Raw genomic sequence first — 110,640 nt, forward strand, 5'->3', positions numbered from 1 at the left:
GCCAACGCTAAAGAGAATTTTAGATTGACGATTTTAGATTTTAGATTATACCCACAAGGCAACCCTAAAAGAATTTTAGATTTATGATTTACGATTTTAGATTGAACTCACAGGCCAACGCTAAAGAAAATTTTAGATTGACGATTGTAGATTGTAAATTTTAAATTGTCTGACAACCTGATTCCTTGTCAGATTCATTTAATCTAAAATCGTAAATCTAAAATCTACAATTAAAACGTTGGATTTTGCTTTCTTTTTTAATAGTTTTACAAACGATGGAACAGATTTTATTTTGAGATAAATACCGAGTACTATGAGCAGGTTTGTAATTACCGGAGGACGGAGGCTGAAAGGAGAACTTTGTCCCCAAGGTGCTAAGAATGAAGCATTGCAAGTGATATGTGCCACCTTGCTGACGAAAGAAGAAGTGGTTATTTCCAATGTCCCGGAGATATTGGACGTTTTAAAATTGATCGAATTGTTACAGGGCATGGGAGTGAAGGTGGAGCATATATCGCACGGAGAATTTGCTTTTTGTGCTTCGGGGATCGATTACCGTTATTTTGAAACTGAAGATTTTTATAATAAAGCTGTAAGTTTGCGGGGATCGATTATGATTTTAGGTCCCTTGCTGGCAATTCACGGCTGTGGCATTATTCCGAAGCCCGGAGGCGATAAGATCGGGCGCCGGCGGTTGGATACCCATTTCCTCGGGTTTGAAAAATTGGGAGCAACATTCGAATACGATGCGTTGAATAGTTGCTTTAAAGCTTCTGCAGCCAAATTGAAGGGAAATTATATGTTACTGGACGAAGCATCGGTGACAGGTACGGCGAATATCATCATGGCTGCCGTGTTGGCTGAAGGAGTAACGACGATTTACAATGCAGCTTGTGAGCCTTATGTACAACAGCTGTGTCTGATGCTGAATTCCATGGGAGCTAAAATTTCAGGTATAGCCTCTAATTTACTGACCATAGAAGGGGTTCGTGAGTTGCATGGATGCCGCCACCGTTGTTTGCCGGATATGATTGAAGTAGGCAGTTACATCGGTTTGGCAGCGATGACCCGGTCGGAGATTACGATCAAAGATGTGAATATCCGTCAGCTCGGAATTATTCCGGATGCTTTCCGGAAATTGGGTGTGCGGGTAGAAGAACGTAATGATGATTTATTTATTCCCCGGCAGGAGCATTATATGATCGAAGATTTTATCGACGGTTCCATACTGACGATGGCAGATGCGCCTTGGCCCGGTTTGACGCCGGACTTACTTAGTGTGTTCCTGGTTGTGGCTACGCAGGCGAAAGGAAGTGTGTTGATTCACCAGAAGATGTTTGAAAGCCGGCTTTTTTTCGTGGATAAGCTGATTGATATGGGAGCGAAGATCATTCTTTGTGACCCCCACCGGGCAACCGTAATCGGACAAAATCATGAATCCCAGTTGCGGGCGACGAAAATGACCTCTCCCGATATCCGGGCGGGTATAGCCTTGCTCATTGCGGCATTATCGGCTAAAGGTACCAGTTCCATTCACAATATCGATCAGATAGACAGGGGATATGAGCATATCGATGATAAATTGAATGCAATCGGTGCGGAGATTGTGAGATACAGTTAAAAGTTCAAATCTGGTAGTTTCTTTACGAGCAGATGATCCGGACTTTTTTTCAATAAATCGGCGATTGTTTCGTTGAATACAGGATGCCGGAATTCCGGCATCAGTTCATTCAACGGAATGAGTACGAAATTCCGTTCGGTGATCCGGGGATGAGGAATGGTCAGTTCCGGAGTATTGAGAATGATCGATTCGTAGAAGAGAATGTCAATGTCGATTGTGCGGGATTGGTAGCGTGGACCTGTATGGCGAACCCGCCCCAATTGTTGTTCTGTTTGCAGGCAGGATGCCAAAAAATCCCGGGGCGACAATGCCGTATCGAATAATACGATGCGGTTTAAAAAGACTTCCGGACTATCGAATCCCCAAGGCTCGGTTTCGTAATAAGAAGACATTTCCATTATTTCTCCGGCATGCAAAGCCAGGGCCGAAATCGCTTTTTCTATGATCTCTTGCCGGTTGCCGGTGTTGCTTCCGAAAATAACTGTGACTTTCATGAAAAAGGGTGGAGCGGCTTTTAATGTTGCTTTTTGTAATAGTTATGGTTGTTGCCGTTGTTGTTATTTTTCCCGTTGTTCTTGTTGTTGTTTTTGTTAACCATCGGTTTGTTGGAACTGGGTTTGCTTTTCTTTTGCAACAGGTCTTTGGAATTTGAGAGGGTCATTCCTTCCGGTAAAATGACGGAACTGCCGTAGTAAGTGTTGATGTCGTTGTAAATTTGTTCGTCCTCGACACTGTCTTTGTTCCACGTCAGGAAGGATTTTTTCATGTGGTTGGCCGTAAGGACAATTAAGGCTCTTTTTTGTTCGGGATCTTCTGTTTCCTTGATTTTTTCAATCAGTTTTTCAACTAATTTTCCGTAGTGCCGGTATTTAATGTGATTGGTCTGGTACGGGAGTTTTTCCGGTTTCTCATTTATTTTTTCCAGAGAAGGAAGCGGATAGGGCGTTTCGATATCTAATTTGAAACCGGACATGATCGCCAAATGATCCCATAGTTTATGGCGGAAATCCGGAACATCCCGTAAATGAGGGTACAGATTACCCATGACGTCGATAATCGTTTTAGCAGCCCGGGTACGCTCGTCCCGATCCTGGATCGTTAATATATGATCCACCATTTTTTGAATATTTCTACCGTATTCGGGAAGAAGCAGTTTTTTCTTTTGGGTATTATAGTCCATGCGTTCCGATAATTTTGGAGTGCTTTTCAGCAATTTTGAAGATATGTACGGCTTGCTTTGCCTTTAAATTTTTATTTCCTTTTTTGGAAAGTTCCGGGAAAGTACAATTGTTGTTTGCCGGAGAACTTTTTAGAATTGTGTGACAAAGATAAGCTTTTTTGGTTATTTAAACAGTATAATTAGTCTTCTTGTGTATATATTTTTGCAAATTTTAACAATAACGTTTTGTTTCCTTCTTTTGTAAAGAGAACTTTTGCTTTTTTATTTACGCCCAGTCCTTCCAGGGCGATGACCTTACCCGTCCCGAATGTCGGATGGAAGATGATCATACCGGGAAGGACCTGTCCGGGCTCGATTTGTTTCAATCGCGAACGGTCTAATTCCGGGATATCGGTTACAGGCGGCTTGGCTAAAGAAATCGTCGGTTTATGAGTAGAAACGGGAGTTTTGAGTCTAAAGCCGGACGATTCGTTCCGGGGACTTATAAAGCCTTCCACATAATGAGGATCGATTTCTGAGATAAACCGGGATGGCCGGGTCGGAACGATCTGTCCATTCCGGTAACGGGAATTTGCATAAGATATAACGACTCTTTTTTCTGCCCGGGTGAGGGCAACGTAAAACAGGCGTCTTTCTTCTTCCAGAGCGGAGGGTGTGGAGGTGCTCTGTTGGGCCGGAAACAGTTCTTCTTCGATACCTGTCATAAAGACATTGGGGAATTCCAAACCTTTGGCTGCGTGGATTGTCATGAGGGTTACCTTGTTATTGTCCTCTGCTTTTTCGCTGTCCTGGTCTGTCAGTAAGGCAACGCCTTCCAGAAAAGCGGGCAATTTTTCATTGGCTCCTTCCTTATATGCTGTTTCGCTGAAATCTTTGATTGCATTCAATAACTCCTGGATGTTTTCTTTGCGTGAGATACCTTCAGGCGTACTGTCGACAGATAAATCATCCACGATTCCGGAGGTTTGTGCGATGTAAACGGCGATGTCGTATGCGTTGTCTTCTGAAACCCGTCCCGTGAACTTTTCGATTAGTAGCCGGAAGTTGTTGAGTTTTGTGATCGTCGGTGCATTGAAGTTACCTGTCACTTTATCCAGGTTACACAATACGGTCCATATACTGACCCGGTGTTGAAGGGCAATTTCCCGTACCCTGTCCACGGTGGTATCGCCGATTCCCCGTTTGGGGTAATTGATGATTCGTTTCAGGGCTTCTTCGTCGTTTTGGTTGACGGCCAGCCGGAAATAAGCCAGGAGGTCTTTGATCTCTTTCCGTTGGTAGAAGGATTGTCCGCCGTATATTTTATACGGGATGTTCCGTTTGCGTAAAGCTTCTTCCAGGATACGGGATTGGGCATTTGTCCGGTAAAGTATAGCGAAATCACAATATTCCTGCTGTTCGTAGTTGGCCAGTTTGAAAATTTCGTTGGTTACCTGAAACCCTTCTTCTTTATCCGATAAGGCTCGCAATATTTTTATTTTTTCTCCTTCCTCATTTTCAGAGAAAACCCGTTTGGGGATTTGTTCTTTGTTTTTATTGATGATACTGTTTGCCGCTTCGACGATGGTTGTCGTAGAACGATAGTTTTGTTCCAGTTTGAAGAGGCGGTAGTCGGGATAATCATTCCGGAAATTCAGAATATTTTCAATGCGGGCTCCCCGGAAGGAGTATATGCTTTGTGCATCGTCTCCGACAACACATAAGTTGTGATGCCTTTCTGACAGTTTTTTGATGATCAGATACTGGGAATAATTGGTATCCTGGTACTCGTCGACCAGGATATAGTTGAATTTTTGCTGGTATTTATCCAGTATTTCCGGAAAGTCCCGGAATAAAATATTGGTTTGCAGCAATAAATCGTCGAAATCCATGGTGTCGCTTTGTCTGCAACGCATTTGATAATGTTTGTATATCTCTGCGATCATGGGTTTCCGGGCGGCTGCATCTGCTGTCGTGATGCGGGAAGATTGGGCATAAGCCTGTGCTGTGATGAGGTTGTTTTTGGCCATTGAAATCCGGCCCAATACATCGTTGGGCTTATAGGTCTTGTCGTCCAGTTTCAGGTCTTTGATAATTGCCTTGATCAGGTTTTTGGAATCCTGGGTGTCGTAAATTGTAAAATTAGAGGTATAGCCCAGTTTTTCAGCTTCAAAACGGAGGATTTTCGAGAAGATGGAATGGAATGTACCCATCCATAAGTTTGCTGCATTCTCAGAACCGACAAGCTGGGAGATGCGTTTTTGCATTTCCCGGGCTGCCTTGTTGGTGAAAGTCAGTGCCAGAATTTTATAGGCCGGAATCCCTTTGCTGAGCAGATTGGCAATACGGTAAGTCAATACACGGGTTTTGCCGGAGCCTGCTCCCGCAATCACTAAGGCGGGGCCTTCCGTATTCGCGACGGCTTCCCGTTGATTGGCGTTTAATTCGTTTAAAAAATCCACAATATATATGAAGCTTTATAAATTCATGTTTGGGGCTGTAAAATTAAAAATTAATCCTCAATCAGGCAATTAAGTCCCGGGATTGTTTAATTTTGCCGGAAGATAAAAAGAATATCGTTTTTTTAATTAATATTGCATAAATTAAGGATTGGCGTACGGTCAAAATGGTAGAAGTATGAAGATGACAAGAGTTTTGATATTGATGGTGTGTTTGTTGGGCACTCAATGGGGGATGGGACAAATCCTGTTTTTAGGATGTGATGAAGTGGCGCGGACGGAGTACAATGGAATTCCTTTTTATGCAGTGAAGAATACGCAAAATGATCCGCTTCCTTTCGGACGTGTGCAGTTTATGCCCGACGGCTCTTCCGGTTGGGAGTTTGCCTGGGAATACGAGGGACGTACACAGCCGGTAATGTATGAGGGAGATTCTACTTCTTTAACGGTGGATTTGTTGGGAAACGGTGTTTATTTTTTCCGGGCGGAAAAAGAGGGGGTACATCCGATTGAAGTCGGTTTTACGGTTTTCTATGTTCATATGCCGGTCCGGTTGGGTATAGAGAATGAAATGGATTGCCATTATATCACATTGAAGCTGGAAGGAGTGGAGAATCCGCCCGTATATAACGGGTATCCCGGGGCTGAAAATCCGCTTTATACTGTCGTATGGGGAGGGAAGGAGCGTACTTTGGCTCCGAGTCCGGATTATTACCGGGAAATTTCACAGTTTGTGGAAGGGGAATACCGGGATGTGCAATGCCGGGTAAAAATCAGGGATCGTTTCGGCTTGAACTGGGAGAGCAATGAAGCTACTTATCATTCTTATATCCCTTTGGCCGAGTTCAGTGCCGATCCGATGCAGGGGGAAGCTCCGTTGGAGGTAACTTTTGATAACCGCAGCGAGAATGCCCAGTCTTTCGAATGGTATTTGTATAAAGATACAACGGAGATACAACCGGGAGCTATGAGTGTTGAAGATAGCTTGCTGGATGGAAGAATCTATACCGAGCAGAATTTACCGCCCTATATTTATGAGCATCCCGGTAGCTATAATGTAAAATTGGTGGTTGTTAATACCCGGGGAATCAATCAATGTTCCGATACGGCCTATATCGATCGTTATATTGTCGTAGACTCTTCTTTGGTGGAAGTGCCGAATGTATTTACGCCGAACGGAGACGGTATAAACGACATATTCAAGGTGAAGGCCCAATCTCTGGAATATTTTCACGGTGTGATTATCAATCGGTGGGGACGCAAGGTATATGAATGGGATGATCCGCAGGAAGGCTGGAACGGAAAAATACACGGGAAATATGCCAGTCCGGGAACTTATTATTATATCATCACTGCCCGGGGCCGGGAAATCAAGACTAAAAAATACACCAAAAAAGGTCCCTTATTGCTCGTACGTTAGTGCCGGTTGTTGTTTAATTGTAATTACAATGTCGGATTAAATGAATCAGACAACGGATCAGGTTGCCGGGCAATCTAAAATCTGCAATTTATATGAGGTAAATGCTGAGTTCCAATTTTAAGGAAAATATGAATTCGGAAAAAATAAAAAACGGAGAAAATTTTTAATTTTCTCCGTTTTAGTACTCAGAGCGGGAATCGAACCCGCACATCTGTTGAGGATACTGGATTTTGAGTCCAGCGCGTCTACCAATTCCGCCACCTGAGCAAAGAACTCGGGTGCAAAAGTAGATATTTTTTGAAAATCTGCAAACACTTCGGGGATTTTTTTTATTTATTGTATCTTTTTTCAGAAGTTATGCGTAAAATCAACTGTTCTTAATGTTCAATACTCATGTTCAAAGTTTTCCCCACAGGTCATGGCTTGTGGGGATTTTTAGTGAAAAATCAATAAGTTAAATATTATTTTCGGGTCTCCATAATCCTTTGTATATTTGTCAAATAGAGAAACAACAAAAGATTTGAATATGAAAATTCGGTGGTGGTTCGGTATCGTGATTCTTTTTTTCGTGGGTTGTAAACAAGAGGTTCAGAAGACGGATTGGCAAATAACCGATTTGCAAATCGTACCCCGGCCGAAACAGATTGCTTTGGGAAAAGGATATTTTGAACTGAATGAAAAGACCTGCCTCCGGTATAATTCTTTTTCGGAGGAAATCAGAATTGCAGATAATTTGACGAAAGCGATTGAAGAAAAGACATTGTGGACCATCCGTTCCGCTGACGCAGCCCGGCAGAATGTAATTTGTTTCGCATTGGATTCATTAAGTGATATTCCTGCGGAGGGCTATCGCTTGGCGATTACTCCGGAAAAGGTTGAGTTTAAGGCCAAAACTTCTGCCGGATTGTTTTACGGATTGCAGACCTTTCTGCAATTATTGGCGGACACCTCTCTTTACGATACGAAGGAACAGCTTTGGCGTTTGCCGGTTTTGCGAATAGAAGACGAACCGGCTTTTGCTTACCGGGGAATGCATTTGGATGTGTCCCGGCATTTTTATCCGGTTGAATTTATATATAAATATCTGGATTTGATGAGTTACTATAAGTTCAATACTTTTCATTGGCATTTGACAGATGCCGGCGGCTGGCGGCTGGAAATCCGGCAATATCCCGGATTGGTGGAAAAGGGTGCCTGGCGTACACAGGAAGATTGGCGCAAATGGTGGGTAGGCGGAGATCGCAAATACGCTTTGAAAGATGATCCGGGGGCCTATGGCGGTTACTATACGGAGAAGGAGATACGCAATATTGTCGCTTATGCGGCAGAAAGACATATTACCGTTATTCCGGAGATTGAAATGCCGGGACATTCGGAAGAAGTATTGCATGCTTACCCGGAATTGGGGTGCAGCGGTGATATCAGCGATAGCGGTGAGTTTTGTGCCGGTAAGGAAGAGACGTTTGCTTTTATCGAAAAGGTATTGACGACTGTTATGGAATTGTTTCCTTCGGAATATATTCATATCGGAGGCGATGAAGCCTCTAAAAAACATTGGCGGAAGTGTCGGTATTGTCAGGAACGGATAAAAAAGGAACATCTGAAGGACGAGGCGGAATTACAAAGTTATTTTATACAACGTGTCGGGAAGTTTATCCATTCCAAAGGACGTAAACTAATCGGTTGGGACGAGATATTGGAAGGCGGTTTGGCAGAAGATGCAATTGTTATGTCATGGCGGGGGGAGAAAGGCGGAATTACAGCGGCGAAGTCCGGTCATGACGTGATCATGACGCCCGGCGAATATTGTTATTTCGATGCCTATCAGGCGGACCCTGTTACACAACCTTATGCCATCGGTGGTTTTACTCCGTACCTGAAAGTATATTCATATAATCCGGTGCCTCCGGAATTGAACGTGCAGGAAGCCCGTCATATTTTAGGGGCCCAGGCGAATGTGTGGACGGAGTATATAGCGACACCCGAACATGTGGAATATATGGTGTTCCCGCGTATGCTTGCTCTGTCGGAGGTTTTGTGGACGCCGCGCGGGAAAAAAGATTCGGCGGATTTTAAAAGGCGTGTGGCTACACACATTCAATGGTTGAAGAAGAGGGGTGTTTGTGTTTTTGAGTTGAGCGACCGGATTGATATGCAGGCGGAGGTAGACACTGTCCGCAAACAGATCAACGTGACTTTCGGCAATGAAAAATACAGACCGGAGATTCGGTATACCGTGGACGGAACGTTACCGGATCAAAATTCGGCCCTTTATACGACACCTGTTGTTATCCGGGATTCCGGACGGATAAAGGCCGCTTTGTTTGAAGGGGGTAAACGTTCCGGTTATATTTCTTCGGCCCGGTTCGACTATCACCGGGCAATCGGGAAGCCGGTCGTATACCATACGAATTACAGCGGGGCTTATCCGGCAGCCGGAGCAGGGACACTGACGGACGGTTACCGGGGAGGTCTGACTTATCATGACGGCTGCTGGCAAGGTTTTTTGAAGCATATAGATGTGACGATAGATATGGGAGAAAATATGGATTTAGGGTATGTATCGGTGAAATTTATGCAACTCACCGGTCCGGGAGTATATATGCCCCGTTATGTGAAAGTTAGTGTTTCGGAGGATGGAAATCATTTCCGGGAAGTCGGGAAAGTCGTAAATGATATTCCGGATGACCGGCCGGAACTTTGTTTCAAGGATTTTACGTTACATTTTAAGGAACATGCCCGTTATATCCGGTTGTTTGCTCTAAAGCAAAAAGGGTTTATGTTTGCAGATGAAATTGTCATATACTAAAAAATACATGAATGAAGTATCGTATTCTTATTGGGTTGATAGGTTTGCTGATTTTCGGTCAGACATTGAAGGCTCAGAATCGTTGTGTCGTTAAAGGACGTGTTTTTGATGCCGTCAGTCAGGAAGGTATCCCTTTTGCCAATGTCCTCCTTTATGGAACGACTATAGGTGTTGCCGCAGATGAAAACGGACAGTTCCGGCTTGAAAATGTCACACCTGGTTTTGTTCGCCTGGAAGTCAGTAGCATTGGGTATAAAACCCATGTGACTGGTGAATTTATGGTCAATACGGCAGCAGAGCGGACTGAAAATGTGGGTTTGGAAATAGAGGCGACAGCATTGGAACAGGTTACTGTGAAAGCTAGCCCTTACCGTAAGACGGCCGACAGTCCTGTTTCCTTGCAACGAATCGGAATTGCTGAAATAGAAAAAAATCCGGGAGGAAACCGTGATATTTCAAAAGTTGTGCAGTCTATGCCCGGGGTGCTCTCTTCTCCTGCCTTTCGGAATGATTTTGTGGTAAGGGGCGGAGGACCTGCGGAAAATCGTTTTTATCTGGACGAGGTGGAATTGCCCAACTTGAATCATTTTGCGACACAGGGAGCTTCCGGTGGGGTAGTTAGTATTGTGAATATCGATTTTGTGCGTGAAGTAAATTTTTATTCCGGAGCTTTTCCTGCTGCCTGTGGAAATATGCTTAGCTCTATGCTCGATTTTCATCAGATAGAAGGCAATCCCGACCGGATCAAGGTAAGGGCTACCGTGGGGGCGACAGACTATGGGTTGTCTTTAGACGGACCTTTACTGCCTAAAACGACTTTTTTGGTATCTGCCCGGCGGAGTTATCTGAAAATGTTGTTTGGAATTATCGGACTTCCTTTTTTGCCGGTGTATAATGATTTCCAGTTTAAGACCGTCACCCGTTTTAATCCGAAAAACGAGCTCACCATACTGGGGATCGGTGCTTATGATGTGAATCATCTGAATACCGATATGAAAGATCCGGACGACGGTCAGAAATATTTGTTGAATTGGTTGCCGGAAAGCCGGCAGTGGAGCTATACTGTCGGGGCGACATTCAAACATTACGGAAACAATTGGCATCATTTGTTTGTATTGAGCCGGAGCGGACTGCATAATAAGATTGAAAAGTATACGGATAACGATGAACATAAACCTAAAACCGTGGATTTCCGCTCGGGGGAAACCGAAAATAAATTCCGGTTTGAGCATCGCCGGCTGACTTCTGCAGGATATAAACTGAATGTAGGAGCTGCCCTGGAATATGCGCAGTACGACAATACCACATTCCGGAGAATGTTTGTCGGCGGAGAAGCGGCTGTTCAGGATTATTCGCGGGAGTTGAACATGTGGAAATGGGCTGTATTCGGACAGGTATCCAAGGCTTTTTTTCAGGAACGGTTGTTGTTGTCGTTCGGAGCCCGGTTTGACGGTTGTAGTTATACAAGTGAAACCGGTGATTTGTTCCGTCAATTTTCTCCCCGTTTTTCCTTCTCTTATGCCTTGGGTGAACAGTGGTCGTTAAACGGAAATATCGGCCGGTATTATCAATTGCCGGCTTATACGACTTTAGGATATGCTGACTCCAGGGGGGTATTGTTGAATAAGGCTACTAAAACCGGTTATATCGGTTCCGGTCATTATGTGGCGGGCCTGGAGTACCGCCCGGGAGCCCTGACAAAGATTACGTTGGAAGGTTTTTATAAGACTTACGACCGTTATCCGGTATCCCTGATCGATTCGGTAGCGTTGGCCAATAAAGGAACCGATTATGTTGCCGTCGGCGATGAGCCGGTTAGGCCGGTAGGGGAAGGACGTGCTTATGGTCTGGAATTGATGCTGAGGACCCAGGAATTTTACGGAATAGTGGCTTCTTTGGCCTATACGTGGTATTATTCGGAGTTCAAGGCCTTGGATCATCAGTTGCATCCGACCGGACGTTATATTCCGAGTAGCTGGGACAACCGTCATATTTTCTCTTTGACGGCTACCCGTAAGGTCGGTAAGAATTGGGATTTTGGTCTGAAATGGAGATATGTTGCGGGAGGTCCCTATACTCCTTACGACAGGGAAACTTCTTCGCGGATAGAAGCCTGGGATGCCAAACATCAACCTTATTACGATTATTCCCGTTTCAATACGGGACGTTTGCCGGCTTTTCATCAATTGGATATTCGGGTAGACCGTAGTTTTTATTTTCGGAAATGGGCATTGATTTTGTATGCCGATATACAGAATATTTATAATTATAAAGCTTTGGGACCCGCTATTCCGGTGCCGGTGGAGAATCCGGACGGCAGTTATCAGAAAGATCCTGACAGAGAGGGATATTATCTGATGCGTACGATTAAAAATGAACTGGGAGGAACGGTTCTGCCGTCGGTAGGTATTATTATTGATTTTTGATTTTATAAGTTTATATATGAAGAATATTGTATTTGATTTGGGAGGGGTTGTATTGGACTGGAATCCCCGGAAAGTAGAGGCGAATTTTCAAGGCAACCGCGCTTTGCTCCGGTATTTGCTCGATCATGATTTTTTTCAGCAATACTGGACTGAATTTGATCGGGGAACGTATACGGAAAAGGAAATTATCGATCTGATGTCTTCTTTGTCCGGATTCCCGGTAGAAGAATGCCGGGAGTTGGTGGAATTTGTCAAATTCTCCTTGACGGATATTCCGGAGACGGTTCGTTTGATCCGTCAATTGGCAGAAGAAGGATATAGTTTGTATTGTCTTTCAAATATGTCTGTCGAGTTTTATGAATATTTAAAACCCCGGGAGTTTTTTCATTATTTTAAAGGACAGATTATTTCGGGTATTGAAAAGCTGGTAAAACCGGACATGGCGATTTACCGGTTGCTGACGACCCGATTCGGACTTCATCCTTCGGAGACATTATTCGTCGATGATCTGGAGAAAAATGTTGATGTGGCGCAATCCATGGGATTTCATGTCGTACATTTTGCCGATCGGGAAAAAGGGTATGCCGGAATCCGGGAATTTATCCGGACGGGTAAATAAGGTTTATATGATTTAGGGTTTCTCTCTTGACAGGATGGTGGATATAATTTATAATCGTCAGTCTGAAATCTGTATTTAATAAATCTTGATTAAGCTTTTCATTTCTTCTACATTGATTTTATCGGGGTTGTTCTGGGAGTTGAACTCAAAACCCACGGGAACAGGTACGGCCGAATAGTGCATACAATATTCCTCTTTATCGGCATAGGGAGGAACAATGATATAGCTGTCTTTGTTTTCGATGGTGTAGAAGGATTCATAACGGGTGACCATTTCTTCATATAGTTTTTCTCCCGGACGGAGACCGATAATATCTACCCGGGCTTCCGGGTCGATAGCCTGAGTGATCGTCAGTATATTATAGGATTTGAATTTTGGAGAGATGATCTCACCGCCTTTACTTTCAGACAGTATTCGAAGGACTGTTTTTATGCATTCTTCTCCCGTAGCCATAAAACGGGTCATTTGAGGGTCGGTAACGGGAAAACGCTTTTCTTCCCGGGCTTTCCGCAGGAAAAAAGGTATAACGGTACCTGTTGATCCTAAAATATTTCCCAGCCGGACGATTGTCGGTTTAAAGTCGGGATGTTGTTTGTGTGCGGCTATAAAAAGCCGGTCGGATAACATTTTTGTCGCTCCGTACACATTATTTGCCAGGGAAGCCATATCAGTGGATAAAGCCAACAACCGGGCTGTTTTATGCCGGATGGCTGAATCAATCAGGTTTTTTGCCCCTTGTATATTTGTCGTGATGGCTTGCCATGGCTCGGCTTCTGCTTCGGGAACGAGACGTACGGCTGCGGTATGGATGATGAGGTCGATGTCCCGGCAAGCCCGGTCTACTATTGACGGATCGGCTATGTCGCCGCATACGAAGGAAACCGGAGCCTTAGAGAATTGTTGTTTCATCAGGCTCTGTTTTTCCGAATCTTTGGAAAGGATGACGATTTCCCGGATTTCCGGATATAGTTGTAAGACCGTTTCTGTAAATTTTTTTCCGAAAAAGCCGGTTCCTCCGGTAATGAGTATTCTTTTGTGATTGAGCATTTTCTTTATTAAATTATAAGTTTCAGGTTGTAAATTATAAATTACCCGGCAACTGATCCGTTATCAAATTCTTTTGATCTACAATCGTCAATCTAAAATTCTCTTTAGCGTTGGCTTGTGCGTTTAATCTAAAATCGTCAATCGTAAATCTAAAATTAAAACATAGGTAAATATACATTTTTAAGTTCGTTTATGCCAATTTCGGGTGATATAATAAAAACGGGCGCACAGCATGATACCGGTTAGTGTGAGGCCGATAGGGTAACCCAGCCATATTCCGTATAATCCCCAGTTCAGGATAAACCCGAAAATGTAGCAGATAGGCAACGCGATCAGAAAATATCCGATAAAAGAAACGATGGCCATCGATACGACATCTCCCATCCCCCGTAAAGCATTGGCAAACGTTATTTGTAAAGAATCGCCGAACTGGAATGCCAGTAAGAAATATATCAGTACGGAGACGATAGACAGAACTTCCGGAGCATCGGTAAAGAGAATTCCGACGTGATTCCGGAAAATCAGAAAAATAAAAGAGACGGTCAATGCCAGGCAAAGGATGAGGTGATAACCGGCTACGGTCGTTTTACGTACGGCTGCGATGTTGCCGCTGCCGACAAAGTTACTGACACGTACGGATATAGCGGCACCCACTCCATAGTAAATCATAAATCCCAGGGTTGAAATTGCAATGACGACCTGGTGTGCGGCCAAAGCAATGCTCCCTTTGTCCAGCCAGCCGACCATAATGCCGGTGACGCTGAAAAGTCCGTTTTCAAGGCCCATTTGCAGGCCGACCATCCAGCCCATTTTGTTCAGAGCCAATATGTCCGGTTTATTGTAATGACTGCGTTTGTATCCGACCAGATAACGGCGATAATAGATTTTGCGGTAAAATAGAATGAAAAAAGCCACAAACATGACAATGCGGGCGATCAATGTTGAAATTCCCGCGCCTACGACTCCCATTGCCGGACAGCCGAATTTACCGTATATGAATATGTAATTGCCTATGATGTTCAGTACGTTTGCAGAGAGCATAATATACATGGGGGTCCGTGTATCGGTTATCCCGTCGGCAAATTGTTTGAATGAATTGAAAAGCATGACGAAAAGCAAAGAGGCCAGATGTAATAAAAAGTAAGGCCGTATCAAGGGTAAAAGCTCTTCCGGCTGTCCCATCCTGTCTATGTTCAGGTACATGATAAACATGAGTACGGTCATGAGCAGTCCTATACACCCGTTGACGAGGAGACTGTTACGTAATAATTGTCCGATTTTGAATTTGTCACGTTTTCCGAAAAACTGTCCGACTAAAGGAGTCAGGCCGTACGAAAATCCGAGCCCGAAAAGTATGGGGATGTTGAAAACACTATTGACAAAAGAGGCCGCTGCTAAATCCAGTGTAGCGTATTGGCCTACCATCATGTTGTCTGCCAGTCCGACGATGACGATTCCCAACTGTCCGATGACAATCGGAAGCCCCAAACGTAGGATGGCTTTATAATCTTCTTTAAAAGTGGTAAAATAGCTCATATTTAAATGTGTCTTATTGAAGACACGGATATATTGTTTCAATAAAAACAGGTCCCGTTATTTACGGGTCGACAAATATAGTCTGAAAATTCGGAAATTAATACGCTGTAAAAAATAGAACGTTTTGATTGTAGATTTTAGATTTACGATTTACGATTTTAGATTGAGCGCACAAGCCAACGCTAAAGAGAATTTTAGATTTACGATTGTAGATTTTAGATTAAACACACAAGCCAGCGCTAAAGAAAATTTTAGATTTACGATTGACGATTGTAGATTAAAAGAATTTGATAACAGATCAGGTTGTCAGGTAATTTAAAATTTACAATCTAAAATTTACAATTTATATAGATGTCGTTTGATGGTTTAAACTGTTCTGAATAAAGTGATTAATTGGTGGCGAATCGCCGATGGATAACGCTTCGGATATAAACTGGATAAAGTCAGTAAAATTTAAAATTTAAATTTATATCTTGCGCCTATAAAAATGTGTACAGATGAAGAGACTATTTTTCTTTTTGTGTTTCCTGTTTATTTTGACAGGAGCGGTATGGGCAGAAAGTGGCATACGTGAAAAGTTGCAGCAAATCAAGGGAGTCAGCGACATTAAAGAAATGAAAATTGATTCTTTTGATGAGTATTATGAGTTTTGGTATGAGCAGCCGGTTGATCATGAAAATCCTGCTTTAGGCAGTTTTAAGCAACGGGTTTTGTTGGGGCATAAAAAAAAGCAGCAGGCACCGGTGATTGTTGAGATTCAAGGATACAATATCTGGACTCCGGAAGCAGGAGAATTGGCTAATTTGTTGGATGGAAATCAATTGACGATCGAGCATCGTTTTTTTAATAATAGCGTACCTGCAGGCGGTGTACCCTGGAAATATCTGACGATCAAACAGGCTGCGACAGACCAGCATGAGGTGATTCAGGCGATAAAGAAAGCCATTTACCCGGACTCAAAATGGATTACTACGGGTATCAGCAAGGGAGGACAAACAACGATTTTCCATCGTTATTTTTATCCGGAGGATGTGGATATCAGTGTGCCTTATGTAGCCCCGTTGAATCTGGAATATGTGGATCCCAGGATACAAAAATTCCTGGATAGGGTCGGTTCTCCTAAAGGTGGGTTGGGACGTTACTTTTTCGGAAGTAGTGAGGGTAACGATTGCAATTGGAGTATTCACAAATTTCAGGAACTTTGTTTTGCAAATATCGATGCATTGGTTCCGAAGGTTGCCGAATATGCCGAAGACAAAGGATATACTTTTGAGATGGCAGGCGGTTTGAAACGCGTTGTGCAATTGATGATTCTGGAGTATCCGTTTGCTTTTTGGCAGTGGGGACACCATTGCAGTAATATTCCCGAAGATGATGACGACATTGATGTTATCTATAACAATTTGATGGAGGTATCCGATCCTTCTTTTTTTGAAGATAAGCATATTGTTCAGCAACAGCCTTTCTTTTATGCTGCTTTGACAGAAATCGGGATGTACGATTATAAGGTGAAACCGTTTAAAAAATACCTGTCCGATAAGGAGGATATTACGTTTACTTTTACGATGCCAGAAGGTTTGGAATTACCTCCGTTTAATGATAAACAGATGAAGGCTATCAATCACTGGTTGCAGACGGATGCGGAGAAGATGCTTTTTATTTACGGAGGCTTGGATCCATGGGGAGCTACATCTGTTGATTTGAAAAATAACTCGAAGTGTAAAAAATACGTAAAGGGAGATATGCACCACGGCTGTCGGATTAAACATTTTGAAGAAATCACCCGGCAGGATATAATCGAGACATTGAAATCTTGGTTGAAATAGAAGGTTTTAATTTTAGATTGTAGATTTACGATTTTAGATTAAAAGAATTTGATAACAGATCAGGTTGTCAGGCAATTTAAAATTTACAGTTTATATGAAGATATAGAAAGGCTGCTTTCGGGCAGCTTTTTTTGAAATAGGGCGATTGGCCGGACTTTTGACGCAATGAATTATGGGAACATATACCGATATTTTTTATTCGGAGACGACAGAGCAACTAAAGCTTTTGATTTGTGATTTGGGCAGAAGAATGTGGCAGCGGGGGTACGTAGATGGTAACGGGGGCAATATCAGTGTCCGTCTGGACGAAGATACCGTTTTGTGTACGCCTACATATATGTCCAAGGGATTTATGAGTTCCGAAGATCTCTGCCTGGTGAATATGGCGGGAGATTTGTTGGCGGGGAAGCGGCGTAGTACAAGTGAGATAAAGACCCATTTGGCGATCATGCGGAATAATCCGCTGGCGCGGGCTTGTGTACATGCTCATCCTCCCTATGCGACCTCTTATGCCCTTTGCGGACAGTTGCCTCCCGCAGGTGTAATAGCCGAGGCTGAAATTTTTTTAGGTGAGATAGGGTTGGCCCCTTATGCAACACCCGGTTCCCCGGAAATAGAAGCTTGTATGTGCGGGTTAGCTCCCGGACGCAGCGCTGTGATTATGCAGGGACACGGTGCGATAACCTGGGGTAAAACAGTTGAGGAAGCGTATTGGAAAATGGAGAATCTGGAAGCCTATTGCCAGGTTACCCATTTGGTGGCATGTCGGGGGGAATGTATACAACCGTTTACGGAAAAGGAGCGGGAAGCATTGAAAACATTACGTAAAAAGTTTGAGTCATGAATGTTGCTGCAAATATTATAACACTGGAAGTCGATTGGCAGAATAATGTATTGCGGATACTGGATCAGACAAAGTTGCCCGGGAAAGAGTCTTACCTTTCTTTGGGAACAGCAGAAGAGATCCGGGAGGCCATTTATCAGTTGAAAGTTCGGGGTGCTCCTGCCATCGGTGTTGCTGCCGCTTATGGAATCGCGGTGTGTGCCCGGAATATTAAGGGCAATGACGTTGCCGGTTTCGAAAATGAATTTTGTAGGTTAAAGACATATTTGGGTTCTTCCCGGCCGACAGCCGTGAATTTGTTTACGGCTCTTGACCGGATGGAGGCGTGTGTAAAGCGTTACCGCACAAAAGAGGTGGAAGAAATAAAGGCTGCATTGATACGGGAGGCAGAGCAGATTCATGCGGAGGATCAGGAAGCCTGTCGTCGTATCGGGGAATGGGGATTGAAATTGCTGAAACCGGGAATGGGGATTTTAACGCATTGTAATGCCGGAAAGCTTGCTGTATCGGGTTGCGGTACCGCCTTGGCTCCGATTTATGCAGGTCAGGAAAAAGGGTATCATTTTCATGTTTTTGCGGATGAAACCCGTCCTCTGTTACAGGGGGCGCGACTTACCGCCTTTGAATTGCAGCGTTCCGGTATAGAGGTTACATTGATATGTGACAATATGGCATCTGTAGTTATGAAGCAGGGGAAAATACAGGCCGTATTGGTCGGTTGCGACAGGGTCGCTGCCAACGGAGATGTTGCCAATAAAATCGGAACTTCCGGTGTCGCTGTGATGGCTAAATATTACGGTATTCCTTTTTATGTGCTCGGTCCGACCTCTACAATTGATTTTCAAAGTCCGACCGGAGACGCGATTACGGTTGAGGAGAGAGCTCCGGAAGAGGTGACTGAAAAATGGTATGTGCAGCGAATGGCCCCGGAGGGAGTACAAGTATATAATCCGGCTTTTGATGTAACGGATCACAGCTTAATTACGGCAATAATTACGGAAAAAGGGATTGCCCGGCCGCCTTTTAGAGAGACATTGAACACTTTGATTGCTTGCGGTTCTTGATTTTGCTTCCCTTTTACCGGGTGTCGCTTATTGTATTTCTGATTTCCCGGTCTGTTCCCGGTTGTAATGATCGGGCATTGTGGGACGAACCTTTGTCTGTAGAAAGGAACCGGAATCTGAAATCGTCAATTTAGAAATGAGGTTTTAATTGCAGATTTACGGTTTCAAATATTTCATGATACATTCGGTAGCTCCCAATTGGCTGTTGACGTAGGCTACGGCTTTTTTACCCGCTGTTCCGGCTATTTCCGGATTTTCCATCAGACTGTCCAGTATAGCGTTCAGTTCGTTCCCGTTTTGGATTGTAAATGCACCTCCTTCCTGGATCAGGCTTACAGCTTCTTTGAACTTCCGGTATTTGGGGCCGAATATGACCGGAATACCATAGACGGCAGCCTCTAAAGTATTGTGGATGCCGACTCCGAAACCTCCGCCGATATAAGCTATTTTGCCGTAGCGGTAAATGGCTGACAGCAAGCCGATACAATCGATAATCAGCACCTCGGCCGAACTGTAATCGGCTGATTCGTCGGTATAGCGCACGATGCTCTTTTGGCATTTTTCCATGATCGACTTGATATGATTTTCACCGATTTCGTGAGGGGTTAAAATCCATTTATAAGTGCCTTGGTATTGGTTTATGTAATCGATCAGTATCTCTTCGTCGGGAGGCCATGTGCTGCCACAGACGACCGCAGGTGTTCTGTTCAGGAATAGTTCAACTTTTCCGATGTTTTTAGCTTGCGCAGCGATTTGTTTTACCCGGTCGAATCGGGTATCTCCGGTAAGTTCCGTATTTTTTATACCGATGGAGGCTAATAATTGTACGGATTCGTTGTCCTGAACGAAAAGCCGGGTAAAAAAATGCAGCATTTTCCGATGTAATCCGCCCCAATTTTTGAAAAATGGCTGTTCTTTACGGAAAATAGCCGATATCAGGTATACGGGAATATTATGTTCCGACAACTCATGCAAATAATTGTACCAGAATTCATATTTGATAAATACGGCTGCATCAGGCTTTAACCGGTTGATAAAAAAGCGGGCATTGCCCGGAGTATCTGCCGGAAGGTAAAGAATATGATCGGCTCCGTTATAATTTTTACGGATTTCATAACCGGAGGGGGAGAAAAAGGTAAGTAGTATTTGTGTATCCGGTTGCTCTTTTTTCAGGGCTTCCATCACCGGACGTCCTTGTTCGAATTCTCCGAGAGAAGCAGCATGAAACCATATCAGGCGTTTGGAACCCCGCGGGATTGCCGCAATCTGTTTGCGTATGTTTTTTCTACCTTTTAGCCATAATGCTGCTTTTTCATTGAATGGAGCTGCCAGCCGGATTGCTGTGCTATAAGCCCTGATGCCTATATTGTAAAAAAAAGCCATAGTTGTTGTTTTGTTGGAACAAAGGTAACGAATAAATATGGCATTCCGCTTTGTCTGTGCTAATATTAAAAGAAAAGTGTAAAAAAGAGTAATAAATTGCTTAATAAGTGAAATATTTTTATATTTGTAGGCATATGAAATATTGTGTCCGTTTTTATAGCGAGGTGCAGCTTACTTATGTTTTAGAAATGAGATAATTACTAATGTTTAACAAAAATTTATTACTATGGAATTAAATGGTGCTGTGTGGAAAACATCCACTTCAAAAATTTTCAGCGGTGTGTTATTGTTTTCGTTGTCAGGAATTGTCGGAGGCTTGTTTGCTGTCATTCTTGCTTTATCCGGAAGTCTTGGAGCTGCTTTATGGATCGGTGTACTGACCGGTATAGCTACAATTTTAGGATATGTGCTTTATCTTATGGGATTGGGTGAATTGCAGGGAATATTACAGGGAGAAGACGCATCTGCTATTGGTAAGGTAAAATTAGCTGCTATTCTTTTGATTATCGGAGCTTGTGTTTCCGTTCTTTTCTCGATCGTTCCTTTGCTCGGAACCATTGTCGGCAGCATTATCAGCGGTATCTTGAACATTGTGGGATGTATCCTTTGCGTGATGGCATTTGCCCAGTTGAAGAAATCAACGACATTTCCGGCAACAGCATTGAGTGGCGTATCTAAATTGTATGTCGCTTATTTGTTGAACCTGATCGGTTATGGTTTGATGTTAACCGTGATTTTAGCTGTTGTTGCTCCGATCTTGAATTTGGTTGCTTTCATTATGATTTTGATCGGTTGGGCCGGCGTAAAGAATGCTCAGGTCTGATCGATTTTTGTTGCGAAATAGAATACGTGCTTGAATCAGGTATGGATAAAGTTTGATAACTTTGAATTGCTGACTCGGCACTTATATTGGCAATTACCTGTCTCGTCTTAAAAGGCGGGACAGGTTTTGACAATAACTTCAAACGATATTTTTTATGTCGATAATGACAATTCCCGCTATGAGTTGTCCAATGATCGGCTCTGGACTAGCCGGAATGTCCTTACCTGATTCCGGTATTCTTCATAGCGGTATATTGCATTATCGATAAGACAGGTTTCTTAGAAAATATATGTAGTAACCGTCTAAAGACGGCCGGTTTCCCGGCTATATATTTTTAGCGTGTGTTGTGCTTCGGGGTATTTCCACCCGACAGCGGCAGTTCCTTCGGGGAGGTATAAGTTTTTAATGATGTGGCATCTTCGGTTGTGTGTGACCCGGTAAAAGACGCCCGTATTTTGAATTGTTTTGTTGTAGCCTACAAATAGGTGTGGTTTATGGCTATTCCAGGATTGAATAATGTCATTTGTATTTCGGTTATTCACCAATCATTTTCAATCTTTCAACATAAATTGTATCAATCTTTTGTAGATCCTAATTTTAAATTATAAAACGGATCATAATGGATATCATCGAATTAAGCGGAGAGGATCAGCGCCTTTATCATATAGTAGGGCATCTGGTGATGAACAGTGAGGTATTGACCTATAATCTGAATTACCCATTTCGTACATCGCCGGAATACCGTTGGTTTGTTGCTATGGAAAAGGATATGACCCTTGGGTTTATCCCGGTAAAAGTGACGAGTAGAAAAGCCTTAATAAACAATTACTATATCGCGGATGACGATAAGACTGTTTTCTCAACTTTGCTTCAGACGGTTATCCGGACGTTTGACTGTAATTTCGAGGTCGAATCGGTTTCGCAGATGCGGCATATCCGTTTTTTCGAGCAAAACGGGTTTTCTGTTGTTCATTATTGGAAAAGATATGTGAAAATGAAGGTAAGTAAAGATGAAGAAGAATGTATATGAGTTGGCGATGCGTCGGATTGAAACTGTGTTTTCGGAATTCGATAACGTCTATATATCTTTTTCAGGCGGTAAGGATAGTGGGGTGATGCTCAATTTATGTATACGTTATTTACGGGCATCGGGCCTGAAAAGAAAGATCGGGGTTTTTCATATGGATTATGAAGTACAATATGATGAAACAACCCGATACATTGACCGGGTGTTCCGGTCTAACCCCGATATTATCGAGGTATACCGGGTGTGTGTGCCCTTCAAAGTCTGTACCTGTACCTCTATGTATCAGTCGTATTGGCGACCCTGGGACAAAGCCTGTAAAGAGCTTTGGGTCCGGAAAATTCCGCAGGGAAGTTATACGGAAGAGGACTTCCCGTTTTATGATACTACGATGTGGGATTATGATTTCCAGGTGCTTTTTGCGCAGTGGTATCATCGGATGAAAGAAGCTGCCAGGACTTGCTGCTTGGTGGGAATACGTACCCAGGAGAGTTATCATCGCTGGCAGACGATTTACGGTAATAAGAGAAGTTATATGTTTTATCACCTGAAATGGACGCAACGTATAACTAAAGATGTCTTCAATGCCTATGTGATTTACGACTGGCAAACGACGGATGTCTGGACGGCTAACGGTCGTTTCGGGTGGGATTACAACCGGCTGTATGATCTCTATTATCAGGCAGGCGTTCCGCTTGAAAAACAACGGGTAGCCAGTCCCTTTATATCGGCTGCCCAAGAAAGTCTGCAACTTTACCGGGCTATCGATCCCGATATGTGGGGTAAAATGATTTGCCGGGTCAACGGAGTCAATTTTACGGCTATATACGGTCATACGAGTGTTGTGGCGAGACATAAGGTCAAGTTGCCTCCGGGACATACGTGGGAGAGTTATATGCACTTTTTATTGTCTACGCTGCCTGAAAAGGTACGTTTGAATTATTTGCGGAAACTTTCGGTAAGCATTAATTTCTGGCGTGAGAAAGGGGGATGTCTGAATGAAGAAACGATTAAGCAACTCCAGGCTTGCGGGATTAAGATCGATGTTCAGGAACATAGTAATTACCGCACGGCTAAGCGGCCGGTGAGGATGGAGTATCAGGACGATCTCGATGCGCCGGAATTCAGGAATTTGCCGACATTTAAACGGATGTGTATCTGTATTCTTAAAAACGATCACCAATGTAAATACATGGGGTTTGCCCTGACAAAGAAGGAGCATGAGAATAAACAGCGTATTATGGATTTTTACCGTAGAATATATAAATAAATATGAAAGATTACACAAGTCCCGTATATCGCGTAATATCGGTGCCATTGGAAAAGATACAAGCCAATGCTTATAATCCCAATATTGTGGCACCGCCTGAAATGGAGCTGCTGGAACTGTCGATCTGGGAAGACGGTTACACAATGCCTTGTGTTTGTTATTATCTGCCTCAGGAAGACCGTTACGAACTGGTGGACGGGTATCACCGTTACAAGGTTATGCAGACCTCTAAACGCATTTATGAGCGGGAAAAAGGAAGATTGCCCGTTGTGGTTATCGAAAAGGATTTGTCTAACCGTATGGCTTCAACCATACGTCATAACCGGGCACGGGGGACACATAGCATAGAATTGATGACCAATATTGTTGCAGAGCTTAAGCGGGCGGGGATGTCTGATAAATGGATCATGGATCACATCGGAATGGATCAGGATGAGTTGTTGCGGCTCAAGCAAATATCTGGATTAGCTGCTTTGTTTGCCGATAAAGAGTTTAGTATTCCGGGATGAACAGTGTAAATTACAGCTGTAGACGGTGTGAAATGTGACTATGGATGACGATTTTAGATTTTATTGCCCCCCAGATTGCGCTGATCCCGCAGATTTAATCTAAAATCTGCAATTAAGAAGTTCATACGAATTGTAAATTTTAAATTGTTTGGCAACCTGATTTTTATCAGACTTTTTAAATCTAAAATCGTCAATCTAAAATTTATATATTAGACGGGAACAACAATCTTTTCTTGCCCGAAAATGGGAGAATGGGAATATCTTTTTTTGTTTATTGTTTTTTTCGATTTAATATATTGTTTTTGTTTTTATTGTCGTATCTTTGTATCGTCATTTGTGGAAGGATTTGGCTGATTGCAACCACGGTAAAAAACTGCTAAAATGCATGAGATTGTGTCTTCAACCATCCATAGCCTTTTCCATATATTTATTTATTCCCGATGCCGGGTTCGGATTGCTTTTGCACGGTGATCTAAAGTCTGCATTCAAAAATTAAAATTAGATTATGGGATATTTATTTACTTCAGAATCGGTGTCAGAAGGACACCCGGATAAGGTGGCGGATCAGATTTCCGATGCCGTTCTCGATAAGATTATTGCTTTTGATCCGGATGCTAAGGTGGCTTGTGAAACTTTGGTCACGACAGGGCAGACCGTGATTGCAGGAGAGATTAAAACTCAAACCTATGTAGATGTTCAGCAGATTGCCCGTGAGGTGATTAATGAGATCGGATATACGAAGAGTGAGTATATGTTCGATGGAAACAGTTGTGGTGTATTCAGTGCTATCCATGAACAATCGCCGGATATCAACCGGGGAGTTGTGCGGGAAGATCCGATGGAGCAAGGGGCCGGAGATCAGGGAATGATGTTCGGTTATGCTTGTAATGAGACGGATAATTATATGCCTTTGTCATTGGAACTGGCTCATTTATTATTGAGTGAACTGGCTCTGGTAAGAAAAGAAGGACAATTGATGAATTATTTACGTCCCGATTCCAAGTCTCAGGTAACGATCGAATACGGAGATAACGGAAAACCGAAACGCATTCATACCATTGTTATTTCCACGCAGCATGATGATTTTATCAAGCCGGCCAACGAAACTCCGGAAGCGCAGTTAAAGGCCGATGAGGCAATGGTTGAATGGATACGGAAAGACATTATGGATATTTTGCTACCCCGGGTAAAGGCGAAATTACCGAAAAGGGTGCAGTCTTTCTTCGATAAGGATTTGATTTTGTTTGTCAATCCGACCGGTAAATTTGTAATCGGCGGTCCTCATGGAGATACCGGGTTGACCGGCCGGAAAATTATTGTAGACACATACGGAGGTAAGGGTGCTCACGGTGGCGGGGCTTTTTCCGGTAAAGATCCTTCAAAAGTAGACCGTTCGGCTGCTTATGCCGCCCGGCACATCGCTAAGAATATGGTAGCGGCCGGTATTGCAGACGAGATACTGATTCAAATTTCTTATGCAATCGGAATAGCTCGTCCGGTGGGTGTATATGTCAACACCTACGGTACGGCTAAAGTCGGGTTGTCGGATATTGAAATTGCCGGGAAGGTAAGTGAAATCTTCGATTTGCGTCCGAAAGCCATTGAAGAGCGATTGAAGTTGCGTAATCCGATTTACCGGGAAACGGCGGCTTATGGACACATGGGACGCACCCCGCAGGTGGTGAAGAAAGTCTTTACTTCTAATTATTGGCCGGCATTGGAAAAAGAGGTCGAACTTTTTACCTGGGAGAAACTCGATTATGTGGATGAAATTAAAAAGGCATTCAAATAATCCGGTTTAAAATAAAAATGAAAAAATCCGACGAAAACGCTCAGGGCCGATCGTCGGATTTTTTATGTTTTATGAATGAAGGCTGTTTAGGGATTATTTGTGCTTTGGCTGTCCTGTTCAAATGGCATTTCCCCTTTCGGATGTTGTATAACTGAAAATAAGTAACAAAAAACGATCGGAGGATACAATCCTCCGATCACTTATAGTTTTGTATAAGTTTTTTGGGAATTTTAATTCCTTCTTCCCAGATAGATCATGACATAGTATAACAAGGTCGCCAGGGATGAAAGTGCTGCAATGACATACGTATAAGCTGCCCACTTTAATGCATCGAAGGCATAGCCCTGGGTTTGATAGTCGGTTATGCCGGAATTTCGCAACCATACCAGAGCCCGGTGACTGGCGTTGATTTCAACGGGGAGTGTAATGAAGCTGAATAACGTCATTATCGCAAACAGGATAATACCGGCGAGTAAAAGTTGAGGAAAGGTGTTCACCATTAAGATTCCCGCCAACAATATCCATTGTACCCAATGAGAGGCAAAGCTCACAACCGGAACGAGTGCGGAGCGCATTTTCAGCATACTGTACGCTTTAGCATGTTGTACGGCATGTCCGCATTCGTGGGCGGCAACCGCTGCCGCTGCGATACTGTTGCCGAAGTAGACTTCCTTGCTCAAGTTGATTGTTTTATTGACCGGGTTGTAATGGTCGGTGAGTTGTCCTTCCACACTTCCGATTTTAACACCTGTAATTCCATTGTCCCGCAACATCTTTTCGGCGACGTCCCGTCCTGTCATGCCATTGGCTGTCGGTATTTTGGAATATTTTGTAAAACGACTTTTCAATTGGTTGCTGATGAGCCAGCTGATCAGGGTAAATCCGATAAAAATAACCCAAATCCATAAATTACCTGCAAATAATGCTGTGTGTTCCATTGCTGTTTAAATTAATATTATACTTGGAAAAGGTACAAAAAATATACCATTTTATTCAAAGATACGAGGAATGCCGTTATTGCAGTTTGTTTTGGATATATTTAACAAATGCTGACAAAATTCAGCTTTCTTATTATCTTTGTCAGGTTACCGTGTCTGGTTGTGGATTTTGGGTTACGATTAATAATTCCTCTATTTACGGGGGAGGGGTACGGGTATAATCTAAAGTTGTAAATTAAAGTCTGCAATATTTATCGGTCTTGGGATGTTGTGGGACGGCGACTTTTTGATGTGGAGCCGTGATCGCAAGCGATTGTCAGAATCGGTTTGTCAGTTGTGAAACATTCGTTTAAAATGCAAAATGTCCGTAAAGACAAATTGTAAGGTGGGGTGGGAAATAAAATTTTAGAATAAAAAAATCAAATATAGGATATATGAAGATAAGATGTTTATTTTTCTTTTTGTTGGTGAGTATGACATTGTCGGCGCAGGATTATTTGTCTGCTTTGTTGCCCATGCCTAACCGGGTAGAACCGGGTTCGGGTGAGGATTTTATAGTGACACCGAAAACCGTGGTAACCGTTGATTCGGATTCTCTGGCTTTTGCTGCTTCAGAGTTACGGCGTATTTTACAGGAGCGTACCGGGCTTTCAGTAACCGGAACGGCCGGTGAAGGATCGGTGATAAGTCTGCAAGTAGATCCGGCAATGGAAGGGAAAGAGCATTATATATTGTCGGTTGAGCGTGACCGGGTGGTGATTAAAGGAGCTACACCGGGAGCCGTGTATTGGGGAATCATGACATTGGATCAATTGTTATTGGGGGATGTGTGCCGTTCTGCCGGAGCCAGAATTGCTCCTGTATATATTGACGATGCCCCCCGTTTTGCTTACCGGGCATTGATGCTCGATCCTGCCCGTCATTTTTTACCGGTAAAGGATGTGAAATTTTTTATCGATCAGATGGTCCGCTACAAATACAATGTATTGCAATTGCATCTGACTGATGATCAGGGTTGGCGTGTAGAGATCCGGAAATATCCTGCTCTGACGGCTGTCGGGGCAAACCGGAATCCGCAAGGAGGGAATGAAGGGCCGGACAACGGATTTTATACCCAGGAGGAATTGAAAGAGTTGGTGCGTTATGCTGCGGAGAGAAATGTAGAAATTGTGCCGGAGCTGGATATCCCCGGTCATACCGTTGCCGTATTGGCTGCTTTTCCGGAACTGGGGTGTCCCCATACGGAATCGGTTCAGAAAGTGATGGGAGAGACGGTGAATTTGATGTTATGTGCGGGGAACGATAAAGTTTATAAACTTTATGAGGATATTATTCAAGAGGTGGCGGCAATTTTTCCTTCGAAGCGAATACATTTGGGAGGCGATGAAGCGATTATTGAAGAAAACTGGATGCGGTGTGAGCGATGCCGTGCCTTGATGAAGGAAAAGGGCTATGCGAAAGTCAGCGAGTTAATGGGATATTTTTTCGGAAGAATACTGCCTTATGTCCGGGATAACGGAAAAGAAGCGATTTTGTGGTGTGAACTGGATAATATCCGGATGCCTGTCTCCGGGTATCTTTTCCCTTATCCGCAGGATGTGACGTTAGTGACCTGGCGTTATGGCCTGACCCCTTTTTGTATGGATTTGACTCTGCAACACGGGCATCAATTGATTATGGCGCCCGGAGAGTATGCTTATTTGGATTATCCCCAATGGCCGGGAGATCTGCCTGAATTTAATAATTGGGGAATGCCGGTTACTTCTTTAGAGACGTGTTATCGCTTTGACCCCGGATATGGCCGCCCGGCAACGGAGCAAAATCATATATTGGGAATAATGGGGACCTTGTGGGGAGAGGCCATCAAGGATATCAACCGGGTGACTTATATGACTTATCCCCGGGCATTGGCATTGGCGGAAGCAGGTTGGACCCGGATGGAGTTCCGGAAATGGGATTCTTTCCGGGAACGTTTGTATCCGAATTTAATGAATTTAATGCGTCACGGAGTTTCGGTGAGAGCTCCTTTTGAAATAGGGCGTTGAGAAGTTTTATCCTGCCCTGTCAGGGCAGGATAAAACCCGGTTTCTTTGTTTTTAAAGCTTGAATTCGAGATTGAGGTATATAAAAGATTCGGCTTTGCCGTTTTGAGGATTCCAGTTTCTGAAATTGGGAGAGAGTTTCAAAAACCGGATCGGTGTATACTGTACTCCGGCAAGTATGCGTTGTCCGTCTGTTTCCCGGAATTGTTCTTCCTGGGAATGTAGGTAGTCGTAACGGCCGAAAACCGTGAATTTTTTTCCTGCGTTGACGGAAGTGTAGACCGAATAGCCGTCTTTATTGTTTCCTTCTGTAAAAGTGGCATTCCATAATTTGTTGTATTCTGCTCCGATACGGAACAGTTTGTGCCGGTAACCGGCAAAGAGGGAAAGGTTCGACTGGTTTTCCGTGGAATCGCTGTTTCCTGTATAAATATCTCCGTATATCCGGAATGTAAGATCGGTGACGGGGGTAAGGGTTACTCCGGCTCCATAGCGGTAATTGTTGTCTTTGTTGATCTTTTTGTAGCCTTCTCCGTTTGTAAAAGAGAGATCAGCACTTATGTAATCGTTAAAACGGTATTTGCCGATAATTCCCATGTCGGCACTGGGCCCGAATTTGTATTCGTCATCAAAGGATTTGAGGATATACCGGTAGCCCCAGAAAGATTCCTGTAAACTGAACTGTTCTGTTTTTACGAGTCCGAAATCCAACGTGAAATTGCCCGGAGTCCAACTGAGCATCGCATTTTTTACGTAAGCGACTCGTTCCAGATCGGCACCTTTTAGATTGGTTTCCCCAATGTCGAATATCACCTTGCCACCGAAATTCTCCGTCAGTTTGAATTGGTAGCCCAGATAGGCTCTGTCCAGTTCAAATCCGGAGCTTGAGTTGGCATGTCCGAGTCCTGTGTGATAGTTGGCAAACAAGGTTACAATGGGTTTACCTGTGATGGTAATTTTCTGTTCCTGCGCACGAAGAATTAAAATCGATAATGTAAAGAGTACAAAAAAGCTAAGTCTTTTCATAAGAATGGTTTAGTAATTATCCAGAATTGTGTTACAAAATTAGGTCAGAATAGTTTCGTAAAAATGACGGAAAAGTTACATTTCTGTTACAACATAATTTTAGGGTTGAGATACAGTAATTAGCGATTTAAATTGAAAGGCAGACGGAAAATCACTTGTTTTTTTCAAAAATTGTATATAATTTGTGAACCGATTTAAAACGTTTGAAATCGCAGAGGGCGGTCGGAATGGAAAATTTTCTTCTTTTTCTGCGTCTTTTTCTTTTCAGACAACAATAATAACCTAAAACTTATTAACCATGAAAACCTATAGTCCTAACGAGATTAAAAATATCGCACTCGTGGGCAGTGCAGGTTCTGGTAAGACCACACTGGCTGAAGCGATGATGTACGAGGGCGGGGTCATCCCGCGCAGAGGTAGCGTAAGTGCTAAAAATACCTCCTCTGATTACCGGCCCGTTGAACAGGAATACGGTTCTTCTGTATTTCCGGCAGTATTGTATGCTGAGTGGAAAAACCAAAAGCTTAATTTTATCGATACTCCGGGAGCCGATGATTTTGTCGGAGGCGTTATCTCTGCGCTGGAAGTGGCGGATGCTGCAGTCATGGTTGTGAATGCAGTAAAAGGTGTGGAAGTCGGTACTGAAATTATCAGCCGTCATGCTAAACGGATGAATAGACCGGTGATTTTTGTTGTCAACCAATTGGATCACGAGAAGGCTAATTTCGAACAGACGATTGAGCATGCAAAGGCTTCTTTCGGTAAGAAAATTGTATTGGTGCAATATCCGGTAAATCCGGGTAACGGATTTAATAGGGTCGTAGATGTGTTGAAGATGGAGATGTATAAGTGGGGGCCGGAAGGCGGTAAGCCGGAGGTATTGCCGATCCCTGACGAGGAAAAGGAAAAAGCGGAAGAATTGCATAATATATTGGTGGAAGCTGCGGCCGAGAATGACGAGAAGCTGATGGAGCTTTATTTTGAAAAAGGTAGCCTGACAGAAGATGAGATGCGTGCCGGAATACGGGCAGGATTGATCAAGCGGGATATGTTTCCCGTATTCTGCGTATCGGCAGAAAAAGACATGTGTGTACGTCGGTTTATGGAGTTTTTGGTGAATGTAGCGCCGAGTGCAGCAGCTATGCCGGGTACAAAGACTGTCGACGGAGAACTTGTGCCGTACAATGCCGAGGGGCCGACCTCTGTATTTGTTTTTGCGACTTCTATCGAACCGCATTTGGGTGAGATCAACTATTTTAAAGTCATGTCGGGGAGTTTGAAAGAAGGGGATGACCTTACCAATATGACGAATAGTACGAAAGAACGTTTTTCTCAGTTGTTTGCTGCGGCCGGGAAAAACCGTACGAAAGTAACGGAGCTGAAGGCCGGAGATATCGGGGCAACCGTAAAGCTGAAAGGAACGAAGAACGGGGACACCCTGAATGAAAAGGATTGTGAATATCGCTTCCCGGGCTTTAAGTATCCGGAACCCCGTTTCCGTACAGCCGTGAAGGCTGTAAACAAGAACGACGACGAAAAGGTAGCTGAAGTACTTAACCGTATGCATGAGGAGGATCCGTCGTTATTAGTAGAGTATTCTAAGGAACTGAAACAATTGATTCTTTCCGGTCAGGGTGAGTTCCATCTGAATACGATGAAATGGCGTATTGAGCACAATGATAAACTGCCGATTGAATTTATCGTACCTAAAATTCCCTACCGGGAAACGATAACCAAGTTCGCCCAGGCAGACTACCGGCATAAAAAGCAATCCGGCGGTGCGGGACAGTTCGGTGAAGTACATATGGTTATCGAACCTTATGTGGAAGGTATGCCGGAACCGACTTCTTATAAAATCGGAGGCATCGACAGCAAAATGTCTGTGAAAGGGAAAGAGGAATATAACCTGCCGTGGGGAGGAAAACTGGTATTTTACAACTGTATTGTCGGGGGTGTGATCGAAGCCCGTTTTATGCCGGCGATCCTGAAAGGTATTATGGAGAAGATGGAAGAGGGACCGTTGACGGGGTCTTATGCCCGTGACATACGTGTGTGTATATACGACGGTAAGATGCACCCGGTAGACTCAAATGAAATTTCATTCCGTTTGGCCGGACGTCATGCTTTCAGCGAAGCGTTTAAAAATGCCATGCCGAAGGTGTTGGAACCGATCTATGACGTAGAAGTACTGGTGCCTGAAGAAGACATGGGAGACGTGATGAGTGATTTGCAGACCCGCAGGGCCGTTATTATGGGAATGGATTCAGACAGCGGTTTCCAGAAGATTATCGCAAAGGTACCTTTGAAGGAGATGCAACGCTATTCAACTGCCTTGAGTTCGATTACCGGAGGCCGTGCGACATTCAGTATGAAATTTGCCGGATACGAAAAAGTGCCGGGTGAAATTCAGGAGGAATTGTTGAAGTCTTATGACGAGGCTGAAGATGATGAATGATAAATCTTATAAACTTGGGAGCTGTGTCTGTGACACAGCTCTTTTTTTGAGATTTTGCCGTTTTTTGTCGCCGGGATGAGCAGCTGCTTGCCGTGAATGAAACGGAAAGAAAAAGAGGTATAAAAAAACCGGACGAACTATCGTCCGGTTTTTCTGAAAAGGTTATTAAATAAAAGCGTATTTTATTCCAAATCCTGATAGTCCCAGATTTTATAAAGACGTCCGTCTTTGCCGGGAATGATGTTGTTACAAAATTTGCTCGTCATATTTGTTTGGGGGGTGCCGATCCAGCTTGCCCTGCCGTTGACCCAGTCACTAAAATCCGGGTATGCCTTAAAAATGGAGATTTTTTCCTGTGGATATTTAAATGTTCCATTGTCTTTACCTACAACCAGGCCGTAAGGCATCCCTTCATGATTAAGCATATCATATCTCTGATAGTCGTAGTCGGATGTTACGGCATAATATCTTTTCCCATCCACCTCGATAAACCAGGCGATACTTTTTTTTGTTCCTTTAGCTAATTTATAGTTTGTGATTTGAGGCATCAGTTTATAACGTATCGGTGTGTTATCATTTACCGTATTGATAAATCCTTTGGCCCCATGGAACAAATCGGTTCTGACATCTTCCGTAATAATGTGTTCGGAATTGTCCGGTAATATACAGCCCAGTTTGATGGTTTTTCCGCCGCCGAGGGCAATCGGCTGTATATATATATTGTGTAAATCCCATTCCTTACCGCCGTTGCCGAGGACATTCTTTACATGTATGACTAAATCGTTGTAGTCGTAATCACCGTATTCCGTATCCTCGAACATAACGGCTTGCCAATACTGACTATAGGTATCTACGTTGTTCAGAATGGCAAAATCGACTTTAATACCGGATTCTCCCCTGGAAGGTAGAATACTGCCTTTGGGGATTTTGATTGTTGTCGGTTCATTGACTACGGCCAGCGTATCGTCTCCTTCGGTTACAATCGTCGTGTAGCCGGCTTTAACCGGTACCTCATAATTTTCGAATGCCTCACAATACGCAATGCGTTCCTGAGGTTCCGTATAAATGTTTTTGTCGTGAGTACAGGCAATGGCGACTAAAATAGCCATTGCTATAAATATAACCTTTTTCATATGCTTGTATTTGAGTTCAAATATAGGTGTTTTTGATGGAGTTGGTACTTATTTATGCCAGATTATTTTCCGACTTATTATTTACGATTTTCCGGAAATTTAGTTGCCTGTAAAACAGTCTGAACGAGTTATTTGACGAACTGATATGAAAAAACAATGAATGAATAGAGTGCTTCGTTATATTTATTTTTACGTTTTCAAGTAACAGATATATTTGTCGGGAAAGTATAGATTATCTTTTCAAGATACAGATAATCTATAAAAAATCAGTATGTTAATATTTTTATTTCTGAGTTTTTGCCGCTATATCAGGGAAGCGTATATCTGTTATTTAAATCTGACAATATATTCTATACTTTTATAATTAAGGTATGATTACAATGGAATTGTATCATGGTTAATTAAAACTAAACTGTTAAATATGAATTGATATATATTATATTAATAATATTTTTATATCTTTGTTAATAATAGTGTGATAGGGTGAATGATGAGTTTTGATAATTTATTAATATTCATGGAATTGAGATTTATATATGAAAAGAATCATTTGCATGATTTTATTGTGCTTTTCGTTGAATGTCGTAGGACAAAAATTTGTAATTATAAAAGACGGCATTGATAAATTGTCGATGTTAGCGGCTACAATTGTGGATTCGACTAAAATCGACGAGGCAGTTTTAGCATTAAAATATCGGTATTCGAAAATTGATACGGCAAAAAATATCCGGAACTATGGCTGTGATATTTTAATGCTGGTTGGAGAACGATTTGTTCGCCAATCGGATTTACATCTTCATTATAGCCATTTGCTGTTGACCGAAGGTGTATCGGATACTACATTAATCAAATTGCGTCGTGCTGTTGGTGAAAAACCTTCAAATCTTTTTTCAGATATTCTTTTAGATTGCCGGTCTGGAAAGTTAACTGTGAGATGTGGCGATTATTTTGAATATGACTGCATGAAGCGTTATAATCAACCACTTCCGAAACTTTCATGGATTATTCATGATGAGGAACAGTTAATTTTAGGGTATTCCTGTCGAAGAGCAACTACAGATTACGGTGGAAGAATTTGGGAGGTGTGGTTTACAAAAGATATTCCATTCTCTTTCGGTCCATGGAAATTACAGGGGTTGCCAGGACTTATTCTGGCTGCTTGTGATAAAGACGGAGGCTTTGTGTTCGAGTGTACTGAAGTTCGGAAAAGTAATGAGCCGATCATGAATTATCGCTTCATTTCAGAACAAAATCTGAAAACATTGCGCAATTACCTTCGATATGAGAGAAAATGTTTTGAACATCCGTTTGAAACTTATGCTAAAGGCGAGGAAGCTTATATCGTTTATAGTACTTCTGATGGACAAAAGGAGTACCTTGACAAAACGTGGACGATTCCATACAATCCAATTGAATATGTGGAAAATTGAATAATAATCAGCTTAAGGAATATATTTTGAGTTGAATCAGATATAAATTTTAGTTTATGGTAAAATATCTGCTGCTTACACTTGTCTTACTTTTCTGTGAAATAGCTGTTGCTCAGCAACGTGTTAAGATCACAGGGACTGTCTGCGATATGCAGACAAAGAAGCCTGTGGAGGGAGTAAATGTTATCCTTCAGGATATTTCCCGCCGGATTATTTATGGATACGACATTACACAGGGAAACGGATCTTTTTCGATTTCTTGCCAAGCTGGACCGGATTCACTGAGTGTGGTTATAAAAGGTTTTAATGTCAGGGAGCAATGGCAGATAGTTGCTTGTCGTTCGCAGCAAATAGATCTTCTGGTAGAATTTGAGCGGGTGAAAATTAAAGAGGTTGTTGTAAAGGCTCCGTCTGTAACTCGGCGCAGGGATACCCTGAGCTATATGGTTGCCAAATATCTTGATCCTACTGATCATACAATTGGAGATGTACTGAGGAAAATGCCGGGAATCGAAGTGGCGAAGTCAGGAGAGATTAGATATAATGGCAGGGCAATCAATAAATTTTATGTTGAAGATATGGATATGCTCGAAGGTCGTTACGGTATTGCTACAAATAATATTCAGGCCAGGGATATTGCCAAGGTGGAAGTTTATGAAAATCATCAACCCATCAAAGCACTTCAGAAATTAGCTCCGACAGATCGTGCAGCTATTAATTTGCGGCTCAAAGAGTCTGCCAAGGGGACATGGAATGCAACTCTTCAGCTTGGAGCAGGCTATAAGCCGTGGATGCGGAATATTGAGGCTACAACTATGTATTTTGGACGCCGTTTCCAGACGCTCAATACTTATAAGACAAACAATACGGGCGATGATGTGGAGCAGGAGCTTACGTCGTTTTATGGTGGCTTGGGTTCGACCTTGTCGATTTTGGGAGTACATACCCCGACTAAGCCCTCGCTTGATAAGAAGCGTTATCTGGATAACGATGTACACACGATCTCTGTTAATACCGTTACTAAACTCAAAAAGGAGCTGGAGTTAAAGGCCAATGCCCATTATATTCACGATTTCCGAACTTCAAAGGGTTCTTCGATAACCACTTATTATCTTTCGGGCCAATCGCCTCTCGTTATCAGAGAACAGACCCTTGCTGATCAACGTAACGATCGGACGGAGGTGAGTTTGCAGCTAAATTCCAATACCAGTAAGCATTACTTGCAAGAGAAGTTCACTTTTAGCGGTGAATGGAATTCTGATTTAGGGCGTGTAATGATGGGGGATGATCGCGTTGATCAGCGCTTTCGATTACCGAAGATTACAATACGCAATCGATTTCATAATGTGCGGCAGTTCAGAAAATGGACTTTGAATTTCAATTCCGAGACGGACTACAGTACACAGCCTACTACGTTGCGTATTTATCCTATGCTTTATCCGGAGGTATTCGATACGCCTACGGATTATCCGAATGCACATCAGATGCTTGATAGTAAATGTTTTCGTACCCAAAATCGGGCTTTTACCTCATATTCTGTCAAACGTTGGAATTTTTCGCTTAATGCGGCTCTTAATGCACGGATCGAAAGGATGGATTCGGAACTTGCACCGATGAATGCTCGGGGTCAGACGCTTCCAACTGTTGATACGATGCGTAACGACATTTATTGGCGTAAGTTTGACTTGATTGTGGGGCCTGGGATTAGCTACCGTATAGGTGAAAAATTCAATGCCTCGCTTTACGTGCCTTTGGACTTTATGAGTCTTCGGACAGAGGATAACGTGAGAGGAAAGACAGATAAATCTGATGATTTGATTTTTTCTCCTTCGTTTTCAATACAGTCGGCATTGACGGTAAATCTTAAATTTTCGGCGCGTGCTTCCTATCAGGAAAATATCGGCGGACTCTATGACACTTACAGTGGCTTTATCATGACCGATTATCGGATGATTTCGAGCAAGAAGGGGGAGATCAGTCGCAACAAGATACAGAATTATTCAGCTTCGTTTTCTTATGGAAATGCCATCCGGGCACTATTTGGCTCGTTTGATATCCGTTATTGGCGTACACAGCGCAATTTGATGTACGGTACGACTTATGAAGGGTCGCTGAGCCGTATTGAGTCTGTTTTGTTGGATAACAATTCGAAGGGGTTCAGTGTCAATGGAGAAGTTAGTAAACGCTTTGACGGAATTTCTACTACCATTAATGTTTCCGGCGGTTTCAATCGGTCGTGGGCAGAGGTATTGCGACAGGGAAAGGTGATGCAAACGACTTACGATCTGGCTACAGTAAGTTTTGGTTTTGCAAGTCAGTTTACTCAGGCTGTGCGTTTGGACTATGATGTAGAATATTCCCGTAGCCGTAGCAATATTGAGGGAGGTGACCAACTTGAGCCGATTGACGTTGTACAGCAAGAGGCAACAATGAATTTTATTATCAAGAAGAAATTCATTTGTCGGGTGGGGTGTGATTATTACTACAATGCGGGTGTCGGTGGAGCGGATCGCAATATGTTTTTCCTGGATGCAGGTCTGGAATATAATATCGGGCGTATGGCTTATAGTATTGAGGCTCGCAATCTGTTGGACACGAGGGTATTCAACTCGGCGTCTTACAGTGATATTACGAGTTATGTTTATTCCTATAAGCTCCGTCCGGCTTCGGTAATGTTTAAAGTGAAGTTCAGTTTACGCTGAAAATACTGGAAAAATAAAAAAACGAATACGAGTTATTCGGGTATTATTCGCTTCGGTCTTGCCAGCCGCAGCAAATAAAAACCTTCCTACGAGGAAGCAAAACCAAGTGTGAGTGTTTATTCGTTTAACTAAATCGCAGAAAGGCATTGCAAAGTTAAGATTATTTTCACGGTAATGTGAATTTAAAACAGGAAACGTCAGTTAAAGAACATCTGACGAAAAACAAAAGGTTCATATTTTATTATACTAAATTAAATCACATTTATTATGAATGCAATGAAAAATTTTGCTGCACAGCAACTTACAAAAAAGCAAATGACAGAGGTCACTGGTGGAAAGAGATACAGATGTACGATTACATATCCCGATGGTTCAACTGTAAAATTGAAGTTCAAAAGTGATAGTGTTGCAGATGCTCTTGACAAAGTTTGGAGTTCAACACCTGAAGGTGGTAAAGCTGAGTGCTAATTATTAGTATGTTTTAGGATTGTCTAAGACATTGAAAAATGTCTTAGACAACCTTATTTTATTATAATTTTTCATATAAAAATATGGAACAAATGCGTTTATTATTCCTGTTATTATGTCTTTTGTTTTGTATCGAGGGGAAAGGTCAGGTTAAAGAAATGGTTATTTTGGAAGAGGGTGATATGGGTAGTTTGTGGTACGGTAGCCAACGCATGGATAAATTTAAGGAGCTGGACCGTACACTGTTAACTGTGACTTATCGGATGAATTTTATCCAAGATACGGTTAAGCGGAAGATACTTGTTGATCAGATGATCCTGCAAATAGGGAAAAACTATTCCAAATTTTATTCACAACGCACCTTTTTGGACGATATGTCTTATACGGACTTTGAGATGGGTAAAACTGTCCGGGAGGAAGGATATGGCATTGATGGGACGGTGTATATCGACTGGGATATGATTTTCGATCTTTCCAAACGGACGGTCACTACCATTCACAGGATGCCTTATGAGGATGAAGTCTCTAAGTTTTACAGTGAGCCGATGCCTGTACTTCAGTGGGAGTATATTGATGGAGCGGATTCGGTTTGTGGTTATGCTTGCCATGTTGCCCGGACCTGTTATGCAGGGCGTTTGTGGAAGGCTTATTACACGATGGATATACCGCTTAATTTCGGGCCATGGAAATTATCGGGTCTTCCGGGGCTTATACTGAAAGCTGTGGATAGTAGTGGTGAATATGAATTTATTTGTGAAGGTTTGAGCGATGAATCCCAACCGATTCGCTCCTACAAATGGCGGAGTAAATCCATTTCGAAAGAGAATTGGAGACGTTTTGAGCGTCGGGTTCATACGGCACCATTAGAAGCACTTACGGCAGGTGGAACGAGGGTATTCAGGGTATATGATCCTCAGACTAAAAAATCCAGGGATTTGACGGCAGAATGGACAGTCCCTTACAATCCTATCGAACGGGAGTGAACAAATTAAATTGCTAAGAGAATGAAGACTCCTGCACCTGATCTTTTACATTCCTTCCTTTGTGCGTTAGGGATCAGAATAGATCTTTTGCACATTCGGGAGGTTTATGATAAACATCCCTTGCCCCATAGTTTCCGCGCATTGAGCGATACGCTAGATGGGTTACATGTAGAAAATGTGGTGTGCAGGCTTGAATTTAATCAGCTTTTCGAGATTGAAAGTCCTTTTATCGTGGCGATGGGTAATAGTGAATATCCTTTTTATCTCGTCGAAGGTTTCGATACAGATAAAGTTTCCGTTTTATTACGTACGGTTTTCGGTTATAAAATCGTACAAACTTTCGATCAGTTTCAGAGAGAGTGGGATGGTACGGTACTTATAGCTGAAAAAGGTGTTGACACGAAAGAGGATACTTTACTGGTTTATAAGTTTAAACAGGGATTGTGGTATGTTAGCCGGAGGATGGTATTTTGGATGATTGTATTGGTTTCGTACCTGTTGATATGGGGACTCATAAAAAATTCTGACTTTCCGGATTTTCGTTATTTGATAAAAATGATCGGGCTGATAATTTCATTACTGACGGTTGTTAAAGCAGAATTCCGGCCTCAACTCGTCCGGCATTTTTGTCATATTGGACGACATTCTGATTGTAATGACGTATTTAAATCAGCAGGAGCAAAATTGTTAGGTTGGGTATCGCTTGGTGAATTGTCGTTGGCCTATTTTGCGTCCTCCCTTATATGGGGTGTTTTCATTGTTTCAAATCCGGAAGCGGTGTTTCTTTTGCTGAATGTATTGGCCATGTTGTTTGTGGTTTATTCGTTTGTGTGGCAGAGCTTACATCGAAAATGGTGTACGTTATGTCTTACAATTGATATTGTATTGATTGTAGATTTTCTCAACGAAATTTTTCTACGGGGTGAAGAGATAAATAGATTGTGGGGTATTGAATTTTATATCGGGCTGATAAATTATACCGTTGTATTTATTTTGTGTTTGCTGATAATAAAAAAGATGATAGAAATTGTAGGGCAGAATCGGATGATACCGTTATGGCGGTTTAAGCACGAGTGCCTTGTGAGTTCTCCCGGTATTTTTTGGGAACTACTTGCCTTACAGGACAAGGAACCTATAGATATTGGTACTGTTCCGGTTATAAGCAATTACGCTGAAACAGAACACAGCATTACAATTATAATAAACCCTGCATGTTCTTTGTGTGTAAAAGTATATGACATTGTCATATCATTGGAAGGTTATCGTGTTAATTTGGTATTTGTCGTAAATAGTGGAGATCAGAGATCCTATCAAGCCGCTTTGAAAATGATTTCTTCGGGAATCAAAGATAAATGGGAGGAAACGAATCGGCTTATTTCTGACTGGTTTGAGAAAAAGACGTTGCCGGAAAATATGGAAATCGATGTGCGAGCCCCCCAAATTTTGAAGATGCAAATGGATTATTGTAAAAAAATACAGATTACCGGCACTCCGACAATAATTATTGATAATCGCCGAATTCCGGGAATGTATGACGCTGAGGATTTGAATATTGTATTATAAGAATATGTTGTTTTGTAAATCTGTTTTGTTCCTGTTAGCTGAAGTAAATGAGAATATTAGGGAGTTTAACAATTCTTTTGTAAACCAATTGAATGCGGTCAAAATAAATTGAAATGACTTTTCCACATTATACCCAACTCGATACCATGGATTGCGGACCAACTTGTCTGCGCATTGTTGTACGTTTTTATGGTAAAAATTATTCTTTGCAAAATTTGCGTGAGCGGTGTCATATTACCCGTGAGGGAGTTTCTCTTATGGGTATCAGTGATGCTGCTGAAAGTATCGGTTTGCGTACCGCAGGTGTAAAGATTACTTGGGAACAATTGCGTGACCAGGTCGATTTTCCTTGCATTGTATATTGGAATCAGGAGCATTTCGTAGTGGTTTATAAAATTACCCGTAAACGGGGACAGTGGTGGGTATGGGTATCTGATCCTGCTTCCGGACTTTTGAAATACAGCGAAGAACAGTTTAAAAAATCGTGGATTCAAAGCCGGGAGTTGTCCAATATCTCTATCGTTCGTACGCAATCTTCTCGACCTTCAAATGTTCCTGGAATCCAGATGTCTTCAGATGTGTTGATTGATACCGGGATTGTCCTGTTGCTGGAACCGACACCGATTTTCTACAAAGAAAAAGGTGACGAAGACAAGCGGGTGACGTTTTCTTATCTATTACAATACCTGCGGCCCTACAAACGTTATCTTGTGCAACTGGGACTTGCTATGCTAACAGCTAGCGTTTTGAGTCTTCTCTTTCCTTTCCTCACTCAATCGGTTGTTGATACGGGGATCGGTACGGGAAATCTCTCTTTTGTAGTGATGATTCTCGTGGCGCAGATGGTGCTGACGCTTGGACAGATGGCTAATAATTTTATCCGTTCATGGTTGATGCTACATATGACGACACGCATTAGCATATCTCTTATTTCGGATTTTTTGGCTAAACTTATGCGTCTTCCCATCGCTTTTTTCGATTCAAAAATGGTCGGAGACATTATGCAGCGCATTGGTGATTATGATCGTATTCAAGCATTTCTTACCGGTTCGCTTTTAAGTATTATTATGGCTATTGTAACCTTTGTGATCTATGGTGCTGTCATGGGAGGGTATGATCTGGTGATACTTGCTGTCTTTTTGCTTGGTAGTGTGCTGTACATAGGATGGGTTCTCGTTTTTTTGAAGCGTCGTCGTAAATTAGACTATATGCGCTTTCAGGAAGCGGCTAACAACCAAAGTAATCTTGTGCAGCTTATCAATGGTATGCAAGATATCAAACTCAATAATTGCGAAAAACAAAAACGTTGGGAATGGGAACGTATTCAGTCACGGTTATTTAATGTTTCTGTCAAGAGCCTTGCGTTGGGACAGACACAGGAGATTGGTGGTACCTTTATCGACCAAACGAAAAATGTGGTTATTTCTTTTCTTGCAGCTTCTGCTGTGATTGAAGGCAACATGACTCTCGGTATGATGGTCGCCCTGCAGTATATTATTGGACAACTTAATGCTCCTCTTTCACAATTTATCTCGTTTGTTCAAACAACACAGGACGCTAAGATTTCGCTTGAGCGTCTCTCTGAAATTCAGGAAAAGGATGATGAAGAACCCGTTGAGGAAGAGCGTATCCGGGAGATTCCTGAGGAGGCCGACATTGAATTTCGTCATGTGGTGTTTCAGTACGATGGTCCTCATTCCGAGAAAGTGCTTGATCATATCGATCTTAAGATTCCTGCCAATAAGGTGACTGCTATTGTTGGTGCTAGTGGTAGCGGTAAAACGACAATGCTCAAGATGATGTTGGGGTTTTATAATCCTGTCGAAGGAGATGTGACGCTTGCCGGGAAAAAGATCGCCCGATACAGTGCCTCATGCTGGCGGAGGGTATGTGGGACGGTGATGCAGGAAGGGTACGTCTTTTCTGATACGATTGCTAATAATATTGGAATCTCCGATGGGATTCCGGACAGGAAGCGGGTACGACAGGCAGCTAAAATTGCTAATATCGATTCATTTATCGATGAATTACCGTTAGGATATAATACCAAAATCGGTGCTGATGGACATGGACTCAGTACTGGACAAAAACAACGGCTATTGATCGCAAGAGCAGCATATAAGGATGCCAAATACCTTTTTTTTGATGAGGCCACTAATTCTCTTGATGCCAACAATGAACGAACGATTATGGAGCGGTTGGAATGGCTTTTTAAAAATAAAACGGTAGTCATCGTAGCGCATCGCCTTTCGACAGTAAAGAATGCTGATCAGATCGTTGTGCTTGATCATGGAAAAATTGTCGAGCAGGGAACACATGCGGAACTCACTGTAAAGAAGGGATATTATTACGAATTGGTGAAAAATCAGTTAGAATTGGGCAATTAAATAGGAGGAATTATTATGCCAAACCGAGATAATTTTCATAGCGAGGAGGTACAGGAGATTATGGGCAAGGCACCCTCATGGGTTGTATATTGGGGGGTGACGGTCGTGTCTGCAATTTTTGTTGCAATTTTTATAGCTTGTTATTTTATTAAATATCCTGATACAGTCAAAGCTCCGGTGATAATTACCACACACAATCCTCCTGCTGATCTGATTGTCCGTAACAGTGGACTAATTGATTCAATCTATATTTATAATGGAGAAAAAGTCAAACGGGGAAAGCTTGTTGCTGTGCTTCGTAATTCAGCAGATTTAATTGATGTACAAATGATTAGTGATAGGATCGCTGCTTCTACGGAAATGAGTTGCGGAGAGTTAATAAAGGCAACTTGGATTTATGGAAATTATAACCTGGGTGAATTACAATCAGCTTTTGTCAATTTTCAAAATAAATGTCGTGATTATGCTCACTATTTCAAGATGGGGCACGTCACTTGTAAAAAGAATCTGTTGGAACAGCAGATAGCTAAAAACAGAGAGTACCTTATCAAGCTCAGACGGCAACATATTTTACTTCTAAAGGACCTCAATTATCAACAGCAATTATATCGTCGTGATTCGATGTTGTATACAGAAAATGTAATATCTTCGGTTGATTATGAAAACTCCTTACAAATTCTTTTGCAGAAACAGAATAGTAAGGCTGGGCTTGATGTTAAGCTTACTTCGACGGAGTTGCAGATTATTGAGACTGAGCAACAAATTGTTGAGTTGATGTTGCAACAGGAGAATGAAGTGTCCAAATATGAAAATAGTATCGAACAGAGTCGGCAACAACTTATCGCTCAAATTGCACAATGGCGGCGGCAATATATTTTGGAGGCTCCGGTTGCTGGACGGGTAAGTTTAGTGAATTATTGGAGAGGAAATCAACAGGTTACAATTGGTGACAGATTGGCAAGTATTATTCCTGATAATGCAGTTGAAGTGATCGGACGGATGCGAATTCCGACAATGGGAATTGGGAAAGTGAAGATTGGACAGAAGGTCAATGTTAAGCTCAATGGTTATCCCTATATGGAGTTCGGAGTACTGTGTGGAAAGGTACACTCGCTTGCGGCAGTACCTGAACAGGTGCAAATGCAGGAAGGGATAGTTGCGGTATATATTGCCGAGATCGTTTTTCCGAAAGGTATGCAAACTTCTTATAAACGTGATTTGCCGATGATCCAGCAAATGGATGGTACGGCGGAGATCATTACAGAAGATAGGCGGTTGATTGGACGTTTTGTGCAGCCTATTGTATCTTTATTTAAAAACAGATAAATTATGAAAAAATCTCTGCCTTTTCAACTTGCTTTACCTCTTTCTTATGCGGGTGAGAAGGGAAGGGGCGGATGCCGGGAGACTGCTTTGCTTGTGCGATAGAGTATAATAACCAACATTTCTTTAGTTGATACATTTTCAGGAATGAGGATAATTTCTGATAGGTTGAAAAAACAAATTTCTGATATTATCTGGATGTTGGTTGATTTGATCGGTGGCTTCTATTGACAGCTGGGCTGGGAGATGACATTGACTTGGGTTTAATAACTTTATTTTTAAACAAAATAGACTTAATATAATATTATCTGAAATGGTGGAAGATAAGGAGGTGTAGCAAATAGATGGTCAATTTCCGGTTATTTGGCTATGTTGCTTTGAGCTCTGCTATTTTCGTGAAATCTTTTCTATATTTGTCCCGGAATTTAATCTTGATTGTATGAAACAGACATCTATTTTCCTGGTTGTATTTTTAGGATTGGTGTATTTTATGTTGGTGACGGTTTTTTGTTATCAATTGGGAAAAACCAATTCTTTCGGAGATGCTTTGGCTGGGGTGTGGAATAGTACAAAGGCTTTGTTACCTGTGATTATTATTACAGGAGTTGCTGTTTTCGGTGATTGTCGTGCTAAAAGGAAGAATATTCATTAATTGGAGGAGGCCGGAATGCATTTGTTTTATACCCCGGATATAGAAGGGGATGTTTATACGTTAAACCCGGAAGAATCGAAGCATTGTGTACGTGTGCTGCGGTTGGAGAAAGGAGATGAAGTAGCTTTGGTCGATGGCCGGGGAGGATATTATAGCGGCATTATTACTGCTGCTGCTATAAAAGGGTGTGAGATCGAAATTGTTCATAAGATTGAGGCGTATGGGAAACGTTCTTTTCGTTTGCATATAGCAATTGCCCCGACGAAAAATATCGATCGGATCGAGTGGATGCTTGAGAAATGCACGGAAATCGGAACGGAAGAGTTTACGATGCTACGGACGGCTCGTTCCGAACGTAAAGAGGTGAAGGCAGAGCGTTTGGAGAAGGTGATTGTCTCAGCCGTGAAACAATCGTTGAAAGCCTATGTGCCGGGTTTGAACCCGATGACCGATTTTAAGCATTTTATCGCTTCCTGTAATGAGGGACAGCGTTTTATCGCTCATTGTAATGAAGGGGAGAAGAGAAGGCTGGATGAGGTATATATCCCGGGAGAAGATGCTGTTATTCTGATCGGCCCGGAAGGTGATTTTTCGGACGAAGAGGTCGGTTGGGCGGTCTCTGCGGGATTTGTTCCCATAACATTGGGGAATAGCCGTTTGCGGACAGAGACTGCCGGAATCGTTGCGTGTCATAGTATCGGATTTATGAATAAGGTTTGAAAATATAGAGATTGACCGGATATATTTTAAAATTTCCGGGTCTTTGAATAAAAATAATATCATGGAACATCTTGTGAAAATAGTGTTGATTGTCGCTTTGTTTATTTTGATTCCACGCTGGATTTGGGGACAGGAAACCAAAGTAAAGATCGCTTTGTTGAAATATAAGGGAGGGGGTGACTGGTATGCCAATCCGACCGCCTTACCTAATCTGATAAAGTTCTGCAATGAGAATCTGGGTACGGATCTGGCCAAAGAACCGGCTACGGTAGAGCCCGGTAGCCGTGATATTTTCAATTATCCTTTTGTGCATATGACCGGGCATGGGAATATCGTATTTACGCCTGTGGAGGTGCAGAATATGCGGGAATACCTGTTGGCCGGAGGTTTTTTGCATGCGGATGATAATTACGGGCTCGATAAGGCTTTCCGGCGGGAAATGAAGAAAGTTTTTCCCGAAGATGATTTTATTGAATTGCCGTGGGATCATCCGATTTTCAGTCAGAAGTATAAATTTCCGGAAGGCTTGCCTAAAGTTCATGAACACGATAATAAACGTCCTCAGGCTTTCGGTATCGTAAAAGACGGAAGACTACTTGTTTTGTATACTTATGAAACGGATCTCGGTGACGGATGGGAGGATCAGGAAGTGCATAAAGATCCGGAGGACAAGCGTTTGCAGGCCTTGCAGATGGGAGCGAATATTATTTCGTATGTTTTTTTAAACCAATAGGCGTAGAACGATATTGCTAAAAAGCATCGATTTCTCTGATTTTAAACCGGTAGATACATCGAAGGGAAAATTACACACTGGGACGGACTCATTTGTGTAATTTTTGGTTTACGATTCCTCTTTTTTGCAGGGAAAGATTGGGGTATAATTTAAAATAGGGATTCTAAATTTTAGATTTTAAACTGCCTGGCAACCTGCTCCGTTATCAAATTCTTTTAATCTAAAAGCGTTAATCTAAAATCTACAATTTGAAGTCTATATTTAATTGTGTCATTTTTGCATAAATTTTGTGTTTATTGTGTCAAATTGACAGGTGTGCTGCAAAATTTTCACTGCAACCTTTCAGGGAAAGAATCGGTATAAGTTTTGTATCTTCTCATAACCGAAAGGAGCATTTGATTATGAATACAGACAATTATACGATTAAATCGCAGGAAGCATTGCAGAAAGCAGTGCAGCTTACACAGAGTAAAGGACAACAAGCCATCGAAACCGGGCATTTGCTGCAAGCGGTTATAGATGTCGGAGAGAATGTCACTCATTTTATTTTTAATAAATTGGGGGTGAACAGTAATTCATTACTTGCTGCCCTGGAGCGTATTATAGATACTTATCCGCGGGTATCCGGCGGTAACGTGTATCTTTCTTCCGATACAAATAAAGTATTGGAGAAAGCTACCCGCTATGCTAATGAAATGGGGGATCAGTATATTTCCCTGGAGCATATTTTGTTGGCTTTGCTGAATGGAAAGGATCAGGTAGCCCAGTTGATGAAAGACAGTGGGATGAACGAGAAGGAGACGAAGGCAGCAATTGCCGAATTGCGGAAGGGATCTAAGGTAAACTCGCAATCGGCAGAGTCGACTTATGATTCTTTAGGACGTTTTGCTATAAATCTGAACGAGCGTGCCCGCAATGGGAAGTTGGACCCGGTAATCGGACGTGACGATGAAATCCGCCGGGTGCTTCAGATTTTGTCGCGCCGTACGAAAAACAATCCGATATTGATAGGAGAACCCGGGGTTGGTAAAACGGCTATTGCCGAGGGGTTGGCACAGCGTATTGTGAACGGGGATGTGCCTTCCAATCTGACGTCCAAACAGATTTACTCGTTGGATATGGGAGCTTTGATTGCAGGAGCCAAATACAAGGGTGAATTTGAAGAAAGGTTGAAGGCTGTTGTCAATGAAGTTATCTCATCTGAAGGAGAAATCATTTTGTTTATCGATGAAATACATACCTTGGTCGGTGCCGGAAAATCCGATGGGGCCATGGATGCTGCCAATATTCTGAAACCGGCTTTGGCAAGAGGTGATTTGCGGGCTATCGGGGCGACAACCTTGAATGAATATCAGAAATATTTCGAGCAGGATAAAGCTTTGGAGCGTCGTTTTCAGAAGGTGATGATAGATGAGCCGGATGTGATGAGTGCAATCAGTATCATGCGGGGATTGAAGGAGAGGTATGAAAATCATCATAAAGTGAGGATTACGGACGATGCTATTATTGCTTCCGTTGAATTATCTCACCGGTATATTTCCGATCGTTTTTTGCCGGATAAGGCTATCGATCTGGTGGATGAGGCGGCTGCCCGTTTGCGTCTGGAAATGAATTCCGTTCCGGAAGAGATCGATGAACTGGACCGGAAGATTCAGCAATTGCAGATCGAGAAAGAGGCATTGAAACGGGAAGGTACAAGCAAGAAGCTGGATGATATTAAAAAGGAATTGGCCGATCTGAACGAAGAGCGCACCAAGTTGCGGGCACAGTGGGAATCCGAACGTTCTTTGATCGATGAGATTCAAAAAAACAAGGATGCGATAGAACAATATAAGTTTGAGGCTAACCGGGCCGAACGGGATGGTGATTATGGGAAAGTGGCCGAGTTGCGTTATGGCAAGATCAAGGAAGCGGAGCAGCATATCGAAGATGTGAAAGCCAGGTTGGCCGGTATGAAGAACGGAGAATCTTTGATCCGGGAAGAAGTGACGGCTGATGATATTGCTGCTGTCGTGTCCAGATGGACCGGTATTCCTGTCAATCGGATGATGCAAAGTGAAAGACAGAAGTTGCTTTCTTTGGAACATGAACTGCATAAGCGGGTTGTCGGACAGGATGTGGCGATTGCTGCGCTGGCCGATGCTGTGCGGCGTAACCGGGCCGGCTTACAGGATGCGAAGCGGCCGATCGGTTCATTTATCTTTTTAGGTACGACCGGAGTCGGTAAAACGGAGTTAGCGAAAGCATTGGCTGAGTTTCTGTTCGATGATGAAACTCAGATGACGCGTATCGATATGTCGGAGTACCAGGAACGTCATTCCGTTTCCCGTTTGATAGGAGCGCCTCCCGGATATGTCGGTTATGATGAAGGCGGTCAGTTAACGGAGGCTGTCAGACGTAAACCTTATTCGGTTATCTTATTGGATGAGATCGAAAAAGCACATCCAGATGTGTTCAATATTTTGTTACAGGTATTGGATGACGGTCGTCTGACGGATAATAAAGGGCGGGTCGTGGATTTTAAAAACACGATTATCATTATGACTTCAAATATCGGAGCTCATATTATTCAGGAAAAATTGAAAGATCTGAATGATAAGAACCGGGATGAGGTACTGGAAAAAACAAATGCGGAAGTGTATGAGTTGTTGAAACAGACCATTCGCCCGGAATTCCTGAATCGTATCGATGAGGTGATTATGTTTACGCCTTTGCAGAAAAATGAAATCGTCGATATTGTTCGCTTGCAGATTCAGGGTGTCAATAAAATGCTGGCGAATAATGGTATCCTGTTGGAGATTACGGATAAGGCTGTGGAATGGATTGCAGAAGAGGGATACGATCCGCAGTTCGGAGCCCGTCCGGTAAAGCGGATTATACAGCGTACTTTGTTGAATGATTTGTCAAAACAGATCTTGGCTGAACAAGTTTCTAAGGACAATCATATTTTGGTAGACGTAAAAGATAATCAGATTGTTTTCAGTAATAAGTAATATATACGGGACAGTTAGAAAAGCTCTGCAATCAAATGCAGGGCTTTTTTATTTTTTGTCTGTTAAGTACTAAAATAATCCTATCTTTGAACATTTTAAATTTCAGTTATAAAATTTTATGAATCAACGTAAGGCCTATCTTTATGCGGGTGTTGCAATTTTGTGCTGGGCAACGGTTGCAACGGCTTTTAAAATAGCTCTTTCTACTATGTCGAATATAGATTTGTTGTTTATTTCTACTTTTTCGGCATTGATTGTACTTTTGGGTATCGTTTCTTTTGGAAAGGGCATAGGGCGGTTGAGACATGTAACTGCCCGCCAGTGGGGGCGTGCTGCTTTTATGGGTTTTTTGAATCCGTTTTTGTATTACCTGATTCTTTTTAAAGCCTATGCTTTATTGCCGGCACAAATTGCCCAGGCGTTGAATTGTATCTGGCCGGTATTGCTTGTATTGTTGTCGATTCCGATATTGGGACAGCGGATTCCCTTTATGAGTGTATTGGCGTTGTTGATCAGCTTTGCCGGTGCAGTTGTCGTTGCTTTTCAGGGAGATTTTTCCGGGTTGTCTGTCAAGGAGCCGTTCGGAGTGTTCTTGGCAGCTCTGACTTCTGTCATGTGGGCATTGTATTTCATTCTCAATATGAAAAGTAAATTGGAGGAAGAAGTCTCTCTTTTACTGAATTTTCTCTTTGCTTCTGTTTACATTACCTTGTTGATTTGTTTTACAGGATTTCAGGTGCCGGTATTGAAGGGTTGGCTGGCCGGAGTGTATGTCGGGCTTTTCGAAATGGGCATTACTTTTGTTTTTTGGCTGAAAGCTTTAAATCTGGCCCGTAATACGGCAACGATAGGTTCGTTGATTTATCTTTTTCCTTTTTTATCTCTTATTCTTATTCACTATTTGTTGGGAGAGGAAATTTATACCTCGACCGTTTTCGGCCTGGTATTGATTATAACCGGTATTCTGGCCAATCAGTTTATCATACGGAAATCAAAGTAAAAAATAAATGCGGTGCCGGAACACCGCATTGTTTTTTTATCGTTTCGCTTTCCACCTTTCATTCTATCTTTACGGATGTTTTCTATTTTAGATTTTCATCGGTTTAACTTAACCGATTGAGGAATAAACTTTTCACAGAGCTTTTGAATTTTAGAAGTCGTGATTTAGTAACTATACGTATTTCTGTGTTTTGCGGTGCAATAGTATCAAATAACTCGGCTGTAGAGGTAAGCAATTTCTTTAGAATTTCAATTAAATATTTTCTCTTTTATCTGATAAGTACCTCTCCAATGGAAAAATAAATAGGCAATACTTTTGCGGAGAATACTACAAGAAGTGTAGCGCAGATGTGGATATTTTCTGTAAAATCCGTAGGGCTTGATGTTGACGTTTCGTTCTTGGAATATACCTAAATATAAAGGATTATCCATTTTTAGATTCATTTCGATACGAATCGTTAACAGAATCATCAAATGCTACAAAAACCTATCAATATGACAGTTGATAGGTTTTTGTTTATTTACAAATAATGCAAAATAAAGCAGAGTGTATTTTTCCTCTTCTCAATATTAAATCACTCTTCTGAAAGTTGCTCAATTACTACCTCATCAACCTTGATTGTGTTTGCATTTTCTACTTGAAACCCAAAAGCATTGAAGGCTAATTTTTTTGTAATTGATATCGCCTCCATGTTATCTACGTTAAAAATCAATTTATTGCCTTTTTTTTCTATCTTAATTATTACTTCCTTGTTTTTGCCCGCCTTTAAAATGATACTACCTTGCCGGCTAATGCTCCATATACCATTTACTCTATTATAAATTTTATACTTTTTTTCTGACACAAGGAAACTACTGTAATTATTTTCATCTTCGTAATTGTAAATAATACCAAAAGCATAATCATTACTGATTTTAGGAATTAAAAATTTAAAGGTGATTTTGAAGTTTTGGTCAATGCGTATAGGTAATTCGGCTATACTTCGAACGAGAATATCATCTTTTTTATTCTGCAAAACAAAAAAACCATCTTGTATGCTGCCAGAATAGTCTTTTTCGTAAAATTCATCCCATTGGAAGCGGTTATTTTCAAAGGTTTCTTTAACAGTTATTTTCTCCTGTGCATTACTAAACAAAGAAGTAAAAACGAATGTCAAAATAAATATATATTTCATAGCATATTTATTTAAAAGTTACTACCCAACGAAGTTTGCAATTCTGAAATCACTTGCTCGTATTTTTTTAATATTCTGTCATATTTCGTAAAGCATTGATTACTAAGTCCACAGTCTTTATCTGCAATTTCAGACGATATTCGAACTCTGTACGCTAATTCATTCTCTCCTGTAAATTGCAGTTGTATTTCTAAGCGAGTTCTGACAATCTGATAAAGAAAAGTAGAGTTAATCCATGCGGTTTTAATCCAACCTGCGGCTTTGTCTCGAATTTCTACATTCTCAAAATTTGTTACAGCAATGTTCATCAGACGTTTCCAAACTTCATCTTCTGTCATTCCCTTTTTGACTGTTATGGTAAAAAATTTATTAGCTAAATCAACACCCTCTCCTGCTCCAATCGAATTCATTTCGGCTTCATCAACAAAAAGTTCGTATGAAATGGTTTTTTTGGGATTGTTTTTGAATAATTTTACTGTTCGCGATATATAACCAGCTGCTTCAAATTTTAATACAACAAAATCTTCATTTCTACTAAATTTGATTTGGTAAGAACCATTACCTACTTCATGACCGTTGTAAAAAATTTTAGCGGTTTCGGGAATAACATAAACTGTTTTTTTCTGTGCAAAAACACCTTGACTCATTATGAGTACTATCCCTCCAATGAGGAAAAATCTAAAAAATGATTTAAACATAACATGTGATTAGTTAAATTTAGCTTACTCTTTCACTGGATTTTCAGCATACCTCCTTTGTTTTTTAGTTTGTTTACCTGCTTTTCTATATACGCATAAAAAAAGCGCGGACAATTACTATATTATCAGTTCTTGAGGTCTTAGGATACCTTGCTACCAAATAAATGAGTAAAGCCCACGCCATATGACGTGAGCGTCTTCACTTTACTCTTGGTAGCTCTGAAATTTCCTAAGTTTCAAGAACAAGAATATAAGCTAAACGCTTTTTCCAATAAATCTAAAATACGTGTATTTTTATGTGTTCTTATTTCATAAGCAAAACTATTTGTATTCTTAGTACAAAAGTATAAAAATTCTTAATGACTTAAAACCTTATCTCATAAAACCTTTGCTTGTACTTATTTTGGAATTTTGAATCGGTTTGCTATATGATCTTGCCGATTGTTTCAGTTTTTGATATTTCTGTTTGAGTCAGTTGAAGGTATTTTACCCGTCGATAGATTGTTTCAGCCTATCGGAATTCTTGCTTTTTTTAAATACTTGTAATTTTGCATCTTACACGTTGAATGATTGGTCGTTTTCGCGTAAACCTGTAGTGCCTTAACATCCATTGTTCTGGTAATGAGATCGTACAGAACTATTGCTACGTTTTTCCTAAATATGTTTTTCGGCCGATTGCAATACAAAGCAGAGCATAACGAACGCTGGTTCTGCTGATTCGCTACGCTTTGCTTAAAATGCTTTCTGCCTAGAAGTTTATTTTAGGATAGTATCGATAGCTTTTAATTCTTCTTCGGAAAATCGGAGATTACCGGTGGCTTTTAAATTGTCGAGCAGTTGGTTGACAGAACTCGCTCCGATAATGACACTCGTTACTCTTTCGTCTTTTAATAGCCAGGATAGGGCCATTTCTGCTAATGTTTGTCCGCGTTGCCGGGCAATTTGATCCAATTGCCGGGCTTGTGCAATTTTCTCTTCCGTGACCTGTTCTTTTTGCAGAAATCCGCTTGCTTTGGCGGCACGGGAATCGGCGGGGATACCGTGTAAGTAGCGATTGGTAAGCAGGCCTTGGGCGAGAGGAGAAAACGCAATCAATCCCAATTCATGTTTTCTGATGATGTCTGACAGGTCGTGCTCGATGTGGCGGTCGAATAGCGAATAGCGGTCTTGATGAATCAGGCATGGGGTTCCCGCTTGTTTTAACTGTTTAACGATTTTATCTGTTTGTTCGCTATTGTATTTGGAGATGCCGATATATAATGCCTTGCCGCGTCTGACAATATCGGACAAGGCTTCGGCGGTTTCTTCAATAGGGGTAGCGGGGTCCGGTCGGTGGGAGTAAAAAATATCTACGTATTCAATGTCCATCCGTTGCAGGCTTTGGTCGATGCTCGCCATTAAATGCTTACGGCTGCCCCAGCTACCGTATGGCCCCGGCCACATATCGTGTCCGGCTTTGGTCGAAATGATCAGTTCGTCCCGGTAGCGGCTTAAGCTTTTTTTCAGAATATGTCCGAAGTTTTCTTCGGCGGCTCCGGGAGGCGGACCGTAATTGTTGGCCAAATCGAAGTGGGTAATTCCCCGGTCGAAAGCCGTGTGTATGATTTCGGTAAAATTGCTGAATGTATCGACATGGCCGAAGTTATGCCACAAACCCAATGAAATGGCAGGTAATAATAAACCGCTTTTCCCGCAGCGGCGATAGGGCATGTGTGTATAGCGGTTTTCGCTGGCTTTGTAGGTATCCATTGTTTTTATCCTTTTTGATTCATAATATTTGCAGGCGCTCTGTAATGTCGTAATTCGTCGGCCATGAATTCGAAATGTTTCCGGGTATGCCGGAAAAACATTTTGAATCCTTCGCATAAGTAGGATATATATTCACCGTCTTCGTTTTTGACAAAGCGGTTTTTGGGGCAGTCTCCTCCGCAGGCAGCTAAGTATTCACATGCCTGACATTGGCGGGCGAGTGTATCTTTTTTATGTTGTTCAAAGAAAAGTTGTTTGTCGCTTTTAGCCATTTCTGAAATGGGGGTCGTCATGATGTTACCTACGTTGTATTCAGGAAAAACAAAATGGTCACAACAATAGGTATCTCCATTGTGCTCGATTGCCAGGGAACAACCGCAGTATTCTGCCATAGAGCAAAGAGAAGGCTGTTGCCCCGCATAGGCCGCTAAAGTATTGTCAAAGTAATTGATGAAATGCGTCCCGACATCCTTTTTTACCCAAATATCGAAGATCCGGCATAAAAAATTTCCCCAGTCGGTTGCGTTTACGTTTTCGTTCATGACAGCGGTTGCTTTCGAATACCTGTTGTCTACTATAGAAAGAGGTTCTGTTTCGTCCAGGGCTATTCGTTCTACGATCGGGGTAAATTGCATAAAGCGGGAACCGATGCTTTTCAGAAAGTTGTATACAAGGGCCGGTTGCTTGCTGTTGGAGGCGTTGACGACGGACATGGTGTTGAATTCGACACCGTATTTCTGAAATAGCTTCACGCATTCCATGGCTTTGTCCCAGGAGCCTTTACCATTGGGGTAACGCCGGTGATTGTCATGGTATTTTTTAGGTCCGTCGATGGAAAGGCCGCATAGGAAATGATTTTCGGCCAGAAAATTCGCCCATTCTTCGTCGATAAGGGTTCCGTTTGTTTGAAATGCATTCAATATTTTCTTCCCATCGGCCTGTTTTTTTTGGATGTCGAGAATTTTACGGAAATATTCCACCCCCAGTAATGCCGGTTCACCTCCGTGCCATACGAATTCGATTTGTTCCTGTGGCTGGGAGAGAATATATTCCCGGATCAGTTTTTCCAGAACATTGTCGGGCATTTTGAAAAAAGGGAGCGTGGGATGTTTTCCGGGATAAAGGGCTTCTTTTTCCAGGTAGTAACAATAATCGCAATCCAGATTACATATCGGACCTCCGGTTTTAACCATAATCGTAAAACTGCGTCGGATTTTTTTTCTTTCTTGCTCAAATGAAAAAGATGCGTTTTTTCTGGTGTCCATAATTAGTGTCCGAAAATGTGAAGCCGTGTGTATTGAATAATTCGTCCAAAAATAATAAAAAACTCCTTGCCGGAGGCAAGGAGGGACACAAGATTCTTTGTGAAATTGTGTTATTAGTCAGGTTAGTTTAGTTTTAGTTTATATCGGATAGAACGAAAATGATTCTGAAAAGTTTCATATCGGATAAATTATTTTGCGGAAAGTTTTATGCCGGTTGTGGTATTTTTTTGCGTTTTTGTTTGTATAAACTAAAAAACGCTTTATATTTGCACTCGCTAAAGAAAAATGTTCTTTTACACAACGTGAAAATAGCTCAGTTGGTAGAGCACGACCTTGCCCCCCGGAATAATAAAATCCGACCTTGGCAAGACGGCTTTTCAAAAGAGTGAATTGTAAAATGCGAAAATAGCTCAGTTGGTAGAGCACGACCTTGCCAAGGTCGGGGTCGCGGGTTCGAGTCCCGTTTTTCGCTCTCTCTACAGAGATGCTCGAATGGTGGAACTGGTAGACACGCAGGACTTAAAATCCTGTGGCCATTGCGGCTGTGCGGGTTCAAGTCCCGCTTCGAGTACTCCTAAAATCAGGAAGTCAAACATAGTTCGGCTTCCTTTTTTTTATGCCTTTGAGGAGTATGTATTGCATAATCCTTGGAATAAATTTTTGGGTGACGATCAGATTATTATTATATTTGTCAGATTTTAACGACGAATAATATGTCTCGTAGAAAAAGAAGAGTAGCCGGTTCCTATTTTGTTTCAACATTAAGTATTGCTTTGGTGTTGGTGGTTGTAGGTATTTTGGTATTTATTCTTTTGAATGCAAGGGCGATATCTGATCATGTAAAGCAAAACATCGGTTTTTCCATTATTGTGAAGGACAATGTCAACGAGGCTGAAATGAAGAAGATGCAAAAGCTTCTGGATACGAAACCTTTTGTCGCGTCATCTGTTTTTGTCAGCAAAGCCGAAGCTGCCCGTAATTTTAAAGAAGAACTGGGAGAGGATTTTGAGCAGGTATTGGGGTATAATCCGCTTTTACCTTCAATTGAGGTTAAGCTGGTGCCTCAGTATGCCAATAACGATTCCCTGGAGATTATAGAGAAAAAATTGGTGGCTTACGATATCATACAGGAGGTCTCTTATCAAAAATCACTGGTGCAGTATGTGAACGAGAATGTTCGTAAAATCAGTATTATTCTGTTGATTGCCGGTGCAGCTTTGGTGTTGATTTCTTTTACACTGATTCGGAATACGATACATCTATCGGTTTATTCTCAGCGTTTTCTGATCAAGACCATGCAATTGGTGGGGGCAAAACCTTTCTTTATTTGCCGGCCTTTTATCCGCAATAGTGTTTGGTTCGGTTTTTTCGGTAGTATGATTGCCAATATGATTTTGCTGTTGGCTGTTTATTTTCTTCAAAAGGAAGTCGGCGGAGTTATCAATATCATGAACCGGGATTTGCTGATTGTAATGGTTGCATTTGTATTTGTGTCCGGTATTTTGTTGTCGTTTGTGTCTTCTTGGATGTCTGTTTTAAAATATCTGAATAAAGATTTGAACGACCTGTATAATTGAAAATTAAGTGATAAATATATGGCAGTGAAAAGTAATTTGAAAACGACACCGGAAAAGAAAGCCGGTTTTCCGATCCCGGCGGGTAATTATAAAATGATATTGATCGGTTTTGGGATTATTGTTTTGGGATTCATCCTGATGATGGGTGGGGGCAGTGACGATCCGAATGAGTTTAATTATGCCATATTCAGTTTCAGGAGAATTACTTTGGCTCCGATTGTCGTTCTTCTCGGTTTCGGTTTTGTATTTTGGGCTATTATGCGGAAGCCGAAGGAAAAGAAAGAGAAGGAAGATTGACGGTGATACAGTATATTGAGGTGTTGGGGATGTGATTGCCGGGGAATTACAGTTTTCGGGAGAGATATTTTACGGGAAGTTTGGCTGTACATCGGCGGAGCATATTGCGGGAAAGGTTTTTCAGATTTTAAAATTTCATTTGTAATATGGATTGGTTAGAGGCATTGGTTCTGGGTGTTATCCAGGGGCTGACAGAGTTTTTGCCGGTAAGTAGTTCCGGACATCTGCAGATTTTTAATGCTATTTTGGGGGTTGAAGGAGAGGAAAATCTCACTTTTGCAGTTGCGGTTCATGCGGCGACGGTCTGTAGTACGATTGTTGTGTTACGAAAAGAAATCGCTGTTTTGTTAGCCGGCCTTTTCCGGTTTCGGTGGAATGAAGAAACGATGTACATTGCCAAAATTGTCGTGTCGATGATACCTGTGGGAATTGTGGGTTTTTTCTTTAAGGATTATGTAGAATCCTTGTTCGGTTCCGGATTGATGGTTGTCGGAGGTGCATTGCTGTTGACGTCCGTATTGCTTGCTTTTGCTTATTATGCAAAACCTCGTGTGCGTTCGGTGATTTCTTTCAGGGATGCTTTTATTATCGGCTTGGCCCAGGCATGTGCCGTTATTCCCGGACTTTCGCGTTCGGGGTCTACGATTGCAACGGGGATACTCTTGGGTAATAATAAGGAAAATGTAGCTAAATTTTCTTTTTTAATGGTTTTGGTCCCGATTTTAGGAGAAGCTTTTCTGGATTTAATGAAGGGTAATTTCGGACAGGCAGAGAGCGGTATTTCCACCTTATCTTTGGCGGTCGGATTTTTGGCGGCTTTTATTTCCGGTTTTATTGCTTGTAGTTGGATGCTCAATCTGGTGAAAAAAGGAAAATTGATATGGTTTGCCGTATACTGTTTTATCGTAGGGGTGACTGTATTATCCGTGGATTTATTTTAATTAAGGCTTTAGATTGAACAACGAATCAGAACTTCAGGTTCGTTAATCCGCGAGGATAGAGGACTATGCATGAATCAGACTGAAAAGGCTGTTAATCTGAAATTACAAATGTCCGGGGGGAAGATTGCGGGTATAATCTAAAATCGTCAATTTGCAATTAAAACGTGGGTTAATTTATCTTATCAATCTGGTTTTTAAGATATGGTTGTATTTAAAGAAGAAGGTGTTTTTCAGGAAGGAGCATTGATATTGGTGGATAAGCCGCTGAAATGGACCTCTTTCGATGTCGTTAATAAAATCCGTTGGTGTTTGCGTAAAAAGTTCGGTAAGTTGAAAGTGGGGCATGCCGGTACGTTGGATCCTTTGGCGACCGGTCTGGTGATTGTGTGTATCGGGCGCTGGACAAAGGAAATCGACAAATATATGGGGCAGCAGAAAGAATATGTCGCAACACTTCAGCTGGGAGCGACGACACCTTCTTTCGATCTGGAAACGCAGGTAAACCGGGAGTATCCCTGGCAACACATAGACCGTCCTTTTTTTGAAGAGGCGATACAGCAATTTGTCGGTGAAATAAAACAAATACCTCCGACCTATTCTGCCGTCAGGGTTGATGGTGTGAGGGCTTATGAGAAGGCGAGGAAGGGGAAGGGTGTGGATATGCCCCCCAGAGATGTATATGTGAAAGAGATTGAAATTTTACGTTTCGAGCCGCCGCAGGTTGAGTTACGGATCGTATGTAGTAAAGGGACGTATATCCGGTCTTTGGCGAATGATATCGGGGCTGCCTGTGGAAGCGGGGCTTATTTGGCTGATTTACGGCGGACTGCCATAGGAGACTTTAAGGTGGAGGATGCAAATAATATGGATGAATTGATTGTTTTTCTACAAGAAAAATCATAACTTGCGCAACTTATTTTAATTTGGGGCGTTTCTTTGAAAAACTGGGAAGAAATGTTCCGGATATTGCTGTGTGGATAGCAAAGCGGTATTATTTTATTTTCAGGAATAGGAAATGAACGTTTTAATTTTAGATTTATGATTTCAGATTATACCCACAATCCTCCCCTTCAAAAAAGGGAATGGTAATCATAAAGTGTAGATCAAAAAATGAATAAGCGTTTAAATTGTAGATTTTAAATTGATGATTTTGGACTAAAAGAATTTGATAACGAATCAGGTTGCCAGGTAATTTAAAATTTACAATTTATATGAACGAATATTTTTGTCAGATTAAATAAAAATAAAATATGAAATTATCCAAGTTTAAATACAGATTACCTCAGGAGCTTATTGCTTTGCATCCGGCTCAGAATCGGGATGAATGCAGGTTAATGGTTTTAAACAAAAAAACGGGAGAGATAGAACACAAAGTCTTTAAAGATCTTATCGATTATTTCGATGAGAAAGACGTATTTGTATTCAATGATACGAAAGTTTTTCCGGCCAGATTGTATGGAAATAAGGAAAAAACCGGAGCCGAAATTGAAGTCTTTTTGTTGAGAGAACTAAACCGGGATTTACGTATTTGGGATGTTTTGGTCGATCCGGCCCGTAAAATCCGGATTGGAAATAAATTGTATTTCGGGGAAGACGATAGTTTGGTGGCCGAAGTGATCGATAATACGACTTCCCGTGGCCGGACGTTGCGTTTTCTTTTCGACGGAGAATATGAGGAGTTTAAGAAATTGCTTTACGGCTTAGGCGAAACACCGCTGCCTAAATTTATCGATCGTAAAGTAGAGCCGGAAGATGCTGAAAATTACCAGACTATTTTTGCCTCTCATGAAGGAGCTGTCGCTGCGCCGACTGCCGGCCTGCACTTTAGCCGTGAGTTGATGAAAAGGATGGAGATAAAGGGAATTAATTTTGCTTATATTACTTTGCATGTGGGGCTGGGGAATTTCCGTGAGGTAGATGTTGAAGATTTGACGAAGCATAAGATGGATTCGGAGCAAATTATTGTGAATCCGGAAACCGTGTCTATCGTAAATGAGGCAAAGGATGAGAAACATAAAATTTGTGCCGTCGGTACGACTGTTGTCCGGACGCTGGAAAGTTGTGTGACGACCAAAGGACGTTTGACGGAGTTTGAAGGCTGGACGAATAAATTTATTTTTCCGCCTTATGATTTCAGTGTACCCGATGCTTTTATTTCTAATTTTCATTTGCCTTATTCGACTTTGTTGATGATGGTAGCTGCTTTCGGCGGATACGAGCATGTGATGAATGCCTATGAGGTGGCTGTAAAGGAAAAATATAAATTCGGTACGTATGGAGATGCGATGTTGATTATTTGACCGCGTATTGATTTTTAACGAAAATAATGTAAAAGAGAGCTTAGGCTCTCTTTTTTCGTATTATTTTGTAGATTTGTCATATCTGTTTTACCTGAATTTGCGTATTTGGATTAATTAAATGAATACAAAATGAAAATAATCAGAGTTTTTACTGTGATCGGGATATTGTTTATCACGATGCAGTGTGCGACGGTTCCCATTACCGGGAGAAAGCAGTTGTTGATCTATCCGGAAGGGGAAGTGATGCAGATGAGTTTAACTTCGTATCAGGCTTTCTTGAAAGAAAATAAATTGTCGACGGATGTAAAGAATACCCAGCGGGTGAAAGAGGTGGGAAAACGGATTGCTGCTGCGGTTGAATCATATATGAAGTCGAAAGGACTGGAAGACCGGATCGCTGATTTTAAATGGGAGTTTAATTTAGTGCAGAGCCCTGAAATGAATGCTTGGTGTATGCCCGGGGGAAAGGTCGTATTTTATGAAGGGATTTTGCCCGTATGCAAGACAGATGCCGGTATTGCCGTTGTTATGGGACATGAAATTGCTCATGCTGTGGCGCGTCACGGTAATGAGCGGATGAGTCAGCAGGCACTGATGCAGGCCGGGAGTATGGCTGCTGCTTATGCGATGAAGAATAAGTCTGAAACGACGCAGGTGTTGTTGGGAACTGCCATCGGTATCGGAGGAAATTACGGGGTGATATTGCCTTTTTCCCGTAAACATGAGAGTGAAGCGGATCGTTTGGGCTTGATTTTTATGGCGATAGCCGGATATAATCCGCAGGAGGCTGTCGATTTCTGGAAACGGATGGCATCGGCTTCCGGTCAGAAACCGGCAGAGTTTATGTCGACACATCCTTCTGACGAGCATCGTATTGCCGATTTGGAAAAAGAGTTGCCGGAAGCTATGAAGTATTATGTGAAATAGAACGTATTGTTAACTAAATATTGAATATATGAGAAATGTGGTGTTAAGTGTTATGATGTGCCTTTGTTTTGCGGTGTGGTGTAAGGCACAGGAAAAATTATATGTACGGGATTATAAAGAGCTTTCGGACGGGACGACTGCCGATGAGCAGGAATGGAAGCAATGCGGACAGGCTGTCGGGGCTTGCTGGGGATCGACGGATATCCGTTATGGGAAAACAAAAGTTGCCGGACTGGATAAAGGACGTAAATTATGGAGAGGTAAAGTGTGGAAAGGGGAGGTTGTAAATTTACAGGCTGTTGTATGGGCAAAGCAGCCGGCAGAGATAAAACCCGAGATAACCGATTTGGTTGTCTCCAGTGGTCAGAAGATCGGAAAAGAAGATATTTCCCTTCACCTCGTTCGTTATGTGATGACGGATGAATTGAATAAAGATAAACGGGGGACATGCGGTTACCGGCCTGACCGGACTTTGTTCGATTCTTCTTTGGTGGCGGATGTACTCGACATGAAGGTGGCCGATTATATGGAAGCCCGTACGGTGCGTCCGGTATGGGTAAAGATACGGGTGCCGGAAAACCTTCCGGCCGGAGTGTATCGCGGTAAATTGAGTTTTGGACATCCGGACATAAAACCGCTGGTGATTGAAATCGGAGTCGTAAATCAGTCTTTACCGTCACTTGAAAATCGGGTTTTTCGTTTGGATTTGTGGCAGAACCCTTTTGCTGTTGCCCGTTTTCATGGGGTGGATTTATGGAGTAAGGAACATTTTGAGGCAATGTATCCGGTGATGAAACTATTGGCTGATGCCGGACAAAAGACGGTAACCGCCAGTATTATGCATAAACCCTGGGGAGGGCAGACTGAAGATTATTTTGAATCCATGGTGATGCGCATCAAGCGTTTGGATGGCAGTTGGCAATATGATTATGCTGTTTTCGACAAGTGGGTTGAGTTTATGATGGGGTTGGGAATCGACAGGCAGATCAACTGCTATACGATGATTCCCTGGGATTTGTCTTTTCAGTTTTTTGACCAGGCATCGAATCAATTGAAGTTTGTAAAAGCAGACGTCGGAACGCCGGCTTATAATGAATATTGGCTGCCTTTTTTGCAGGATTTTGCCCGTCATCTGAAAACAAAAGGGTGGTTCGATATAACGACGATTGCAATGGACGAGCGTCCTATGGCAGCGATGCAGAAAGCAATCAATCTGATCCGGGAAGCAGATCCGGCCTATAAAGTTGCATTGGCCGGAAATTTCCATCCGGAGATCGAAGCTGATATTGATGATTATTGTATTGCGCTGGGGCAGTTTTTTCCGGAAAACATTTTGAAGGAACGGCAGGCTGCCGGTAAACTCAGTACGTATTATACCTGTTGCTCGGAATCTTATCCCAATACGTTTACTTTTTCGCCGCCGGCAGAGGCTGTTTGGTTAGGTTGGTATGCTGCGGCCAAAGGATTCGACGGATATTTGCGGTGGGCTTACAATAGCTGGACCAAAGATCCGTTGACAGATTCCCGTTTCCGGGCTTTCGGAGGGGGTGATTGTTATTTAGCCTATCCGGGCGGCCGTTCTTCAATTCGTTTGGAAAAGCTGGTAGAAGGCATTCAGGATTATGAAAAGGTACGGGTGTTGAAAGAAAAGTTTACCAAGGAGAAAAACGTTTATAAGCTGAAAAAGCTGGAGGCTATATTGCAGGACTTTGAGGTTGATAAGTTAAAAGAGATTCCTGCGGCCGATATGGTTGCCAAGGCACGGAAAGCCTTAGACAAGCTATAATAAAAAGGGGAAACCGTCAACTGGTTTCCCCTTTTTCAATACTGCATATGTATTAAAGATTATTGGCATCCACCAATGTCTCTTTGTTGTATTCTCCGTTGGCTAATTTTTCAGCTACGTTTTTAAATGCCTTAATGGTGTATTTGACATCTTCGAGCGTGTGTGTGGCTGTCGGGATCAGACGCAACAGCAATTGTCCTTTCGGAATCACCGGATACACGACAATGGAGCAGAACAGGTTGTAATTTTCTCTCAGGTCCGTTGCCACCTGCATGCCTTCGGCTACGCTTCCGGAAAGGTACACCGGCGTTACCATGGAATTGGTTTTACCGATATTCAGTCCGTCCTCTTTCAGTCCGGATTGTAAGGCATTTGCTATCTGCCACAATTTTTCGCGGCGTTCCGGTTGGGTTTTCAGCATTTCCAAACGCTTGATAGCTCCTTCTACCATCGGCATGGTTAAGGATTTGGCGAAGGTTTGTGAGCGCATGTTGTATCTCAAATACATACATATTTCTTCGTCTGTGGCGATGAAAGCTCCGAATCCGGCCATAGCTTTTGCAAAAGTTGCAAAATACAGGTCGATTTTATCCTGTACGCCGAAATGTTCTCCGGTTCCGGCTCCTGTCGGTCCCATCGTTCCGAAACCATGGGCATCATCCACTAAAAAGCGGAAATCGAATTCTTCTTTCAGGGCTGCGATTTCGTCCAGTTTACCTAAATCTCCGGCCATACCGAAAACACCTTCGGTGATCACCAGGATGCCTCCGCCGGTTTCTGCAACCCATTTGGTTGCTCTTTCGAGTTGTTTGCGCAGGCTGTCGATATCGTTGTGTAAGTAAACGTAGCGTTTGGCCGGCGATAAACGCAGTCCGTCCATAATGCAGGCATGTGATTCTGCATCATAAACGATACAATCGAAACGACTGGTCATGGCATCGATAATGGATACCATTCCCTGATAACCGAAATTCAGTAAGAATGCATCGGGTTTGCCTACGAAATCAGCTAATTGTGATTCCAGGTATTCGTGACGGGAGGTTTGTCCACTCATCATTCGGGCCCCCATCGGGTAGGCGAGTCCCCATTCTGCAGCAGCAGCAGCATCTATTTTTCTTACTTCAGGATCATTGGCTAGGCCAATATAGTTGTTCAAACTCCAGTTTAATACTTCTCTTCCTCGAAATATCATCCGGGGGCCGATTTCACCCTCTAATTTCGGGAAAGCAAAATAGCCGTGAGCCTGTTTGGCATATTGGCCGATGTTTCCTCTTTGCTTTTTTACTCTTTCAAAAATGTCCACGTCTTTACTATTTTGGAATTTTGTAGATATATCTTTAATAATCGGAGCAAAGGTACAATAAAAAAGTAAAAAGCGAAAAGTAAATGCTAAAAGGTGATGTATAAAACAGCAAGTAGGAGAAAGAAGGGCTGATTTTAACGTTTGCCTTTTAACTTTTAACCTCTTTTTGTTGTTTGTTGGGATTTATGCTGTATCTTTGCATGTTGCAAAAAAAGCACTCGTTTTATGAAGAAAATTATTGGATTTATTCTGGCCGTATTGTTATTTTACTCGTGCGGAGAGTATCAGAAATTGTTGAAAAGTAATGATTATCAATTGATATACTCTAAAGCTATCGAGTATTACAACAAAGGAGAATATCAGAAGGCCATGAATTTGTTCGACGGTATCCGGACGGTCTTTACCGGAACGAGTAAGGCGCAGAGTATTGCTTATTACCGTGCTTTTTGTACCTATAATCAAAAGGAGTACCAGTATGCTTCCGAGCTGTTTAAGCAGTTTATCACGATTTATCCGGAAAGTTCTTTTGCAGAGGAGTGTTTGTATATGGTCGGATATTGTAATTATATGGCTTCGCCTAAGCCTCGTCTGGACCAGACGGCCAGTTTGAAAGCAATCAATGATTTTCAGTTGTATCTGAATCGTTATCCGAATAGTATGCGTAAAGATAAGATCAACGGATATATCGATGAGTTGCTGGATAAATTGGCATACAAGGATTATTTGAGTGCGAAGAATTATTTTCTCCGGGAGCACTATAAAGCTGCTGTGATCAGTTTGCAGAATTGTCTGAAAGATTACCCCGGTTCCAAATACCGGGAGGAAATTATGTATCTGCTGTTTTTATCGAAGTATGAAATGGCGGTGAATAGTATAGACGATAAAAAGCTGGAGCGTTATAATGCGGCTAAAGAAGAATATTATTATTTTGCAGATGAATATCCCAATAGCAAGTATGTAAATGATATCAAGAAAAGATATGATGAGATAAATGCTTTTTTGGATAATTATAAATTCGACGAATAGATAAATTAATATAAAATCAGTTATGGTAGATTTTAAAAAAGTAAAAGCACCTAATAACACGATTACTCGTAATCCGGCTGTATTTTCGGCTAAAGCAGGTAATGTCTATGAGGCTGTTGCTATTATTGCGAAAAGAGCCAACCAGATCTCTGTGGAGATGAAAGACGAATTGAGCCGTAAGTTGCAAGAGTTTGCTTCTTATACGGACAATTTGGAGGAAATCTTCGAAAACCGCGAGCAGATCGAGATTTCAAAGTATTATGAACGAATTCCGAAACCGGTATTGATCGCTACCCAGGAATTTTTGGATGATGAAGTGTATTTCCGGAATCCTTCTACTGAAAAGGATAGAGAAAAAGTCGTTAAGGAAGACTGATAACTGAAGCCACTTTCGGGTGGCTTTTTTAATTTAGGAATGTGACGTTTTGTTTAGGGCCCTATGTTGAAAGGAAAACATATTATATTAGGAATAACAGGGAGTATTGCGGCTTATAAAGCGGCGCTACTGGCTCGTTTACTGGTCAAAGAAGGGGCGGAAGTGCAGGTGGTGATGACGGCATTGGCCAAGGAGTTTATTACCCCCCTGACTATGGCGACATTGACGAAGAAACCGATTTTAGTCGATTTTTACAATCCGGAAAACGGAGACTGGAATTCGCATGTTGATCTTGGCTTGTGGGCGGATCTGATGCTGATCGCTCCGGCAACGGCGAATACGATCGGGAAAATGGCTTCCGGTATTGCCGATAATTTGTTGTTGACGACATATTTATCTGCTAAGTGTCCGGTTGTGGTTGCTCCGGCAATGGATCTGGATATGTACCGGCATTCTGCGACCCAGCGGAATCTGGCTGTTTTGCGTTCTTTTGGAAATGTCATTATAGAACCGGAGGATGGCGAATTGGCAAGTGGTCTGACCGGTAAAGGACGTATGGAAGAACCTGAAAATATCGTTCGTCTGTTGGAGCGTTATTTTACTGCGCAAGCTGAGTTCGCAGGGAAAAAAGTGCTGATAACGGCCGGACCTACCTATGAAAAGATCGACCCGGTGCGTTTTATCGGAAATTATTCTACCGGAAAGATGGGGTTTGCTTTAGCTGAAGAGTTTGCCCGAAGGGGGGCAGAGGTGGTTTTGGTTGCCGGCCCGGTAACTCTTACAACCGGTCATCCTTCTATCCGGCGGGTGGATGTCGAATCGGCAGCGGAAATGTATGCTGAAGTTATTCCGGCAGCGGCAGATTGTGACATCATTGTTTCCTGTGCTGCCGTTGCGGATTTTACGCCGGAAGAAAAGGCTGTTTCCAAGATTAAGAGGGAGGGGGAAAATTTATGTTTGAAATTGCAGCCGACACAGGATATTGCGGCTGAATTGGGCAAGAGGAAAAAAGAGGGACAGTTATTGGTCGGATTTGCTTTGGAAACAGATAATGAACAATGCAATGCGTTTCAGAAGCTGAAAAAGAAAAATCTGGATTTGATCGTCTTGAACAGCTTGAAGGATGAAGGTGCCGGTTTTGGCGGAGATACCAATAAAGTAACGATGATCGACCGCCGGGAACATATTCAGGAATATGCCTTGAAGAGTAAGAGAGAGGTTGCTTGTGATATTGTCGGTCGGGTGAAGAATTTACTTTCTTGAAAACAAAACGAAATAAAATTGTGACATTTTAAAATATTGTTTACATTTGAATTCTGATATGGTATCAGAATTCAAATATATAAAACAGTGGAAATTCAGGTATAGCCTGAGTTACGGATGTTATTTACTGACGAATTTATAAAAAACCGACATTGTCAACTGACAAGTGTTGGTTTTTTTTTATATCTGAATCGGACCGGAGGAATTATGAGTGTAGAATTTTTGAGAACTTAAATATAACGATATGAACACACACAGCTTAGTATCTATTGAGGATTACACCAAAGAGGAAATTCTGGAGGTTCTGGAGTCTGCTTCGGAATTTGAAAAGAATCCAAACCAACGTTTGTTGGAAGGTAAGGTAGTCGCTTCTTTATTTTTCGAACCATCGACCCGTACCCGTCTTAGCTTTGAAACGGCAATCAATCGTTTGGGCGGACGTATCATCGGTTTTTCTGATGCGTCTTCTTCCAGCGTAACTAAAGGAGAAACGTTGAAAGATACGATCAAGATGGTGGATAATTATGCGGATCTGATCGTTATGCGGCACCCGGTAGAGGGAGCGGCCCGTTATGCCAGTGAAGTTGCCGTACATCCGGTTGTAAATGCAGGAGACGGAGCCAATCAACATCCTTCCCAGACGATGCTGGACTTATATTCCATTTATAAAACCCAGGGTACTTTGGAAAATCTGGAGATTTGTATGGTCGGGGATTTGAAGTATGGCCGTACTGTACATTCTTTGTTGCAGGCTATGAGTCATTTCCATCCTACTTTCCATTTTGTGGCTCCCGAGTCATTGCAAATGCCGGAAGCTTATAAGCTTCATTTGAAAGCTTTGCATATACCTTATTATGAACATACTGAATTGGATGAGGTGATCAATAAGGCTGACATTTTATATATGACCCGTGTACAGCGGGAGCGTTTTGCCGATCCGTTGGAATATGAAAAGGTGAAGAATGTATATATTTTGAGAAACTCGATGTTGACGGATGCCAAGGAGAGTATGCGTATTTTGCATCCGCTGCCCCGGGTGAACGAAATAGATGTGGATGTGGATGAAAGTCCGAAAGCTTATTATTTCGAACAGGCCCGCAACGGAGTATTTGCCCGTCAGGCTATTATTTGTAAAGCGTTGGGACTAAAATAATTTACGATTTACGATTTATGATTTACGATTGTATTGGGCAACGGAATCAAAAATCTTCAATCAAAAATCAAAAATTTAATTGTTATGGCAAAAAAAGAATTACAGGTTAGTGCTATTGAGAATGGTACTGTGATCGATCATATACCGGCCGAGAAGTTGTTTGATGTAATCAATGTGTTAGGTATTACGGCTTTGGATAATGCAATGACTTTCGGAACGAATTTGCGGAGCAGTAAATTGGGAAAGAAAGCCATCATTAAAATCTGGGATAAGTTTCTGGAAGATGATGAAGTGAATAAATTGGCTTTGGTAGCTCCTTCTGCCAAGATCAATATTATCCGGGATTACGATGTGGCGGAGAAAAAGACGGTTAATGTACCGGAAACCGTGGAAGGTATTGTAAAATGTATGAATCCCAAATGTATTACAAATCACGAATATGTGCGTACGAAATTTACGGTGGTGAACGACTCGCCTATTGTGTTGAAGTGTCATTATTGTGAAAAATTGACGGATCAGGAACACATGACGATGAATCAGTAAGGTTTAATTTTAGATTTTAGATTTACGGTTCTTCTCTTATTTGCAGGAGAGGATTGTAAGTTCAATCTGAAATCGTAAATCTAAAATCTAAAATCTAAAATTGATAAGGTTATCGGATGAATATTTCCAATAGTTCGGCTTCTTGTTGCGGGATGAGAAATATATTTTTCAGACAGGCCGGAACAAGAATTGTTTCTCCTTTTTTTACTTGGATGGATTGGTCGGTGTCGTATACGATTGTAAAATTACCGTCCAGGCACATATAAATAACGAACGAGTCGATATCGATATAGTCTTTTTCGATTTCTTTGTCAAACTTCAGGTAACTGGTTGTGAAATAATTACAGTCGACAAGTTCTTCCGTATGGTTTTCGTGCCTGTGATAGGGAATGCTGTGTTCTTTCTGGGAATTAAAATGAATGACATCGGTAGCTAATTCCGTATGTAATTCCCGGGCGTTTCCGTTTTTGTCCCGGCGGTCGTAATCGTATATCCGATAAGTAATGTCGGAGGTTTGTTGTATTTCTGCAATGAAACATCCTTTTTCGATGGCATGTACCGTACCTGCCGGAATGAAAAAACAATCTCCTTTTTTTACCTTTTCAACGTTCAGGATTTCGGGAAGAGTGTTGTTGTGTAATTTAGTCAGATATTCCGATTTGTCTGTATCTTTATTAAAGCCGAGCAGCAGACGGGCTTCCGGATCAGCATCTACCAGGTACCACATTTCGGTTTTTCCATAGGCATTGTGGCGCTCTTTGGCTGTGGCGTCGTCCGGGTGTACCTGTATGGAAAGTTTGTCACAGGCGTCGATGTATTTGATCAGAAGCGGAAATTCCACTCCGAATTTTTCATAGATATGATCACCTACGAGGTCTCCCATATAGACTTCGATCAACTCTTCCAGGCTGTTATCTGCCAAGGCTCCTTCCGAGACGACGGATATGTTGTCCTGAACGCCGGAAAGCTCCCAGCTTTCTCCGATGGAATCTTTTACTTGATTGTCTTCGCTTTTATAAGCGAGCTTTTTGCCACCCCAAAGCGTTTGTTTGATGATAGGCTTAAATTTTAAAGGATATAGCATATTATTATTTGTGTTTCTCTTTTTTTGGCATAAAAATTGTATCTTGCACAAAAATAATGCAAGCCGAAAGCAGAAGCAAATTTTTTGAATGATGCAAAGGCACAGCTTCTTCTATGCAAAGATATATATTAATTGAAAATTATTTATGGGAATGGTTATGAAAGGTGGTAAATGCTTATTGATTTTCTTGTTTGCGGGAATATTTATGTCTTGTAGTGATGATGGTAAGCGCGACGATACAATATTGAATATTGATAAAGTGACCGGGAAGTATTGGTATTGCATAAATTGGGCAAATACACCGAACAGTTATACGACGGAAGATTTGGTTGAAGCTGTGAAGCTGGAAAGCAGCGGTAAGCTGTGGACGATGGATTTTAGCGGACGTATCGACCGGGAAGTCGGGACATGGTTCAGTGGAGAGAATGAAATAACCTTGCGATACGATAACGGTACTACCGAGAAATGGGGAGTATTGCATAGTGGAAGTAATTACCTGACGGTGATGGTGAATAAAGGGGAGCGTAAGTATGTGACAGAACCGGTTTATTTGCAGGATTTGACAGGGGATGCTTATCTGATAAATGAGATAAAGAGTTCGGGTGTCGAACCGACGCGGGTCGGTGTTTCCGTAAAGGGTAAGAATACGGTAAATATGAGTGAGGCTTCTGTTATCGCAGCTCCGGATAAGGTATTTAAGTTGGCTTATCGGAGCCGGGTAAAAAGCTGGACGGATAAGGGCGATATTGTAGCCAGTGAATTTGAGTTACCGGAAAATACCCGGGATATTGTCTTTTATATTAAAGTTTCCGGGCATCCTTTAAAATTTAAGGATCGTATATATGCTGAAAATTTACCGCAGCGTTCATTCCGGGATTTCGGACTGAATGCTTATAATGAAGGTAAAAGTCTGCGGGTGGAATGGAATCCTTACGATCAGGCCTCTGTTTATTACCGGGTGGAAGTTCTGAAAGAGAATGCGGATGCCGCTAGTCCTTATTTTGTCAGTCAATTGTATGCCGGGATCGAATCGCTGTCAGTCGATTCGAATACGAAGACGGAAACCGATGTGGAAAACCGGATGGGAGATTTGAAAAACGGTGATAAATACATCGTCCGGTTGTCGGCTATTTTATTGGAACCGGGAATCGATTACAATCATAAATACAGCAATGTAAATATTCAGGCTATTTCTTATGTCCAGAGAACTTTAGTATGGACGGAAGAATAGTCAGGCTAAAAATGCATGGATCGTTTTTAGCAGTATTTCCGGCTGTTCGTTGTGGATGGCATGCCCCGCTTGGGGAATGATTTCTACACGGGCTGCCGGAAATTGTTTTTTCAGGCATTCTCCTTCGTTGGGAATATATGCAGACTTTTCACCTTTGATAAACAATATCGGGCCGGGATAGATTTTGTCGGTTATGTCTGCCGGCCAATGGCATACTTCATTTATATTCTGTTGCAGGGCTTCCGGGTTGATTTTCCATTTCAGTCCTTTTATTGTTTTACGAATATTTTTGAACAATATCTGTTGGGTAGCGGTATCGCCGAAATGCTTTCGTATATCCGCCTGTAGTGCGTTGCGATTGGCAAATGTTCCCGGATTGACGGATGTGATATACGTCAGGATATTCAGATGTTCGAGCGAGGGCATATAGGCTATCGGTGCGATGTCTATGATAATGGCTTTAGAAATGTATTCAGGGTATTGCAATAGAAAAAACATAGCGGTTTTCCCTCCCATGGAGTGACCGATAAGGTGAGGCTTTGTCAAACCGAGTTTCTGAATCAATTCCAGTAAGTCTCCGCATAAGGCCGGATAATTGTGTTGCGGGTGATGCGGGGATTGACCGTGATTGCGCATATCGGGAATGATAACCCTGAAACGGTCTTTCAAACGATGCATGATGGGTAGCCAGTTGTCGGAAGCCCCCCACAGTCCGTGTAAGATAATCAGGGGCTGTCCTTCTCCTTCTTCCCGGTAATATAGTCTCATGGGTATAGATGTTAAAAAAAGCCGCCCGAAGGCGGCTTTTAGTGAATTAATCTTTCAGCTTGGCCTTCAGATATTCTCTGTTGAGTCGGGCGATATGCTCGATAGAAATGCTTTTCGGGCATTCGGCTTCACATGCACCTGTATTGGTACAGTTTCCGAATCCGAGTTCATCCATTTTGGCAACCATTGCTTTAGCGCGGCGGGCGGCTTCTATTTTACCCTGCGGTAAGAGGGCAAATTGTGAAACTTTTGCAGCTACGAATAACATGGCTGACGAGTTTTTACATGTGGCTACACAAGCCCCGCAACCGATACATGCGGCTGCATCCATCGCTTCCTCGGCTTTTTCATTTGCAATCGGAATTGCATTTGCGTCGGGTACACCACCGGTATTTACAGACACATATCCTCCGGCTTGCTGTATCTTTTCGAAAGCATTACGATCGACGATCAGGTCTTTGATAACGGGGAATGCTCCGCTCCGCCAGGGTTCGATGGTGATGGTTGCGCCATCTTTAAAGCGACGCATGTGCAATTGGCAGGTGGTCACATCGTCGTCCGGGCCATGAGCACGTCCGTCGATAAACAAGCTGCACATACCGCAAATACCTTCACGGCAATCGTGGTCGAAAGCAACCGGTTCTTTGTTTTCACTGACCAGTTGTTCATTCAGGATATCCAACATTTCGAGGAATGAAGTACCGGTCGAAATATCATGGACTTTATAGGTTTCAAATCCGCCTTTGGATTTGGCGTCTTTCTGCCGCCATACCTTAAGTGTCAATTCTTTTAATATAGTATCTGCCATAACTAAACTTCGTTTTAAATTTTAAATTGTAGATTTCAAATTGTGTCGTTTACAATTTAAAGTTTACAATTTGCAATGGTCATTATTTATAAGAGCGTTGTGTAAGTTCGACATTCTCGAATACCAAATTTTCTTTGTGTAATTCGGGAGCTTTGTCTTCTCCTTTGTATTCCCATACAGAAACGTAGGTATAGTGTGCGTCGTCACGTTTGGCTTCTCCTTCTTCGGTTACTGATTCCAAACGGCAGTGGCCACCACAGGATTCGTTCCGGTCGAGAGCGTCGTGTGCCATCAAATTTGCCAATTCGATAAAATCGGCTACACGTGCTGCTTTTTCCAATTCGTTGTTCATGGCTGTGAATTCTCCTACAACGCGTAAATCTTTGTAGAATTCTTCTTTCAGTTCGGCGATCAGCTGAATTGCTTTTTCCAAACCTTTGGCTTCACGTGCCATGCCGATATAATCCCACATGATATGTCCCAATAGCTTATGGAAATGATCCGGAGATTTGGTCCCTTTAATGTCGAATAATTTACGTAAACGTTCTGTGACGTGTTTCTCGGCTTCGTCGAACTCCGGGGTATTGGTTTTAATTTTCGGAGTTTGGATTTCTTTGGCGAGATAATCACCGATAGTATACGGCAAAATGAAATATCCGTCAGCCAATCCCTGCATCAATGCCGAAGCACCCAGACGGTTGGCTCCGTGGTCGGAGAAGTTACATTCTCCGATGGCATATAATCCCGGAATGGTCGTCATCAGGTTGTAATCCACCCATAATCCGCCCATTGAATAGTGTATAGCCGGATAAATCATCATCGGGTTATTGTACGGATCGACAGCCGTAATTTTTTCATACATCTGGAATAAGTTTCCGTACCGTTTTTCGATGGTGTCACGGCCTAATTGCTCGATGGCGTATTTGAAGTCCAGGAATACGGCTTTTCCCGTGTTGTTGACACCGAAGCCGGCATCACATCTTTCTTTGGCTGCACGTGAAGCCACGTCGCGGGGAACCAGGTTTCCGAATGCCGGATAACGGCGTTCCAGGTAGAAATCACGGTCTTCATCCGGAATATCGTTCGGATTTAAAGTCCCGGCTTGTAATTTTTGGGCATCTTCTATTTTTTTCGGTACCCATACGCGGCCGTCGTTACGTAAAGATTCCGACATCAGAGTCAGTTTACTCTGCTGTTCTCCGTGAACGGGAATACAGGTCGGGTGAATCTGTACGAAACAGGGATTACCGAACATGGCACCTCTTTTATAAGCTTGCCATGCAGCACTTCCGTTACATCCCATAGCATTGGTTGAAAGGAAGAATACGTTACCGTATCCGCCGGTTGCCAAAACAACGGCATGTGCTCCGAAACGCTCGATCTTACCCGTTACTAAATCACGGGCAATCACTCCGCGGGCTTTGCCGTCAACAACTACGATATCGAGTATCTCGTGGCGATCGTATACCTTGATTTTGCCTTTTTCAATCTGCCGGTTCATGGCACTGTAACAACCCAGCAATAATTGCTGTCCCGTTTGACCGCGGGCATAGAATGTACGGCTTACCAATGCACCTCCGAAAGAACGGTTGGCTAATAAACCGCCGTAATCGCGGGCGAAAGGAACTCCCTGGGCAACACACTGGTCAATGATGGCGTTACTTACTTCTGCCAAACGGTAAACATTAGCTTCCCGTGCACGGTAGTCACCACCTTTGATGGTTTCATAGAACAAACGGAATACAGAGTCGTTATCGTTCGGATAGTTTTTAGCAGCATTGATACCTCCCTGTGCAGCAATGGAGTGAGCACGGCGGGGGGAATCCTGATAGCAAAAAGCAGCTACATTATAGCCTAATTCTGCGAGGCTGGCAGCAGCAGAACCTCCTGCCAATCCGGTACCTACGACGATAATATCCAGTTTCTTTTTGTTGGCCGGGCTGACAACACCGATATGGGCTTTATGGTTTGACCACTTGTCTTTTAACGGTCCGGCAGGTATTTTAGCATCTATTATTGACATGATAAATAGTTTTAAATTTTGAATTTAGATCTTGAATTGCAGTGTGATGAATTTACAATCCACAACTTACAATTGAATTAGTTTCCCAGCCCTGCCAGGAAGTATAACGGAATGATGCTGAAGCCGACAGCTATGATTACAGCCAGAATCCGGGCCAGGCATTCCAGGCGTTTTCTCCAGATCTGATTGCTGAAACCGATAGACTGAAAAGCCGACCAGAATCCGTGTGTCAGGTGAAGGCCCAGTAAGATAGCACCAATGATGTATAGGGCACAGTAGGCGATGCTGGATTTGAACAGGCTGGATACCAACAAATAGGTGTCTTCCATTTCCACTCCGTCAATGACAACATGAGCTAAATTGCCCGTGATTTTGATGTTCCACCAGAAATTGTAAAGGTGGATGATAAGGAATACAAGTACCAAAGCTCCCAGGATGTACATGTTACGTGAAGCCCAGGTTGCATTCTGACCTTGATTCCTTTGTGCATACTTTACCGGACGTGCCTTCTGGTTTTGTAAAGTAAGTACACTGGCCCAAATGATGTGGATGATGAATCCGAGAGCCAGAATCGGTTCAACGATCTTGATAACAGGATTGGTAGCCATGAAATTTGCTCCATGATTGAATAACTCCCCGCTGTTATCGAGAATCAAAAATAAATTTAGTGTCAGATGGACACATAAAAAAGCAATCAGGAAAAGTCCGGATAAACTCATAATGACTTTTTTCCCGATAGAGGATGATAAGAAATTACTCATAATTAAGATTATTTATTAATAACTGGTTAAATTCTTTCTTCACATGCAAAAGTATCTATTTTTCCTGATTTTACTAGTAATAATTAGGGAAAAGTTTCTATAATTATTTCCTTCTCATTCAGTCAGATATTACGGAAATCAGGGAGCTGAAAATTTAATTTTGCAAAGCCTGGTATATAAATTCCTGAATTTTTGTCCGGATATCTTCTTCCGAAAGTTTGGTGTTGAATTCACTCGGATAAGTCCTGTTGGACAGGAATATGTATATCAGGTGGTTGTCGGGATCGGCCCAGGCCATAGTGCCTGTAAAACCGGTGTGCCCGAAACTATCGGGAGGAATGATTTTGCATGTCGGTCCGATTTTTGTCGTATCGGTTTCCGGTTTGTCAAAACCAAGACCCCGGCGGTTTGGGGAAAGCGTATCGGCCCGATGGGTAAATGTCGAAATTGTACTTTCCGTAAAAAATTGCTCTCCGCCGTAGTATCCTTTATTCAAATACATTTCCATGATTTTGGCCAGATCGTTGGCCGTCGAAAACAGTCCTGCATGTCCGGCAACACCGCCCAGGATGGCTGCTGTCGGATCGTGTACGTAGCCTCTGACTTCTCTTTTACGATAAAGGTTATCTATACATGAAGGAATAATGTATTTCGTATTGAGGTGTTTGGCGGCATTGAAATCGGTGTTGTAAGTCCCTAACTTTTTGAAAAATGTATTCCGGCAATATTGATCCAGGGGTTGCCGGGTAATGGTTTCGATGGCTTGTTGCAGAAAAATAAAACTGAGGTCACTGTATACGTATTCTTTTTTAGGAAGCAGTTCGGAGTTTAACAGGGCATGCATAATGCTGTCCCGGTAACCGTCAAAAATGTATAATCCGGGAGTAAAGGCTTTGTAGCCCGGAAGGGCTTCCCGTGAGAAGGTACTGTCTTTAAACCGGTAATTCGGATTGGCGTACAACCGGTCTTTGAGTTTCAGGGTGTTGTATTTTGTCGGGACGGGAGTGAAAAGCGAACCGTGAAGGGCTTCTTTATCGACAGCCTCGGTAAAAGCCGGGATGTAGGATTTCAGACCGGCCATGTGCATGAGAACTTCTTTTACCGTGATGTCTTTTTTATTGGTGTTGCGCAAGGCCGGGTAATAGTCGGCAAGAGGAGCCTCCAATTTGATTTTTCCTTCTTCATAAAGCTTCATAACACAGGGAAGAGTCGCTGCGATTTTCGTTATGGAAGCGATGTCGTATATGTTTTCCGTGTGGTTGGGAACCGTATTTTTGTAGGTGTTGTAACCAAAAGCTTTATCGTAAACGACATAACCGTCTTTGGCTACCAATACCTGGCATCCGGGGGTGGCTTTTGTCTGAATGGCTACATTACACATGGAGTCGATACGTGACAGCCGCTCCGATGTCATACGGCACATTTCAGGCAGCGCATACCCCAGGCGGGTTTTGGGGGTTGATAGCCCGTCTCCGGCTGAGTAAGCCGGAGAAATGCTTACCGGAAGTTTACCGTCAACCGGGATGCCGCCGAAGATTGCTTGTGCAGCATATTGCCGGGCGTACAAGTGATCTTCAAAGTTGATCAGAATGGCATCTAACGGTAAATCGATATAGTTTTTAAGTCCGTAAGGCGTTCCCGGGTGGCAAAGGATGACCTTTTTTCCTTTCAGAGCGCGGATCAGGTCTGTAAGTCCGGGAGTATAGCCAAAATGGCGGGAACTGCGATTGGAAGCTTTGCTGTTGTATATGATGATGCAGTTGTAGCCGCTTAGTTGCCGGATGAAATTATTCAATTCCGTGGCGTTCATTTTGTCCGGAGCTGTCAGGTTGTATATTTCTGCATACCGGTTTAAGGTGGTCTGGAAATGATTGATATTGGCGGCCCCGAAATTTACGGCTGCAATCCGTAAGGTGTCTAGGCGCTGAAGCGGTAGTATGTTTTGTTCGTTTTTTATTAATGTAACAGCACTTTTATACAATTCCTGCTTGAGAGCAAAATCTTCAGGGGTGTTCAAACGGGACCACAATTTTTCTGTCTTGATCGGGTGAAATTGCGGCAGGACATATGTGTATTTGGCGATCAGGATTTTTTTGCATTTTTCGTCGATCATGCTTTCGGTCAGCACACTGTCAGTGATGGCTTTTTTGATTTTGGCAATCGCCTGACCGATGTCTTCGGGAAAGAGCAGAATATCGTTACCTGCCAGTAAAGCTGCAACCTCTGCTTCTCCTCGTTCCCGTCCCCGGGTTACGCCTTTCATGTTCATGGCATCGGTGAAGCACAGGCCGTTGAATTTCAGGCTGTCTTTTAAATACCGGTCGATGACGGCTGCGGATAAGGAAGCCGGCATGCCGGATGAATCGAGAGCTTTGACATTCAGATGGGCTACCATGATTGCCGGCAGGCCTGCCTCAATTAATTTTTTAAACGGATAGAGTTCCAGCGAATCCAGGCGTGTGCGGTCCTGGCTAATGAGCGGTAAGGCATAATGCGAATCGGTATCGGTATCTCCATGCCCCGGGAAATGTTTGGCTACCGGGAGTACATTTTCAGAGAGAGAGCCCCGGATATACATTTCGGTTTTATGCCATACGTTATTCCGGTTTTCTCCGAAAGACCGCATACCGATAACCGGATTTTGAGCGTTGTTATTGATATCTGCAACGGGAGCGAAATTGATGTGTACTCCCAATTCCTTACAATGCCGGGCAATTGTGGCTCCAAGCCTGAATATCAGGGAATCGTTGCGGATGGCTCCGGCTATTCCCATCAAAGGAAATTCCATCCCGGTTCTTAAGCGCCAACCTACCCCATGTTCGGCATCAAGACCGATCAGTAAAGGATATTTGGCTGCTTTCTGATAACGGTTGGTTAATTGGGCCTGACGTACCGGTTCCCCCTGGAAAAAAATCAATCCTCCGATGTTGTATTCCCGGATGATTTTTTCAAGTCGGTCTTCATATTCCTGATCCCTATTGCTGTAAGCGGCAATCATAAACAACTGGCCGATCTTTTCATTCAGTGTCATGGATTGCAAGGTTTCGTCTGTCCAATGATTCGCTTTTTCCGGATGGCTGGCAGAAAGCTGAAGGCCATAACACAACAATAAGAATAGCAACGATATCCTGTACATTTTCCCCTTTTCCCGTTTTGTTTTTACGTATACAAAAATAGTAAAGAATCGTCTTATTTCCGATGAAAAAGAAAAGTTTGTTGAGAAGAATACAAGACCGCTTTTTCATTTTTTGTACAATTCCTTTGTCTGATTTTCATTATGTTTATCAAACAAGAATCGCTTATAAAAATGAACGTTTATTTTAGTAAACGGATAGGCATATTTTAAGACAAATATACATATTTATACGGATAATGCAAGTATTTTACTATCAATTTTTTATTGTCTGATGTGGATTTGGTTTTCAGATAAATGGTTTCTTGCAAAAAGAAACGTTCATATTAATTGTAGATTTTAGATTTACGATTTTAGATTAAAAAAATCTGATAACGAATCAGATTGCTAAACAATCTAAAATGTTCATTTATTTTAGATTTACGTTTTCTCTTTTTGCAGGGAAAGCTTGTATGAGAAATCTATAGTCGATTATCACTGAAAAAGTGATTGCAGAATGGTACATGAGACGGAAAGTATTAACCCTCTAATATTGAATAGTATGAAAAGAGCATTTTTTGTCGTTATTCTGGTAACGATTTTTACAGGTAATCTTTGGGCGCAAGGAAAATTTGAAGGCAAGATTGTAAGAAAAGGAATATTCCAGGCAGAAGGTTTTTTCAAGAAACAATTGCCGGTATTAAGTGGTGGACAGGAGGACATTGTTATTGTAAAAGGGAGTAAATTATTGCAGTTGTCTGCTGCTACCAATCTGATGGTGTTGTTGGATTTTGATAATAAATGCGCCTATAACATTTTGCCACAAAAGAAGGTTGTCAATAAAGTGCCTTATCCGGGAGGAAGGCATCCGAATGATTTGTTTCAGAAAACGGATGAAAAGAAAGAAATCGAGGGTTTGATTTGTACGAAGTATGTTTCGAAAGTTGACAATAAGGGTGTCGTTGCGGAGGCTGAAAATTGGATTCCCGACGGAGTACTGGATTCGCAGGAAAAGATAGATATGTACAATTACATGTTCCAGGGAAATGACGGTTTTACAATGGAAGCGGTTGCAGAAACCCGGTCTACAATACCTTTGTTTAAAGGAAAATTTTTGGGTGTGACCAATACCGTCAGAGTCGACAGAACCCCTGTTGCGGATTCCATATTCGATATTCCTTCAGACTATAAATATGTAAATGATAAGGAATTCCAGAAGATATGGAAAAAATATGTCGCTCAATTGAATAAAGAAAGAGCGAAAATGGATAAGAATACGGAGTTGTTCGTACCTGAAAATGTGTGGGATTTTTAATGAAAAAATATGGTCTGGTTTGAAAAATGTGGTCTGGTTTGTTGGTTTCTATGGAGTTGCTTATTGGTGTATGCACAAAGCGGAGTATATGAGAACTACCGCCGTAGTTCTCTGTACTCGGTGATGCTGAATACGGGCGATAAATATTGCAATGAGATCGAGGATGTATTTACGACTCTTCCGGTTAACGACAAATTTAATAATCATGATTTGAGCGTGAAATCAATCAAGGATTATGACGGGTCGGCAAAAGACAAACGGGGAAAAATAGAGCGGTTTTTGGTGCAGTCGCAACTGGCCAAGCGTATTGTGGCCAAGTGGTTCAACCGGGATCGTGTGACCGGGGCTTTTGATATGGATTTGGTGGCGGAACGGGGACAATATAATGCTTCGGAACTGGATGTGAAGCTGGCACAGTCTACGGTGAGAGGAATTGCTTTGCTCGAAGATGCGGGAGAAGAATTGATCGGCAATACATTTTTGTTAGTAAACGATATCCGTTATGTAGATAAGGAAGCCAATGCTCAGGTAGCGTCTCTTATTTTTTCTGCGGTGAAAGCGGTTGCTACGGAATTGACTAACGTATCAAATGAAAAAATAGCTTCGGTGGCTTCTCTTGTCGATCTGGCTTCGGGGACGGGTAAGGAAGTGTCCGATCTGATCGGTGGCTTCCGGGTCACAATTACGTCGTATTTGTATCGGTTGGAGTGGACGGAGGCTGTCGCATCGGAGTTTTATGAGAAATATTATTACGATTCACTGTCTGTCGATGTCCATAAGAAAGAAGCGTTCGATGCCCGTACGGATTTATTTAAGTTTGAATTTATCGGTAAACAACGTGTGACAAGTGATAAATTAGTGCTTAATGGGGTCAGGAATAACATCCAGCTTATCCGCAAAGTATTGAACAGAGCTTTGGATAAATCTATCGTGAAATTGCAGCACGAGCATGAGGTATTTCGTGTGAAATCCGCGGTGTATGAAATAAAGGACGGAGAAGTGACGGTACAGATCGGAATGAAAGAAGGGGTCGATGAAAAATCCAGGTTCGAAGTGCTGGAGTGCTATGTCGGGGATAAGCAGCGAACGATGTATAAACGTGTCGGGATCATACAACCGGTTCCCGGAGCTATTTGGGACAATCGGTATATGGCGGTGGAGGAAGAAGCAGTTGGAGCGGACTTTAATTACACCCGGTTTAAAATCGAAAGCGGATCCGGTTTTCATATCGGTATGCTGGTACGTGAGATACGCTGATATTGTCTTGGGTTCTTAGAAGAACTTCTCAATAAAATCCCCCTGAAATTTCAATTTCAGGGGGATTGGTATGGCATTTAATTGAAGAATAAGGCTGTTTATTTCAGCATTTCAGCAATTTTGTCTTTCAATTCCTGACCGTGCAGGTTGCGGGCAACGATCTGGTTGTTTTCATCCAGAATGAGCAGATGAGGGATGCTGTTTACGCCGTACAATTGAGCGGCTGCATTTTCCCAGCCTTTCAGGTCTGAAACGTGGTTCCAGGTCAGACCGTCGTCTTCGATGGCTTTCACCCATGCTTCCTGATTGTTGTCTAGAGAAACGCCGAGAATTTCAAGTCCTTTCGGGTGGTATTCTTTGTAGATTTCCACTACTTCAGGATTTGCCTGACGGCAAGGATTACACCAGGATGCCCAGAAATCGATAATTTTCACTTTACCTTTGATATCAGCCAAAGAAAGCGGATTGCCTTCCGGTGTATTCAGGGTGAAATCCGGAGCTGTTTGACCGATAGCTACAGCTTCCAATTTGGCGATTCTTTCGGCAATTTTTTTCCCGTACAGGCTGTTTTTGGCATTTTCACCCAAATTTCCGTACATTTCTTTCAATTGGTCGAATTCCATGCCACCCATTTTGGAAGCAATGATAAAGGCGGATACAAAACTGTCGGCATTGTTTTTGATCAGATCAGCTTCCTGTGCTTCGGCCTCTTTTTCATAAGCTTCAAATTGATTCCGGATTTCGTTGGCTTTTTCCTGATCCTGATTTTGCATAGCAACCGTATATTCTTTATACAGCTCAGATTGTTTTTTCATCAGGTCATTTGAAATAACCAGATAATCATTGATGACTTTCTGATTTGCCGTTCCTTCAACTTTGGACTGGCTGTTGTCTGCCGGATTCAAAGTAGCCGTAAAGGTTGTATTTTCAATGATAAGGGGTGTACGGCCTCTTTTACCATCTACTGTCAAATAAGCGTCAGAAACTTCCTGGACACTTCCTTCCAGTTTGAATTTTCCGTCTTGAATGGGGGCACTGGCTAATGTATCAGCTTGTCTGTTCTGGAATTTTACCAGATGAACTGTTCCTTCTGTTTCTCCTTCCACAGTACCGTTGATGGTATATTTCTGTGTTGATGTACAAGCGCTCAGAGCCAGAACACAGAGAGCAGGGATAAGAATTTTTTTCATAGTTTTCTTTTTTGATTTATACAATAAGTGATGTGTTTCAATGTCTTTTGGACGATATTTGTTTTATTATAAAACTAATGCGGCAAATTTAAGATTTTTTCGTTAAACTTGCCGCACTTCTTTGCAGATAATATTTTAGATATTTTATTAATCGATTTTTCGTTTCATAAACCAACCTTCTTTAAAGGCGATGTTAAGTCGGATTTTTGCAAATTTTTCCTGAATCAATCCGTTTTCCTTGGTTCCTCTTATCCCTAAATCGAAAGCAATACCGAGCAATAATTCCCGGTTCGGAATGTATATCGGCATTTGGGTACCGAAAGTAATGGCATAGGTATTGATAAAGGTATTGTTCAATTTAATTTGAGAGCGGACCATATAAGTTCCTAAAATGTATTTGTTGCGTTGCCACCAGTAGCGTCCGTAACGTGCCGGCATTAAAGACGCGCCCAGAGAAACTTTGTGATAATCGTGGTAATCCTGATTGACTTTGAATTCTTCGTAGGCAGACATTTTCTGGAAGGTATAATCTCCTGCCAGCATCCATTTGTCTTTGTAGTCGTATGCAAAACCGCTGATGATCCGGAACGGATATTTTATGCCGCCCCGTCTCAATACTTCATCTTCCAGTGTTTGCTGGTCGGAAGTGCTCGAATTGATCTTATAGGATGTGAAGTCTTTTTTGGCAGCCAGATCGGTCCCTAAATTGAACGATGTTCCCAGTGTCAGTTTGGATTTCGGAGACAGGGTAAACAGGTATTGAAGGCCGAGGTTAAAAATAACATCGTGTACGGATATTTTATTCCGGGCATTGATGTAATAGCTGTCGGTGACGGCAGGAATCAACGTGACCCGCTTTTCGATATTACCGAAAACCAACGAGGTATTTAAGCCGACCGACAGGTTTTTAACTTTATAGGCCAATCCTAAATAGAAATCGTTCAAACCGCCGTTGCCCGATATTTGCTGGTTGTAGTATTCGTCGACGCTTCCGTTGATTCTTTCTTTGTAATGCAGGTCATAACCGATGTCCGATCTCTGGTTGAAACCGAAAGAAGCAAATAGGTTCGGATAGAGACGAAGCGCCATATTCAAGGCTGCATTCTGGGCTACCCGGTAGGTGCTGCTTTCTTTGTTTGTGGCTATGCCTACATATTCACCGGTAATTCCGAATTGAATGTAAAAGCGGTTACTGTCGAGTGCCGTATAGGAAGCCGGGTTGAGAAAGTTGATGTTGTTGGCATCGCGCATAGCAGCCGAAACACCTCCCATTGCGGTATAAGGGCCGTAATTATCCTGTAATAGTCCGATACCATACATGGAATAAGGAGTCCCGGTATTGTTCTGAGCGAATGTGCACACCGAAAATCCGGATAATATAAAAAGCAGAATAATTTTTTTCATAGATAATATGGAATTACTCATATTGGGCATAATAAACTTTTAATACCGGTACTTCGTCTACTGTCAACCGGGTGAAACTACTATGCATTTCAGTTAACGGGATGCTGACCAGAACCTCGTTGTTTTGTTCTGCATCCGTACGTTGACAAAGCGAGTTATAGAAATCCGTAATATTGATGATATAGGTTTCGTATCCCGGTTTGTTCGGTTTATAGACAAGGCTACCCGTTACGGCATTCCCGGCAATATTGGTCACCGTGGACAATGCCTTGTTGCTTACGTCCGATTTGTAAAAATATATGGTTTTAGGTAACGGATAATAGGTGGTTACAAATTGTTGCGGATGCAATTCGATTTCCGCTTTGACAATTGTCTGGTATTTATTACCTGCCGGAGCAATCGGTAATTTCATTTTAATCATATATCCGCTCAAACCTTGGGTAACCGTTTGGCCGTCCACGGCATTGGGGCGTTTGGCTGCTGCAAATGGCAGGTTTTCGGATTGTTTCGTCAGTGCGGCATAGGGTGTCCCGGCGGCATTATTGACGATATTCATAAACGTATATTGGTTGTAATTCTTACTTTTATTGAAAGAATAGGTCAGGTCGCCCGTCGAACTGTGAAAGTGGATTTTTATACCGATGCTGTCGGCAGCCGGACTAAGCCCGAAAATACAGGTGTTGGACGGATCGGCCATTAAGGTCAGGCCTTTGAAATAACGAATAAAATCGAGGTCGTTTTGTACGACATAATCGTTTTGCCTTAATTTATCGAATAAATCCCGTCCTACTTCATCGTTCAGGCGGAACTGAAACTTTTTCAACCTTTCCTGGGTCGGCCATGTCGTATATGATCCGAGCGGTTCTGCTTCGTGAGGAACCGTGGCATTATTGTAAATCAGATCGTCGTCCGGGTTTAAAGTCGGTGTTGCCTTTAATTGATAAAGGTGGAATTGTTGCAAGGTGGTTGTATCTCCCCAAATCGTTTTATTGAATACGGCATTGAAGGTGATCGAATCGTAGATATAGGTGTTTTCGACTCTCGAGCCTCCGGAAGGTACGATTTCAAAATAGGGTGTCGTGATGGTTACTCCCGTGATCGGATCGTTTGCCCGTCCGGCCAATAAACCTTTTAAAGTACTGCTGGAATATCCGGTCGAGGTCGGAAAAGAGTCCAGCTTTACAGTCGATGTGGGGATTTTATAAGTTTTGATTTCAACATAACTTTCGTTGTTGATTAAATCTTCCCCGATTGAAGTGACATCGTTATTACACGCCCCGCACAAACAAATTAAGAAAAAGAAAAGTATGTTTCTCATATTTTATCCATTGCAATAATCAGAGGGCGAAGGTAAAATTATTTTCTAAAAATATTACAAGTGAAAGCTATTTTAATTTGTTATTACAGGAATTATAAAGTTTGGAAACGTAATTTAATAGATTTTTTATTGTATTTGTGTATAATTTATGTAGTTTTGCCCGAGTTTTGGTAGAATAAACAAATAAAAATTGAAATACTAGTATTTTATGAAAACGGTAAAGAATTTATTATTTTTAGCTGTTCTGGTATCGTTCTTTGCGGCATGTAGCTCCGATGACGATAAGGTCGGGAACTGGAAAAAAGTAGAAAGTTTCGGAGGAACCGGTCGTGTGGGAGCGGTAACCTTTACAATCGGTGATGTAGCTTATGTCGGATTGGGAATCGATCAATATGCAAATGAATTAAAAGATTTCTGGACTTGTACCCTAACAGGACAAGATTTAATATGGCAACGTGCGGAAACTTTGCCGGATGATTTTAAACCGCGTTACGGTGCTACTGCTTTTTCGGATGGAACAAGTGCTTTTGTCGGATTAGGTTATGCGCAGAATGCAGCAGCCGGCGGTAGCGGTAAATCTGAATATTTCAAAGATTTTTGGAAATATACACCGGGACAAGGCTGGACAAAATTGACGGATTTCCCGGGAACTCCCCGTCAGTATGCATTGGGTTTTTATGTACCGAAAGCCGGTGGCAGAGGAAAAGCTTATGTTGCTTACGGATATTATAGTGACGGAAACGACAAGGTAGGTGCGATGAAGGATTGGTGGGAATATGATCTGGACACTGATACCTGGACGGAAATGAATGAAGTGTTCGGAGATAAGAGAGCCGGAGCCTGTGTGGCAGTTATCGGAGAAACCGCTTATATTTTTACCGGTGCTGACGGAAGTTCTTATCCGAACGATGTCATCAAGTTTACTCCGTATCAGAGTGTGAAGTTTGCTAAACTGGACGTATTGAAAGATACCGATTATCACAATTACGACGGAGATTACGGTAAGATTCCAAGAGGCTATGCAACAGCTTTTGTGGTAGGTAAGGAAGAGGATAAAACCGCCCGTATCTATTTGGCAACCGGAGCGAGAGGAAGTGTGTTAAGCGATTGCTGGGAATTCAATCCTTACCGGGGCGAGACCGGCAGATGGGACGAAGTAACCAGTTTCCCGAGCGGACACTATCGTCAGGCTGCTGTCGCTTTCGTATTGGATAATAGAGGATATGTAGCAACCGGAGGTTCTAATTTCTCCGTCGCTCAGTCCGGTTATACAACGACAGACGTTACGACTTATTTATTCCAGCCCGGAGTAAAAGACGACGATCAGGATGATGATTAATCAGTGATATGAATTTTTGGATAGCCGGGATTTTTCCCGGCTATTTTTATAGCACATTTCTTTTTTCTATATTTACGTCGGATTAATTTTTAAACGAATGAAGCGTATCTTTTTGAAATGGGTGGTATTGGGAGTATTGACGGGTGTCGGGGGACATGTCAACGGGCAATGGAATACTTACAATATGTTGCAGATGGGGAAGAATGCCATTTATTTCGACGATTATGTGAGTGCTATTGATAACTTCAATAATATTATACGGTTGAAGCCTTATTTGTCGGAGCCCTATTTCTTCCGGGGGGTCGCAAAGATGAACCTGGACGATTACGAGGGGGCGATTCAGGACTATAGCCGGGCAATCGATTTGAGTCCGAATTATTTTCATGCTTATATGTACCGGGGAATCGCTTATCATAACCTCCGGAAATATGAGGAGGCCATGAAAGATTATAATTATGCCATATCTCTGGATCCGAGTGATGCTTATGTGTATGCCAACCGGGGCATGACCAAAGCACAGATGGGGGATTATAAAGGGGCGGAAAAGGATTATTCGAAGTCTTTGCTGATTGATAATAAATTGCTGGCCGCTTATTTAAACCGGGCTATCATGCGGGAAAAACTGGATGATGTAGACGGGGCTTTGGCGGATTGTAATGCCGCTATTAAGTTGAATATGTTTTCGGACGATGCCTTCGGATTGCGGGGTTATTTGTGGTACAGACAGAAAGATTATCACAATGCGATTGAAGATTTTAACCGGGCTCTGAAAGCGAATCCGAAGAATAAACGGATACTGATGAGCCGGGCTATGGTGTGGTATGAGATGAAGAAATATCAGGAAGCCCTCGACGATTATTCGGAAGTGGTACGTATCGACAGTAATTACATATACGCTTATTATAACCGGGCGATGTTGCGCGGGGAAGTCGGCGATTACAACAATGCCATTGCCGATTTGGATAAGGTGGTAGAAATGAATCCCGATAATATCTTGATTTATTTTAACCGGGGATTGATAAAAATGGAGATCAAAGACCTGCCCGGTGCTTATAACGATTTTTCCGAGAGTATCCGTTTGTATCCGGATTTTGTGAAGGCTTATATGGCCAGGGCGGCGGTGGGGAATGCCATGAAAGACTATGCTGCGGCAGACCGGGATTATGCGCAGGCATCGGCGATTATGGAACGTTACCGGAAAATGAAGGCCGGTGATCGCAATGCACTGGTGGATACGACTGAGAATTTTCGCCGTCTGATCGATTTCAGTGCCCGGAATGACCGGATGAGGGATGTGATAAACGGCCGTGTACAGGATCGGAATGTGATTGTGGCATTACAGGATATATTTTGTATCCGGCATTTGAGTATAGATTCTTTGCGGAGTGGGAAAGTACAGTATTATAACCAGCATGTTATGGCTTATAACCAACAGCATAATTATACGTCCTCCCTTTCCGTTACCAACCGGAAATGTAATTATCCGGAAGAGATGATCCGGATGAATATAGAACGCTATTCGGATGAAATACAACAGGGAAATGCAGATGCTTATCTGTTGCGGGGCATATTCTATATGAATAATCAGGAATACCCCAAAGCCATAGAAGATTTTAATAAGGTCGTAGATGCTGATCCCAAAGATATTCTGGCTATTTTTAACCGGGGCAATGCACGTATGCTGATGTACGATTATATCGAATCGATCGATGACAATACGAATCGGATTGTCGGGAGCACACCGGAGGTTAAGCGATCGGTCGATTATTCGGAAGTATTGGAAGATTACCGGAAATGTCTGGAGATCGACCCCTCTTTTGTATTCGCTCTTTTCAATATAGCGAATGTTTATGTAAAGAGTGAGAAGATCGATCAGGCTATGGAAGCATATACCCAGGTGATTGCTATGGATAAGGATTTAGCCGAGGCTTATTTTAACCGGGGATTGCTCTATATTTATGTGGGGCGGAAGGCCGAGGCAAATGCAGATTTGAGTAAGGCCGGCGAGTTGGGAATTACCGATGCCTATAATATTATCAAGCGCTACTGCAGGGAAGAAGAATAAACCGGATGATATAAAAACGGTAGACCGCACGATCAGGTCTACCGTTTTTTTTGCAGATATATTTTCAAGCTTAACTTTTTCTTTTTTCGTATTGGTAAAGTCTTTCTTCCAGTTTGCCGGATTCCCGGTAGAGTTGGCGTAATTCATTCTCTTTCTTTTCCAGCAATTCTTTGAGCATGGAAATTTCTTTGTCTTTATCGACACAATTTTCACAAAAGCCGAATTCATTCCGGTTGATTTGACGGAGTTGCTGTTGATCGATAATCATTGAGCCTACACCTCGTAGCAGCCAATTTGCATTTAGTTCTGGAAACAACTTGATAATTGCAATCAGATGCTTATCCGGAATATGGTCGTGACAATTGATCCAATTGCTGACTTGTTGTCTGTTTTTCAGACCTAGTTTGATTCTTAACTGTTCCTGTGTGAAATTCTTTTCGTAAAGGAATTTGTCAAGTCTTTGATTTAGAGTCATGTCCATATGCGGTGTGTTTTAAGTTTATATACATGTAAATAAATTACCTACAAAAATCAAAACAATAGTTTACTTTCCTTTTGATTCCTGCATAGAATATAGGAAAAATAGGTTAAAACCAATACAGAAAGCGAATTTTTTTTTATGATTACGAAACTTAATTTTTGAAAATAGATAGTTGCGTGTTAAAGTGTCTTTGAAAAGGGCTGCTATCTTCCGTCAGCAGCCCTTTTCGGGTTTATGGATGAAGTAATTTTTCTGCAGTTGTTTTTATGTCGATACCGGAGAAATTTCCGGATGTCATGATCAATAAGACCGTATTTGTATAATCCTGTTCGGAAAGATATTTCAGTAAGGCTGAGTTATCTGTGAACACTTCCAGTTTTTCTCCGGCGAATCCTTTTTTTACATCGCTTGTTGTGATTTCCGGTAATTTTTTGTGACGTACAACTTCCGGATTGAAAAAAACGACAGCCTGATCAGCACTTGCCATACATCCTTTGTACTGGGGTAAGAAATCGGCGTTCAGGCTGCTGAAGGTATGGAGTTCCATACAAGCCAGCAGTTTTTTATCCGGATATTGTTGGCGGACGGCTTCGATCGTCGCTTTTAATTTGGACGGAGAATGGGCAAAATCGAGGTAGGCTACAGATCCTGGATTTTCCGTGATTTTTTGGAGGCGTTTGGCAGCCCCTTTATAGGATGCAATTGCTTTTAAGAAGGAGTGATCGTCGATACCCAGTTCTTTGCATGCAAGGTATGCCGCGGAAATGTTCTGGAGGTTGTGGTCTCCGAATATCTGAAGTCCGGTTTCTTCCGGGCCTTCGAGATAGGTTTTTCCATTTTTCGTTTTGTGCGGAAAAGTGTTGTAAGGGATGGTCCGCACTGTCGGCCGGCATCGCGGGAGTATTTTACGTATGTTTTCATCTCCTTCGTAGTAAATCAGTTTTCCGGAGTCAGAGATTTTTTCAACGAAGAGAGCGAATTGTTCGACGTAGTTTTCAAATGTCGGAAATACATTCATGTGATCCCAGGCAATCCCTGTCAATATAGCTATATCCGGATAATAATGATGGAATTTCGGACGCATATCGATGGGGGAAGAAAGGTATTCGTCGCCTTCAAATACAGCTATTTTACTCTCCTTACTGAGATGAACCATTGTTTCAAATCCTTCGAGTAGAGCGCCTACCATATAGTCGAATTGTATTCCGCAGTTCCGGAGTACATGCATAATCATGGAGGTTGTCGTTGTTTTCCCGTGGCTTCCGCCTACAATTACTCTTTTTTTGTCTTTTGTCTGTTCGTATAGATATTCGGGATAGCTGTAAATCTTCAGGCCGAGCTCTTTGGCTTTTTGCAGTTCCGGGTTGTCTTCCCGGGCGTGCATACCCAATATGACGGCATCCAGGTCCGCCGTGATCTTTTCCGGGAACCATCCCCAGGCTTGGGGCAATATACCGGCTGCCGCCAATCTGCTTTTAGAAGGTTCGAATATTTCGTCGTCGGATCCGCTTACGGTATATCCTTTCTGGTGCAGGGCCAGTGCCAGGTTATGCATAGCACTGCCTCCTATGGCTATGAAATGTATTTTCATGAATATAACTTGAAATTTGCAATGTTACCGGAGACTTTCTGTCCGTTTCTTTATACAAAGATGGGGAGAAGTAAGTTAAAAACGAAACGAAAAATAAAATTTATTCCCGCTAAATGGCGGATAGGCATATATTTTGCATAAGTCAGATAAATTTGAATGAGATGTTCCGGAAGTTTTTGTACCTATGCCCGGTATTTTTATTGTGTGCATGTGACCGGGTATTTGAATATCATCCTTACGATTTACGTTTGGAAAGTAAGTATAAGAATATCAATGTAAAAAATATCGCCCGCTTAAAGGAGAAGGATACCGGCAGCGATACGGTCCGGTTTGTCTTTATGGGAGATTCTCAACGTTGGTATGATGAAACGAAGGATTTTGTCAATCATGTAAATAAGCTGGAAAAGATCGATCTGGTGATACACGGTGGAGATATCTCGGATTTCGGGATGAAAAAGGAATATTGCTGGATGCATGATATTTTGAGCAAGCTGAAGGTTCCCTATGTTCTGATTATCGGGAATCACGATAATTTGGGGTCGGGAAGGGAGGTATACAAGGTGATGTATGGAGATCTGAATTTTTCTTTCCGTTATGGCAATGTGAAATTCGTGTGTTTGAATACCAATGCCCTGGAATTCGACTATGCCGTCCCGGTACCCGATTTTAAGTTTTTAGAACGGGAAATCGCCGATGCGCAGGAAGGAGGGTACGATAAAACCATTGTAGCGATGCATGCGCAACCCGGGGATGTTGTTTTTAATAACAATGTTGCTTCTCCTTTTCAGGAGTATATCAAGCGGTTGAAAAATCTGCAGTTTTGTTTACATGCTCATGCTCATTCCGTTATGGTGAACGACTTTTTCGATGACGGGGTATTGTATTACGGTTGCGGTTCTATGAAAGGGCGTAGTTATTTATTGTTCACTGTGACTTCTGATTCTTATCGTTATGAAGTGGTTCATTTTTAAATGTATCGGGTGTGGTTGTTTGGTTTTTATGACGGTTTTTGCTGATGCTCAGACCCGTCATGAAAGGCTGCAGGAAAAATATCAGTCGAATTGGGCTAAATTGGTTCCCAGATACAATAAGGTGCAGTTTGCCGGTGAAATGGGACTATTTTCTTTGGGATGCGGTTGGGATTACGGTAAAAAGAGACAATGGGAGACGGATATATTGTTCGGTTATCTGCCGAAGTTTGAGGGTAAGGAATGGCATATCACGTTTACATTGAAGGAGAATTATATCCCTTGGCGTGTGAATCTGAATGAAAGGAAAAAGTGGGTTCTTGAGCCTTTTACAGCCAGTCTTTACATCAATAAGATTTTCGGCAATGAATTTTGGACGAAAGAGCCTGATAAATATCCCGAAAAGTATTATAATGTAGCGACGAATTTACGTTTTAACATCGCTTTCGGACAGCGTATCCGTTTTAATTGGGATCCCAGAGGCTTGTCCGACCACATTACTTTTTTCTACGAAGTCGGTACCAATGATTTGTATATTATCAGTTATTTTACGAATAAGTATTTGAGTATAACCGATATTTTCAGTTTGTCTCTCGGATTAAAATTTCAATTTTTGTAAACTTCCTTTTGGGATAAGCGTATATAGTTGTTGTATAACTAAAAAAAGGAAGAGATGAGAATGAATATCAAATCAAAATTGGGGTATATCATTATCGCCTGTATCGTTCTGATGCTGGCATCTTGTGGAAATTCCAACAAAAAGAAGGTTGAACAAAAGACTCAACCGCAGGATTCGGCTGTAATTATAGAGGAGGAAAGTATCGTTGTAATTGACAGTATTGCACCGGATACGTTGAAGAAGTAACCAGAAAAAGTCCCCGGATTCCGGGGACTTTTTTGATATTTAAAGAATCATTTGCGGCATGAATTCAAAACTGTTGTATTTGGGACGTAATCTTTCGGTGTTATAAAATTTATCCACATCCACTAATTTTTTCGTGCTGGTGACGATTTCGATCGGTGCATTGTCGTAGCGTCCGTTACGTAAAATTACCAATCGTCCGTGCATGCCTTTCGAGATCAGATCCAGGGCAAGGTTCCCGTATGCCATCGGAACGATGGAATCCATCGCGTCCGGATTACCGCAGCGTACAAGATAACCTAATTTCTGGTTGATGACATTGATGGTTTCCCCGTTGTTGAATTTCGGAGACAGCTCTTTCAGTTGATTGGCGATGTGATCTCCGATACCTCCCAGCTTTTTGTGACCGAACATATCGGCTTCCTGGCTTTGGAACATCATGTCGCCACCGCTATAGGTTGCCCCTTCCGAAATCAGTACGACGGAATATTTGCTGGGGTTCGTGTAACGATCCTGGCATAAAAGTTCACATAGGTGGTCGATATTGAACTGGTATTCCGGAATGACACAGCGGTTAGCGGCTCCGGCCAGGGTGGGGAGCATGGCTGAAAAGCCCGCGTAGCGTCCGAAAACCTCCAATACCAACAGGCGTTCATGAGAACCGGCACAGGTACGCAAGCTGTGGGTCAATTCGATTGTACGGGTGATACAGGTGCTGAAACCGATGCAATAGTCCGTACCCGGAACGTCATTGTCCATGGTTTTGGGGATTGCGATCACTTTTACTCCTTCTTTGCTTAATCTCACCCCATAACTCAAGGTGTCGTCACCTCCGATGGGAACGAGGTAGTCGATGCCCATAAAATCGAGGTTCTGGAGGACTTCCGGAGTCAGGTCGTTTACTTTTTCCGAATATTTATCTTTTAAATGTGCCGGAACGGATTCCTGGGGAACATGCGATGCCCTTGTGCGGGAAGTATGTAGAAAAGTTCCGCCGGTGCGGCCTGCTCTGTTGACGATATCTTCCGTTAACTCAAAAAAGTTATTTGAATTATCCACTTTCTTGTCCCGGACAATATCTATTAACCCCCGCCAGCCCCGGCGAATACCAATCACTTTATATCCTTCTCTTAAAGCTCTGATCGTGACGGCACGGATAGCCGGATTTAATCCTGGTACATCTCCACCTCCGGTTAATATACCGATAATTCCTTTAGGTTTTTGGCTCATATGCGTTAAAATTTATATGTTAGTAAAAACACCTAAATTTGATAAAATATATTCTGAATTGCAAAAAAAATCTTTGAGAAGTGAGTATATTTGTCTGATTTTTTAAAATCGGGTAAAATGTAAACCAAATGGATTGTAATTGAATTGTAAAATTGAATCGCATATATCCGGATTTTCATTTATGGATCATCCTAAAACAAAGTTTTAACGGGAATGAGATGCATTTATTAGCGGTTTAATATTATGGAATGAATCATGAGTAGTTATTTTACGGAATTGTGGAGTCTTTTGGGGGGAAATGTATATATCCTTATTTTATGCGGAATCTTCTTTCTATACCATTTGATTGTCGTTATTTATAAAAGTGTATTGATCACTTCCCGGGAGAAGGGAAGTACGGCAAAAGAAGGGGAAGGTATATCGGTCATTATTACTTCTAATAACCGGGCTGAGGAATTGAAAGAGAATCTTTGTTTTTTTCTGGAACAGGATTATCCCGATTTTGAAGTGATTGTCGTCGATGAATGTTCAGAAGACAACACACAGGAGGTCTTGGCAGAGATGCAGCAAAAATATCCCCATCTCCGAACGACCCGGATTTTTCCGGAGACGAAGTTTCGAAGTACGAAAAAGATTGCTATTAATATAGGTATTCTGGCTGCCCGGCATGATATCCTGCTTTTTTCTGAAATTGATTGCCGTCCGGCTTCCAATGAATGGATTAAAAACATGCAGTCCTACTTTACGCCGGATACCGCCGTTGTATTAGGATATGCCAATTATCCGGATCAAAGGAAAGGGATGGGCATTCGTCGTGGAATTCGCTTTATGCGCTTCCTGAAGATGTTTTTGTTGATTAAGGCAAAATGTTATGTATCGGGAGACGGCAGAAATATGGGATACCGGAAAAAGTTCTATATTTCCAAAAGAGGATTCTCGAGGAATTCACAGAGCTATATCGGATACGATAATGAGATGGTGAATGTTTTGTCCGGCTTGGGAAAGGTGAAAGTGGCCAAAAAGGAAAATACATTTATAATTATAAATGATGATAAAAAGAAAACCTGGAAGGAGGATTCTTCGTATTATTATATTAATAAAAGAAGATGGCCTGTAAAGGCTTGGTTAAGAGCTGAAATAGATACAATTATTCGTACTTTATTATATATTTTTCTGTTTTTTTTACTTTTTAAACAAATATTTAGAGAATATATAATTGCGTGTATATTGTTAACATTTTTAATAGATTTTATAACGATAAATATCTATTTGAAGCATCTGAAACAAAAGAAATTATTCTTAATTTCGTTATTTGTCAGTTCTGTAGGTTTTTTATACAGATGGTATTATAATATATACTCAATTTTTACAAGCAAGAAATGGAGATAACCAATAATTTATCGGAAAAGGCGCTTTACGATTATAAAATAGTTAAAAATGCGATTGCCGGTGATGAGAAAGCTTACGCAGAACTTTTCAAAAGATATAAGGATTCCGTGTACTTTATGATTTTGAAAATGGTAAATAACCGTACGGATGCCGAAGATCTGATGTTTGAAGCTTTTGAGAAAGCATTTTCCAGCTTAAATTACTATTCGCCTCAGTTTGCTTTTAGTACTTGGCTGTTTAAAATCGCTTCCAATAATACGATTGATTTTATTCGTAAACGAAAGACGTTGACCGTGTCCTTGGACAAGGATGACATAAATCCGGAGGACCGTGGTTATATCAATAGTATTCCGGCGGATATCCGTACCCCGGATGAAGAGGCTATTCGCTCGCAGCGTGCGGATTTTATGCGGGAGAAGGTGTCGATGCTGAAAGGACGTTACCGTCGTTTGATCGAATTACGTTATTTCGATGAATTCTCTTATGAGGAAATTGCTGATGAACTGGCTATTCCGCTGGGGACAGTAAAAGCTCAATTGTTTCGTGCCAGGGAGTTGTTGTTGAATATTTTACAACATACGGAAATTGCTAAAGAGAATGAAAAAAATTAGTTCCCTTTTGTTTTTTGTATTTATTCTGAATGCTTCGTATGCACAAATGCAACCGCAGGCGGAAGAAGTCCGTTTTTCCGGAATTGTCTTTGACAGTGGAACGACCCGTCCGTTGGCAAATGTCAATTGCAGGCGGGGAGGAATGCTGACGACGACGGATCTGACGGGACGTTTTGCTATGAATACTGCGGCCGGAGATACGATTTACTTTACACATATCGGTTATAGGCCGTACGAGGTCGTTGTGCCGGATTCTTTACCGGGGGATGAGTATATATTGGCCGTTTTCGTGACCTCCGATACCGTTCATTTACCGGAAGTGGTTGTAAGGAGAAGATACGGGGAACAAACCCGGCAATACCGGATGAATGCAAAGAATAATATGGCCGGTTTGGAGCGGGATGCTTTTTCGCTTCAATTGGAATGGACTCCTGAACAGAATCAGAAAAGGGTGTTGGATGATTTTGCTGCCAGTACCAATAAAGGACATGTCGATGTCAAATTGGGTGTCGGGTTGGAAAGTTTAAGGGTGTATCAACAGTTGCGTCGTGCCCGTAAGTTTCAGAACGAGCCGGAACCTTTGAGGCAGGAAGAAGTGGATTTGTTAAAAATGATTTTTTCTGTGGACCGTAAGGAAAAAAGCAGGCTTGAAAATTGATGCTTTTGAAAAGCTTAAAGCCTGTTAAATAAAATTTTTTATACAGAAAAAAGAGAAAAACATAGAGATTAAGAGAAGATAAGTTTATCTTTGTTGCGTTAAATCTGTAAATGAACAGTGCGTATAGTATTAACAAAGTCATAATGTCATGAAGAATTATTCTATTGTATTGAATGTTGTATTATTAATTGCTGTAGCTGTACTTTATGTGTTGCATTTCACCGGGGATAAAAAGGTTGGTGAATGTCAGGTTAGCACTGAAGCCGGTACGGGTGCAGGAACTAAAATAGTATATATAAATACCGATACATTATTGAGTAATTATTTGCTTTCCGTCGAGTTGAATGAGGCTTTTCTGAAAAAGCAGGAAGAGAGAAGAACGGAGTTGAATATGAAGGCAAAGCAATTGGATAAAGAAGCGAATGATTTTCAGCGTAAACTGGAAAATGGCGGTTTTATATCCCGGGAAAGAGCTGAAGCGGCCCGTCAGGAATTGCTGGATAAAAACCAGAGATTACAGATGCTCCAGCAGGAAATGACTGAAAAGTCAATGAAGGAGCAAAGTGAATTGAACAAGCGTTTGTTTGAAGCGATTACAGCCTGCCTGACCGATTACAATAAAGAGAGAGGCTATAATGTCGTTTTGAGTACGGTTATTGCCGGAAATGTCCTTTATGCACAGGATGGATTTGATATCACAAAGGATGTCGTTAAGCGATTGAACGAACAGTATAATAATCAAAAGAAGGCTGAGTAATCAGCCTTTTTTTATAGCGGTTGTGCATGAAAGTTTTTGATCGCTATTTTTCAAAAAATCCTCCCGTTATCGTTCCGGACTTCCCGGATACGCTTTCTCTTATCGTTACCATTCCGGTTTATGATGACCCGGATATTTTTTTTACGATCGATTCTCTGGCGGCCTGTTCTTTGACCTCCGGGCCGGTAGGTGTGATCGTTCTGGTAAATTACGCCGAAGATTGCGGAGCGGATGTTAAAAAGAGGAACGAAGCCCTGTATGTGAAGTTGCTGGAATATGTGTCCGCTCAACCGGATACCGGGATACAATTCCGGATCTGCCGGGCGTTCGATTTGCCGGCGAAGCAATCCGGTGTCGGTGTTGCCCGAAAAATAGCGATGGATGCGGCTGCCCGTTATTTTTATGACCGGGGGCTGCCTGATGGGGTCATTGCTTCGTTGGATGCCGATACGTTGGTTGAGAAAAATTATTGTACGGCAGTATCAGAAGCTTTCCGGAATAATAACCGTGCCGGCGTTGCCCTTGCCTATAAACACATCTGGCCGGAAAATATAAAGCAGGAGCAATTGGCGGCTATGTGCAGGTATGAGCTGTATTTGCGTTATTACCGGATGTGCCTGGAGTATATCGGACATCCGTACGCATATACCTGTCTGGGATCGGCTTTTGCCGTCCGTGCTTTGGATTATGCGGCTGAAGGCGGAATGAGCAAACGACAGGCCGGAGAAGACTTTTATTTTATTCAGAAATTGATAGCGACAGGGCGTTTTGCCCGTTTGCCGGCAACCTGTGTGTTTCCGGCTGCCCGTTTGTCGGAACGTACTCCGTTTGGAACGGGGCAAGCTGTCCGCCAGATTATGGAAACCGGGGGGCATTTTAATACTTATCATTTGGAGGCTTTTCAGGTGTTGAAGGTTTTTTTCGATTCGGTGGCTTCGATGTATTGCATGACGGAGGCGGAATTAACACTTTGGATTGGAAAGCAGCCGGAAAGTTTAAGAGCGTTTTTGTCGGAACATGATTTTGAGAACCGGATTGCTGAAGTAAAGGCGAACAGTGCGTCTGACAAGCAATTCCGGAAGCGTTTTTTCGATAACTTCAATGCTTTCCGGGTATTGAAATATTTGAATTACGTTCATCCGGTTTACTGGGAGAAGCAGGAAATTACAGTGGCCGCATCCTGTTTGCTGAAAGAACTTTATCCGGAAGAGAACCGGCCTGCGGATATTTTTTCTTTATTGGATGCCTTTCGGGAGAAAGATGTTTGAAATTTGTCCGGACGGTACTATATTTGCAATATCCCATTGAAATGAATAATATGGATTTTAACTATAAATTGAAGATTGCTGCCGAGCCCGAAGAGGTATTCTCGGCTTTGACAAATCCGTTTCAGATTGAATTGTGGAGCGGTTATCCGGCTGATATGAAACCCGAAGCCGGTTATGAGTTTTCTTTGTGGGAAGGAGATATTGCGGGGGTGAATCTGGAAATTGTCCCGAATAAACGGTTGGTACAGGAGTGGTTTTTCGGAGAGACGGAACATCCTTCTGTCGTAAGAATTGAATTGCGTAAAGAGGGCAGCGGGAATACGCAGGTTGTTTTGGAACACTCGAATATTCCGGAAGAGGTGTATGACGAGATTGTGGAAGGATGGAAAAAATATTACCTCGGTTCGCTGAAAGATATGTTGGAAATGTATTGAGATAAAATCAGAATTTGAAAACGTGCAAAAGGTAACAATTGTAGCGATCGGAGCCGGTAACCGGATGAATGCCTATGCTGAATACATACGCATGCATCCCGAAGAGGTTGAATTGGTTGCTGTGGTCGATCCCAATGAGGCTCGCCGTCAGCATTATGCGACTTCTTTTAAATTATTGCCTGCCCGTTGTTTTGCTTCCTGGGAGGATTTTTTGTCCGGTCCTAAAGTTGCCGATGCTGTTTTTTTATGTACGCCGGATCATTTGCATTACCGGCCGGCAATGATGGCTCTGGAAAAAGGATATCATATTTTGTTGGAAAAACCGATTGCCCAAAGTTGGCAGCAATGTTTGGATATCGTTCGGAAGGCCCGGGAAAATAACTGTATTGCCGGGGTTTGTCATGTGTTGCGCTATCATCCTTATTTCCGTAAAATCCGGGAAGTTATCGATAGCGGCAAATTAGGAGAGATGATTACTTTAAATCATCAGGAGGAGGTCGGAATCGAACGGATGACCCATGCTTTTGTGCGGGGGCTCTGGAGGCGGGAGGAAGAGACGAATCCGATGATTTTGTCTAAGGCCTGTCACGATTTGGATTTGTTGGTCTGGCTGACGGGAAAAAAATGCCGGGAAGTCAGTTCTTTCGGGTCTTTGAAATGGTTTAAGGAAAGCAATGCTCCTGCCGGAAGTACAGCCCGTTGTACCGATGGTTGCCTTGTTGAAAAAACATGTCCTTATTCTGCGATTCATTTGTATTACCGGCAGAAACGTTGGTTGCGCCATTTCGATTTGCCGGAGGAAGGGGATGCAGACGAAGTTATATTAAAAGAATTGCGGGAAGGGCCTTACGGACGTTGTGTATATCGTTGCGACAATGATGTTGTCGATCATCAGGTCGTTTCCATGCGGATGGAAAATGATGTGACGGTCAATTTTTCTATGGATGCCTTTACCAGAGAAGGAGCAAGGAAAACACACATCATGTTTAGCGGTGGTGAATTGTCGGGAAATGAAAAATCGTTGACGATAAAGTATTTTCAGCCCGGACTGACTGATGAGGTATATGATTTTACGGATAGTTCCGGCGAGTGTAATTACCATGGAGGAGCCGATCTCTATATCGTTGGTGATTTCATCCGTTCCATACGGGAAAAAAATCCGGATGCTTTGCTGACCAATATAGAAACTTCGTTGGAAAGCCACCGGATTGCTTTCGAGATTGAAAAGAAAAGATTACAAAGTCACTGATTCAGGCTTTTACCCGGATTGTTTCTCCTGCGACTTCGATTGTTTCTCCTGCCTTTATTTTTGCCCGTTTCCGGTATTCCGTTTCTCCGTTGCGCTTTACCTCCCCGTTTTCGACCAGCATTTTAGCCATTCCGCCGGAATCTGCAATCCGGACAAGTTTTAAAAGCCGGATGAGTTCGATATATTCTTCTGTAAGGATAAATTCAATCATATCTTTTCGCATTGTTTTACAAAGATACAATTAAACTTCCAAATTTGTCATCCGGCGATAAAAATGTCCCGATGGCGTTTCGCAGATAAAGTAATTGCTTTGATATTTATTTTATGGTGATTTTCGGAGAACCGGGACGAAATGATAATGCTTTCGAACGAAATGTTAATTCATGTTAATATTATTTGGCTTATATTTGAAATGTTATTATCAATATAAACAACTGGCCGTATCCGATTGCCGGTAAAATTATTTTTTACATATGATTGTCAATACAAATACAAGGGGGCTATTCCTGATCGTTCTGATTCTGTTTTTTCAATCCTGTTTTATACATGAAACGAAAAGTAAGGTTGAAGAAGTGGCTTTTAACGGGATGACACGAACATTTGAATCCGAATACGCTTCTTTTTCTCCGGAAGATATTCTCGGTTTGTATGTCGTAAATCGTCCGGAAGCTTCTGTTCCCGGAACATTGAAACCTGCCGGCAACCTGTTCGATAACCTGAGGCTTCATCTGGACGGAGAGACGATGAAGCCTTTGAATCCTGCTTTTTATCCGGCCGGAATTCACCGGGTCGATCTTTATGCTTATGGACCTTATGTGTCTGAAGGTTTAGCTGAGGGAAATGTGTTGTCTTTTTCTGTAAGACGGGAGCAATCGACACCGGAAGCATTGAAACAGTCGGATTTGTTGTGGGGACGATTATTGGAGGTTGAAACGTTACAACGTAGGCCTCCACAAGTGATATTCGAGCATCAACTGTCAAAAATCAGAATCAGCTTGAAAGCCGGAATCGGTGTTACGCTCCATTCTCCCATTGTCTTAATCGAGGGTACAAAACCCTCCGTTCAATTGAACCTGGCCGACGGAGAGCTCGGAGAAGCAACAGGAACGATTACTCCGGTTACTCCTTTGCGTTCTGTTGGAGAAAACGTATATCAGGCTATTGTTATTCCTCAGACAGTGGGAATGTCAAACCGATTGTTTACCGTAACGAATGACGGTAAAATTTATCATTATGTGTTGAAAGCAGACCGGCATTTTCAGAAAGGGACGGTGTATACATATGATATTACGATACATGCAGATGATCTGGAGGTGGAGTTGTCCGGAATTATAAACGATTGGATTCCGGGAGATACGGTTACAGAAGACCTTGTCGGGTGAATAAAGGATGATTTTTCCTTTTGGAAGGATCAAAAATGTTGTCGGAATTTATAGATAATGGCTTGTTTGAGGGGGTAATTAAAGATATTGTCGTATGAATAGGTTACGAATAAAAATACATATGGTCGGGCTTGTCGCACTGTCGTTGCTGGCTGCTTGCACGCGGGGTGAGGAGGAGCTTTTGCCCGTTGACGGTGAGACCCGTTTTTCTGTTGTAACCAACGTTCCGGCAGGAACGGATGTGTCCGGTGCGGACGTAATCCGGAATGCGACTGTCTTTTTTGTTGCGCCTTCTTCCGGTCGGTTTATTAAAAAAGTCGATGCTGTTGTTTTGCCGGGTGGATCAGGAGTGCGCGTACACACCGTCATTCCCGCCGCGTATGCCGGGCAAACCGTATGCGCTTATTTCGTGGTTAATGCTTCGGCCCTTTCCGATCCATTGGATATGGAGCCTGAGTCCGTTTTCGACGTATCAAGGTTTGACGGATTATTCACCAGGGATTCTCTGAATGGGGATAGTACGCATTTTGTCATGTCGGCAAAAGTATCTTTTCGGGCCGGGGGAACGGATATGCCCGGTGGAGATATAAAGTTCGACCGTACTTTTGCCAAAGTATATATTGCGGCAGCGGATGGGATGAGTCCGGAACGGCAGCGTGAATTAAGCGTCGTATCGGTTGAAATCGTAAACGGAAGGACCGGTGGATATCTTTTCCGGGAAGGAATCTTCCCGGAGCGTTCGGTTTCCGTGCTTCTTCCTGTAAATGAAACGATCGATCAGATGAATATCCATAAGCCCGTTTGTTATCTCTATCCGGACGACGGAGGTCCGGACGGAACCCATCTGATTGTAAAGCTTCGAAATGATCCCGATGGACGGGTTGTGGCAAAACGTGTTTTACTCTGTTCCCGGAAGAATACGGCATATAAATTGACAATAGCGGAAATTCCGGGGGAAGACGGCGGATATGCAATTCAGGTTTCGGATTGGGAAGCGGATATACTGCTTCCCGACGCCGGACAGGGGGTATTGCCTTCACCGCTTCCAGATGAAGGGATTGACTTATTGAACGCAGCCGATGTTTTTTATTATTACAACCAACTTCGGGATACGTTGGAAAAAAAGTTGTACCGGTCTATGTTTGATAAAGCCAACAATTTTACCGAAACACTTAGGCCCGGAGAACGGCTTATCGTTGAACTGACAGGCGATTTAAGAGAAAGATTCACTAAGGAGGAATTTCTGAGGGTGTCCCGTTCTTTGCTGAACGATATGGCTATCATGTTCAATACCGGGATTATTACATCGTACCGGCTGGACCCTGCCGGACAGGTCATCAGTTATCGTATGGACCTGATTGCCATGCGGCCCACTTTCGATATGAGAACGGAGCTGGTCATCTCCGCTGCCGGTAAACTTTTGGATCGTGTTCCTTCGGGCCTGTCTGAGTTTGAAAAGGTAAAAACGGTTCACGATCTGTTTCTGAGAAGTGTCAGTTACGGAGGGATGACCTCTTCCTTCGGTGGAAACATTATCGGCGGGTTAGTGACTGGGAAAGTGGTATGCGAGGGGTATGCCCGGACGTTACAATATCTATTGCAGCGTACGGGTATTCAAGCTATTTTTGTAGGCGGTGATGCGTTGTTTTCGAATGGATCCACTGTGCCCCATGCCTGGAATATTGTCCGGGTAGATGGGAAATACTATGCTATAGATGCTACCTGGAATGACGGGATTTCCGGTTCGGATTTTGTGGGTTATAATTATTTTCTGAAATCGGATGCTACCATGTCCAGGGATCATCTGATTAATATGGTGTTGCCGGCACCGGAATGCCCGGAAGATTATCCATTACCAAATTTTTAGCCATGAAACGGATACCGATATATTATCTTTTTATTTTTCTGTTTTTCTGTTTTTCTTGTTCGGAAGATATGCCTGAGGCGTGTATTATACCGGAAAGTACAATAACCGAGACGTTTTTTCTCCCTACTTCTGTCATTGCATTTATGGACGTATATGAAGACCCGTTCCGGATGAGGACGACCGCTGCCGTTTCTGATGTTGTGAGCCAGATAAGGTATATCATTTATAACGAATCCGGTGACCGTGTACGGGAGGAGGTCCTGACCGAAACTGAAATAGAATCCGGTTTCCGGGTTACTTTGCCCGCCGGTGAATACCGGATGTGTGTGCTTGGGGAAGGGCGGGTTGTAAATTATACCCCTGTCGGGTATCCGCCTGTTGAGGTACAGGCAGAACCGGCATTGGGAGATATATGGGTCGCTGCCGAACAGAGGTCCCGCGCTGCAGTATACCACGATTATTTTTTTGCCGGTCTGTCTTTCACAGCCGGTAGTCCGGGGGTAAAATCCGTTGTCCTTAGAAGAATTACGGGGTTGGTACAGGTTGATATGAAAAAGGTGGCCCCGGATATTGTCTTACATACGATTTCAATCGGTTTTTCCGTCAACCGGATGTATAATAATTTTCATACGGACGGTCGTTATAGCTGTTCCGGCCAATTTACAGAGAGTACCTCTCCTTATGCCATCTTTCATACCTTGCGGCATAATCCGGAAACAGGATATTACGAAGGTGTTTATTTCCCGACTCTCCCGGATAATTTCGATTGTACGCTTATCATCAGTTACAGGCAAAACGGACGGGTCCGCAACCGTCGTATCCTTCTGTCCGATTTACCGGTAAAAGCCAATCAAAGGACACGCCTGTCCTTGGTGTTGGAATAAATATAGCGCTGGCGTTTATTCGGCTCTTCCCGATAACATACCGTAAAGTAGAAACAAGCCCGGAATTATATGTTAATTTTGCCGCCTTTAAGTGAAATTGAATGACGGTAAAGGAAAACTTTTTTGTCCGGTTTCCGTTTTTCTGAGGTATAAATGAAATAATAATTGAATGAGAAAATTAATGATTTGGGTTTTGGCCTGTATATTGGGAAATTCAGTGTTTGCAGAAGGATATCAGGTAAATGTTTTGAGCGCTAAACAGACGGGCATGGGACATGTCGGAACAGGAATGAAACTGGGGGCTGAGAGTATGCATTTTAATCCGGCCGGGCTTGTTTGGCTGAACAACCATATGGACATTTCAGTCGGCGTGTCGGCTGTTGCAGCTAAGGCTAAGTATACCCATGACGGTTATTCGGCAAAGACGGATAATCCGTTAAGTACGCCTTTATATGCCTATGCCGGTTACCGGATATACGATAATCTGGCAGCCGGAATCAGTTTGACGACACCTTACGGGAATGGCTTGAAATGGCCGAAAAATTGGGCGGGAGTCAATTTAATACAGGATATTTCGTTGAGATCTTATGTGTTACAACCGACTCTCTCTTATAAGATTACGGATAAATTGAGTGTGGGTGTGGGTTTGATGCTGGCGATCGGAAATGTCAATTTATCCCGGGCTCTTATGAGTACGGCCGATTTTCAGATGATCGGTAATATTATCGAGCAGTTGCCGTTGCCCGAAGAGCAAAAGAATTATTTTGTCGAGACGATCCGGGATAATAAGTTCCCGCCTGCAGCGGCAACACTGGATGGGAAAGCCGGTGTGCGTGCCGGATTTAATATCGGCGTGTTGTATGACATTTCCGATAAAGTATCAGTAGGGATATCCTATCGTTCTAAAATAAAAATGCGGGTAAAAGAAGGAGATGCTTCTTTGGACTATGCCAATCGCGCTGTGGAGGATTTGATGGGAACTTTAGGAAAATTGGCGCCGATGTTTGCCGTGCCTAAATACGATCAGGGATCGTTCCGGGCAGAATTGCCCCTCCCTTCCAATACGACTATCGGCGTTAGTTACCGGCCGACAAACCGTTGGGAGTTGGCATTGGATTTACAATATGTCGGATGGAATGCTTACGATTCGCTGAATGTTTATTTTAATGAACCGGAATTGGGAATTTCACCGATTAAGGCTAAGAAGGATTATAAAAATACCATTATAGCGCGTATCGGTGCCGAGTATAAGGCAACGGACCGCCTGGATGTTCGTGCCGGTGTATATTTCGACCAAAGTCCGATTCGTAAGAATAATTATAATCCGGAAACACCGGGTATGAATAAAATCGGTATGTCTGCCGGATTGTCTTTCGAACCGTATAAAAATCTGCAATTCGATTTTGCATTCCTGTATATTCAGGGTATCGGGCGGGACGGTTCCTATACCTATAATAATATCGTAATACCGACCCAGATCGATACTTTTAGCGGACATTATACATCCAGTGCTATTACAGCTTCTTTGGGGGTATCGTATAAATTCTGACCTATCGGTAAAGAATTTGTAATTGTAGTAAGTGTGAAAAACGGAGTCTGAATTCATTTTCAGACTCCGTTTTTTGTTTTTCAAAGTTCATATAAATTGTAAATTTTAGATTGTAAATTTTAAATTATCCGGCAACCAGATTCGTGATCAATTCTTTCAGTCTAAAATCGTCAATATAAAATCTGTAATTAAAACGTTCGACAAACGTTGAAGGTTAATTGGTAAGTTTCAATTCGCAGTATTAAAAACTATATTTTAAAATAATTTAATAATAATGCTTGTAAATTTAAAAAAGTGGTGTATATTTGAGCGAAATTTTGAAATTGCTTGGGATATTTTCATTTAGATTTACGGTTTTTTGGAGTTACAGGGGGAATTGTGGATTCAATCTAAAATCGTCAATCTGAAAATCTACAATTAAAAAATAGTTTATTACTGATGTGTGCTGATAAGAGAGCTTATTCTTTGGATGCTTTAAGAGGCTATGCTATTTTGACGATGATACTTTCGGCAACGATTGCCTTCGGCATTTTACCCGGTTGGATGTATCATGCACAGGTTCCTCCTCCTGATCATCATTTTGATCCGACGGTATATGGAATCACATGGGTGGATTTGGTTTTTCCTTTTTTTCTGTTTGCTATGGGAGCGGCTTTCCCTTTTTCTATCGGTAAAAAACTTGCTGGAGGTGTTTCCCGGGTTTGTTTATTGAAAGCTGCTTTGCTGAGAGGGGGGCAACTTACTTTTTTTGCCATTTACATACAGCATTTGTACCCCTGGACGTTGAGTTCGCCCCAGGACAGCCGGGCTTGGCTTATATCGCTGGGTGGATTTGTTTTGCTGTTTCCGATGTTTATGCGGCTCCCGTTTAAGTTGCCGGAGTGGGGACACCGTGCGGTAAAGGCCGGGGCTTTTTTGGTCGGAGCTTTGATTTTGGTGAATCTGTCTTATGCCGGAGGAAGGGAATTTTCTTTCGGATACAGCAATATTATTATACTGGTATTGGCGAACATGGCTGTTTTCGGATCATGCATTTATATTCTGACGTTTGGGAAGCCTTGGGTATGTGTTGGCGTATTGCCTTTCGTGATGGCTGTGTTTCTCGGAAGTACGACAGAGGGTTCCTGGGTGAAGGTTTTGTTTGATTATACGCCGGTTCCCTGGATGTATCATTTTAATTATCTGAAGTATCTGTTTATTGTTATTCCGGGAATTGTAGCCGGAGAGTATTTACAGGAGTGGATGCGGCAGGCAAGCTCTTCAAAGGATAACAGAAGAAAATGTGTGCCCGTTTGTTTGATCATATTGACGCTTGGGTTGATTGTGGGTAATTTATGCGGTTTGTATGCCCGTTGGCTATTGGTAAATCTTTGCGTGACCGTTTTAATGCTGATTTTCGGATTGTTATTGTTACGGAAAGGGGCGGGTGATTATGAGCGGCTTTGGAAAAAGTTATTTTATACGGGAGGTTATCTGTTGTTGCTGGGACTTTTTTTCGAAGCTTTCGAAGGGGGAATTCGTAAGGATCATTCTACGTACAGTTATTATTTTGTGACTTCCGGTCTGGCTTTTATGGCCTTGCTTTTTTTCAATATAATGTGTGATTACTATCCGTACCGGAAGGCTTTGAAATTTTTGATTATGGCCGGACAAAATCCGATGATTGCTTATGTTGCGACGAGTCTGGTCGTTATGCCTTTGCTGGGATTACTGGGGATGACTCCTTATCTGGAGCTGTTGGACAATAACGCATGGCTGGGGTTTTTGAAGGGAATCGTTTTAACGGTGCTATCTGCTGGGGTAGCTGTTTTGTTTACGCGTATCCGGTGGTTTTGGAGAACCTGACCGATGACGTATGAATGGTGAAATGAATGAATGCTATATAATAATTGTGTAAAACTAATTTACTATGGAAAAAGGATCGAATAACCGAAGGGATTTTTTGAAAAAAATGGCTTGTGGAGCTTCTGCTTTTATGCTGCCGTCGATGCTTTCAGCCTCAGAGGGGCATGTGGATTTGGAAAAATTAGGGGCGATGGAAAGTGGAAGCCGGGCTTCGGAAAAATTGGACAACAAGCGTTTCGAAACACCGGGAATATTTAAGGGGATGCCGATTAAAGCGACTTTTTTGGATGAGGTCAGTTGGGATATTCCCCATCAGAATTGGGGGGTAAAGGAATGGGATGCCGATTTCAGGGCAATGAAGAGAATGGGGATCGACACTGTCGTAATGATTCGTTCGGGCTTGGGAAAATGGATCGCTTCTCCTTTCGATTCGCTGTTGGCTACGGAAGATGTGTATTATCCTCCTGTAGATCTGGTCGAATTGTTTTTGACTTTGGCTGATAAATACGATATGAAATATTTTTTCGGTATGTATGATTCCGGGAAATATTGGATAGAGGGTTCTTTTCAGAAGGAAATCGATTTGAATATGCGGTTGATTGATGAAGTATGGAAAAAATACGGGCATCATCGCTCTTTCCAGGGATGGTATTTGTCACAGGAAATCAGCCGCCGCACCAAAAATATGTCGAAAATTTACGCTGAAGTCGGCAAACATGCCAAAGCTGTATCCGGGAATCTGACGACATTGGTTTCGCCTTATATTCATGGCGTAAAAACCGATCAGGTGATGTCCGGAGATCAGGCAATTTCTGTGCAGCAGCATGAAGCGGAGTGGAATGAGATTTTGGATAATGTGAAGGGGGCTGTGGATATTTTAGCATTTCAGGACGGTCAGGTCGATTATCATGAGTTGCCCGGCTACCTGGAGATCAATAAGAAGCTGGCCGATAAATACGGTATGCATTGCTGGACCAACATCGAGTCTTTTGACCGGGATATGCCGATTCGGTTTTTCCCGATCAAATGGGAGAAATTGTTATTGAAATTGGAAGCAGCCCGGAAGGCCGGTATGGAAAATGCCATAACATTTGAATTTTCTCATTTTATGAGTCCTAATTCGGCCTATCTGCAGGCGCCCTGTTTGTATGAGCGGTATTGTGAACATTTCGGTATAAAACTTTAATGGTATCGGCTAATGAAAAATAGAATAATTTTATCGGTTGTATTTGCCGCTTTGTTTTTTTGCAGCGCTTGCTCCGGGCCTAAAACCGAGGTTCTGGTGATCGGAGGAAGTGCCAGCGGTGTGGCTGCGGGTATTCAGTCGGCACGTCTGGGAGCAAAGACGATCATATTGGAAGAACATTTGTGGCTGGGAGGTATGTTGACATCGGCAGGCGTCAGTGCCGTAGACGGTAATTACAGAATGCCGGCCGGGATATTCGGTGAATTCAGGGATAGCTTGGTGGCTCACTACGGGAGTCTGGGGGCTCTGGCTACCGGTTGGGTGAGCAATGTGTTGTTCGAACCCTCTGTCGGTGCCCGGATATACAAAAATATGGCAGCCCGTGAGCCTAATCTGACGGTACAATATGAGACAAAGTTTATTTCCGCAGAAAAAACGGCAACGGGCTGGAAAGTAGTGGCCGATCATAATGGGAAACAGGAGGTATTTGAAGCTGATATCCTGATCGATGCTACAGAATTGGGGGATGTGGCAAAAGCCTGCGGGGTAAAGTACGATATCGGAATTGAGGACCGGAATATCAGCGGAGAGGCCTGGGCCGGAGATAAAAACTGTGATATCATACAGGACCTGACATACGCCATGATTTTGAAAGATTATGGACCGGAAGCGGATATGACGATCGAACGTCCGGAAAATTACGATCCTTCTCTGTTTTACTGCTCCTGTAAATCCCAGAATTGTACCGATTCCGTGTTGAAACCCTGGGATTTCGATATGGTGATGCGATATGGAAAATTGCCGAATAACAAGTATATGATCAATTGGCCGATGCAGGGCAATGACTATTATACGAATATTATCGAAATGGATGAGAAAGGACGGGAAGCTGAACTGAAGAAAGCCAAACACCGTTCTTTGTGCTATTTGTATTATATGCAACATGAACTCGGAAGTAAAAATCTGGGCTTGGCGGATGATGAGTATCCGACGGAAGACTTGCTGCCTTTTATCCCGTATCACCGGGAATCCCGTCGTATACAGGGCGTGGTGCGTTTTAATGTGAATCAGATACTTCGTCCTTACGATTATACCTTGTATCGTACGGGGATTGCCGTCGGCGATTACCCGGTGGACCACCACCATCAGGCGTATCCGAATCAGGAAGAGCTGAAATCCCTGACATTCGGGCCGGTACCTTCTTACAATGTTCCGATGGGCGTATTGCTTCCCAAAGAAGTAACGGATTTGATTGTGGCAGAAAAATCGGTGTCCGTTTCCAATATCGTAAACGGATGTACGCGCTTGCAACCGGTGGTAACCCAATTGGGGCAGGCTGCCGGAATATTGGCTGCTTTGGCTGTTAAAGAAAACAGAGAACTAAGGGAGGTGACTGTGCGCGAAGTGCAGAAGGTGTTGTTGGAAAACGGTGGTTATCTGATGCCCTACATCGATTTGCCGAAGGATCATCCGCATTTCAAAGCGTTGCAGCGAATCGGAGTTTGCGGGATTCTGAAGGGAGAAGGCAGAAGTATTAATTGGGCGAATGAAACTTGGTTTAGAAAGGATGAACCTGTCGGGGTGAGTGAGTTGAGCCAGGGATTGGCCGATTTGTATCCGACGTTTAAAATGGAAGCTTCCGGGGAATATCTTTCCGTAGAAGAGACGGAGAATTTGTTGGTGGCTCTGGGGGTATTTTTGGAAAAAGAGGGAATTACGGCTGAACATATCCGGAAGGCCTGGGGAGATCTGGGACTCCGGGATTACAAGCCGAATCGCCCGGTTTCCCGGGAGGAGTTTGCCGTTTTGTTCGATCATTTTTTGACCCCTTTCGATATGATCCGTGTGGATATAAACGGGATGCCCGTGTAAATTTTCAGTGTGGCTTTATCCTAAAACGGTAAAGCCACGCTGAATTGTATGATAAAATCGGATATTTTAAATATCTGATAGATAATAGATCTATCTATTATTCTTTTTCAATAATCCATACTTATATTTTAAGATTTTGTGCCATATTCTCAATTGATGTGCGTGTGTTAAAATTTATTTTTAAATATTTTTAAAAACATTTTCTTGAAAACATTTTATAATAAATATTTTTAATTATATTTGTCGTGTTTTTAAAATGTGTCTACTAATTGTTCGCTATTCTATGTTGTTTGTAGAAATAAAACGGTGCACATTGTAAATGTTC

Annotated in this window: 88 protein-coding genes and 3 tRNA genes; 63 read left to right on the plus strand and 28 right to left on the minus strand. The window is 42.4% G+C overall.

All coding sequences use genetic code 11. The annotated features are described in order from the left end of the window. Positions 1 to 313: 313 nt before the first annotated feature. Positions 314 to 1,621, plus strand: a complete 1,308-nt coding sequence (gene murA, locus DD657_RS11450) for a UDP-N-acetylglucosamine 1-carboxyvinyltransferase (protein ID WP_021989083.1) — start codon at positions 314 to 316, stop codon at positions 1,619 to 1,621. On the opposite strand, the gene folK is transcribed toward murA, so the two are convergent. From folK to DD657_RS11465, 3 genes are all read right to left on the minus strand, one after another. Further along, complete coding sequence (gene folK / locus DD657_RS11455) at positions 1,618 to 2,115, minus strand: 2-amino-4-hydroxy-6-hydroxymethyldihydropteridine diphosphokinase (RefSeq protein ID WP_021989082.1); 498 nt, start codon at positions 2,113 to 2,115, stop codon at positions 1,618 to 1,620. The two genes, murA and folK, sit on opposite strands and share 4 nt — an antisense overlap. A 20-nt stretch (positions 2,116 to 2,135) precedes the next feature. Beyond that, positions 2,136 to 2,801, minus strand: a complete 666-nt coding sequence (locus DD657_RS11460) for a DUF4290 domain-containing protein (protein ID WP_021989081.1) — start codon at positions 2,799 to 2,801, stop codon at positions 2,136 to 2,138. A 179-nt stretch (positions 2,802 to 2,980) separates the two neighbouring features. After that, positions 2,981 to 5,245, minus strand: coding sequence for an ATP-dependent helicase (locus tag DD657_RS11465; protein ID WP_287050023.1), 2,265 nt, complete (start codon positions 5,243 to 5,245; stop codon positions 2,981 to 2,983). Positions 5,246 to 5,417: 172 nt separating this feature from the next. On the opposite strand from DD657_RS11465, the gene DD657_RS11470 reads away from it, so the two are divergent. After that, entirely contained in the window at positions 5,418 to 6,659 is a 1,242-nt protein-coding gene (locus DD657_RS11470) for a T9SS type B sorting domain-containing protein (RefSeq protein WP_068691727.1), read from the plus strand. Positions 6,660 to 6,841: 182 nt separating this feature from the next. On the opposite strand, the gene DD657_RS11475 is transcribed toward DD657_RS11470, so the two are convergent. Then, positions 6,842 to 6,926, minus strand: a tRNA-Leu gene (locus DD657_RS11475). 259 nt (positions 6,927 to 7,185) lie between these two features. Between DD657_RS11475 and DD657_RS11480 the strand changes: the two genes are divergently transcribed. The 3 genes from DD657_RS11480 to DD657_RS11490 are packed head-to-tail and all read left to right on the plus strand — an operon-like array spanning position 7,186 to position 12,513. Then, positions 7,186 to 9,468, plus strand: a complete 2,283-nt coding sequence (locus DD657_RS11480) for a glycoside hydrolase family 20 protein (RefSeq protein WP_287049941.1) — start codon at positions 7,186 to 7,188, stop codon at positions 9,466 to 9,468. A gap of 11 nt (positions 9,469 to 9,479) precedes the next feature. Next, on the plus strand, positions 9,480 to 11,894 hold the full coding sequence (locus tag DD657_RS11485) for a TonB-dependent receptor (protein WP_287049942.1): 2,415 nt from the start codon (positions 9,480 to 9,482) through the stop codon (positions 11,892 to 11,894). Between the two features lie 16 nt (positions 11,895 to 11,910). Then, positions 11,911 to 12,513 carry an HAD family hydrolase gene (locus DD657_RS11490; protein WP_021989076.1) on the plus strand — a complete coding sequence of 201 codons (603 nt, stop codon included), beginning with the start codon at positions 11,911 to 11,913 and terminating at the stop codon, positions 12,511 to 12,513. Between the two features lie 75 nt (positions 12,514 to 12,588). Here the strand turns inward: DD657_RS11490 and DD657_RS11495 are convergent, their stop codons facing one another. Both DD657_RS11495 and DD657_RS11500 read right to left on the minus strand, forming a co-directional pair. Further along, positions 12,589 to 13,560 (minus strand): polysaccharide biosynthesis protein, encoded by a 972-nt coding sequence (locus tag DD657_RS11495; RefSeq protein WP_021989075.1) that lies wholly within the window; start codon positions 13,558 to 13,560, stop codon positions 12,589 to 12,591. A 180-nt stretch (positions 13,561 to 13,740) separates the two neighbouring features. Further along, positions 13,741 to 15,096, minus strand: a complete 1,356-nt coding sequence (locus DD657_RS11500; protein ID WP_068691736.1) for an MATE family efflux transporter — start codon at positions 15,094 to 15,096, stop codon at positions 13,741 to 13,743. A gap of 497 nt (positions 15,097 to 15,593) precedes the next feature. Between DD657_RS11500 and DD657_RS11505 the strand changes: the two genes are divergently transcribed. The 3 genes from DD657_RS11505 to mtnA all read left to right on the plus strand — a co-directional run bounded on the left by DD657_RS11505 (position 15,594) and on the right by mtnA (position 18,830). Then, positions 15,594 to 16,922 carry a S28 family serine protease gene (locus DD657_RS11505; protein ID WP_021989073.1) on the plus strand — a complete coding sequence of 443 codons (1,329 nt, stop codon included), beginning with the start codon at positions 15,594 to 15,596 and terminating at the stop codon, positions 16,920 to 16,922. Between the two features lie 172 nt (positions 16,923 to 17,094). Next, positions 17,095 to 17,766, plus strand: coding sequence for a class II aldolase/adducin family protein (locus DD657_RS11510; RefSeq protein WP_021989072.1), 672 nt, complete (start codon positions 17,095 to 17,097; stop codon positions 17,764 to 17,766). Continuing rightward, complete coding sequence (gene mtnA, locus DD657_RS11515; RefSeq protein ID WP_287049943.1) at positions 17,763 to 18,830, plus strand: S-methyl-5-thioribose-1-phosphate isomerase; 1,068 nt, start codon at positions 17,763 to 17,765, stop codon at positions 18,828 to 18,830. Before DD657_RS11510 ends, mtnA begins: the two co-directional genes overlap by 4 nt. A gap of 156 nt (positions 18,831 to 18,986) precedes the next feature. Here mtnA and DD657_RS11520 read toward each other — a convergent pair whose 3' ends face one another. Next, positions 18,987 to 20,213, minus strand: a complete 1,227-nt coding sequence (locus DD657_RS11520) for a 3-deoxy-D-manno-octulosonic acid transferase (RefSeq protein WP_021989070.1) — start codon at positions 20,211 to 20,213, stop codon at positions 18,987 to 18,989. Positions 20,214 to 20,439: 226 nt separating this feature from the next. Here DD657_RS11520 and DD657_RS11525 point away from each other — a divergent pair, with 226 nt between their 5' ends. The 5 genes from DD657_RS11525 to metK all read left to right on the plus strand — a co-directional run bounded on the left by DD657_RS11525 (position 20,440) and on the right by metK (position 25,631). Beyond that, on the plus strand, positions 20,440 to 21,036 hold the full coding sequence (locus DD657_RS11525; protein ID WP_021989069.1) for a hypothetical protein: 597 nt from the start codon (positions 20,440 to 20,442) through the stop codon (positions 21,034 to 21,036). A gap of 619 nt (positions 21,037 to 21,655) precedes the next feature. Next, positions 21,656 to 22,066 carry a hypothetical protein gene (locus DD657_RS11530; RefSeq protein WP_287049944.1) on the plus strand — a complete coding sequence of 137 codons (411 nt, stop codon included), beginning with the start codon at positions 21,656 to 21,658 and terminating at the stop codon, positions 22,064 to 22,066. Further along, complete coding sequence (locus tag DD657_RS11535) at positions 22,047 to 23,330, plus strand: DUF3440 domain-containing protein (RefSeq protein WP_287049945.1); 1,284 nt, start codon at positions 22,047 to 22,049, stop codon at positions 23,328 to 23,330. Before DD657_RS11530 ends, DD657_RS11535 begins: the two co-directional genes overlap by 20 nt. Positions 23,331 to 23,332: 2 nt before the next feature. Then, positions 23,333 to 23,839 carry an IbrB-like domain-containing protein gene (locus tag DD657_RS11540; protein WP_021989066.1) on the plus strand — a complete coding sequence of 169 codons (507 nt, stop codon included), beginning with the start codon at positions 23,333 to 23,335 and terminating at the stop codon, positions 23,837 to 23,839. Positions 23,840 to 24,344: 505 nt separating this feature from the next. Next, positions 24,345 to 25,631 carry a methionine adenosyltransferase gene (gene metK, locus DD657_RS11545; RefSeq protein WP_021989065.1) on the plus strand — a complete coding sequence of 429 codons (1,287 nt, stop codon included), beginning with the start codon at positions 24,345 to 24,347 and terminating at the stop codon, positions 25,629 to 25,631. Between the two features lie 230 nt (positions 25,632 to 25,861). On the opposite strand, the gene DD657_RS11550 is transcribed toward metK, so the two are convergent. Then, on the minus strand, positions 25,862 to 26,569 hold the full coding sequence (locus DD657_RS11550) for a zinc metallopeptidase (protein ID WP_021989061.1): 708 nt from the start codon (positions 26,567 to 26,569) through the stop codon (positions 25,862 to 25,864). Between the two features lie 434 nt (positions 26,570 to 27,003). Here DD657_RS11550 and DD657_RS11555 point away from each other — a divergent pair, with 434 nt between their 5' ends. Further along, complete coding sequence (locus DD657_RS11555) at positions 27,004 to 28,614, plus strand: beta-N-acetylhexosaminidase (RefSeq protein WP_287049946.1); 1,611 nt, start codon at positions 27,004 to 27,006, stop codon at positions 28,612 to 28,614. A gap of 51 nt (positions 28,615 to 28,665) precedes the next feature. Here the strand turns inward: DD657_RS11555 and DD657_RS11560 are convergent, their stop codons facing one another. Beyond that, the gene (locus DD657_RS11560) at positions 28,666 to 29,637 is read right to left on the minus strand and encodes a hypothetical protein (protein ID WP_021989059.1); all 972 of its coding nucleotides are present in this window, start codon (positions 29,635 to 29,637) and stop codon (positions 28,666 to 28,668) included. Positions 29,638 to 29,935: 298 nt separating this feature from the next. On the opposite strand from DD657_RS11560, the gene fusA2 reads away from it, so the two are divergent. Then, positions 29,936 to 32,092, plus strand: a complete 2,157-nt coding sequence (gene fusA2, locus DD657_RS11565; protein ID WP_021989058.1) for an elongation factor G2 — start codon at positions 29,936 to 29,938, stop codon at positions 32,090 to 32,092. A gap of 182 nt (positions 32,093 to 32,274) precedes the next feature. Here fusA2 and DD657_RS11570 read toward each other — a convergent pair whose 3' ends face one another. Next, a complete protein-coding gene (locus DD657_RS11570; protein WP_287049948.1) occupies positions 32,275 to 33,225 on the minus strand; it encodes a DUF4842 domain-containing protein in 951 nt (316 codons plus the stop codon). A gap of 536 nt (positions 33,226 to 33,761) precedes the next feature. Here DD657_RS11570 and DD657_RS11575 point away from each other — a divergent pair. From DD657_RS11575 to DD657_RS11630, 12 genes are all read left to right on the plus strand, one after another. Beyond that, complete coding sequence (locus DD657_RS11575) at positions 33,762 to 34,655, plus strand: GLPGLI family protein (RefSeq protein WP_287049949.1); 894 nt, start codon at positions 33,762 to 33,764, stop codon at positions 34,653 to 34,655. 56 nt (positions 34,656 to 34,711) lie between these two features. After that, entirely contained in the window at positions 34,712 to 37,357 is a 2,646-nt protein-coding gene (locus tag DD657_RS11580; protein WP_287049951.1) for a carboxypeptidase-like regulatory domain-containing protein, read from the plus strand. A gap of 267 nt (positions 37,358 to 37,624) precedes the next feature. Then, positions 37,625 to 37,825, plus strand: coding sequence for a hypothetical protein (locus tag DD657_RS11585; RefSeq protein WP_287049952.1), 201 nt, complete (start codon positions 37,625 to 37,627; stop codon positions 37,823 to 37,825). Positions 37,826 to 37,917: 92 nt separating this feature from the next. Next, positions 37,918 to 38,808: a GLPGLI family protein gene (locus tag DD657_RS11590; RefSeq protein ID WP_287049954.1), complete on the plus strand. Its 891-nt coding sequence runs from the start codon at positions 37,918 to 37,920 to the stop codon at positions 38,806 to 38,808. Between the two features lie 21 nt (positions 38,809 to 38,829). Beyond that, positions 38,830 to 40,371 (plus strand): vitamin K epoxide reductase family protein, encoded by a 1,542-nt coding sequence (locus tag DD657_RS11595; RefSeq protein ID WP_287049956.1) that lies wholly within the window; start codon positions 38,830 to 38,832, stop codon positions 40,369 to 40,371. A 113-nt stretch (positions 40,372 to 40,484) separates the two neighbouring features. Next, positions 40,485 to 42,758, plus strand: a complete 2,274-nt coding sequence (locus DD657_RS11600) for a peptidase domain-containing ABC transporter (protein ID WP_502696224.1) — start codon at positions 40,485 to 40,487, stop codon at positions 42,756 to 42,758. Between the two features lie 15 nt (positions 42,759 to 42,773). After that, positions 42,774 to 44,084 carry an HlyD family secretion protein gene (locus DD657_RS11605; protein WP_287049958.1) on the plus strand — a complete coding sequence of 437 codons (1,311 nt, stop codon included), beginning with the start codon at positions 42,774 to 42,776 and terminating at the stop codon, positions 44,082 to 44,084. A gap of 436 nt (positions 44,085 to 44,520) precedes the next feature. Further along, the gene (locus DD657_RS11610) at positions 44,521 to 44,733 is read left to right on the plus strand and encodes a hypothetical protein (RefSeq protein WP_021989056.1); all 213 of its coding nucleotides are present in this window, start codon (positions 44,521 to 44,523) and stop codon (positions 44,731 to 44,733) included. Between the two features lie 15 nt (positions 44,734 to 44,748). Beyond that, entirely contained in the window at positions 44,749 to 45,453 is a 705-nt protein-coding gene (locus DD657_RS11615) for a 16S rRNA (uracil(1498)-N(3))-methyltransferase (protein ID WP_287049959.1), read from the plus strand. Between the two features lie 61 nt (positions 45,454 to 45,514). Beyond that, positions 45,515 to 46,186 (plus strand): DUF4159 domain-containing protein, encoded by a 672-nt coding sequence (locus tag DD657_RS11620; RefSeq protein ID WP_068691752.1) that lies wholly within the window; start codon positions 45,515 to 45,517, stop codon positions 46,184 to 46,186. Positions 46,187 to 46,587: 401 nt separating this feature from the next. Continuing rightward, on the plus strand, positions 46,588 to 49,179 hold the full coding sequence (gene clpB, locus DD657_RS11625; RefSeq protein ID WP_068691754.1) for an ATP-dependent chaperone ClpB: 2,592 nt from the start codon (positions 46,588 to 46,590) through the stop codon (positions 49,177 to 49,179). A 118-nt stretch (positions 49,180 to 49,297) separates the two neighbouring features. Beyond that, positions 49,298 to 50,179 carry a DMT family transporter gene (locus DD657_RS11630; protein ID WP_021989052.1) on the plus strand — a complete coding sequence of 294 codons (882 nt, stop codon included), beginning with the start codon at positions 49,298 to 49,300 and terminating at the stop codon, positions 50,177 to 50,179. Positions 50,180 to 50,753: 574 nt separating this feature from the next. Here the strand turns inward: DD657_RS11630 and DD657_RS11635 are convergent. The 4 genes from DD657_RS11635 to DD657_RS11650 all read right to left on the minus strand — a co-directional run bounded on the left by DD657_RS11635 (position 50,754) and on the right by DD657_RS11650 (position 55,065). Next, a complete protein-coding gene (locus tag DD657_RS11635) occupies positions 50,754 to 51,353 on the minus strand; it encodes a hypothetical protein (protein WP_287049960.1) in 600 nt (199 codons plus the stop codon). Positions 51,354 to 51,364: 11 nt separating this feature from the next. Continuing rightward, positions 51,365 to 52,051 carry a hypothetical protein gene (locus DD657_RS11640; RefSeq protein WP_287049961.1) on the minus strand — a complete coding sequence of 229 codons (687 nt, stop codon included), beginning with the start codon at positions 52,049 to 52,051 and terminating at the stop codon, positions 51,365 to 51,367. A 756-nt stretch (positions 52,052 to 52,807) separates the two neighbouring features. Next, positions 52,808 to 53,800, minus strand: coding sequence for an L-glyceraldehyde 3-phosphate reductase (mgrA, locus tag DD657_RS11645; RefSeq protein WP_021989051.1), 993 nt, complete (start codon positions 53,798 to 53,800; stop codon positions 52,808 to 52,810). 5 nt (positions 53,801 to 53,805) lie between these two features. Beyond that, positions 53,806 to 55,065, minus strand: coding sequence for an anaerobic sulfatase maturase (locus DD657_RS11650; protein ID WP_287049962.1), 1,260 nt, complete (start codon positions 55,063 to 55,065; stop codon positions 53,806 to 53,808). Positions 55,066 to 55,464: 399 nt separating this feature from the next. On the opposite strand from DD657_RS11650, the gene DD657_RS11655 reads away from it, so the two are divergent. The 9 genes from DD657_RS11655 (at position 55,465) to DD657_RS11695 (ending at position 62,893) form a co-directional block, all read left to right on the plus strand. Next, positions 55,465 to 55,537: transfer RNA gene (locus tag DD657_RS11655), tRNA-Gly, on the plus strand. Between the two features lie 14 nt (positions 55,538 to 55,551). Beyond that, positions 55,552 to 55,636, plus strand: a tRNA-Leu gene (locus tag DD657_RS11660). 142 nt (positions 55,637 to 55,778) lie between these two features. Beyond that, the gene (locus DD657_RS11665) at positions 55,779 to 56,642 is read left to right on the plus strand and encodes a cell division protein FtsX (RefSeq protein WP_021986879.1); all 864 of its coding nucleotides are present in this window, start codon (positions 55,779 to 55,781) and stop codon (positions 56,640 to 56,642) included. Between the two features lie 18 nt (positions 56,643 to 56,660). After that, on the plus strand, positions 56,661 to 56,939 hold the full coding sequence (locus tag DD657_RS11670; RefSeq protein ID WP_021986878.1) for a DUF3098 domain-containing protein: 279 nt from the start codon (positions 56,661 to 56,663) through the stop codon (positions 56,937 to 56,939). 146 nt (positions 56,940 to 57,085) lie between these two features. Continuing rightward, positions 57,086 to 57,880: an undecaprenyl-diphosphate phosphatase gene (locus DD657_RS11675; protein WP_021986877.1), complete on the plus strand. Its 795-nt coding sequence runs from the start codon at positions 57,086 to 57,088 to the stop codon at positions 57,878 to 57,880. Between the two features lie 201 nt (positions 57,881 to 58,081). Continuing rightward, the gene (truB, locus tag DD657_RS11680) at positions 58,082 to 58,783 is read left to right on the plus strand and encodes a tRNA pseudouridine(55) synthase TruB (protein ID WP_021986876.1); all 702 of its coding nucleotides are present in this window, start codon (positions 58,082 to 58,084) and stop codon (positions 58,781 to 58,783) included. 347 nt (positions 58,784 to 59,130) lie between these two features. Next, the gene (gene queA / locus DD657_RS11685; protein ID WP_021986875.1) at positions 59,131 to 60,180 is read left to right on the plus strand and encodes a tRNA preQ1(34) S-adenosylmethionine ribosyltransferase-isomerase QueA; all 1,050 of its coding nucleotides are present in this window, start codon (positions 59,131 to 59,133) and stop codon (positions 60,178 to 60,180) included. 129 nt (positions 60,181 to 60,309) lie between these two features. Then, positions 60,310 to 61,107: a M48 family metallopeptidase gene (locus DD657_RS11690; protein ID WP_021986874.1), complete on the plus strand. Its 798-nt coding sequence runs from the start codon at positions 60,310 to 60,312 to the stop codon at positions 61,105 to 61,107. Between the two features lie 28 nt (positions 61,108 to 61,135). Beyond that, on the plus strand, positions 61,136 to 62,893 hold the full coding sequence (locus DD657_RS11695) for a DUF4091 domain-containing protein (protein ID WP_287049965.1): 1,758 nt from the start codon (positions 61,136 to 61,138) through the stop codon (positions 62,891 to 62,893). Positions 62,894 to 62,945: 52 nt separating this feature from the next. Here the strand turns inward: DD657_RS11695 and DD657_RS11700 are convergent, their stop codons facing one another. After that, positions 62,946 to 64,196 carry an aminotransferase class I/II-fold pyridoxal phosphate-dependent enzyme gene (locus tag DD657_RS11700; protein WP_021986872.1) on the minus strand — a complete coding sequence of 417 codons (1,251 nt, stop codon included), beginning with the start codon at positions 64,194 to 64,196 and terminating at the stop codon, positions 62,946 to 62,948. Between the two features lie 225 nt (positions 64,197 to 64,421). Between DD657_RS11700 and DD657_RS11705 the strand changes: the two genes are divergently transcribed. From DD657_RS11705 to pyrI, 5 genes are all read left to right on the plus strand, one after another. Further along, positions 64,422 to 65,222 (plus strand): outer membrane protein assembly factor BamD, encoded by an 801-nt coding sequence (locus DD657_RS11705; protein ID WP_021986871.1) that lies wholly within the window; start codon positions 64,422 to 64,424, stop codon positions 65,220 to 65,222. A gap of 22 nt (positions 65,223 to 65,244) precedes the next feature. Beyond that, positions 65,245 to 65,598, plus strand: coding sequence for a DNA-directed RNA polymerase subunit omega (locus tag DD657_RS11710; protein ID WP_021986870.1), 354 nt, complete (start codon positions 65,245 to 65,247; stop codon positions 65,596 to 65,598). Positions 65,599 to 65,661: 63 nt separating this feature from the next. After that, entirely contained in the window at positions 65,662 to 66,861 is a 1,200-nt protein-coding gene (gene coaBC / locus DD657_RS11715; protein ID WP_118773348.1) for a bifunctional phosphopantothenoylcysteine decarboxylase/phosphopantothenate--cysteine ligase CoaBC, read from the plus strand. A 244-nt stretch (positions 66,862 to 67,105) separates the two neighbouring features. Continuing rightward, the gene (gene pyrB / locus DD657_RS11720; protein WP_021986868.1) at positions 67,106 to 68,014 is read left to right on the plus strand and encodes an aspartate carbamoyltransferase; all 909 of its coding nucleotides are present in this window, start codon (positions 67,106 to 67,108) and stop codon (positions 68,012 to 68,014) included. 84 nt (positions 68,015 to 68,098) lie between these two features. Further along, complete coding sequence (gene pyrI / locus DD657_RS11725; RefSeq protein WP_021986867.1) at positions 68,099 to 68,557, plus strand: aspartate carbamoyltransferase regulatory subunit; 459 nt, start codon at positions 68,099 to 68,101, stop codon at positions 68,555 to 68,557. Between the two features lie 109 nt (positions 68,558 to 68,666). On the opposite strand, the gene DD657_RS11730 is transcribed toward pyrI, so the two are convergent. Further along, positions 68,667 to 69,641, minus strand: coding sequence for a type I phosphomannose isomerase catalytic subunit (locus DD657_RS11730; RefSeq protein WP_021986865.1), 975 nt, complete (start codon positions 69,639 to 69,641; stop codon positions 68,667 to 68,669). A gap of 145 nt (positions 69,642 to 69,786) precedes the next feature. On the opposite strand from DD657_RS11730, the gene DD657_RS11735 reads away from it, so the two are divergent. Continuing rightward, positions 69,787 to 70,872 (plus strand): hypothetical protein, encoded by a 1,086-nt coding sequence (locus tag DD657_RS11735; protein WP_287049967.1) that lies wholly within the window; start codon positions 69,787 to 69,789, stop codon positions 70,870 to 70,872. On the opposite strand, the gene DD657_RS11740 is transcribed toward DD657_RS11735, so the two are convergent. The 5 genes from DD657_RS11740 to DD657_RS11760 all read right to left on the minus strand — a co-directional run bounded on the left by DD657_RS11740 (position 70,873) and on the right by DD657_RS11760 (position 78,368). After that, entirely contained in the window at positions 70,873 to 71,640 is a 768-nt protein-coding gene (locus tag DD657_RS11740; protein ID WP_021986863.1) for an alpha/beta fold hydrolase, read from the minus strand. It abuts the gene before it with no gap. Between the two features lie 46 nt (positions 71,641 to 71,686). Continuing rightward, on the minus strand, positions 71,687 to 72,448 hold the full coding sequence (locus tag DD657_RS11745; protein WP_021986862.1) for a succinate dehydrogenase/fumarate reductase iron-sulfur subunit: 762 nt from the start codon (positions 72,446 to 72,448) through the stop codon (positions 71,687 to 71,689). A gap of 82 nt (positions 72,449 to 72,530) precedes the next feature. Beyond that, a complete protein-coding gene (locus DD657_RS11750; protein ID WP_021986861.1) occupies positions 72,531 to 74,471 on the minus strand; it encodes a fumarate reductase/succinate dehydrogenase flavoprotein subunit in 1,941 nt (646 codons plus the stop codon). 77 nt (positions 74,472 to 74,548) lie between these two features. Then, a complete protein-coding gene (locus tag DD657_RS11755) occupies positions 74,549 to 75,232 on the minus strand; it encodes a succinate dehydrogenase cytochrome b subunit (protein ID WP_021986860.1) in 684 nt (227 codons plus the stop codon). Positions 75,233 to 75,386: 154 nt separating this feature from the next. Further along, complete coding sequence (locus tag DD657_RS11760) at positions 75,387 to 78,368, minus strand: serine hydrolase domain-containing protein (RefSeq protein ID WP_287049970.1); 2,982 nt, start codon at positions 78,366 to 78,368, stop codon at positions 75,387 to 75,389. 538 nt (positions 78,369 to 78,906) lie between these two features. On the opposite strand from DD657_RS11760, the gene DD657_RS11765 reads away from it, so the two are divergent. Beyond that, complete coding sequence (locus tag DD657_RS11765; RefSeq protein WP_287049972.1) at positions 78,907 to 79,659, plus strand: hypothetical protein; 753 nt, start codon at positions 78,907 to 78,909, stop codon at positions 79,657 to 79,659. A 9-nt stretch (positions 79,660 to 79,668) separates the two neighbouring features. Continuing rightward, a complete protein-coding gene (locus DD657_RS11770) occupies positions 79,669 to 80,916 on the plus strand; it encodes a hypothetical protein (protein ID WP_287049974.1) in 1,248 nt (415 codons plus the stop codon). 98 nt (positions 80,917 to 81,014) lie between these two features. On the opposite strand, the gene DD657_RS11775 is transcribed toward DD657_RS11770, so the two are convergent. The 3 genes from DD657_RS11775 to DD657_RS11785 all read right to left on the minus strand — a co-directional run bounded on the left by DD657_RS11775 (position 81,015) and on the right by DD657_RS11785 (position 84,828). After that, on the minus strand, positions 81,015 to 82,106 hold the full coding sequence (locus tag DD657_RS11775) for a TlpA disulfide reductase family protein (protein WP_287049976.1): 1,092 nt from the start codon (positions 82,104 to 82,106) through the stop codon (positions 81,015 to 81,017). Positions 82,107 to 82,253: 147 nt separating this feature from the next. Next, positions 82,254 to 83,510, minus strand: coding sequence for a BamG family beta-barrel-assembly machinery protein (gene bamG / locus DD657_RS11780; RefSeq protein ID WP_021986857.1), 1,257 nt, complete (start codon positions 83,508 to 83,510; stop codon positions 82,254 to 82,256). A gap of 13 nt (positions 83,511 to 83,523) precedes the next feature. Next, positions 83,524 to 84,828: a DUF4270 family protein gene (locus DD657_RS11785; protein WP_068691775.1), complete on the minus strand. Its 1,305-nt coding sequence runs from the start codon at positions 84,826 to 84,828 to the stop codon at positions 83,524 to 83,526. Between the two features lie 208 nt (positions 84,829 to 85,036). Between DD657_RS11785 and DD657_RS11790 the strand changes: the two genes are divergently transcribed. Continuing rightward, positions 85,037 to 86,167, plus strand: a complete 1,131-nt coding sequence (locus tag DD657_RS11790) for a Kelch repeat-containing protein (RefSeq protein WP_021986855.1) — start codon at positions 85,037 to 85,039, stop codon at positions 86,165 to 86,167. 97 nt (positions 86,168 to 86,264) lie between these two features. Beyond that, positions 86,265 to 88,232, plus strand: coding sequence for a tetratricopeptide repeat protein (locus DD657_RS11795; protein WP_287049980.1), 1,968 nt, complete (start codon positions 86,265 to 86,267; stop codon positions 88,230 to 88,232). A 70-nt stretch (positions 88,233 to 88,302) separates the two neighbouring features. Here DD657_RS11795 and DD657_RS11800 read toward each other — a convergent pair whose 3' ends face one another. Both DD657_RS11800 and DD657_RS11805 read right to left on the minus strand, forming a co-directional pair. Continuing rightward, positions 88,303 to 88,713, minus strand: coding sequence for a hypothetical protein (locus tag DD657_RS11800; protein WP_021986853.1), 411 nt, complete (start codon positions 88,711 to 88,713; stop codon positions 88,303 to 88,305). Between the two features lie 232 nt (positions 88,714 to 88,945). Further along, positions 88,946 to 90,304, minus strand: a complete 1,359-nt coding sequence (locus DD657_RS11805) for a UDP-N-acetylmuramate--L-alanine ligase (RefSeq protein ID WP_021986852.1) — start codon at positions 90,302 to 90,304, stop codon at positions 88,946 to 88,948. 161 nt (positions 90,305 to 90,465) lie between these two features. Here DD657_RS11805 and DD657_RS11810 point away from each other — a divergent pair, with 161 nt between their 5' ends. The 3 genes from DD657_RS11810 to DD657_RS11820 are packed head-to-tail and all read left to right on the plus strand — an operon-like array spanning position 90,466 to position 92,137. After that, complete coding sequence (locus DD657_RS11810) at positions 90,466 to 91,275, plus strand: metallophosphoesterase family protein (protein ID WP_068691779.1); 810 nt, start codon at positions 90,466 to 90,468, stop codon at positions 91,273 to 91,275. Further along, on the plus strand, positions 91,256 to 91,891 hold the full coding sequence (locus tag DD657_RS11815) for an SPFH domain-containing protein (RefSeq protein ID WP_021986850.1): 636 nt from the start codon (positions 91,256 to 91,258) through the stop codon (positions 91,889 to 91,891). Before DD657_RS11810 ends, DD657_RS11815 begins: the two co-directional genes overlap by 20 nt. 54 nt (positions 91,892 to 91,945) lie before the next feature. Then, a complete protein-coding gene (locus DD657_RS11820; RefSeq protein WP_021986849.1) occupies positions 91,946 to 92,137 on the plus strand; it encodes a hypothetical protein in 192 nt (63 codons plus the stop codon). Between the two features lie 39 nt (positions 92,138 to 92,176). On the opposite strand, the gene DD657_RS11825 is transcribed toward DD657_RS11820, so the two are convergent. After that, positions 92,177 to 93,364: a 6-phosphofructokinase gene (locus DD657_RS11825; protein ID WP_021986848.1), complete on the minus strand. Its 1,188-nt coding sequence runs from the start codon at positions 93,362 to 93,364 to the stop codon at positions 92,177 to 92,179. A 255-nt stretch (positions 93,365 to 93,619) separates the two neighbouring features. Between DD657_RS11825 and DD657_RS11830 the strand changes: the two genes are divergently transcribed. The 7 genes from DD657_RS11830 to DD657_RS11860 all read left to right on the plus strand — a co-directional run bounded on the left by DD657_RS11830 (position 93,620) and on the right by DD657_RS11860 (position 99,730). Continuing rightward, a complete protein-coding gene (locus tag DD657_RS11830) occupies positions 93,620 to 94,753 on the plus strand; it encodes a glycosyltransferase (RefSeq protein ID WP_021986846.1) in 1,134 nt (377 codons plus the stop codon). Next, entirely contained in the window at positions 94,744 to 95,364 is a 621-nt protein-coding gene (locus DD657_RS11835; protein ID WP_021986845.1) for an RNA polymerase sigma factor, read from the plus strand. Before DD657_RS11830 ends, DD657_RS11835 begins: the two co-directional genes overlap by 10 nt. Further along, entirely contained in the window at positions 95,351 to 96,022 is a 672-nt protein-coding gene (locus DD657_RS11840) for a peptidase associated/transthyretin-like domain-containing protein (RefSeq protein ID WP_287049985.1), read from the plus strand. The genes DD657_RS11835 and DD657_RS11840 overlap by 14 nt, the downstream gene beginning before the upstream one ends. Before the next feature lie 148 nt (positions 96,023 to 96,170). Further along, complete coding sequence (locus tag DD657_RS11845; protein WP_021986843.1) at positions 96,171 to 96,779, plus strand: OmpH/Skp family outer membrane protein; 609 nt, start codon at positions 96,171 to 96,173, stop codon at positions 96,777 to 96,779. Between the two features lie 26 nt (positions 96,780 to 96,805). After that, positions 96,806 to 98,047 carry a glycosyltransferase family A protein gene (locus DD657_RS11850; protein ID WP_287049987.1) on the plus strand — a complete coding sequence of 414 codons (1,242 nt, stop codon included), beginning with the start codon at positions 96,806 to 96,808 and terminating at the stop codon, positions 98,045 to 98,047. A gap of 50 nt (positions 98,048 to 98,097) precedes the next feature. Then, entirely contained in the window at positions 98,098 to 98,481 is a 384-nt protein-coding gene (locus DD657_RS11855) for an SRPBCC domain-containing protein (protein WP_068692413.1), read from the plus strand. Between the two features lie 22 nt (positions 98,482 to 98,503). Then, positions 98,504 to 99,730, plus strand: coding sequence for a Gfo/Idh/MocA family protein (locus DD657_RS11860; protein WP_287049990.1), 1,227 nt, complete (start codon positions 98,504 to 98,506; stop codon positions 99,728 to 99,730). Between the two features lies 1 nt (position 99,731). Here DD657_RS11860 and DD657_RS11865 read toward each other — a convergent pair whose 3' ends face one another. Further along, positions 99,732 to 99,941: an RNA-binding S4 domain-containing protein gene (locus DD657_RS11865; protein WP_021986839.1), complete on the minus strand. Its 210-nt coding sequence runs from the start codon at positions 99,939 to 99,941 to the stop codon at positions 99,732 to 99,734. A 262-nt stretch (positions 99,942 to 100,203) separates the two neighbouring features. Between DD657_RS11865 and DD657_RS11870 the strand changes: the two genes are divergently transcribed. From DD657_RS11870 to DD657_RS11900, 7 genes are all read left to right on the plus strand, one after another. Next, positions 100,204 to 101,112 carry a fimbrillin family protein gene (locus DD657_RS11870; RefSeq protein ID WP_287049992.1) on the plus strand — a complete coding sequence of 303 codons (909 nt, stop codon included), beginning with the start codon at positions 100,204 to 100,206 and terminating at the stop codon, positions 101,110 to 101,112. Between the two features lie 94 nt (positions 101,113 to 101,206). After that, positions 101,207 to 102,979, plus strand: a complete 1,773-nt coding sequence (locus DD657_RS11875; RefSeq protein WP_287049993.1) for a transglutaminase domain-containing protein — start codon at positions 101,207 to 101,209, stop codon at positions 102,977 to 102,979. 2 nt (positions 102,980 to 102,981) lie between these two features. Further along, complete coding sequence (locus tag DD657_RS11880) at positions 102,982 to 103,863, plus strand: FimB/Mfa2 family fimbrial subunit (RefSeq protein ID WP_287049994.1); 882 nt, start codon at positions 102,982 to 102,984, stop codon at positions 103,861 to 103,863. A 169-nt stretch (positions 103,864 to 104,032) separates the two neighbouring features. Beyond that, positions 104,033 to 105,412 carry an OmpP1/FadL family transporter gene (locus DD657_RS11885; protein WP_287049996.1) on the plus strand — a complete coding sequence of 460 codons (1,380 nt, stop codon included), beginning with the start codon at positions 104,033 to 104,035 and terminating at the stop codon, positions 105,410 to 105,412. A gap of 438 nt (positions 105,413 to 105,850) precedes the next feature. After that, positions 105,851 to 107,257 carry a DUF5009 domain-containing protein gene (locus DD657_RS11890; protein WP_287049998.1) on the plus strand — a complete coding sequence of 469 codons (1,407 nt, stop codon included), beginning with the start codon at positions 105,851 to 105,853 and terminating at the stop codon, positions 107,255 to 107,257. 64 nt (positions 107,258 to 107,321) lie between these two features. Further along, positions 107,322 to 108,443: a DUF4434 domain-containing protein gene (locus tag DD657_RS11895; RefSeq protein WP_021986833.1), complete on the plus strand. Its 1,122-nt coding sequence runs from the start codon at positions 107,322 to 107,324 to the stop codon at positions 108,441 to 108,443. Between the two features lie 12 nt (positions 108,444 to 108,455). Beyond that, positions 108,456 to 110,315: an FAD-dependent oxidoreductase gene (locus tag DD657_RS11900; RefSeq protein WP_068691798.1), complete on the plus strand. Its 1,860-nt coding sequence runs from the start codon at positions 108,456 to 108,458 to the stop codon at positions 110,313 to 110,315. Positions 110,316 to 110,640: the final 325 nt, after the last annotated feature.

Source organism: Culturomica sp. (assembly GCF_003524185.1).
In the GTDB taxonomy this organism is placed as follows: Bacteria; Bacteroidota; Bacteroidia; order Bacteroidales; family Marinifilaceae; genus Culturomica; species Culturomica massiliensis.

Coding starts and splice junctions, on each gene's coding strand:
- murA (WP_021989083.1), top strand. CDS start 314: ATGAGCAGGTTTGTAATTACCGGAGGACGGAGGCTGAAAGGAGAACTT.
- folK (WP_021989082.1), bottom strand. CDS start 2,115: ATGAAAGTCACAGTTATTTTCGGAAGCAACACCGGCAACCGGCAAGAG.
- DD657_RS11460 (WP_021989081.1), bottom strand. CDS start 2,801: ATGGACTATAATACCCAAAAGAAAAAACTGCTTCTTCCCGAATACGGT.
- DD657_RS11470 (WP_068691727.1), top strand. CDS start 5,418: ATGAAGATGACAAGAGTTTTGATATTGATGGTGTGTTTGTTGGGCACT.
- DD657_RS11480 (WP_287049941.1), top strand. CDS start 7,186: ATGAAAATTCGGTGGTGGTTCGGTATCGTGATTCTTTTTTTCGTGGGT.
- DD657_RS11485 (WP_287049942.1), top strand. CDS start 9,480: ATGAAGTATCGTATTCTTATTGGGTTGATAGGTTTGCTGATTTTCGGT.
- DD657_RS11490 (WP_021989076.1), top strand. CDS start 11,911: ATGAAGAATATTGTATTTGATTTGGGAGGGGTTGTATTGGACTGGAAT.
- DD657_RS11495 (WP_021989075.1), bottom strand. CDS start 13,560: ATGCTCAATCACAAAAGAATACTCATTACCGGAGGAACCGGCTTTTTC.
- DD657_RS11500 (WP_068691736.1), bottom strand. CDS start 15,096: ATGAGCTATTTTACCACTTTTAAAGAAGATTATAAAGCCATCCTACGT.
- DD657_RS11505 (WP_021989073.1), top strand. CDS start 15,594: ATGAAGAGACTATTTTTCTTTTTGTGTTTCCTGTTTATTTTGACAGGA.
- DD657_RS11510 (WP_021989072.1), top strand. CDS start 17,095: ATGGGAACATATACCGATATTTTTTATTCGGAGACGACAGAGCAACTA.
- mtnA (WP_287049943.1), top strand. CDS start 17,763: ATGAATGTTGCTGCAAATATTATAACACTGGAAGTCGATTGGCAGAAT.
- DD657_RS11520 (WP_021989070.1), bottom strand. CDS start 20,213: ATGGCTTTTTTTTACAATATAGGCATCAGGGCTTATAGCACAGCAATC.
- DD657_RS11525 (WP_021989069.1), top strand. CDS start 20,440: ATGGAATTAAATGGTGCTGTGTGGAAAACATCCACTTCAAAAATTTTC.
- DD657_RS11530 (WP_287049944.1), top strand. CDS start 21,656: ATGGATATCATCGAATTAAGCGGAGAGGATCAGCGCCTTTATCATATA.
- DD657_RS11535 (WP_287049945.1), top strand. CDS start 22,047: ATGAAGAAGAATGTATATGAGTTGGCGATGCGTCGGATTGAAACTGTG.
- DD657_RS11540 (WP_021989066.1), top strand. CDS start 23,333: ATGAAAGATTACACAAGTCCCGTATATCGCGTAATATCGGTGCCATTG.
- metK (WP_021989065.1), top strand. CDS start 24,345: ATGGGATATTTATTTACTTCAGAATCGGTGTCAGAAGGACACCCGGAT.
- DD657_RS11550 (WP_021989061.1), bottom strand. CDS start 26,569: ATGGAACACACAGCATTATTTGCAGGTAATTTATGGATTTGGGTTATT.
- DD657_RS11555 (WP_287049946.1), top strand. CDS start 27,004: ATGAAGATAAGATGTTTATTTTTCTTTTTGTTGGTGAGTATGACATTG.
- DD657_RS11560 (WP_021989059.1), bottom strand. CDS start 29,637: ATGAAAAGACTTAGCTTTTTTGTACTCTTTACATTATCGATTTTAATT.
- fusA2 (WP_021989058.1), top strand. CDS start 29,936: ATGAAAACCTATAGTCCTAACGAGATTAAAAATATCGCACTCGTGGGC.
- DD657_RS11570 (WP_287049948.1), bottom strand. CDS start 33,225: ATGAAAAAGGTTATATTTATAGCAATGGCTATTTTAGTCGCCATTGCC.
- DD657_RS11575 (WP_287049949.1), top strand. CDS start 33,762: ATGAAAAGAATCATTTGCATGATTTTATTGTGCTTTTCGTTGAATGTC.
- DD657_RS11580 (WP_287049951.1), top strand. CDS start 34,712: ATGGTAAAATATCTGCTGCTTACACTTGTCTTACTTTTCTGTGAAATA.
- DD657_RS11585 (WP_287049952.1), top strand. CDS start 37,625: ATGAATGCAATGAAAAATTTTGCTGCACAGCAACTTACAAAAAAGCAA.
- DD657_RS11590 (WP_287049954.1), top strand. CDS start 37,918: ATGCGTTTATTATTCCTGTTATTATGTCTTTTGTTTTGTATCGAGGGG.
- DD657_RS11595 (WP_287049956.1), top strand. CDS start 38,830: ATGAAGACTCCTGCACCTGATCTTTTACATTCCTTCCTTTGTGCGTTA.
- DD657_RS11600 (WP_502696224.1), top strand. CDS start 40,485: ATGACTTTTCCACATTATACCCAACTCGATACCATGGATTGCGGACCA.
- DD657_RS11605 (WP_287049958.1), top strand. CDS start 42,774: ATGCCAAACCGAGATAATTTTCATAGCGAGGAGGTACAGGAGATTATG.
- DD657_RS11610 (WP_021989056.1), top strand. CDS start 44,521: ATGAAACAGACATCTATTTTCCTGGTTGTATTTTTAGGATTGGTGTAT.
- DD657_RS11615 (WP_287049959.1), top strand. CDS start 44,749: ATGCATTTGTTTTATACCCCGGATATAGAAGGGGATGTTTATACGTTA.
- DD657_RS11620 (WP_068691752.1), top strand. CDS start 45,515: ATGGAACATCTTGTGAAAATAGTGTTGATTGTCGCTTTGTTTATTTTG.
- clpB (WP_068691754.1), top strand. CDS start 46,588: ATGAATACAGACAATTATACGATTAAATCGCAGGAAGCATTGCAGAAA.
- DD657_RS11630 (WP_021989052.1), top strand. CDS start 49,298: ATGAATCAACGTAAGGCCTATCTTTATGCGGGTGTTGCAATTTTGTGC.
- DD657_RS11635 (WP_287049960.1), bottom strand. CDS start 51,353: ATGAAATATATATTTATTTTGACATTCGTTTTTACTTCTTTGTTTAGT.
- DD657_RS11640 (WP_287049961.1), bottom strand. CDS start 52,051: ATGTTTAAATCATTTTTTAGATTTTTCCTCATTGGAGGGATAGTACTC.
- mgrA (WP_021989051.1), bottom strand. CDS start 53,800: ATGGATACCTACAAAGCCAGCGAAAACCGCTATACACACATGCCCTAT.
- DD657_RS11650 (WP_287049962.1), bottom strand. CDS start 55,065: ATGGACACCAGAAAAAACGCATCTTTTTCATTTGAGCAAGAAAGAAAA.
- DD657_RS11665 (WP_021986879.1), top strand. CDS start 55,779: ATGTCTCGTAGAAAAAGAAGAGTAGCCGGTTCCTATTTTGTTTCAACA.
- DD657_RS11670 (WP_021986878.1), top strand. CDS start 56,661: ATGGCAGTGAAAAGTAATTTGAAAACGACACCGGAAAAGAAAGCCGGT.
- DD657_RS11675 (WP_021986877.1), top strand. CDS start 57,086: ATGGATTGGTTAGAGGCATTGGTTCTGGGTGTTATCCAGGGGCTGACA.
- truB (WP_021986876.1), top strand. CDS start 58,082: ATGGTTGTATTTAAAGAAGAAGGTGTTTTTCAGGAAGGAGCATTGATA.
- queA (WP_021986875.1), top strand. CDS start 59,131: ATGAAATTATCCAAGTTTAAATACAGATTACCTCAGGAGCTTATTGCT.
- DD657_RS11690 (WP_021986874.1), top strand. CDS start 60,310: ATGAAAATAATCAGAGTTTTTACTGTGATCGGGATATTGTTTATCACG.
- DD657_RS11695 (WP_287049965.1), top strand. CDS start 61,136: ATGAGAAATGTGGTGTTAAGTGTTATGATGTGCCTTTGTTTTGCGGTG.
- DD657_RS11705 (WP_021986871.1), top strand. CDS start 64,422: ATGAAGAAAATTATTGGATTTATTCTGGCCGTATTGTTATTTTACTCG.
- DD657_RS11710 (WP_021986870.1), top strand. CDS start 65,245: ATGGTAGATTTTAAAAAAGTAAAAGCACCTAATAACACGATTACTCGT.
- coaBC (WP_118773348.1), top strand. CDS start 65,662: ATGTTGAAAGGAAAACATATTATATTAGGAATAACAGGGAGTATTGCG.
- pyrB (WP_021986868.1), top strand. CDS start 67,106: ATGAACACACACAGCTTAGTATCTATTGAGGATTACACCAAAGAGGAA.
- pyrI (WP_021986867.1), top strand. CDS start 68,099: ATGGCAAAAAAAGAATTACAGGTTAGTGCTATTGAGAATGGTACTGTG.
- DD657_RS11730 (WP_021986865.1), bottom strand. CDS start 69,641: ATGCTATATCCTTTAAAATTTAAGCCTATCATCAAACAAACGCTTTGG.
- DD657_RS11735 (WP_287049967.1), top strand. CDS start 69,787: ATGGGAATGGTTATGAAAGGTGGTAAATGCTTATTGATTTTCTTGTTT.
- DD657_RS11740 (WP_021986863.1), bottom strand. CDS start 71,640: ATGAGACTATATTACCGGGAAGAAGGAGAAGGACAGCCCCTGATTATC.
- DD657_RS11745 (WP_021986862.1), bottom strand. CDS start 72,448: ATGGCAGATACTATATTAAAAGAATTGACACTTAAGGTATGGCGGCAG.
- DD657_RS11750 (WP_021986861.1), bottom strand. CDS start 74,471: ATGTCAATAATAGATGCTAAAATACCTGCCGGACCGTTAAAAGACAAG.
- DD657_RS11755 (WP_021986860.1), bottom strand. CDS start 75,232: ATGAGTAATTTCTTATCATCCTCTATCGGGAAAAAAGTCATTATGAGT.
- DD657_RS11760 (WP_287049970.1), bottom strand. CDS start 78,368: ATGTACAGGATATCGTTGCTATTCTTATTGTTGTGTTATGGCCTTCAG.
- DD657_RS11765 (WP_287049972.1), top strand. CDS start 78,907: ATGAAAAGAGCATTTTTTGTCGTTATTCTGGTAACGATTTTTACAGGT.
- DD657_RS11770 (WP_287049974.1), top strand. CDS start 79,669: ATGGTCTGGTTTGAAAAATGTGGTCTGGTTTGTTGGTTTCTATGGAGT.
- DD657_RS11775 (WP_287049976.1), bottom strand. CDS start 82,106: ATGAAAAAAATTCTTATCCCTGCTCTCTGTGTTCTGGCTCTGAGCGCT.
- bamG (WP_021986857.1), bottom strand. CDS start 83,510: ATGAAAAAAATTATTCTGCTTTTTATATTATCCGGATTTTCGGTGTGC.
- DD657_RS11785 (WP_068691775.1), bottom strand. CDS start 84,828: ATGAGAAACATACTTTTCTTTTTCTTAATTTGTTTGTGCGGGGCGTGT.
- DD657_RS11790 (WP_021986855.1), top strand. CDS start 85,037: ATGAAAACGGTAAAGAATTTATTATTTTTAGCTGTTCTGGTATCGTTC.
- DD657_RS11795 (WP_287049980.1), top strand. CDS start 86,265: ATGAAGCGTATCTTTTTGAAATGGGTGGTATTGGGAGTATTGACGGGT.
- DD657_RS11800 (WP_021986853.1), bottom strand. CDS start 88,713: ATGGACATGACTCTAAATCAAAGACTTGACAAATTCCTTTACGAAAAG.
- DD657_RS11805 (WP_021986852.1), bottom strand. CDS start 90,304: ATGAAAATACATTTCATAGCCATAGGAGGCAGTGCTATGCATAACCTG.
- DD657_RS11810 (WP_068691779.1), top strand. CDS start 90,466: ATGTTCCGGAAGTTTTTGTACCTATGCCCGGTATTTTTATTGTGTGCA.
- DD657_RS11815 (WP_021986850.1), top strand. CDS start 91,256: ATGAAGTGGTTCATTTTTAAATGTATCGGGTGTGGTTGTTTGGTTTTT.
- DD657_RS11820 (WP_021986849.1), top strand. CDS start 91,946: ATGAGAATGAATATCAAATCAAAATTGGGGTATATCATTATCGCCTGT.
- DD657_RS11825 (WP_021986848.1), bottom strand. CDS start 93,364: ATGAGCCAAAAACCTAAAGGAATTATCGGTATATTAACCGGAGGTGGA.
- DD657_RS11830 (WP_021986846.1), top strand. CDS start 93,620: ATGAGTAGTTATTTTACGGAATTGTGGAGTCTTTTGGGGGGAAATGTA.
- DD657_RS11835 (WP_021986845.1), top strand. CDS start 94,744: ATGGAGATAACCAATAATTTATCGGAAAAGGCGCTTTACGATTATAAA.
- DD657_RS11840 (WP_287049985.1), top strand. CDS start 95,351: ATGAAAAAAATTAGTTCCCTTTTGTTTTTTGTATTTATTCTGAATGCT.
- DD657_RS11845 (WP_021986843.1), top strand. CDS start 96,171: ATGAAGAATTATTCTATTGTATTGAATGTTGTATTATTAATTGCTGTA.
- DD657_RS11850 (WP_287049987.1), top strand. CDS start 96,806: ATGAAAGTTTTTGATCGCTATTTTTCAAAAAATCCTCCCGTTATCGTT.
- DD657_RS11855 (WP_068692413.1), top strand. CDS start 98,098: ATGGATTTTAACTATAAATTGAAGATTGCTGCCGAGCCCGAAGAGGTA.
- DD657_RS11865 (WP_021986839.1), bottom strand. CDS start 99,941: ATGATTGAATTTATCCTTACAGAAGAATATATCGAACTCATCCGGCTT.
- DD657_RS11870 (WP_287049992.1), top strand. CDS start 100,204: ATGATTGTCAATACAAATACAAGGGGGCTATTCCTGATCGTTCTGATT.
- DD657_RS11875 (WP_287049993.1), top strand. CDS start 101,207: ATGAATAGGTTACGAATAAAAATACATATGGTCGGGCTTGTCGCACTG.
- DD657_RS11880 (WP_287049994.1), top strand. CDS start 102,982: ATGAAACGGATACCGATATATTATCTTTTTATTTTTCTGTTTTTCTGT.
- DD657_RS11885 (WP_287049996.1), top strand. CDS start 104,033: ATGAGAAAATTAATGATTTGGGTTTTGGCCTGTATATTGGGAAATTCA.
- DD657_RS11890 (WP_287049998.1), top strand. CDS start 105,851: ATGTGTGCTGATAAGAGAGCTTATTCTTTGGATGCTTTAAGAGGCTAT.
- DD657_RS11895 (WP_021986833.1), top strand. CDS start 107,322: ATGGAAAAAGGATCGAATAACCGAAGGGATTTTTTGAAAAAAATGGCT.
- DD657_RS11900 (WP_068691798.1), top strand. CDS start 108,456: ATGAAAAATAGAATAATTTTATCGGTTGTATTTGCCGCTTTGTTTTTT.